Source organism: Mesoplasma florum L1, from assembly GCF_000008305.1.
In the GTDB taxonomy this organism is placed as follows: domain Bacteria; phylum Bacillota_I; class Bacilli_A; order Mycoplasmatales; family Mycoplasmataceae; genus Mesoplasma; species Mesoplasma florum.
In genome coordinates, this window is the sequence record NC_006055.1 from 576,712 (window position 1) to 692,054 (window position 115,343).

The following is a 115,343-nucleotide window of genomic DNA, read 5'->3' on the forward strand; positions in this document are numbered from 1 at the left end:
TATTGTATTATTTTTACAATATTAAGTCAATAGAAAAACATTAAATTTATATTTTTATTAAATTTATATTTCTTCTTCATATGCTGGACTATATAAAAATAATTCTTTGTTATAAGTTTTTAATACATTTTCTGTGTCCACAAAAAGAAATTTTGAATAAAAAGATTCAGTATTTCATTTCAATGGTGCAGTAACAAATGCAGCAACATATTTTGCATTTCTAATTTTTTTAAAAAAATCTTCTTTGCTTATATTTTCCGGTATCCTATTTTTTTCAAAAAGCTTATCATAATAGTCATAAATAACATTTTGCGCACTATGAATTAAATTAGCTGATGTTTCTATTTGATTAAATAAGTCTCTAGACCCAATTCCAGTAGGACTTGCTTTATTACAAATCAGATAAGTTTGATCATTATCTGCAAAAACTATTAAATCACATATTTCAACATTTTTAATAGTTATTCTATCAGCCAATATAATATCCTTGTTATCTTTTTTTGATAAAAAAGAATCATTATATTTTTTTTCATTAATTCTATGACTTTTGTTTTTAAACAATTTTTTTGCTTTATAAACATCTTCTAATTCTTTTTTGCTTTTTTCATTCAATTTTTTAAAAGATAATTTTATATGTTCATCATAGGTTTGATCTAAAATATATCACTTTCCACCGTTTAAATATATTTCTCCTTCTTGGGTAATATAAATGTAATCAATAATATTTTTCAATTTCTGTTTTTTAATTTCCTTATTTTCCTCATCGAATATTGTTATTTCTCAATTCATAAAAAAATTTCTAATTTTATTTTTTGAAAATGAAACATCCCTATTAGGTGCTTTTTCAAAATTAAATTTAACAAAATCACTGTAAATATTTTCAAATGTTGGAATTACATCATATTCCTTTCTAAATTTACCATCTCTAGATTCAATAATCCATTTAGCAGCATTAAAATAGTCAGCATAATCAGACCATGTTATAGTTATTTCTTTTTTATCAATTGTTTCAAAAATTTCATAAAATTCATCAAAGTATTTTTCATTTAAGCCATTTTCTGCAAATTCACTTACAGGTTTCCAATATGATAATCAAAGTTTAGGTTCTTTTTTAGAAATACTAGAAATACTAGAAATATATTTTTTAAATTCTTGCGGCGAAACTGATTTTTTTATTTCAAAAAAATCAGCTGCATTTATTTTGTTTTTAGAAAATTCATCTTCGCTTGTTCCCTCATCAATAATTCCTAACTCTTTTGATACATTGAAAGTTGTTTCCAAATCTAAATTTTTGATGTTATTTGAAAATTGAATTTCACTTGTTATTGTTGAATTACTTCTATTATAGTTTGTAGATTGTATTCTTTTTCCTCTTATCGGTTTTTCAACAAATTTTTGTAAAACAGGTTCAGTTCCATCATATAGTCTTGTTATAATTTCTTTTCCAAAATCTTTAACAATGAACTCACTTATATAGTTACTTGCATGACCACCTGTTGATGCATAAAGCTCATTTTCATATGCAATTAAGAAAATAAATGATACAGATGTGTTAACTAAATTATCAAAATGTTGATCTTTAAAAAAATTAGATAAACCACTCATCCATGATATTTCCGCATCTTTTATGTAGACAAGAGCAGCAATATTTTCATCATCAGATTCTTCATTATATATTCAAAAATTATTTTCAACCAAACTATTTTTATCAATTATATATTGAAAAATTAAGTCTTTAATGATTGATAGATTCATTTCTTCATTATGTCTTTGTAATTCATTTTCTCATATTTTTTTTGTATCTAATTTGTATATTCTAAAACTTTGATTCATTTGTCTCCTTTAAAATCTCTATATAATTTTAATATATTCATAATAAAAAAAGACAGCATTTGCCATCTTTTAAATATATATTGCTGAAAATATATGATTAACGTTTTGAGTATTGAGGTGCTCTACGTGCTCCACGAAGACCGTATTTTTTACGTTCTTTAATACGTGCATCACGTGTTAGTAACCCAACAGCTCTTAACCCTTTACGGTAATCTTCACTAGCTACTAATAATGCTCTAGCAATCCCTAAACGAGTTGCTCCAGCTTGACCAGTAAACCCTCCGCCTTTAACTGTAACAGTGATATCAAAATCTTTTTCTGTTCCAGTTGCTACAAGTGGTTGTTCTAAGTCTTGAACTAATGTTGGATATGGGAAGAATTCTAATGCAGGAACACCATTAACAATGATGTTTCCTTTTCCAGGAGTTAAGATAACTTGAGCTACAGAAGTTTTTCTTCTTCCAGTTCCTCTATAAATAACTTTTTCTGCCATTATTTGTTATCTCCTTTTTTTACAAATGTTAAAACTTCTGGTTTTTGAGCTGCGTAAGGGTGGTTTTCACCAACAAATACGTGTAATGCTCTAAATTGATTTCTTCCTTGTACATTTTTTGGTAACATCAAACGAATTGAACGTTCTAAAATTTTAGTTGCGTCTAATTCTCTTTGAACTGCTACAGTTCTTCTTCTTAGTCCACCTGGGTGCATTGAGTGGTGGTAGTATGTTTTATCTGATTCTTTTTTACCAGTAAATAATACTTTCTCAGCGTTAATGATGATAACGTGATCACCATTGTTCATGTGAGGTGTGAAGTCAACTTTATGTTTACCTCTTAAGATTCTAGCTACTTCTGTAGATAATCTCCCCACATTTTGTCCTGCTGCATCAACGATATATCAATTTTTTTTGATGTCTTTTGCAGCAATTAATGTTGTTTGTTTCATGTGCTTTTTCTCCTCTTATTTGACTTGTCCGGGGTCTTATAAATGTAGTAAGCAAAAATATTATAATACATTTGTTTTAAAATTTAAATTCCTAAATGAAATTTTTTATATATAAAGGTAAAATTTCTTCAATTTCATCAACCAATCTAAAGTTTTTTTCTAATAAGTTAAATGTTTGAATATAATCTAAAGACTTATTATCTTCTTTAATTAAAAAGTTAGAATAAGTTTTTTTAATATCATCTAATTCAGATAAGTTAACAACTGTTTCTTCTATTAAAGGTTTTTGGTTTTCATATACTCCAATATAGTATTTACTTCCTCTAGCATCTAATATTGAAATAGCTTGATCATTTGCTGCTTGAAATGCTAATGAATTTAATAAATAGACTTTAATTCTATTGTTTAAAGTTTTTAAAGTTTTAACAATTGTTAGCCCAACTCTAACACCAGTATAACTACCAGGACCATTAGTTAAATAAAATTCTTGAATATCATTAATTTTTAAATTATTTTTACTTAATAACTTAGTGATAGTAGATAATGCTATATCACTAACCTTTTTAGTGTCAGACAATATTAGACTATCGATTATCTGATCATCTTTTTTTAGTATTAAAACTAATTTTCAATTACATGTATCTATAAATAATTTCATCCTAATAATTTCTTTCTATTTTAATTTCTCTAGTAGTTTCATCAATTGCTAATATTTCAATTTTTATATTTTTAAATTCATTAAAGTCATAATTTAAATTTGTTCATCATTCAATGATATTAATATTGTTATCAAATTCTTCTAAGAACATTTCAATATTTGATTGTTCATCTAGTCTATATGCATCCATATGATTTATGACTAGGTTATTTGTAGTTTCATATTGATTCAAAATATTAAAAGTTGGGGATGTTACATTTTCTTCAACTCCCAATGATTTAATTAATTGCTTTGTTAAAGTTGTTTTACCTGCACCAAGATCACCTGTTAATAATAAATAAACTTCACCCTTAACGCTTTTTAGTTCATCAGCGATTTTAATGGCTAATTCTCTAGTTTCATTAATGCTTTTGATAATCATTAAAATCACCTCTTTCATTATTAGATTATATAAAAAAATACCTATTAAAGGTATTTATAATCATTCTTTAAATTTTTTGATGTATAGTTTTTTAACTAATTGTGCTAGAACTATATAAGTTCCAACAAATCCCAATGCTACAAATATAAATGATCAGTGTGGTGTTGACATTTGAACCAATTGATTAATTGGTGTAAATGGAATCAATATAGCAGCTAAACAAATCACAATAGTTGCTATTAACATTGACATTGAACATTTAGATTGTATAAATGGTGTTTTTTCAGTTCTATACACTTGCATTACAGCTGTTTGAGTCATTAATCCAACAACAAATCAAGAAGCGTGGAATTGCATTGCATTAGTGCTTCCTTCAGGCACACTTCCTTGGAATGGCACTAATTTGTATCCGAATATTAAAACTAAGAATGTTGAAATATCAAATATAGAACTTATAGGTCCATTTATAACTGCAAACCATATTATATTTTTGGTTGTAAATGGTCTAGGTTTTTGTAAAAACTCTTCATCTACATTATCAAAAACTAAAGCAAACATTACAAAGTCATATAATAAGTTTTGTAATAATAGATGTAATGCTAACATTGGCTCTTCTTTTGTTAAGAACAATGCAACAATAACAGATATAACGTTACCAAAGTTTGATGCAACTGTTACTTTAATGTATTTAAGCATATTAGCCAAACTCTTACGTCCTTCAATAACAGCATTTTCAATAGCCATTAATGATTCACTTGTTAAGATCATATCAGCTGCATCTTGAGCAATATTTGATGCTTCACTAAATGAAATAGCTACATCAGATTCTCTAAGAACTGGAGCATCATTAATTCCATCTCCCATGAAACCAACTACATGCCCTTGCGCTTGTAATGCTGCAATAATTGTTGATTTATGAATTGGTGATAATTTTACGAATACATTAGCTTCAACAACAGCTTTGTGTAATTGTCTATCATCCATAGCTTCAATTTCTGCACCAGAAAATAGTTTAGTAATTTCAAAATCAACATTTTTACAGATTGCTCTTGTAATAATTTCATTATCACCAGTAAGAACTTTTGTTGATATTCCTTTTGATGCTAAATTTTTAATTAATTTTTTTGAAGTTTTTTTAGGTTTATCAAAGAAAGTACCAAATCCATAAAAAATTAGTTCTTCTTCAACGTCTTCATCTTGTAAAACATTATGAGCTATACCAATTACTCGGTAACCATCAATGTTTAATTCATGAGTTTTTTTCAAAATCATTTTCTTTAGCTTAGCGTCTAATTTTTCTATTTTTCCATTAATAGAAATTCTATTACATACTTTTAAAACTTCTTCTACTGCACCTTTTGTAAAAATTTCTTTATCTTTTTTACTAGTTAAAATTACAGATAAGATTTTTCTTTCAAAGTCAAAAGGTATTTCTCATTCTTTTGTATAATCATCTACATCAGGTTTTTTAATTTTTGATGACAAAACAGCACTATCAATAGGATTTTGGAATCCTGATTGGAAATAACTATTTAGATATAAAACATTTTCTAAGAATTCTGATTTTTCACCATTAACTCCAGTTACTTTATCTAAACTAATTTCACCACTTGTAATAGTTCCTGTTTTATCTGTACATAAAATATCAATAGCACCTATGTTTTGTACTGAATTTAAATTTTTAACAATCATTTCACCATTTTTTTCAATTTGTTTGTAACCTCTTGTTAAGTTTGAAGTTACAATAATTGGTAACATTTCTGGTGTTATACCTACAGCAATAGCTATAGTAAACATTGCGCCCTTAACTCAATCTCCTTGTTGTAAACCTGAGATTAATAAAACAACAGGAATTACAGCAATCATAAATGCAATTAGGTATAATGTAATTCTTTTAATTCCTTTTTCAAATGAAGAACTTTTTCTTTTTTCTTTAACTTTGTTATCAATTAATGAGAAATAAGTTTTTTGCCCTGTAGCAACTACAATTGCTAATCCACTACCTGACATAACTTCTGTTCCCATATAACCAATGTTTTCATAACTTAAATGAGATTCGAATTCTTTATCATGTGAATCTTTTTTTTGTACTGGGAAACTTTCACCAGTTAAAGATGATTGGTTAACATATAAATTATTTGATCAAATAATTCTAACATCAGCTGGAATAATATCTCCATTCACTAAATAGATAACATCTCCTGGAACTAACTCATCATTTTCAATAACTTCAGCTTCTTTAATCATTCTAATTGAATTAGCGTTATCTACTGATTTATAGTTGTATGAAATATTTCTTATGACTTTTGATGTTTTTTTATTCTCAGTTATCATTCTTTTAATAACTAAATGAGATCTGATTTCTTGAATGAATGCCATTGTTCCACTAGCTAATATCATAATTAGCACAATAACAGCAGCCACTAGTGAAAATGTATTTGGATCACTAACATACTCATAAAAGTTAAATGCATCGATCGCCATTAAAATAATATTAAATGGTGAAAAAAATGATTTAACAAATACAAGAAAAACATTAAATCTTGCTGGTTTTAATTCTTTACCACCAAATTTTTCTCTATTTACTTCAACTTGTTCATCGTTTAAACCAAAACTATTTACTTCAAATTGTTTTAGTAATTTATTATTATCAGAGTCTACATAATTGATTAATTCAATTTTTGTATTATTGTTTAATTTCTTTAGTTTTTTCATAAATTATCCTTTTCTATGAATGCCTAAATACTAAAATTTTAACGATTAAAAAATAGTGATTTAAAAGCACTCTCAATAAAATTTAATCCTTTAAATAAACCCTGGGATGGAATACTCATAAAATCACCTCTTTCATTTCTTATAGATTATAGCATAAAAAGTAAAATCCATAAAATATGAATTTATTATAGACATCAAAAAAAACATCAAGCCTTAGTTTTAGTTTGATGTTTCTTCTTATTATTTAATATTTTCTACAGCTCAGTAATAAGCTCCTCAAATTCCTGCGTCATTACCAAGTTTAGCTATTTCTATAACCATATCTTCATAAAATGATTTTAAAGTATATTTTTTTAAATTTTCGAAAATTATTTCAGATATTCTTTCGCCTAAATTTGAAGGGCCACCTCCAATTATTACTTTATCAACGTCTAAAACAGTTTGTAAATATCCAATAGCTTTAGATAAAGGCATTAAGCACTCTTTGAAAATGTTTATAATAACAGGATCTTCGTTATTAAACAATTCAACAATATCAATAATTTTTATTGTCTTAAATTCTTTTCCAAATTTTGATTCAATGTAATTCTTGTTATCAGTTTTATTAAGTTCACGCTCTATACCTGTAGCACTACTTTTTGCTTCTAAACAACCATAAACACCACATGAGCAAAGTAATTCTTCATCAGCGAAACAACCACCATGGCCACCTTCACTTGCGTATCCTTTTTTAGTTCCTTCTCAAATTTGTTTATTTAAAATTAAACCATGACCAACTCCAGTTCCTAAAGTGAACAGCATCATAGATTCTGGTATACCATCTTGACCTTTTTTTCATTCACCATAAGTTGCAGCATTGGCATCATTTAAAATAAATATTTTTTCAAAATTGAATATTCTTCTTGCTTCTTTTAAAAGAGGATAATTTCATCAATTTAAATTACCTGCAAAAACAATAATTTCAGTTTTTTTATCGTATGCGCCAGGCACAGAAAAAGATATTGCTTCAATATTTTCTCATTTATAGCCATTTTCTTTAAAATAAATATCTATCATTTTCTTTAAATTTTCAATTATTTCAAATTTTGGTGTTTCAACAAAAAACTTACTTTTTATTTCGAAGTTTTCAATAAGTGCGCATTTAGCTGAATTTCCACCTAAATCAATATTTAGTATCATTTTATTTCTCCTAATTTTATAATATGTGTCTTGTACTTAAATAAATTTTTCTATATGTGTAAATTCCATACAGGAAAGCAAAAATATTTAGTGTTAATAGCTCAAATATTATTAAAATAAACATTGTTTTCATTGATTTTTCATTTAAATAACTTCCATATATATCAATCTTATATATAGCTTGTCAGCAGTACAATGCACTTACTATAGTTTGGATAAAAACTATACAAGGTAATATTCATCAAAAAGGAAACTGTTTTACAACCCCAATATAAATACAACTAATTATAAAAAGTAAAGTTGAAACAATGAAAACTGCAATACTTGAATTAAGCGAAAATCTTGCCTTTTCACGATCATTATATCTCATTGTTTTTATTTCCTTTCGATTGCTATTACTTGATAAGGTTTTAAAGAATCAAAACTAAAATCTTCATAATTATTTAAAATTATTTTTCAATTATTGCTATCTAGTTTTAATTTTATCAATTTATTTTCAGTTGTTCAGTTTGTTAATATAATTATTTCTTTATCTTTTAATTTTCTACAATATGCATAATCCTGATTTTCAAAAAAGCTAATTGTTCCATCATTAAATACTTCTTCATTTAATCTTAAATTAATTACTTTTTTGTAAAAATTTAAAACAGATTTATCATCATTTAATTGGTTTTTAACATTGATTGTTTTGTAATTTTTATTAACAAATAAATCTATATTTTCTTTTTCTGAAAATCCAGCATTGAATTCATCATTTCATTGCATCACACTTCTTGCATTGTCTCTTGATTTAATTCTTAAAATATCAAGTACTTCTTCTTCTGATTTTATTTTTAATAAATCATTAGCATTTCCAATTGATTCAACATCTTTAAATTCATTAAGGTTATTAAAAGTTAAATTTGTCATACCAATTTCTTCGCCTTGATAAATGAATGGAACTCCACGCATTAATGAAGTAAATGCAAAAATAGAAGTTGCACTTTCATATCAATATTTATCTACATTTCCAAATCTTGAAACAGCTCTTGGTTGATCATGATTATTCATAAATAAAGCTAAAGTAGAATTTTCTAATTGATAATATTCTTGTCATTCTTTTTGTAATTTTCAAAACAAGTTTAAATCAGGTTTAACATTTGTTCATTTGTCATTATTTTCATAATCAACTTTTAGATGTAAGAATGTAAAAACTGAATCAAGCTCTTTATTTTCTACCTTAGCATATTTAGCTGATTTTTCTTTAGTTGTTGATGAAACTTCACCAACTGTAAATATTTCATTATCAGTTCCAAAAACTTCATTATGCATCAAGTTAAAATACTCTTCAACTTTTACTCCATCTGTATAGAATCTTCGCCCATCCCCAATTTCATCATTTTCAAATAATGTGGGTTTGCTATAAAGATTACAAACATCAAGTCTGAAACCACTAATACCTTTATCTTTTCAAAACTTTAATATATTAATTAGTTCATTTCTAACTTCTGGATTTTCTCAATTTAAATCTGGTTGTTCTTTTGTAAATAAATGTAAATAGTATTTATTTAGATTAGGTACAAATTCTCAACTTAAACCACCCATTTTACTTTTTCAATTAGTTGGCTCTTTACCATCGACTGGATCTTTAAAAATATAATAATTCATATATTTTTCATCACCAGCTAAAGCTTTTTTAAATCATTCGTGTTGGTCAGAAGTATGATTGAAAACTATATCTAAAACAATTGTTAAATCTCTTTTCTTTGCTTCAGATATAAGAATTTCCACTTCTTCCATAGTACCAAATTCTTCATTTATTCCACAATAATCTGAAACATCATAACCACTATCTTTAAAAGGTGATTTTGTAAAGGGAGATATTCATATTCTAGTTATGCCTAAACTTTTTAAATAATCTAATTTATTTATTATACCTTTGATATTTCCTTTACCTTTTTTCTTACCATCAGAAAAAGTTAAAGGGAATATCTGATAAATTACTTCATTTCTCATTTTTTCCCTTTTTCTATTTAGTTTTATTTTAATATTATTTTAATATTATTTTAGTAATTCTGCTGCTTTTACTTCGATATTGAATTTTTCGAAATATTTAACTTTTGAGAATACCATTGTTAATCCTATTGAAACTGCTGCTGTTAATATCATTGATATCATAAATCATGTATAACCAGTTCCAATTCAAGTATTAACACCTTCAATTTTTGATTCAACTTGAACATTTAAAATTCCTAATCACGCACCATTTCCTGAGTTAGTTGCACTAACACCTGAAATAACTGCTAATTCTAATCCTAAACCTGTTGCAATTGAAGCTGCTACAAATGGATACATATGTTTTAAGTTAACACCATACATTGCTGGTTCAGTAACTCCTAGATAAGCTGAAACAACTGATGGAATACCTACATCTTTTGCTCTTGGATCTTTTTTGTTAACTAATATTCAACCAAGAACAGCACTTCCTTGAGCAATAGCTTGAGCACATGTTCCAATAAATAAGAAGTTTCCTCCATTTTGTATTGTGTCTTGTACAAACACTGCATTAAATAAGTGGTGAACTCCTGTTAATACAATTGGTGCATACGCCATACCAATTATAAATCCGAAGAAGTATTTTGCAATGTTATTTGTAAATGCTCATGAAATAGCAAAACTGATAACTGATGCAACTATAAATCCTGCAGGACCAATTACAAACATAGCTAATGTAAATGTTGGTAAAATTGTTACTAACGGAACAACAATTTGACTTACAACTGCTGGTGATGTTCTTTTAATTCATTTATTGATATAAGCACCAACAATACCAATAGCAAACGCAGGAATAACTTGCGCTGTATATTGAATTTTTCAAGGATATTTCATGAAACCTCAGTCAAAGGCTCCATCATCCATACCTGCCATAATTTGTCAGATTCATTTAAATCCACCATCTTGTGAAGCTTCACCAGAAACTTCATAAACGTTCATTAAAGGTGGAACTAATAAACATAGTCCAACAACAATTCCCATAACTTGGTCAGCTTCCATTTTTCTAAAAATACTTCAGCATAAATGAACTGGAAGTCATCAGAAACAAACTTGAGCTGGAATTCATAAGAAGTCATCAAGTCCTTGTCAGAATTGACCAGATTTAACAATTATAAAGCCATTAAAATCTGCTTCTAAAATATTTCTAAATCCTAGGATTATCCCACCTGCTACTAAAACAGGAATAATTGGAATAAATACTTCTCCTAAAAAGTTAAGTGATTTTAAGAATCACCCACCATTATTTTGGTTTGCGATGGCTTTAGCTTTTTCCTTAGAAACAGCTTCAACCCCTGAAACAGCTACAAACTCTTTAAAGTATTTTTCAACTTCTGTTCCAATGATAATTTGATATTGACCAGAAGATTTAAAAGTACCTTTAACACTTGGCATTGTTTCAACTTTTGCTTTATTAATTAGATTTTCATCTTTAATAACAAGTCTTAGTCTTGTCAAACAGTGAGTTGCTGAAATAATATTTTCAGAACCACCAAGATATTCAACAAGTTCTTTTGATCAAGCTTTTAAATCAATCTTTACTTGTGGTAATTTTTCTTTTTTACCCATAATCTTTGCCTTTCTATTGGAAACATTTCCAACACTATTATTATATATAAAAAAATAAACTATTAAATAATTTTGAAGAAATTTTCCATTTTCTTTTCTTTATTTAATAATTTATTCCCAATTTGATATCCTATTAAAAAGTAATCAATAAAGATATTTATGTCTGAATTAGTTAAATATTGACTTTTTCCCATTCTTCCAATATCAGTTGTAATAAAATTGTTTCTTATTTTATTTTCCATTAAATGACCATACACATACATTGATATAGTATGTGTTGCGCTTACTATAATTTTAGGATTATAGTCTTTTATTATTTTGTGAATAATTTCTTCAACATCTTCAAAAGAATTTTGTTTTAATAAGTAATTTTGAACTTTATTGTTTTTAATATTTTCTGTAAAAGATTCAGATCTATATTTTCCTGTTGTAATGTCTTCTTTGTTTAGACCAATAAATGCAACTTTTTCATTTTTATAGTCAGTTTCAATTTTTAAAGCTAGTTCTTTAAACATTTCTTTATCATCAATGTTAACAGATTTAACTCCTTCAATATTTCTGTTATAAACAATTAAGTTAGTTGATTTTATATCTTGAATTTGTAGTATTAAATCTTTAGAAGTATGTTTGGGTAATAATAAAACAATTCCAAACGGGTTTCTCATTGTTAAATATTTTAAATCTTTTTGATAAATTTCACTTTCAGATGATGAAAGAAAAATAAAGAAATTAATATTATCAGCTGTTAATGAACTCTTGACACCATTAACAATTTCCATATTAGCTGTCTCATCGTTATTGTAAGGCAATATTAAATAAACATCTTTACTAGGCTTTTTAATATTAGATGCTGCAAAATTAGGGACATAGTCAGTTTCGTTTAAAACTTTATTGATTTTTGATTTAGCTTCTTCAGAAATATTGTAATCATTAAAATATCTAGAAACAGTTCCTATTCCAACACCAGCTTTTTTAGCAATATCATGATAAGTCATTTTTGTTTTTTTCATATAATCCCTTTTATTTGTTTTCTATAAATTAATTATATTACTTTTAACAAACAAAAAGAGTGCTTAATGGCACTCTAAATTTTATAAATTATTTTTTGATAATCATTGAAGGTTGAGTCATTTCTTTAGGAATTTCTAATCCCATAATATCTAAAATTGTTGGTGCAACTTTAGCTATAGCTGGATCAAAATCACTTAACTCAATTGTTTTATCAGTAACAATTATTGGAACTAAACTAGTTGTGTGTTTTTTGTTAGGTCCTCCAGTTTCATCGATCATGATTTCTGCATTACCATGATCAGCTGTAATAACCATTACACCATTGTGTTTTAAAACAAATTCATCGTGAATACGTTTTAATTGTTCATCTAAAACTTTTACACCTTTAACAGTTGCATCATTATTACCTGTATGACCAACCATGTCACAGTTAGCGAAGTTTAATACGATTAAATCAAATTCATCTTTTTTAACTTCTTCTAATAATTTATCTGTAATTTCAACAGCTGACATTTCTGGTTTTAAATCATAAGTTGCAACTTTTGGTGATGAAATTAAATCAATACTTGCATGAGGTAAAGAAATTTCTTCAGGTTTTGCTAAACCATTTTTAAAGTAATCGTTTCCTCCGTCAAAGAAGAAAGTAACGTGAGCAATTTTTTCAGTTTCAGCAATTCTTAATTGTTTTAATCCTAAACTTGAAATGTATTCTCCTAAAGTATTAGTTAATGGAGTTGGTGGATATGCTATAAATTGTGAAGTTACACTATCTGCATATTTCATTGTCGAAACAAATCTAATTTTGTCTCCAATAAATTCAACATCTTTGAATGCTTCATCATTTCATGCTGGATAATTATTATTTGTCATGATTGATGCCATTTGAATAGCACGATCAGGACGGAAGTTAGTAAAGATCATAGCATCATTTGCTTTTAATTCTGAATCAACAACACTTGCATTATAAGCAGGAACAATCATTTCATCATCTAATCCATTTTCATATGCTGCTTTAACATATTCAATTGGGTCTGTAAATTTAGGTTGATCAACTTTTCTTTCAGTCATTGTTATATATGCTGCTGCACTTCTTTCAAATCTTTTATCACGATCCATTGCAAAATATCTTCCACTAATTGAAGCTATTTCACCAATGTTGTTGTTATCTTTAATAACTTGTAATAATTGATTAATATATTGTTCTGCAACTTTTGGTGCTGTATCTCTACCATCAGTAATTAAATCAAATTTAATATTTGTTAAACCAAATTTAACTGCTGCTTTATACATTGAAATCATATGATTCATATGAGAGTGAACTCCACCATCTGAGAATAATCCCATTAAGTGCAATGCACTATTGTGTTCTTTAACATATTTAAATGTATCCACTAATACTTCGTTTGTTAAAAATCCATCAACTTTAACTTCATGATTTAGTTTTGCTAAAGATTCCATGTTAATTCTTCCAGCACCTAAATGAATATGCCCTACTTCTGAGTTACCCATTTGTCCTTCTGGTAAACCTACTCATTCACCTGAAGCATGTGCTTTAACTCATGGATACATACCCATCATTTCTTTTACAAATTTTTGATCAGCATTAGCAACTGCATTACCAACACCAGCTTCTTCAATTCCTCAACCATCTAAAATGGCTAAGATAACAGGTTTTTTAACATTCATTTTTATTTCTCCTTGTTATTTATTTAAAATGTACTTGTTAACAAATTCTGCAACAGCACCTTCTGTATTTTCTTTATCTATATAGACTTGAGCAACTTCTTTAATTCTTGGTTCTGAATTTTTTAAAGCTACTCCAATTCCAGCATGTTCAATCATTGGTAAATCATTCATACCATCACCCATTGCAGCAATGTTTTCTAATGGAATATTAAAGTATTCTGACAATCAATCAATCGCAAATTTTTTATTAATTCCTGGCGCATTGATTTCAGCAATTTTTCCATCATTAGTTGCAATATTTAAATTGAACTCTTTTTCAAATTTTTCATAAAGATCATAATTACCGTTGAATCCTAAAATTTTGAAAAAGTCAAAATTAAAATTATCTTTAACATCTTCATAGATTAGATATTCTCCATCAAAAAATCTTCCTTCTCAATGACATTCTTCATTATAAACATCATTAACTTTTCTTGAAAGAATAACTGTATTTAAATCATCAACATATCCTCATAGAATTGTATCTGTATTTTTAACTTCTTCAAATAATTGTTTAGCTTGGTCAGATTTAATTGGACTACTTTTTAAAACCTTTTCAGTATTTAAATCATAAATACATCCAGAGTTACATCCAATTAAAATTGCATTCTCTTCGGCCAAATTATGAGCTTTTAAATTATTTGGTTTTGCTAAAACTGGTCTTCCAGTAACAAAAGCTACTTTAGTACCAGTTTTAATAGCATCTTGTAATGGCTTAATATTAGATTCGATAATATTTCCCATCTTGTGATAAGAAGTACCATCCATATCTAAAACTAAAAGCTTAATTTCATTCATTAATTATTTTTTGTAATTGATTAATGCAATAAAATCATCAGCTTTTAATGAAGCTCCACCAACAAGTGCTCCATCAATGTTTGGTTGTGACATTAATTCAGCAATGTTTGATGGGTTAACACTTCCACCATATTGAATAGTAATTTGTTGTGCAGTTTTTTCGTCATAAATTTTTGTTAAATTTTTACGAATAGCTTCACACACTTTTTCAGCATCTTCACTTGTTGCAGTTTTACCTGTTCCAATAGCTCAGATTGGTTCATAAGCAATAATTGTTTTTAATGCATCCTCTGCACTAATTCCTTTATATGCTTTTTTAATTTGTGCGTTTACAAATGTAACAGTTTTTTTAGCTTCTTTAGTTTCTAAAGTTTCACCACAACAAATAATTGGTGTGATTCCTGCAGCTAATAATGCAGTAGCTTTTTTGTTTACTGTTTCATCAGTTTCAGCAAACATTTCTCTTCTTTCTGAGTGACCAATAATAACGTATTGTACTCCTACTTCTTGTAACATTGAAATTGAAACTTCTCCAGTAAATGCTCCTTTTTCAGCAAAGTGAACATTTTGTGCAGCAACTTTAACATTTTTTGCTTTTTCAATTCCTTTTGATAATAATGTAAATGGTAATCCTAATCCTGCAACTACATCTGATTTTTTAGCAGCCTTGTCAACTTTTTTTAAGAAAGTAACAAGTTCAGCATTAGTTCCGTTCATTTTTCAATTTCCGAAAATTACTTTTTGTCTCATGATATTTCTCCTCTTGTTTTTTTGTACATTTTTAATTATATAACAATAAGAAAATCAATGAAATAAAAAAGATAACAACATTTAAGTTGTTATCAAAAAATATTTTTATTTTTTAACTTGAGTGGTTGTCATTAATTCGTTTTTTCCGTTAATTCAAATTGAAAATTTTTCATAAACTGGAAATCAACCAGCATTCGCTTTTTTACCTTTAACAGTTATTTGAAACTTACCTGTTTTTTCATCTAAAAGTTTTGGTGTCTCAATTTCATAAAGATTTGATGCAGGATCTTGAGTTAAATAAACATCATCAATTTTAGATTTAAAATTGTTTACTGTAAACAGAAGGTTTTTTTCTTCGTTCTCTTTTATTTCTAATCTATTGCTATTATTCAATGTTCAATTTTCTCCAATAGTTGTAACATATGGTAAAGCTCATACATTGGCTGTTATTTCAATTTTTTGATTAGGATCATCTTCTTGATATAAATTTATAAGACTTGTCACGTCATCTTTTGCAGTTGATGAAACTTTAATAGTTAAAAATTGTCTGTTGTTTTTAACATTAACTTTTCCATCAGTTTCAGCAATAACTTCTGGATTATCAGATTCTATTTTAAAAGTTTTACCTGATAAATTTTTACCATAAACTTCATATGTATTTAAAGTTGGGTTTCTCATATCAAAAGTTAAAGAATCTTTTTCTTCAAACTCAGCAGGCATATATCATGTACCATTATTTGAAAAAACTTTTTCTCCTGTGTTACCTAATTTGTAATTAATTGTTACTTTATATGATAGTTCTCCTTTGTCAATTCATTCAAAGTAAACATCAGAAATACCACTTATTGATTTTAAATCAGATTCTACTTGTTTTTGAAGATTGTTTTCTTGTCCTTGTTTTCAATTATAATTATTTTTAATATTATTCAATTCCTTGTCAATATTTTCTGAAATATCAGTTTCTTGTTTTGAAACTAATGTAAATATAGGTCCCATTTCACCATTCAATTTTAAAGCTATTTTTACTTTGCCATTTTCTGGTAAAGATTTAATAAATTTATAATACAATGTAAATTTTTGCTGATTTTCAGAATCTTGAACTAGTTTTATTTCTGCATATGTTGAAACTGGAAAAGAATTTTCAATTTCTTGAAGTTGTGAAATAAATTCGAGATTGTCTCCCTTAGCTTTATCGAAATCTTTCATCATAATATCTAAAGATGTTTCATGATTTAAATATCATCCATATTCTGGTTCTAGTTTAGAAACTATTTCAGGTTTTGCTAATATTATGGTTGTAAATTCTATTGCGTCTTCTTTTTCTTCCTCATCTCAAACTTTAATCACTGCTCGAATATTTTTATTGTCATTAGCAACTAATGTAATTTTTCCGTCAGCATAAGTTGCTTGTATTGATGAATCATCTGAACTAACAGATATTTTCTTATTAGTTAAATTTTTCCCTTTTACATCAATTAATATTTTGTTAGTTTTTCTCATATCGATTGTTTGATTTTCGATCTTATCAAAACTTGCAGATTCATATTTTAATAGTGTACCACTTATTGAAGATGGACCAAAAAAATCATTTGAATAACTTAATTTAATATTATATTTTAATGCTACTTCATCTTCTCAAGAAAACTCTGCATTTAAAATCCCTTCAATTTTTAAGTTAGATTCAACTGCATTTTTTGCTGAAACTGAACTTTTATATTCTTTTGACTCAAAAATATTCTTAGCTGTTTTAATAGCTTCAGTCAAATTGGTTTTAAGTTGTATAACTCCCTCAGCATTTTCAGGACCTTTGCTTTTTTCATCATATTTAATTGAAATAGTATAGTTATAAGGCGCTCACTGATCTCAAACTAAACTTGTTTTTTCAACACCTTCTATACTTTCAAAAGTTGATTTAATAAATTTTGCAGCAGCAATTTTCGACTCATATTTTTTATTATCCTTACTGATTGACTGGTTAGCAGCATAAATATCAGTGGTTAAATTATTTTTTAAATTTATCAAAACTTCTATTTTTTCTGGGCCTTCAACATTATTTCTATAATTTAAACTAATTTCAAATTTTAATTGACTTCTTACCGTTAATATTTTAACAACACTAACTTGATCAACACCAGTAATCGATTTAAATTTAGTTCTAATGTTTTCTTTTGCCTCATCTTCATTATTGTAAAAAGTCATACTTAACTCTTTAGCAACTTCACTTACGTTTTTTTCATTATTTATTTTAATTATTACATCAAACTCTCCTGCTGATGTTTTTGGTCATATATAACCTTTTTTTAATTTTCCTTTAATATGGATAGAAGAAACTGAATCAGTTCCATAAACACTTCCTGTTAAAGAATCTATTCCTTCAGTTTTTCAATCTGATTTTGATTGAATATCTTTTATCGCACTTTCTTTACTATCAAATGCTCCTTTTTCATTTAAATAGTTTTGAACTTCCATCTTTAATAAAACCTGACTGCTTTCCTTATCAGTGGTTTTTTGATCAGTTGTTCCGCCTTTATTTTTATCACCCTTAAAAGAACAAGACACAGCTGTTGCACTTGCTCCTCCAACGATACTAACTGCAGCTAGTAAAGTAACTGTTTTTTTCATTTCCCTAACCTCTTTTCTTTATTTAATAAATAAAAATTAGTTAGTTTAAAGGTGGCATAATCCTCATTTTTTCAGTTTTATTAATCTTAGTTTTTAAATATTTAAAAGTTAGTTCATTTTTTTTAATCGTATATGCTAAAAAATGTTTTATTAAATTAATAAAAACAATTTCATTATTTTGATCACATTCATCATTTTCATTGTTTGTTGGTTCATATTTTTGAATTCATAAAGAAAGATCAACTTCACCTTCATTTTCAATTAATCAGTTCTTTTTAAAAATATATTTTATTACAATATATAAAATAAGACTTATTATAATAATACTCATCACTAAGAAAACAATGGTAACTATTTGAATTGATAAAGGCAAAGTCTCTTTAAACCTATTAAAAAATATAAATCGCACAAGCTTGATTGCTAAAAATGGTATTATTAAACCTAAAAGTTTAAATATTGACTTTATATTTTCTTTCTTAGTTAAAACATTAATATTTTTATTCTTAATTAAATCTTCGTCATCTCTTGAAATGAATCTTATAGTTTCTGAAGTCAATAATATTATTAAAATAATTGAAAAAAGATTATTAACTCTTTCAATAGTCACGTTAGTTGCTTGATAGTTATCTGTTTTCATAATTTCAAAAGAAAACAAAAAGGCAAACAAAAAGTGTGCACAAACTATTGCATAAATTGAAAAATAAATCATTTTTTTAAATTTTGGTGCATGCATTTTGTTAACCTCCTATTTTATTTATAACTAATTTTACTCTTTTAAAAAAATAAAAAAAGCACATAAGTGCTTAAATTTTTATAGTGGTGGTTGTGGACGGAATTGAACCGCCGACACGCAGAGCTTCAATCTGCTGCTCTACCAACTGAGCTACACAACCGATGGCGACCCCAACGGGACTCGAACCCGTGATCTCCTCCGTGACAGGGAGGCGCGATAACCAACTTCGCTATGGGGCCATTAAAATGGTTGCGGGGGCAGGACTTGAACCTACGACCTTCGGGTTATGAGCCCGACGAGCTACCAACTGCTCTACCCCGCGATAAAAAAAATGGCGGAAGATGAGGGATTCGAACCCCCGCTCGGGTTTCCCCGACTCTCGGTTTTCAAGACCGATCCCTTCAGCCGGACTTGGGTAATCTTCCGTGTAATATTCAAGTTGCAACCATATTTTATTAACTATTGGTGGACCTTATTGGACTTGAACCAATGACCGTCCGGTTATGAGCCGGATGCTCTAACCAACTGAGCTAAAGGTCCTTTAATTATGGTAGCGGGGGCGAGATTTGAACTCGCGACCTTTCGGGTATGAACCGAACGCTCTAACCAACTGAGCTACCCCGCCGTAAAAAAATGGTGGACCCTATCGGGATCGAACCGACGACCCCCTGCGTGCAAGGCAGGTGCTCTCCCAGCTGAGCTAAGGGCCCACAAAAAATATAATGGTCGGGAAGACAGGATTCGAACCTGCGACCCTTCGGTCCCAAACCGAATGCTCTACCAAGCTGAGCCACTTCCCGATACGACAATGTTATTACTTTTTCAATAATAACATTAATAATTTAATTGGTGCGCCCGGAGGGACTCGAACCCCCAACCTTTTGATCCGTAGTCAAACGATCTATCCAATTGATCTACGGGCGCATTTGTTATTATTGGTACACCTTAAAATTTAAGGGACTTTTTTATTATAAATAAGTTTTACTAAAAAAACAATAGATTTTTTACAAATTTAAATTTTGTAAAAAAAACCATTCAGATCCCTGAATGGTTGGTATTTTATTGGAGGCGGCAATCGGATTCGAACCGATGATCAGGGTGTTGCAGACCCATGCCTTAGCCACTTGGCTATGCCGCCAAATTAATTACTATATAAGTATATAAAAAAAATCTTATTATGTAAATTAATAGTTGTCATTTACATAATTTTAAAAAAATCAGACTTTACTGTCTGATTAGTTTATTTATTCATTTTATCTATTCTTTTAATTATTAAATATCTATATAAAGTTGAAAAGCCTATGTAGATACCTGCAATAATAACTACGAACATAAAGAATCAAGCAACACCAGGTATACCCAATAAACCGTCTTTAGCAGGAGTTGTTATTTGTAAAAAGAAATAAGGATAAGCATACATTGATGTTGGAGCAGTTCCACCTGATTCTTTTAATAATCCTCTAAGAATTGCATATACACCATAACTTATTAAAGTGATAATACCTTGCATTCAATTTTTGTGTAAAAACTTAGTTGATATATTTTCTTTTGAATCATGGTTCATACCTAAAATAACATATAACACAAATGCAATTGGCCCAAATGTATGGAATACTTCATTTTCTATTACTGATGTTACACTTGGGAATATTGCTTGTAATAATGATTCACCATTTCCTAAGCTGGTTGCAATTACAGTAGGTCTTAAACTTAACTGATAAATTAAGAATGTTATAGTAATAAACGTAGCTGTTAATATTGCACCATTAGTACTAATTAATCCTTTTTCACCTTCACTTTTTGGTTTGATAAATGAAGTTGTCATTCAAACTAAAACTAGTATATTACTTAATAAAGTAAAGAATGAAGTTCTAAATCATATTTCTTCAAAAGGTTGATAATTTGCATGTAAAGTTTTAGCTTCACCTATTACTGTAAAGTTAATTGTTGAAATTATATTAAATACATTTTCACCATTAACTTTTGTAATAATTAATCAATCATAGTTTTTTCCTTCAGCAAATGTTATCAACTCTTCAACTGTTTTGATATTTGTTTCGGGATTATTTAAAATATCATTTATTTGTTTTACATAAATACTTGAATCAATAATAGGTTTTAAATAACTCATAAGTAATACAGCAAATAAAATAATAACAAAAGATAATTTAAATCAAAATTTTCAATCACTAACTGAATAGTTATTTGAGAATCATTTATTAACACTTTGTTTTTTTAAAGTAAAATAATTATTTTTCATTGTTTACTCCTTTTTTTGCTCCTTTGTTTGCATTTTTAATAATTATGAAATTATATAAAGAAGTAAATCCAATACAAATACTTGCTATTACTATCATAAAAATTAAAAATAAAACTATTCCTGGTAACTCAATAGCCCCCATTTTTACATTAAGTTCTGTTACTTGTAAGAATGGATAAGGGAAAGCTTGTTGGCTTGATCCTGGAGTACCACCAGCAACTTTTAATAAACCTCTAATTATTGCATATGCTCCGTATGAACAAAGCCCTAAAATACCAAAAACTCAAGTTGTGCTTAATTCTTTAAAATTAAATGCTGTTCCCTTTTCTCACTTAACACCAAAAAGTACATAACCAATAAAGAATATTGGTGCAACCGTATGGAACATTTCATTTACAAAATGACTCATGAAATTATTAGCAATCTCTGAAACTGTTATTCTTAAAATTAAGTTATAAAGTAAGAAAGTCACTGTTATATAAGCAGCAAATATAATTGAAGTTCTTTTATTTAAAATGCCTTTTTTACCTTCATTTAAAGGTTTAAATAACGCAACATACATTCAAATTAATATTAATAAATTACTTATTAATGTAAAGAATGAAGACATTTGAATAAATTGTTCAAATGGCTGATAACCTGCATGAAGTAATCCATCTGATGTTTTATAAAAAATTAATCTTTCTTGAATAGATTTAGATAAATTTAAATTATCTAAAACTTCTTTTAATTTATCACTAGCTATATCTGAGCTTAGGTTTAAATCATTTATTTGTTTAACTACAGATGACATATTAACAAATAATTGAATGTAACTGAATAGTACAATAAAAGTCATTAATACTACGAATAAAGTTTTATATCAAAATCTTCAGTCTTTCAATGTATAGTTTTTATATCAAGCTGTAAGCTTTTCTTTTTTTAAAGTAAAAAACATATTGCTTCCTTTCAAATAAAAAGTATATAACCTTTTAAAAAGATTATATACTAATTTAAATATTAATTTTTACCTGCACGTAATGTATTATATGCATCAATTAATTTTGGATCTAATTCATTATTAAAGAATGGTTGCAATCATGTGTCTTTGTAACCTGATCCTTCTTGTAAAATAATAGGTTTAAACATATCTGCATATCTGTAGTATGTTCCTTCTTCTTCACCATCTACTGGTGCTGCTGTTGCTGAAGCCAATGTTTCAACAAAACCAGTTGGTGTACCTGTTGAATCTGATATATCTTCAGCATGTGCTATAAAGAAGTTAATAAAGTCATAAGCGATATCTTTATGTGTAGAATATTTAGACATAACCATATTATCTGAATATATGTTTGTTGTTTGATGAGTTGGTGCATCTTCTTCAGTTGGTTTTTCACCATTTACTCCTTCAACTTCTGCATTAGGTCTACCATATAAGAAGTAAACTTTATTTTCATCTTCATCAGCTTTAGGCTGAACTGAATATGTATCATCATCTTCATCTGTTTCTAAAGTATCCTCACCATTATAAACAACATTAGCATATGATAAGTCTCCGTTATACATAACAGCAAAGTCAAATCTTCCTTCAGCTGCACTTTGAATTAATGAATCACCTTGTAATCCAACTTTTTTATAGCTTAATAATGTTGCTAACTCTCTTGTAGCTGCATCAATTTGACTTTGTTTAGTTAAATTACCAGTACCATACAATATTTGTCCTGCCATTGCATAAACGTTTTTAGGATCTTCATTTAAAACAACTTCTTTACCAGCCGCTGCTGCATCTCATAAAATTCTTCATGAAAGTTCAGAGTTATTCATTGCATAGTCATAATCTTTATCATAGTCTGTGTTATTACCAATTGATTCTCATTTTGCTTCTTCACCAGATTTTAATTTTCTTAATAATGTTTCTGGATGAGTTTCTAATAATCATTTTATATTAGCTGCATCTGGATTTGAACTTGTTCTGCTTGTTCCCATTGAATTTGGGTTAACAGCAATAACTAAATCTCCTCATAAATAAGGTATAGCATAATCAATAATTGACCCTGTACCTAATTGAGTTTCTTCATACTCTTCTGACTCTGAATAATTAACTTTAGATTTATACATAATATCTAAAAGCTCATCACTTATTTGTAATGTTTCAGCTTCTTCTTCTGATTGAGTTTTTGCTATAAATTCTTCTGAAGGTTTTTTATCTGGATTAATTCCTTTTTCTAAACCATCAAATCCTTCTGATCATGCATTAATTCTTGAATAATCTAATGGTTCTAACTTACCTTCTTCAGCTAATTTTTGTACCATGTAATCACTAGGTACCATTAAGTCATAGTTGAATGTGTAAAGTTTATTATAAAGTGTTTCATTTGAATCATATTCTTGATAGTTAACTTTAACATTGTATTCTTTTTCAAATTCTTTAATTAAAGATGGATCAATATATTCTCCCCAGTTACCAATAACTAAATCATAAATATTATTCATAACAAATGCCACAGTTAATCCTGTAAATGATACTAAGAATAAAAGTGACACTAAAAGTACTTTTCAACTTCTAGCAAAGAAACCTTTTGTAAAGTTTGCTTCATCAATATTTGTTGGGAAATATTTTTCTTTTTGTTTTGCTATAGCTAACTTAATATGTGTTACTTTTTCATCTTTTGCTTTTATTAAATTATTTTGTTTTGTTTCAAATTTTACAAAAGCTTCATTTTTTAAATTAATTAATTCTTTATCATTTGGATTTTTTGAAATTTTGTTATTTATTTTGCTTGTTACACTTATTTTTCTAAAAGCTTGTGTTGCAACTAAATCTAATCTACTTGCTAAATCATTAATTTTGTTTTCGTTAATTTGTTTAATGTCTTTCAATTTTTCAACAATCATTCTAAGTTTAAAGTTATTTTTTCCTTCTTCAACTTCAATTTTTCATTCTTCATAGTATTTAATTTTTTTGTTATATCAATTAATAGTACTTTTTGAAGGATCAATTTCTGCTTTAAATTCTTTTTTAAGTTGTTTAATTTTTTTGTTAATTGAAGCGGCTTTTTCTTTAGCTTCTTTTTCTTTTTCATTTAATCATGCAACTTCTTCAGAAAGGAATGTTACTTTTTCTTCTATTTTTTCTAACTGAATAGAAATCTTAGCTGCTTTCTTAATATCTGTTGTTTTAGATAATTGTTTTTCAAGTTGTTTTTGTTTTGCAATTGCTTTTTTCAATCTAGCACCATATCTTTTTTCACGGTTAATTGTATTTTGCAATTTATATCTTTTTCATTCTAATTTTGCTATTTTTTTATCATAGTTTTTTGAATTAGCAATTTTAAGTTTAAATTTCAATACGTAAAACTTAAATCATATTGATAAGTTGAAAGAAATCTTTCTTTTTGTACCAGTATTCAATGAATCTGTTAACATTTGAATTTCTTTTTCTAATTTATATATTTCTTTAGTTTTATATGTACCATTTTTAATTTGTAATTTTGTTGTTTCTTTTTTATCTTGAGCAAATAAGAAAGCGTTTCAAATAATTACACCTGCTGCAATGATTCCTACCATCATTGTTCCAAATGCAAAAATATAAGGTTTAATTCTTTTTGCTGAATAAATAAATGACGCAACGTTTGTTTGAGCTCCACCTGTAAAGTATGAAATGATGAAGTCATCAAAACTCATTGCAAATGCTATGATAGTTGCAATAATAATTGCTGGTTTTAAAATAGGTAAAATAATTTTAAATATAACAGTACTTGTTTTAGCACCTAAATCATAACTAGCTTCAACTATTGATTTATCTACTTTTCTAAGTCTTGGCATAACTGTAATTAAAACATACGGAACGTTGAATGAAACGTGGGCCATAATTAAAGTTAAAATACCAAATTTTAATCCACATATCAAAAATACTACCATTAAAGCAACAGCTGTAATAATATCAGCATTAATTAATGGAATGTTTGCAATTGACATTCATTTGCTTTGTTTTCTTTTTGTTAATCTGCTAAGTCCAATAGCAGCCATAACTCCGATTACAACACTAATCATTGTTGAAACTACAGCAACAAAAAGTGAAGTAATAATTGATTTAATAAAAGGTGAGTTTTTAAAAAACTCTTCGTATCATCTTGTACTAAAACCCATTCAGTTTGAAACTGATGAACCACTATTGAAAGAAAATAATACCATGATTCCAATAGGGACATATATTACTAAAAGGATTAAAGCAAAGTAAGTTGATCTGACGAATCTTTTCATGCTTTTGCTCCTTTCTTCTCAAATTTATTTGTAAAGAATTTAGAGACCATCATTAATAAGAATACCATTGCTGCCAATACTACACTTATCGCAGCTCCAAATCCAAAGTCACTTCCTTTAAAGAAATATGACTCAATAATTGATGTAATTAAATTGATTTTTCCATTACCCATGTATTGCACAACAATAAGTGATGTTGCAGCTTGTAATAATACTAAAGTAATAGCTGTAATAACTCCAGGCATTGATGATCTTAAAGTAACACCTCAAAATGTTTTATATTTTGAACACCCTAAGTCCATAGCTGCTTCTTCAATATCTCTTCTTCTTGAATCTAAAGAATCATAAATTGGAGTTATTGCAAAAGGAATAAACATATATGTCATCCCAATAATAATTGCTATTTGTGTTCCTAAAGCACTTGGTGCCATGATTAAAAATAAACTTCTTAACCCTAGAACTTTTAATAACATTGAAATTCACATTGGCATTGTAACTAATAATCACATATTTTTAGCCAATATTTTTGATTTCATTTCAGACATAATTAATGCAATAGGGTATCCTAAAAGAATACACATAACTGAAGCAATAAATGCATAAGCGATTGTTAATCCCATTGACATCATAATATTTCCATTTTTAAATAATCTGATAAATTTTTCTAAACTTATCTCAAACATTTTTAAGTCACCACTTGGTTGAACTATAGAATACACAACAATTGAAATGATAGGAATAATAACCAATAGAGTCATTACTATAAAAAATGGTAATAATATTGGTCAAACCTTACCTTTGGTAAAGTTAAATAATTTAGTTTTACCTAAAACTTTATTAATTTCTTTAATCTTTTGACGAACTTTTACTTTATTTTCACGAGCAATTTGATTATCAATTGCTGTGTCTAATTGTTCTTGATCAAAAGTATTTGAAATTTGTTTTTCTTTTTTACTCATTAAACTATTCTACTTCTTTTCACATTACATGAATAGCTTCATCATTTCATTTAATAGATACTTTGTCATCTACTTTAAATGCTTGAGTTGTGTGTATTTTTCAAATTCTTTTTTTAGTTGTTTCAACCAATAATTCTCAGTGCACTCCTTTAAAAGTTGTGTGCATAACTGTTCCATTAAAAAAACCTGCATTTGTTTTTTTAATTTCAATATCTTCTGGTCTAATTACTATGTCAATTGACTTTTCATTTTCACCAAAGTTAGTATCATCACAAACAAATGTTTTTCCATCTATTTGAACTTTATTATCTTCAATAAAGATTCCATCTTCAATAATGTTTGATTGTCCGATGAATTTTGCTACTCATAGATTTTCTGGTTCATTATAAATGTCTTCAGGTGTACCAATCTGTTGTATTGAACCTTCGTTCATAACAACAACACGATCACTAATGCTTAAAGCTTCTTCTTGATCATGAGATACCATTAAAAATGTAATACCTATTTCTCTTTGTAATCTTTTTAATTCTTCACGCATATGTTGTCTTAACTGAACATCAAGTGCTGCTAATGGTTCATCTAATAATAAAACTTTTGGTTTCATAACTAAAGCTCTTGCAATTGCTACACGTTGTTTTTGTCCACCAGAAAGATCATTGATATTTCTATCTTCAAAACCTTCTAATCCAACTTGTCTTATTTGTTTTAAAACTTCACGTTGTAAAATATCTTTTTTAGTTTTTTTAGTTCTCAAACCAAACGCAATGTTATCAAACACATTTAAATGTGGAAATAGTGCATAAGATTGAAAAATTGTATTAAATTGTCTTTTGTTAATTGGAATTGGCAATAAGTCTTTGCCTTCAAACATAATTTGTCCACTATTTGGTTTTTCAAAACCAGCTACGATTCTTAAAGTTGTTGTTTTACCACAACCTGAAGGTCCTAAAAGAGTAATAAATTCTCCTTCTTTGATATTTAAATCTATACCTTTTAAAACAACTTTACCATCATAGTCTTTAGTCACATTACGTAACTCTAAGATGTTATTTTCCATTTTGGTCTCCTCTTTTTTCTTCATATATGATTGTTGAGTTTAAACTCAAAAAAACATGTCATTATATGACAAAATAGAAGTCGTTATTAATAAGACTTCCTACTTAAGGGAGAGACTTTCAGTTTCTAAAATAGTTTCAAAAATTTGGGTATGGCTAAATGCAACATCTAATCATTCAAGAATTAGATATTGTTGTGAATTTGAAATTTCTCTAAATTGTAATAAATTCATAGCTTACCTCCTTTTAAAACAACTAAATAAATTTTATATTAATTATTTAAAAAATGGTAAAAATGTTTGGATTTAAAGTATTAAAAAATGAAGCTAAAAAAGCTTCATTAAAAATAATAGATTATTTAAAAATATTTTTAAATAAATAATCTCCTACTCCACCTTCTCCGGCAGTTAAATCTGTAACATCATCAGCAGCTTCCTTAACGATATCTTTTGCATTTTTCATAGCAATCCCTTTACCTGCTCATTTAATTGCTGCTATGTCATTCTCTCCGTCTCCAAAGTAAATAACATCTTTAGCATCGATGTTTAATTGCTCTGTAACATATTTTAAACCGTATGCTTTATCAACTCCAATTGGATTTAATTCGATATTAGCATGTGCGTCTGAAACATAACTAAATGCAAAAATAGAAATATTATTCTTTTCAGCTAATTCTCTGAATTTATCCATATGTTTGGCTTTCCCAAAACATATAAATTTACTTACTTTCAATTTGCTAAAATCTGTTTTTTTATTATAACTAATTAATTTTTGTCTTTTTGTTTTAAACTTCATAAAAGTTCTAAATGCACTTATTTTTTTATTGCAGTAAGCATATTTTTCATTTTCAGAATATGCAAAAATTCTAATTTTATTTTCATTAGCACAATCAAATAATTCTTTTGTTAATTTTGTGTCAAAAGATACTGTGTAATAAATTTTTAATTCGCCTTTATTTTTATGATTAAAACTGAAAGATTGACCACCGTTTTGTGAAACAAATGGGTATGAAGAATTTTCAATTTGTAATTCTTTTGCAATGTGATGTATTGTTGTTAAATTTCTACCTGTTGCTATTATTACTGGTATGTTTAGTTCTTTTGCTTTTAAGATTGCATCTTTTGTTGTTTGGTGAATTCCAGTTTTATGATCTAAGACCGTTCCATCGATATCGATTGCTATCATTTTTATCATTTAAGTTACCTCTTTGTATTTAAATAAATTATACTTTATGCAGCATTAATAAAAAAGAAAACTAAGAATAAATCTTAGTTTTTTTAATTCAAATGTTCTAGGAAACTTAATGCTCCTAAATATTGAACAGTTTGGTTGGCAAACATATTTGATTTTTTAATAATTTTAGTTATTTCTTCTGTTGAAAAATTTGCGTCAACATCGATAGAAACATATTCACTTATTAAATTTGAAATGAAAGCATCGCCAGCTCCAGTAGTATCAACTAAATGTTCAGCTAATATTGTTGGAACATAGTTTATTTGATTTTTTCATCCAAAAATAGTATCTTCACACCCACGTGTTATACAAACTAATGCATTTGGGTTTCTTTGCATTATTGTTCTAACTGCTTCTTCTTGGTTTCCAATTTCTGTTAACAATAATAATTCATCTTCTGAAAATTTTATTAAACTTGCTTTATCCATAAATTTTTGGCAATGATTTTTAAAATTTTTAATTTCTTGATCCGTAACTCAAAGTTTATCTCTAAAGTTTGGGTCAAAAGAAAATTTTATATTATTTTTAATAGCGAATTCAAATAGCTCATTGTATGATTCTTTTAAATTACCTTCTAAAAAACCTGTTGCACTTCCAAAATGTATAAAATCTATTTTTGAAAGTTTTTCATTTGATTCTTTTGAAAGACTATACTCAGCATCACTATTTCTTATGAATTGAAAAAATCTTTCTTTATTTTCATCTAGTGTAACTTTAGCAATAGTTGTTGGCTTATCACTCTCTTGAATAAAATCTTCTTTAACATTAAATTTTTTAACGAAATCTTTTATTGGTGATACAAACTCATCATTACCAAGACTACCCATAAAATAACTGTTATTTTGTTTTAAAGCACCTATTGAACAAGCAACATTAAATGATGCTCCACCAACTTCACTTTTAATTGTGTTATTTTCTGAATAAACATCCATTAACACTTCTCCAATTGAAACTATATTTTTCATATTATTGTCCTTTTATCTCATTCTTGAATATTATATTATTTCAATTATATGAATACCCTTTTAATTGATTAATTTTTACATTTTTTAAATTTGTTAGAATTTTGTTATGTTCATTTATATAGAATCTTACTGAAACAGCATGTTCACCTTCATTAATAAAGATTTCCATAACACTTCTATCTACTAAAATTCTGATACTTTGAACATTTAAATCATCTAAGTTAATTAAAGGAGGTAAATTTTCATCATCTTTGAAAGTTGTTTCAGATCTATCTATTATAAATTTATTGTTAATATTAGATATTTTTATATTTTCGTTTTTTTCATTTTTTATTAATATTTCAAATTCATTATTAATATCGGTTGCACTTATTTCAGTTAAACCATTTTCATATGCATAAACATTTTCAAAACCTTTAATTTCATTTACTCTTAGTTCATCCAATTCTTTTATTGGTAGTTGATATAATTTATTATTTTTAACAAATAAATCTCTTGGAACTGTTAGTTGATTACTTCATGTTGTAAGCTCTGGTGGGAATGGATTGGATTTTGAGTTACCTAATCATCCTAACATAATTACTCTTTCTCCAGTATTACTAAATACTTGTGGGGCATAAAAGTCAAAACCTAAATCAATTTTTAATAAACTAGTTTTATAAGTGAAATTTATATCATTATCAATTTCAACTTCTCTATATTTAACATAGTGACTTCCATCTTTTAATGGTGCATCTTGTTCTAAACATGCGAAAACATATTCTCTTCCATCCAATTTAAAATAATTAGGACATTCTAGCATGTAAGCATTTTGTTCATCAGCTTCATCAAATTTAATATCTTTGAAATTTTCTCAATTTGATCCATTAAATCTATAAACATTTAGCATTGCTTTTAAATCTTTTGTTTGAGCTCCGTTAAGCATATACAATTGATTATTTTTTTCAAAAACAATTGGATCTCTATAGTGACCTGTATATTTAGTTAAATCTGCTTCAAAAAGTAATTCTTTTGTTACTAATTTTTCTTTTAAATCTATAAATGCTTTTAATGTATATGCTGTTCTATCAACATCATTAAACTTTATATTACCTGTATAGTATATTTCAATTTCATCATTTTCATTTATTCTAGCGCTTCCTGAAAAAACTCCATTAATATCATATTTTGTTGAAGGTATTAAAGTTAAACCTTCATAGTTGTAATTAATAAAATCAGTTGTTGTATATAATGCTCATGATTTATTAAAATGTTGAATACTAAATGGGCAGCTTTGCATAAAGATATAATATTTTCCTTTATGGTATGTTAATCCATTAGGGTCATTAGTAGAACCTGAATATCCAGCTAAATGAAACTGATTATTGTATCAATCGCTTTGTTTTTTATCATGTCATTTTTGAATATCTTCAAGATCATTATTGCTTATTAAGCTATATTTTTCTTTTTGCATGTCATTACTCCGCTTTGTTTTTTCTAAATTTGATTTTGTCAAATTTTACTTTTGCTTTTAACTCATCAAATTTTAAACCTAATTTGGTTTTTTTAGCTTCTACTCCTTCTTTAAATAAGAAGAATGTTAATAAGAATGCTGAACTAAAGGCTATAATGTTAACACCTATAATTCCCAATAATTTAACTCAATCTCCTGTATAAAGTAATAATCCAGGTACTACAGTTACTCCCATTCCTGGACATGTAACATTCAATGCTCCTGCAAATAGACCACCAAAGAATGCACCAATAGATGCATATATAAATGGTTTTACTTTAGGCAAGTTTGTACCAAATATAGCAGGTTCTGTAATTCCAAAGAATGTTGAAAGTGCTGCAGAAAAACCTAATTCTTTATCTGATTTGTCTTTAGCTTTTATAGCTATCGCCATTGCAGCTCCACCCTGTGAAATAATTGATGCTGTTCATATTGCATTAAATATTGAACCCGCAGGGTCTGCCCCGTTAGCTCCTGGTAAACTTCCATCAATAACAAGTTGCATTTCAAGTCCTTGTAATACTTGGTGACAACCAGTAATAACAATACCTTGTAAAAGACCTGCAATAATAGCTGTTCCAAATCCGTATTTAATTCCTAATATTGCTTTTGTTGCAATTAATATTCCTTGTTCAACCATTAATAAAATTGGTCCAAAGAAAAATAACGCAATTAATAAAGCAAATGAAATGGTTAAGAATGGAGTAAAAATCATATTTACTGATTTAGGCATTCATGATTTAATTCATTTTTCTAAATATGCTACTACAATACCTATTATTAAAGCTGGTAAAACTGAACCTTGGTAACCTGTAATAGGTATTATTCAAAATTTTATAGCTGTTATTGGCGCACCCATTGTTGCATTAACTAAAATTTCTTTTGACTCATCATCAATTATTGGAGCAGTTCCCATTCATTTTAAACCTGCATTATTTCAATAATCATATATTTGATTTATATTTAAACCTTTACTTGATTGATCATTAAAGAAATCTAATTGTGCATTGTATGCTGCAATTGATCCTTTGTTTGGCAATAACGGACTAACTAACATTAATCCAATAATAATACCTAATACAGGATTTCCACCAAATCTTTTAACAGTTGATCAACAAACTAAAACTGCTAATGAGTCAAATGCTGTTTTAGTAATAATATCAACAATAATTCATAATAATGAATTAAGTTCAGCTCCTGATGGGTTTAAAATTCTTTTTAATAATGCAGCCACACCCATTGCTAATCCAGCCGCTACAATAGCAGGAATGATAGGAACAAATATGTCTCCTAAAACTCTCATACCTTTTTGGATTTGTCCAAAAAATCCTGATTTATTTCTTAAAGCTTCTTTATTGGCTTTAGCTTGTAATTTAAAGTCTTCTAATTTATCATTGCTCAATTTTTCATCTAGTGATAAATTACTTACTTCCATTTCTTTTTGAACTTCTTCATAAACAGCTTCAACAACACCACTACCTAAAATAATTTGTAGTTGATTTTGTGAATAGTTTATTCCTTTTGTTAATGGAGAGGCTTTTATTTCAGCTTCATTAACTTTTGTTTTATCAATAAGATTTAATCTTAATCTTGTAACACAGTGAAGGTAAGACTCAATGTTTGACTTACCTCCAACTGCTTTGATAAAACGCTTGGCTTCAAACGCATAATCTTTCTTTTTCATTTTTTCCTCTTTTATATTTTTATTTTCTTCACTCTATAAAATCTCATTTGAAAAATTTAGGCTTATACCTACTTAATCTATATTCAAGTAGTTCTCCAAAAATTCCATAAACATTCCCCTCATCAACAATAAAACCATTCAAACTATCATCATTAAAAATGCGAAGTAGTTCGTTATCTCTTGTATCTTCAAAATATATTTTTTTTGAAGAGTGACTAACTTTAGAAGGTGTTTCAGACTCAACAAATTTCATTAAACCATTTTCATTTAAATAATTTAATGTCAAATTTTTATAAATTGATTTAGGTACAAAACTCTCTTGATATAAAATAACCTCATTTGTATCTTTGTCTTTTCTTACACATTTAAAAAAGTAAACGTCAGTTCCTATATAAAAATTTGTTTTTTTTGATAGTGATTCATCTACTTTAATTTCTTTAAGTTCGTAATATTTATTTATTGAATTAGGGAATAATTCTCTAAAACTAAATAATAAGTTATTTTTTATTTTTTCTTGAACTACATATCCTTTACCATTAACTGGCTTAACAATTTGTAATTCTATTAGTTTATTGAATGCTATTCTTATTGGTTGTTCACTATACTTAAATTTTGTTTTAAGCATATTTTGACTAGGTAATATTTCACCTGGCTGAACCTTATTCTCTCTAATTAGATGCATCAAATAATCAAATACTATCTCTCATTTTTTATTCATTTATTTTTCCTCATTTAATAAAATTAATTATACTTTTTTTGAAAAAGTAAATTCTATATTTTTAATCAAATATTCAAATAGAATAAAAATTGATTTAACTTAATATTTATTTTTCTCTTTTAATGCAAAATATTGTTTTAAACATTATTTTTGCTATTTTAATTTTATTAAATTAAATATTAATGAAAATACCTATGATTATAACTTTTGATATAAAAAAAAAGAAGCTCTTAAGCTTCTTCGATTAGATCATTTGATTTTTTAGTTTCATTTTTAAAGAATATTATTTTGATTTGTGGCTGTATTGTAATGCTGTAACCAACAAGTAATAACAACATAACTCCAAACACTTTTCATGTATCAGAATCTTGATTGATAACAAAAGTAATATCAGCAGCCATCATCATCGCTGTAGCAATTGTTAATACAATTAATGTTGTAATGCTAATAATCATTGTTTGAAATGGTTTTCTAAAAAATAATTTTAGAATAGGTAATATCATTGATGCTCAAACCAAAATTATTCCAGTTAAAGCTAACGCAAAGTATTGTTTATTATTTTGTGTATATTCTGTAACACCTGATAAATTAACACCGTCTCTAAAACCAATGCTATAAAAAGCTACTAAAGCTAATATACCAAAAATCATGACATTGATACATACAGCCATATTTAAAATAAGTTTTTTAAAATTTTTCATATTATCCTCTTTCTTTATTATATTATTATACTATTTATTTATTTTAAAAATAAAAATAACGATCTTAATCTCGTTATTCTCAAATATTATTTAGTTGCTAAGAATGCATCAACTAATTCAATAACTTCAGGAGTATCATCTGAAGATAATGCTTTGTTAGCTAATTCTTCTGCTTCAGCCATAGTAATTTTACTCATTAAAGCTCTTGCTCTTAACATTGAAGTTGCACTCATTGAAAATGCATCTAATCCCATTCCTAAAAGTAATGGTAAAGCTTGAATATCTCCAGCCATTTCTCCACACATACCAACTCATTTATTATTTTTGTGTGCACCTTTAATTGTTAAATCAATTAATTTTAATATTGCTGGATTTAAAGGTTGGTAAAGATATGAAACATTTTCGCTCATACGGTCAGCAGCCATTGAATATTGAATTAAATCATTTGTTCCGATTGAGAAGAAATCAGCATATTTACTAAATTTATCTGCGTTAACAGCAGCGGCAGGAATTTCAACCATCATTCCAACTTGAACATTTTCGTCAAATGCAATATTTTCTTTTCTTAATTCTTCCTTACATTCTTCTACGATTGCTTTAGCACGCTTGAATTCATCAACAGTTGCAATCATTGGGAACATAATTCCTAATTCACCATGAGCACTAGCTCTTAATAAAGCTCTTAATTGATCTTTAAAAATATCTTTTCTGTCTAATGTAAAACGAACAGCTCTATATCCTAAGAATGGGTTCATTTCATGTGGGAATTCAAAGTATGATAATTTTTTATCTCCACCGATATCTAATGTACGGATAACAACTAATTTACCTTTCATTGCATCCATAACTTGTTTGTAAGCTATATATTGTTCTTCTTCAGTTGGGAAGTGGTCATTGTCCATGTATAAGAATTCTGAACGGAATAATCCAATTCCTTCTCCACCATGTTCAATAACAGATTCAACATCAGTTGGAGAACCAATATTTGCTTCAATTAATTTTTCTTGTCCATCAGCTGTTTTTGAAGGTAAGTCTTTAAATTTTTGTAATTCAGCTTTTAAATCAGAAAATTCTTTTGCTAATTTTTCATATTCTGATTTAATTGTATCTGTTAAATCTAATTCAACAATACCTGTTGTTCCGTTTAATGCAAAAACTTCTCCATTTTTAACATCACTTGTTATTGTTCTTAAACCTAAAACTGCAGGAATTTCTAAACTTCTTGCCATAATAGCAGCATGAGAAGTTCTTCCACCAATATTAGTTGCAAAACCTTTAACAAATTGTTTATTTAATTGAGCAGTTTGTGAAGGTGTTAAATCTTCAGCAACAATAATAACTTCTTCGCTTATTGTTGATAGGTCAACAATAGCAATTCCTAAAATGTGTTTAATAATTCTTGAAGCTACATCTTTAATGTCTGCACTTCTTTCTTTAAAATATGGATCATCCATTGAGGCAAACATTTCATAAAAGTTATTAGTTACTTGTTCTGCCGCAAACTCAGCACAAATTGATTCAGATTTAATAACATTTATAATTTCATCTTTAATAGCTGGGTCAGATGCAATTTCTTTATGTGCATCAAAAATAGCTGCTTTTTCTGGACCTAATTTTTCAAGTGTAGTAGCTTTTAAATTCTCTAAATCTTCGATTGATTTATTAACTGCATTTTCTAATTTTGAAACTTCTGCTTCAATATCAGAAACTTTTGTTTTTTTAATTTCTATATGGTCTTCTGCTAGAACTAAAGCTTTTGCTACAGCAATACCTTCACTAGCTCCAATACCTTTAAATTGTTTACTCATACTTTTTTCTCCTATGTAAGTTATTTCATAACATATATAATTATAATATTTAATTGCTATTTTTTATATTAAAAATATTAAAAAATGGAAAATATTATTATATTAAAAATAAAAAATGATGGTAAACCATCATTAAATTTCTTTGAAAACAACTGAGTCAACAGGAATATTATTGCCTACACAAAAGTCGTAAAGCATTTGATCTAAAACTTGTTGATTGTCAGATTCGGCTGTAAATAAAATTTCAGCACCTCTCATAATTACTTTTTTCATGTTAATTTCTCCTTGTATTTATTTTCTTTTAAATTCTTTTGGTGCAACAGCACCATTTCTTTTATGTTCACTAATTTTATGTAAATGATCAACTCTTGATTTTACATTTTCATCATTAATTTCACCAGCTAAATAAGCATCTATTTGATCATAAGTAATACCTAACTCACTCTCATCAGTTTGGTCTTCTCATAAACTTGCTGTTGGTGCACGATTTATAATTGAAGTTGGTACGCCTAATATTCTCGCTGCTTCTCTAACTTCTCTTTTTAATAAATGTACTAATGGAACCATATCAACTCCACCATCACCGAATTTAGTAAAGTAACCAATATGTCACTCATCAAGATTGTCAGTTCCCAGAACTAAATATGAATTTGTTTGAGCAACAGTATAAAGTGTTGTCATTCTTAAACGTGCTTTTGCATTTGCAATAGCCAATTTATGTTCAGGTGTTGTTGAATCTTTAATAGCTTTTTTAAAAGATAAAAAAGTTTCTTTTAATTCTACATCAATTGCTTTAATACCACATTGATCAATCAACTCTTGTTTACATTTGTAATCTTCATCACTTGATTCAATCGGCATTCAAACAGCAGTGTAATCGTTAGGAAAGGCCTTTTTAGCTAAACAAGCAACAACTGCAGAATCAATTCCACCACTTATTCCAATAACTACACCTTTTGCATTAGCTTTTTTAACTGTTTCTTTAATAAATTCAACTAAATAATCTAAATATTCTTTTAATTCCATAATATTACTCCTTTACAAATTAATCCATTCACTCAAGTTCATATTCAAATACTTTTACAATATCTCCAGCTCCAACTCCACGTTCTCTTAACATGTCATAAACACCAGATTTTTTAAGTTTTTCATTAAATAATAATAAGTTATCATCTGTTGTAATTGGGAACTTTTGATAAATTTTGTAAATTGTATCTCCGGCAACTTCTCATCTACCATTACCTTTATTAATTATTTGAATATCTTCTTCGTCTTCTTCTAATCTATAAACTTTGATACCTTCATAAATATCTTGTTCCATTTCTCATAGTGGAACATATTTAGCAGTTTCAAGTTCTTTTGCGATTTTTAATAATAATTCATCAACATTATCTTTTAATAATCCTGATACAAAAACAACTTTTTTATCTTTGAAATATTTTTTTATGTCTTCTTCCATCATATTTAATTGTGCTTCATCTGTATCCATTTTATTAGCAACAATTATTTCTGGTCTTTCATCCAGTTTATAATTATATTTTACTAATTCACTTCTTATTAATTCATAGTTTTTGATTACATCTTCTTGACCATAATTTCCACTCATATCTAAAACATGGCATATAACTCTACATCTTTCAATATGTTTTAAAAATTGATGACCTAATCCTTTTCCTAAACTAGCTCCTTCAATTAAACCTGGTAAATCTGCAACAACAAATGTTGAACCATCTTTAGCTCTTGAAACTCCTAATTGAGGATTTAAAGTTGTAAAAGCATAGTCAGCAACTTCAGGTTTTGAATTTGAAATTGCTCTAAGTAAAGTTGATTTACCAGCATTGGGCAATCCAACAAAACCTACATCAGCTAAAACTTTTAATTCAGCTTTAACTTCATAAAATTGTCCTATTTCACCAGCTTCAAATATGGTTGGAGCTTTATTTCTTGAGTTTGCAAATCTTGCGTTCCCTTTTCCACCTTTTCCACCTTTAGCAACTAAGACTTGTTTTTTATCTTCATCCATGTCAGCTAAAATTGTTCCAGTTTTATTTTCTATAATCAATGTACCCACGGGAACTCGAACGATAAGATCTTTACCTTGAGCACCATGCATATTTTTTATATCACCTTTAAATCCATCTTGTGCACTAAGTTGTTTTTGAAGTTTTAAATCTAAAAGAGAATGTTTTCCACCATCAGCTTCAAATATTACACTTCCACCATTTCCACCATCTCCACCGTTTGGACCACCATTAGGTACGAAAAGCGCAGTATGAAAACTAACTGCTCCATTCCCTCCATTACCGGCTTTAATAGTAAACTTAGCTGTATCAATAAATTTCATATTTTCCAGCTCCTTTCTTTCTACTTTATCAAATCATTTGATTTCAACATTCATCACATAAGAATGTTGGTTCTTGATTATCAAAATTAATATCCTCGAATTTTTGTCATTCTTGGATAGGTTTTTCAACTAATTTTTCAACTTCACTATCTGTTAGGTTTTTTCCTTGTTCTTTAATTAAACTCCCAATTGGTTTTGGATGATCTTTCAAAACAAAACTAATTTGTGGTTCATAGCAAAGAGAACATCCAATACCAAAAGCTTGTATCATTACATCATTAAAATCATTAAACTCGACATAATTATCTTTATTAAAGTTTATCTTATTGTTCATAACCTTTAATCTCCTTTAATATTTCATGAGCTTTATCTTCATCAAAATTAAATCATTGTTTAATATAAGACATTTCTTTTTTTTCTTCTAACATTTCTATAGCAATTAAAATAAATGCAGCAGCTTTTTCATTTAAGAATGAGTTATTAAATTTGTCTAAATTATTTAAATAAAAATTTATATTCAACATTTTAGCATCATGTGCTATTCCTGGGTTTTCATTTTCTATACTTTTAGAAATAACTTCATCTATTTCAGTTATAAATTTAAAATTATTTTCAAAATCTATTTCAATTGGATTTCAAGATTGTTGGACACCACTATATAAAACATCAAAACTTTTATTTATTTCTTGTTCTTTTAAAGTAAATAAGATCAAAGTTTTAATTGAGTTATCAATTTTTTCTAAAGTAAGTAATTCAGAAACGTCATTTAACTTATCTCTTAAATTAATTTTGTTTAAAAAATTAATACCAAATGCTTGTTGTTCTCTATCACTTGATTTAAGTAATTGCAAAATATATTCAGCATTTAAATTATTATTACTATTTGCTTTTTTTGAAATTTGCTCAAAAATCTGAGTTTTAAACTCCAAAAGTTGTTCTTCAATATCTGAAGGTACATATGGCATTGATAATTCTTGATTTATTTTTAATAAAGCAGTTTCAAAATCGTTTTTCAGAACAAGTTCTTTTAATTCGATAATTAGTTCATCATAAAAATTCATAAAACCTCTTTCTATTAAAAAATCATGCCTTTTATAGCATGATTGATGTTTTCGAGTGGTGCCCACGAGAAGGCTCGAACTTCCGACCTCACGCTTAGAAGGCGCGTGCTCTATCCAACTGAGCTACATGGGCAATTAATAATTACATATATAAATATATCATAAATATTAATCTAATGAAAAATAATTTCATAAATTTTTATTATTAAATAAAAAAACTACTGTAAATAAGTAGTTGTTTTATTTAAATTATTATCATTTATTTTTTGGTTTTCTTGAAGAACTATTTGAAGAAGAATTTCTTCTGTTACGTGTTCCTGATCCCTTGTTTTCTCTTGGACCTGAATGAACTCATTCTCCACGACCAGAACTTCTTCTGTTTCTTCTTTCGTCTCTTTCATTATTTGAATTAAACCCGTCTTTTTTATTAAATGAATCTGGTCTTTTTTCTTTTCCTGTAACTCTTTCTCAACGGCCTGAATCTTGTTTAGAATAATCAGTTTTAACATCTCATGAAGAATGTCTAGTACCTTCAAATTTTTTATTATCTCTTTCTTGACCATCTGTTCTTCTGTCATCACGACCACGGTTTGAGTTTCTTCTTTCATCACGACCACGGTTTGAATCTCTTCTGTCATCGCGACCACGACCTGAACTTCTTCTGTCATCACGGCCACGGTTTGAACCACTTCTGTCTCCACGACCACGACCTGAACTTCTTCTGTCTCCTCGACCTGAATCTCTTCTGTCATTTCTTTCAAAAACATTTTGATTGCTATCTTGATTTTCATTCACTGAATAATCATCAACTAAAGATAAAGCTTTTTTAGCAAATTCTTTTTCTTCTGGTGATAAAGATAGCATTCTTTCTTCTCATGATTGAGAAGTTCAAGCGCTACTTCTGCTATCTAGTCTTTCACTTGTTCTTTTTCTTTCGCCATGAGCAAAGTCTCTTCTATCATTGTGTCCAGCATTTCTTCTGTCATCACGACCACGATTTGAATCTCTTCTTTCATTGCGACCTGAATCTCTTCTATCTCCACGATTTGAATCTCTTCTATCTCCACGACCTGAATCTCTTCTATCTCCACGTGAACTTCTATTTGAGTTCCCTCTTCCTTCTTGCTTGTCTACTTCACCATATTCAGAAATTTGCATTTCATCAATAATTAAATTAAAGTTTTTTTCTATTCCTTTTATTTGTCTTAAAACATTTTGATTTTGTACAAAAGTAATTGAATCACCTTTTGTATTATTTCTTCCTGTTCTACCAATTCTATGAACAAAATGTTCGTCTTCCATTGATACATCATAGTTAATTACGTAGTCAACACCTGTAATATCAATTCCACGAGCAACAACATCAGTTGCAACTAAAACTGATATTTCATTGTTTCTAAATTTTGCAATAGCTCTTGATCTTTGTGATTGTCTTTTATCACCATTAATAACTATAGCTCTAATTCCTGCTGCTTCTAAATTATCTGCAATTTTATCTGTATGATTTTTTGTGTTTGAAAACACTATAGCTCTTTTAGGTTTGTGTTTTTTAAATACTTTAACAATTAAATCTTCTTTGCTAAAACCTTTTGTGAAAATAAAAGTATTTGTAATATTAGCATTAACTTCTATTTGATTTTCAATTTCAATAACGTCATATTCATTCATATAATCATTAGCAATTTGCATTACTTTTGGTGATGTTGTAGCTGAAAATAAACCAATTTGAACATCTGGTGAAACTCTTTCAAATAAAGCATCAATTTCGTTTTTAAATCCCATTTTTAGCATTTCATCAGCTTCATCTAAAATGATTGTTCTAACATCATCTAATTTTAAGGTTTTTCTATTTAAGTGGTCATTAACCCTTCCTGGAGTTCCCACAACTATTTGTGAGTCTTTCAGTCTTTTAATTTGATCTCGCATATCAGCTCCACCGATTAATGGTGCTATTACTAGATTTTCTATTCTTGATCCAAATATTCTAATTTGGTTAACAATTTGCATTGCTAATTCTCTTGTTGGTGCCATTATAACGGCTTGAACTCTTCTTTTGTTTGGTTCTATTTTTTCTAAGATTGGTAATACAAATGATGCTGTTTTACCTGTACCAGTGCTTGATTTACCAAAAATGTTTTTTCCTTCTAGGAAAAGTGGTATTGCTCTAGCTTGAATTTCTGTAGCTTCGTTAAAATTAGCTTTTTCCAGTGCGACTAATACTTTGTCGCTTAATTGTAATTCTTTAAATGTCATTTTCTATCCTTTTTCTATACTCAGGATCAAAAAATTAGCATTTTAAATCACAAGTCATTTATATATTATAGCACAGTTGCTTGTAATTAAAGAAATTAAAATTTTTATTATAAAAAGCAACCTAAAAGTTGCTTAATTATTTATTATTTTAATTTCATTTCTTTAATATCAGATAGTAACATTTCATGTTCTTTATTTAATTGAATTTTATTAAAGTTTTTTACAAAAAATCTTGAAGTAAAAATTGTTTCATAATTATCCGCAAATATTTCAATTGATGATGAATCAATAAATATTTCAACTTTTTGATTTTTGAATTTTCTTAATGCTTTTCTTGGTGTTTCAAAATTTCAATCAACTTTTGCAGTTTGATTTGTTCTATCTAAAATTATTTCTTTATCAGTAAATTTTATTTCTATAAATTCATTTTTTTCGTTAAGAATTTTAATGTCTAAATTATCGCTTAAATCAAACTCTAAATGTATTGCTTTATTTACACTTAATTCTTTAAATGCTTTTTTAGTTGTTTTAGTTAAAACATTTTTTTTGAATTCTGAGTAAGGTTTTTGAACTAAAATTTCTTTTGATCAGCTTAGTTCTCTTGGTATTGTTAACATTGAGTGTCATGAGTATTCATCTGTTGGATATTGAACATCAACCGCACCTAATCAACCTATCATTAAAAGTTTTTTATCAACTCAATAAGTTTGCGGTGCATAAAAATCATGTCCGAAATCCATTGTTTTTAAAATTGATTTTTCATTCAATTTATTGTTTTCAAAATCTAATTTATCTATTTGAGTATAAACAACATTTCTTGAGCTATTTAGTTCATAAGGATTTTCTTCATTAAATCACCCTTCTGATGATTGCATAAATAGCATTTTTCCTTCTAGATAATCTAAATTAGGGCATTCTCACATGTATCCATAGGTTTGGTCTAATGATGGTTTTAGTATTCTATCAAAAGTATATTTTTCCATATCATCAGTTTTGTAGAAAACTAACCCACCAAGCATATCAGCTTTACACTGAGCACCAAAAATCATATATTTGTTATTTTCATATTCAAATATTTTTGGATCTCTTACGTGAGGTGTGAAAAGATTTTTATCGTGCTCTACAACAACTCTTTTATTTACAATTTTTTCATCAATGAAGTCTGCTTTGATTTGCACTTCTTCAATCATTTCGCCATTTTCTTCAATATTACCTGTGTAGTAAATTTTTACTCCGTCTTTTTCTTTAAATGCTGATCCAGAAAATGCTCCTGTTCTTTCGAATTCTTCTGTTGGTATTACTGATACACCTAAATCATCATAATTAACAAAATCTTTAGTTTTAACTAAACGTCAATGTTTCATCCCATGATATGGTTGAAGTGGTGATCATTGATAATGAATATAATGTTCTCCATCTATATAAACTAATCCATTTGGATCATTCAATAATCCATTTGGAGGTGCTATATGATATGTTGGTCTATAATATTTATCACTTGCTACTAATTCATTTGCTTTTTTAATATCATCTTGATTATGTTCTGTTATTAAATTTAATATTGTTTCTTTATTTAATTTCATGTTAATTCACCGAAAAATCTCTTTCTAAAACTTTTGCATTCATTTCTTTGAAAACTTTAATTTTTGATAAACCAATTGTTGCAAAGAAAGTTGTTATAAATGTTGCCACAATAGCTATTGCCATTCATAAGTATGGCCCACCAGCTATTGTGTGTATGTTAAATTTATCTAATATTTCAGGTTTAGTTGTAATTGATAAAAATACTAACAATGAAGCATTACCATTTGTACAAATCACTCCAGCGAATGTTGTTATTATAATACCAACAGTTGCACCAATACTTGCTGCAATAACTGGATAAACAAATTTTAATCCTACACCAAATAATGCTGGTTCAGTCGATCCACTTACATATGCTAATGAATATGAAGGTATTGCTGTTCTTTTTAATTCTTTATTATGTCTATTTATAATTGTTACAGCTAAGATTGAAGTTGCTACTGCAATATTTAATTGTGTAAACATCGGCATCATTGTTGTTCCACCAAATGTAGTAAACTGTTGTAAGTTAATAACTACCAAAACTTGAATTAATCCGGTAATAACTAACCAAGGTAAGGCTAATCCTAAAATTGGATTAAATATATATTTAGCAACATTATCTGTAGTTGCTCAAACCACACCTTCATTCATTCCATATGTTAATAATAAGCCTAATGGACCTACCAATAAAATACCAATAAAGAATGTAGAAATTGTAATCATTGGTATTGCAACCATTTCTTTAAATACAGGTATATCAAATTTGTTTGCAAATCTTTCAATATAGACTGCAATAAAACTCATCGCAACTATAGGAAGTATTTGACCAACATATGATATTTTTCAAGGATATCCTGATTCAAGGAATGATGCATCTCCAAATCATTTAAATATGCCACCATATTCTCCACTCATAATGTCATTTGTGCTTATCAAACCATGAAAACATAATACAATACCAATTGATATACCAATTGCTTGACTACCTTTCATAAGTTTAAAAATTGATCAAGGAATCATTATTGAGAAAGCTAAGTTTAATGCTTTTTGTAAAATATCAAACATTTCCCCAACTGCTTTTGCAAATTGACCAGTTTCTGATAAAGTTCCTGATCCAAAATCTATACCATTAAATACATTTGATAATGTAGCTACTATGGCCATTGTTATCAAAAGAGGTATAAGAGGTTTTACAATAACAGAAATTCCATCAGTTACTACTTTAAAAAAGTTCCCCTCTTTATTAACTCTTACTTCAAAATCGTTAGGAATCTCTTCATATGAAATTTTTAGCGATTTTAATAAATTTAAGAAAACTTCATCAATATTCTCGTTAACAATCAATTGAACAAAGTCATCTTTTAATAATGTTTTAACAAAAATTTTAGAACCTTCAAGTTTATTCAAATTTAATTTTGTTATGTCAATAACTTTGATTCTGATTCTTGTTGAACATCTATTAATTAACTCGATGTTTTTTATTCCACCGACAGCTTCTCTTACTTTTTTACATTCGTCGTAAAAGTGGCTGTTTATTTTTGCATGTTTCATTTTTTCACCTTTCAAATAATAATAATTTCTATTTCTTTTCAACATTTTAGAAATTATTCTAAACTTATTATAAGTCTAACTTATCCTACAATAAGTTGTTAAAAGTAAAAACCTATAATTATAAGTTGGATAAAATGCAAACAAAAAAAGTGGCTAATAACCACTTAGTTTTTTATTAAATTACACATGCGTCGCATTCATAGTTTTCACTATCTTCTAATACTTCTTGTCTTACACGTACGTAGTAGATTGATGCACATTTTTTCTTAAATGCATGAATGTATGCTTTGTTTAAGTCACGAGTTGTAACTTGGTCTGTCATAAATAATGTTAATGATATAGCTTGATCAACGTGTTGTTGAGCTGCTGCAACAATATCAATAATTGGCATTGGTCCAACTTCATATGCTCCTAAAGCATAGTAAGCCATGTTATCAAAATTAATGTTGTATGCTGGAACATAAATTCTTCCTAATTTTCCTTCTTTACGTACTTCAATTGGTGCTACAACTGGTTGTAAACTTGGAGTACATGAAGATAAGTAACTAATTGATCCTGTAGGAGCAACAGCCATTAAATGTGAGTTAGCAATTCCATCTTTTTTAATTAGTTCAACTAATTCAATTCAATCTTTTTGAGTTGGAATAGTTACATTATATTGAGCAAATAATTCTCTAACTCTTTGAGTTTCAGGAGTTCATTTATCTTCTGCGCATTTAGTATATTTGTTAAATCAACTTCCATCAGCAAATTGTGATGTTTCAAATCCATCAAATGTGCCATATTGTAAAGCTAATTTGTGAGATGCTTTAAATGCGTTATATGCCATTGCATAGAAGAACATGTTTGTAAAATCAACCGCTTCAATTGAGTTATATCAAATGAAGTTTGTAGCTAAGAAACCATGTAAGTTCATAGCACCTAATCCTACAGCATGATTTTTTTTGTTTCCTTGTTGAATTGAAGGAGCACTACTTAAATCACTTGTTCTTGAAACTAGATCTAAAGCATTAATTGAGTGTTCAATAACTTCTGCAAATTCAGCTCCACTTTCCATTACTTTAGCAATGTTAAGACTTCCTAAATTACAACAGATATCGTCTCCCATGCTTTTGAAACTTAAATCATCGTTAAATGTACTTGGTGTTGAAACTTGTGCAATTTCACTACATAAGTTACTCATAACAATTCTTCCAGTTGCTGCGTGAGCATTATTGTTGTTTACTGTATCATCAAATAAGATGTATGGGTAACCACTTTCAAAGTGTAATTCAGCAACAGTTAAAAAGAATTTTCTCGCATTAATATAAGTTTTTTTAATATTAGGGTTTTTAACTAGATTTTGATACTCTTGAGTAATTGAAATATCTGACATTGCTTTTCCATATTCTCTTTCAACATCATAAGGACTAAATAAAGCCATTTCTTCATTTTTTTGAGCTAATTCAAAAGTAATATCTGGAATAACTAATCCTAGTGATAATGATTTAATACGGATTTTTTCATCAGCATTTTCTCTTTTAGTATCTAAGAATGACATAACATCTGGGTGGTGAGCATTTAAATAAACAGCTCCAGCACCTTGTCTTTGACCTAATTGATTTGCATATGAGAATGAATCTTCTAATATTTTCATAACTGGGATAACACCAGTTGCTTGGTTAGCGATTTGTTTTATTGGTGCGCCTAATTCACGTAGATTAGTTAAACATAAAGCAACTCCACCACCACGTTTTGATAATTGTAGTGATGTTGTAACAGCACGACAAATTGATTCCATGTTGTCTTCTACTCTTAATAAGTAACAAGAAACATATTCACCACGTTGTTTTTTACCTGCATTTAAGAATGTAGGTGTAGCTGGTTGAAATCTACCCAGCATTAATTGTCTTAATGTTTTTGTTGCAGATTCAAAATTACCATTTCCTAAGAATAAAGCATTCATTACTGCTCTATCCTCAAAATTTTCTAAATATTTTTGTCCATCAAAAGTTTTTAAACCATATGAATTGTAAAATTTCATAGCTCCCATAAAACTTGGGAATTCACGGTGAAATCCATAAGCAATATCAGTAATTTCTTCAATTTGTTCTATTGTATATTTATTTATAAGTTCTTCTTCGTAGTATCCATTAGAAACTAGGTATTCTATTCTTTCTTTAACTGAACCAAATTTTACTAATCTAGGTTCAACATGATGTTTTAAATAAGCTTTAGCAGCATCAACATCTAATTTGAAGTTATCTGATCCAGCAGCTAATATTTTAGCTCTGGCATTTAAAGTAACATATTCGTCACTTTCATCTGTTCCAGATAATGTATTTATTTTTTTATCTTCCATTTTTATTTCCCTCAAAATTCTTTCAATATTTCATTGATTTTTTCTACATCGTTTTGAGTTCCTAATAATTCAAATTGATACAACAATGGAACATTAAGTTTTTTTGAAAGAATTGGTCCTGCCATCGCAAAAGTATTACCAAAGTTAGTATTACCTGATGCGATTACACCTCTACAATAATTTCTATTATTTTCCTTGTTTAAAAATTTAATTACTTGTTTTGGAACTGCTCCCGAAGTAAATTCACCACCACCACTATATGTTGGTGTGATTAATACGTAATCAGAATCAACATTAATTTCTTCTTCTAATTCGTAAGGTATTCTTGAATTCTTAACACTTAGTTTTTGAATAAATCTATGTGTGTTATTTGAAATTGATGAGAAGTAAACTACATGCACTTCTCCTGTAGGCTTAACAATTTCTTCACCTGAAACTAACTTAATATCATCGTGCATATATTAAAACTCCCAATCGTCATCTTCAGTTTCTTCTGAAACTCCCATAATATATGATGAGCCATTCCCTGAAAAGAAATCATGGTTTTCATCAGCTCTAGCTGATAATTGTGTGAATATTTCTGGCTCAATTCTTGTTTCTTCTTCTGTAAACGGTGAATCATAACCTAAATTTTGTAAAAATTTACCTGCGTTGTAAACACTAAATCTAATAGCATCATCAGCTAATCCAAAATCCTCATACAATTCTTTCAAATAAGCTTTTTCTAAATCTATTAATTCATATAATAATTTAAAAACAAATTCTTTCATTTCAGCTTGTTTTTCTGGAGAAAGTTTAGCAACTTTCTTTTGATATTTATAACCACTATAGTAGTTATGTATAACTTTATCTCTTAATATTAATCTAATAATATCTGAAGTGTTTGGTAATTTACCTCTAGCTGATAGGTAAAATGGTAAATAGAAGCCTCCATATAATAAGAAGCCTGGCATTAAAGCAGCTGCAACTTTTGACTTTAAAGGGTCATCATTCACATAATAAGGAATTAATGCTTTAGCTCTTTCTTGTAATGTTTCTGTATTGATAACTCATTCATGAGCCTCTTCAATTTGTTCACTTGAACATAAAGTTGAAAAGATTGAACCATATGATCTAGCGTGAACTGCAACCATAAATGCAAAGTTTGTGTAAATTACTTGTTCATGGTCAGTTAATGAGTTAGGAACTTGAGCCACATCACCAACAGTAGCTTGAATTGTATCTAACAATGTTAATCCTGTAAAAGTTCTTGTAATTAATTCTTGTCATTCTGGTGTCAAAGTTCTTCATGAAGTTAAATCATTTGAAACTGGAATTTTTTCAGGCAATCAGAAGTTTTGTGTAATTCTATTTCATACCTCTAAATCTTTTTCATCATTTACTACGTTTCAGTTTACTGAACGCATTTTTCCTTTAAATCCTTGTTGCGCATATTCAATTGGCGAAACAGACTCGTTGTAATATTGGTTTTTTATTTTTGCCATATAATATCCTTTCTTTTTCTCTTATTATAAATTCAACTAAATAAAAAAGTTTCTTCTTGTCTTTTGGACATAAAAAGAAACTTTAATAATTAAAGAGTGGTTTTTCACTTATAGTCTCCAAATAGGTTTGAAGGCGGGGTCAGTAGCCCATTATGCTACCCTGTATAAGTTTCTTTTATATTCAGTTGTAAATTAATATTAATTTTTTATTTCTTAAAAATCTTAATATTTGCTATTGATTTTATTTTTTTTCTATTTAAAATGGTGGAGTTTGTATAAAACGCCAATTGAATCTACAACTTTATCCTTTTGTTGTAATTTTTTATATTGAGTTAATAATTTGTTTATTTTGAATTCAATCAGTTCAAGGTCTTTGTTAGTAAAAGACATCATGCTTTTTTTATAAGGTCCAAAAGCAATAACGTAATATTTAATTAGATTTTCTCATGAATAATCAAAAGCTTTTGGTGCTTTTGGATCAATTGTAATTGTTAAAGAAATAATTTTTAACATAATAGACATTTGAGAATTATAATCTGCTATTTCCTCAAATCTATCAACTTTATTAAGCATCTTAGAGAAATTTTTTGCATCTAAATTTATTGATTTAAACTTCACATTTTTATAATTAAAGTCAAATTTTTCTTCAATTTGATTGTAAAAATGCATAGTTTGTACTATTCCTACTTTTTTGAATGATATTAAACAGTCTCCAAGCACACCATTATTTCTTTTTGTCTTATTTATAATTTCCATGTAATATGTTGAATATCTAACTCTAGCTATGAAATCAAACAATTTTTCAGACCTAAATTTAATTTTTTTGAATTCTTTGAATTTCTTTGAATGTTTCAATGTTCAAATAGGGTTAAAGTCTTTTTGATTAATTGGTGATATGCTATGTACGTTTTTTAGGGGTCCTTCAAATGTTTTTATGTTGATTTTGCCTTGTTCTTTATTCGAGCTTAAAAATAGGGGTAAATAGGTATATATTGCTTCATATACATCATCACCTTCAGAAATGACAGAAATGTTTTTTAAATTGTCTCTTAAGAATATTGTTGTTATTTTAGAAAGTTCATGAATTATTTTAAATTTCTGTTTTACATCTATTTTTTCTCAATTATCCTTTTTAAAATTTAAAATAAATGCATTTAATTCATCTTCATTTTTTAAAAATTGAATAGTTGGCTCTAATCATTCTTTTTCTTCAGAAGTAAGCTCTCTTCCTTTTTTATATGCTTCAGAAATGTTTTTTCTATTAAATACTTTTTTTATTTTATCAACCATATCTGATGGTTTAAGTACGTCAATCATAAGCATTGTTACTAAAAAAGGATAAACTATAGAATAATAGTATTTGTTTTCTTTTTCATTTTTAAAGTTTATATCATATTCAAATTTACTTGTTAAAGCACATAAATTAGCAAAGTTTCAATAATAATTTTGACTGATATCATCAGAACTGTTAAAAGATGTTTTTATAATATGATTCAAAACAAATTCTTCAATAACTTGTTTAATAAAAATTTTTTGGGTTTCATCAATTTCTTTAAATTTTGATTCAATTTTTTTATCTTGAAATGTAAAAATGAATAATTCATTATAATTTGAAATGATGTAATTTGATATTTCACTAAATTTTTCAGGTTCTATATTTATTAATGATTCGTTTTTTCACAATTGAAATTGAAATAAAGAATAATAAGTAACATCATATATTTCATTTATTTTTTCTTTTAAATCATTATTAATTTTTTTAAAAATCAATGATGAGTCTTTTTTAATATATTCATCAAAATATGCTCAAAAAACAGTGTCTAAACGATTTATCATAATATTTGCTCCTTCTAAATATTTTTAATAAAATCCTTAATAGAATCAATTGCTAATTCTGAAATCTTTTCATTTTTCATTTTTTTAATTTCTTGCTTAGTTACTTTTCTATTAGGTCTTTTAAATTCTATTTCATCAACTATTCCTCAATTTGCTTTCATTGGTTGAAAGTTTGTTATAGAAGCTTTGTTTATATAGTTAAGTAAAGCACCTGAAACTGATTTAGATGATGGTACTTGCATTTCTTTTCCATTAATGAAATTAGCAATATTTATAGCTGTGATCAAACCAGAAACACAAGATTCAACATATCCTTCTACACCTGTTATTTGACCAGCAAAAAATATGTTTTCATTAGTTTTTAATTGTAAATATTTGTTAAGAACTTTAGGCGAGTTTATAAAATTATTTTTATGCATTACACCATATCTAACAAACTTAGCGTTTTCTAAACCTGGTATCATTGAAAAAATTCTTTTTTGTTCAGGTCATTTTAAGTTTGTTTGGAAACCAACAATATTATAAAGTCTATCATTTGCATCATCTTGGCGTAGTTGAACAACAGCATGATTTCTTGTTCCATCAGGTTTATTTAAACCTCTTGGTTTCATTGGACCAAACAATAAAGTATCAACACCTCTTTTGGCCATAGCTTCTACTGGCATACACCCTTCAAAGTACTTTAATTCTGCTTCACCAGGTAAATGCCCTATAGAAATTTCTGCATTAATTAGTTCTTTATAAAAATTTAAATATTCTTCTTTTGACATTGGACAATTTATATAATCGCTTGTTTCACCTTTGTCATATCTATTTTTTTGATATGCAATTTCCATATTTATAGATTCTTTTTCTATAATCGGAGCAACTGCATCATAAAAGTAAAAATCATCATTTCCTATAAGTTTTGTAATTTGCTCTTGTAGTTTATTTGTTGTTAAAGGCCCTGATGCAATAAGTGTTAATTCATTTGGGTTTATATTTTCAACTTCAAGATCTATGACTTCAATGTTTTCATTAGAACTTATTTCTTTTGTTATATATTCAGAAAATAAAACTCTATCAACGGCTAAACTTCCTCCAGCTGGAACTTGTGCATATTCAGCCGCTCTTATAATTAATGAATCTAAAAGTCTCATTTCTTCTTTTAATGTACCGACTGCATTAGTTAATTCGTTACTTCTTAGAGAATTAGAGCAAACTAATTCAGCAAACCCGTCCAAGACTTGGACGGGATTTTTAGTTATTCTTTTAACTTCGAAAAGTTTAACTTTTATATTTCTTTTAGCTAGTTGGTATGCAGCTTCTGTTCCTGCTAAACCAGCTCCAATAATATTTACTGTTTTATTTTTCATTAATTCATCAATCCTGCTTCATATAATTTTTTAAATCTTCCAGGTGTTGAAATTAATTCTTCATAACTACCTTGTTGCACAATACCTTTTCCGTTTGCACCAAGTACTATAATTTGATCAACGTTTTTAATTGTTGAAAGACGGTGAGCGATAGTAACACTTGTTCTACCTTTCATCAATTTATCTAACTCAGCTTGAATTTCTTTTTCAACAATATTATCTAATGCACTTGTTGCTTCATCTAATATTAAGAAATCCGGGTTTTTCAAGAAAACTCTAGCTATAACTAAACGTTGTTTTTGACCACCAGAAAGTAAGAAACCTCTTTGTCCCAAAATTGTATTATATCCATCTTTTAATGAAATAATAAAGTCATGTAAATTAGCTTTCTTACATGCCCTCATGATTTCTTCATCAGTAGCATCAAATTTAGCGTATCTTATATTTTCAAAGAAATCTCCAAACAAGATTTGAGGTTCTTGTTCAACATATCCTACTTTATTTAAAAATGCTGGTAAATTTATTTCGTTTAAATCATGTGATTGTTTAGAAACACTTTCATCATTTTTATATTTACCCTCAACCATTATTTTTCCTTCTGTAGGCATGTAAAATCTTAATAGTAATTTTGCTACAGTTGATTTACCACTTCCTGTTTCACCAACGAATGCATATGATTTACCTTTTTCAAAAACAATATTCATTTTAGGTAAAATTGTTTTTTCAGGTTTTTTAGGATAAGCAAATTGAACGTTTTCAAATGAAATTGAATTTATTTTTTCAATTACAGGCCCTTCTGGGTTTGGTTTAATTGTTGGAATTGGGTCTGTTAATTCTGAAATTCTTTGAGCTGCATTTTGAGCTCTTGTAGCTGATCTCAATGTTGGGATTAACATTGCAATAGCACCAATAACAAATGAAACTAAAACTTGTGCTAAAGGCATTTTTACACTTAAAAGTTCTATACCTGCAGCAAGATCACTTTCTTTTGCGAACATAATACAGAATATAATAACAAACATTGGCATCATCAATGATGCTGTTACTTGAATTCATTGTGTTAATATTGCTGATCAAGTAATTGCTGCATCTCCAGCTCTGTTATATTTTTCATTTAATTCTTCTATTCTTTCAATTTCGTATTCCTCTAATCCTGAAGATTTTATTAATGATATATTTGATATTCTATCTGTCATATCTTGATCAACATCACGTTTTTGGTCAAATGCTGTAATTAATTTTCTTCTACTTTGAATAAAAATAACAACAGCAATTGCAATTGAAAGGAACATATAAACAGCTAGTATTAAAGCTACATATCAAAGACCTGATAAAAGCATAATCACAACTGACATAGTTATACCAGTAAGGAAATAAATAATATTAGTAAAGAATTGTTGAATACCAAACGCTAAAGATTGAGTATCCCCTACAAGTCTTGTTAAAATGTTTCCTGAAACATGATCAAAGAAGAAATCAACATCTTGTTGAGCTAATCTAATTAACATTTTTTGTCTTTGATTAATTTCTACATGAAGTGAAAACTGAGCAATACTTCAGTTAACAACATACTCAGAAAGTAGTAATAAAACTAAAGCAGCTAAAGTTATATATAATCAAGCTGTTCATTCTGTTAAACCAACTTCTCATGCTAAAAAGTTTAATGTATCTGCTCCAGGTTTTGTAATGGCAGAAATCATCATTGTTGCAAACACCGGAAGGAAAGTTGCAACTATAGCATCAAACATTGTAAATAAACACATTGCTCAAAATATTAACTTGTTCTCTTTTGCTGATTCAAAAATTTGGCGCATAAATACACCCATTTTTTTTCATGAAAATTCTAAATTAACATCAAATCCATGTTTATTTAATTGTTTACCATTTTGTAAATTATTGTTGCTCATTATTTGTTACTTCCTTTCCATCTTTTTTTGAGTTTCCAGCATCATATAAATCTTTGAAATGACCTGGAATTTTTTTAAGTTCATTGAAAGTACCTCTTTGAACGATTCCTTGTTTTGGTGCAAGAACTAATATTTCGTCTACATTTTTAATTGTTGAAAGACGGTGAGCTATAGTAACACTTGTTCTACCTTTCATTAATTCATTTAATTTAGCTTGGATTTCTTTTTCTACAATATTATCTAAAGCACTTGTTGCTTCATCCAATATTAGTAGTTGTGGATCTTTTAAGAACATTCTAGCTATTACTAAACGTTGTTTTTGACCACCAGATAACATAAATCCTCTTTCACCAAGAATTGTGTCATAACCATCAGGTCAAGTCATAATTAAATCATGTAGCTCAGCTTTTTTACAAGCTGCAATAACTTGTTTATTTGTAGCTTCAAATCTACCATATCTAACATTGTCATAAACATTACCTAAGAAAATTGCTGGTTCTTGTTCAACATATCCTACTTTATCTAAATAAGATGAAAGAACTACATCTTTTAAGTCAATATCTTCGTTAATTAAAACTTGTCCAATAGTTGGATCATAAAATCTTAATAAAAGTTTTGAAATTGTTGATTTACCTGCTCCAGTTGTCCCAACAAATGCATATGATTTACCTTGTTCAAAAGTAAAGTCAAATTTAGGTAAAACTAATTCAGTAGGTTTTTCAGGATATGCAAATGCAACATCTTTAAAATAAATATTTCCCTTTATTTTTTCTACTATAACACCATTTTTATCTTCAAAATGATTATTAAATCTTGGTTCTTGTTCAAGTATTTCACCTATTCTCTTAGATGCAACATTTGATTGAGTTAATCCAACAAGAACTCTTAAGAATGACATTAATGGACCAATCATAAGTGATGATGCTGAAATCATACCTGGTAATACGGCAACTACTTGGTTTGAATCATAAATAAGTACTGTAGCTATAATCATTACAGTTTCGATGGCATTAATAATTAAGAATATCAATGATAAAACTATAGCTTGATAGTAGTTCATCAATGATGATTGTTTAAAGTAAGGTATATGTTTTTCAATAAATCTATTTTCTTCATATTCTTCTGTTCCAGAAGCTTTAATTAATTTAACGTTGTTAATTCTATCTGTAACATCTCCATTTACTTCAGTAACAATTTTTCTTGTTTTGTAAGCAATTGGTTTCATTGGTATAAATAAAATAAAGAATATTAAAAATAAAGTTAAGAATACACAAATTAAAACTATAGTTAATGAACCACTAATTGTAGACATAACTATTATTGCTGCTATTGTTGTCAATATACCATTTAAGAAAGTTATTGGAATAATCCCAGTTTGTTCTCCAATGATTTGTGTATCAGAAACAACTTTTGTTAAAATTTCCCCAATTTTTTTATCAGAGTAGTATGACATGTCCATTGAAACTAATTTTTTGTTTAAGTCATTTCTTAAATCAACTTCAATTTTTTTCCCTAACATACCAGCTGTTCATTGAGAAACAAATGTTGCAATAGCCATTGCAATAACAATACCCATTTCAATTCAAAGTAAACCTGTAAAGTTAACTCCTCATCATTTAGCTAAAGCTTGACTATATCTTTCTCATAAATCTGTTCCTTCAGCAGCGTCTTTATATCTTTCAACTACTACTGCTGTACTCATTTGTTCAATAATTTTTGGAGTCATAGCTGTAGCAACTGAAAGAATTAAAACAGAAACTAGCATTAAGAAAGTTCACATTTTGTTTTTACCCATATATCTTAAAATTAAAGCTATATAAGATTTTGATTTTTTCTTTGATTTTGTTGGTTCAAGTTCAGTGTTTAAATCTGATTTTTTTAATCATCTTGAAACTCTTACTTGAGGTGTTGAAGATTCATTGATTTTTTCATTATCAAGCATCTCTTGTTCTTCTCTGTCGATCATAAATACCCTCTTTTCTAAATAAAATTACTTTTGTATTTTAAATATTTTACCACCAAAATACAAAATAAAAAACACCAAAAGTGTTTTTAAATTTGATTTAGAATATCTGTTGCACTTTCTAATAATTTAGCGCCATTTTTTAATAAATTATTGCTAGAAGATTCAGTATCTTTTAAATTTTGTGGAATTGCGAAATAGGGTTTATTTTCATTTAGAACAGCATTAAACAAAGGCTCAATTTTTTTAAAATTTGAATGTTCTAAGAATATAATCGCTTTTGATAATCCATTTATTATTCTTATATTCATTTCTTCTTTGTTGTTATTTGACTTATACTTAAAATTATTTGATTCTTCATATTCACTTATGATTATAAAATCATAATATTCTATATTTTTATGTTTCGCTCAAGATTCACTGTTTAAAAATGATTGAAGTGGTTCTTTAGTTACAACAATTAACTTACCTTGTTTTTCAATGATAAAGTCTAATAATTTATTATCTTGAGAATTTTCACAAGATAATAGTATTGTTCTATTTTCTTTAATAAGATCTTCAACTACCTGTTTTATTACTTTAAAGTTATACTCATCAATATTATCTGAACTATTAATAAAAATTGTTTGAAAGTAATTTTGTAGTAATGAAATATTACCTAAATAATAAAGAATGAAAGGGGGCTTCATTATTTGTTTTAAGTTGTTTGGGTATAGTGGATTTATAATGGAAATAAAGTTATTTGGTATAGAATTTGGAACTTTAATTAAATCTTGTGTTTCTATTTTTTCTTTTCTATCTAACGCATCATAAATTTTTTCTCAATCCCCATGGTATTTTAAAGAAAAATATAATAGTACATTATCCATAGTATTAATTTAAATACATTATTCTATTTGCAATAATTTCGTTAAAAACATTTGAGCTTTCTTTATTAACTGATGAATGTATTCTAGCTTCAATTCCAACAACAGCTTGATCATGTAAAGCAAACTCATCATTAATAGCAGATGATCAGGCTTTTATGTTAATTAAATCATCTTCATTTTTACCTGTTTTAGATTTATATAGGTTAGGTACTCTAACTACAAACTTATATAATTTTGCATTACCATCTTTTGATGTGTAAGTAACTTGTGCATCTCCTTCAATTTGACCAATTATATTTACTAAATTCATATGAACTCCTTTTTTTATATGTGTCAGATACCTGACATAATATAATTAAGAAAAAAATAAAAAAAATAACATTAAAAGTTATTTTCTAGAATATCTTTAATTGGTTTGTAGGTTTTTCGGTGTATTGGCAAAACACCAAGCATTTTAGTTTTTTCAACATGTTCTTTTACACAATAACCTTTATGAGATTCAAAATTATATTCAGGATAAATTTTAGCATAATCCAACATTATATTGTCTCTTGTAGTTTTTGCTAAAATTGAAGCTGCTGCAATTGATTGACTTAAATCATCCCCTTTAATAAATGGGGCACATACATATTCTTGAATAATAATATTTTCTGCATCAATCAAACATAAATCAGGCTTAGGTTTTAAATTCATAATAGATTTTGTCATACCAATTCTGCTAGCTTGTTTAGGATTTAATATATCTACTTCATCTGCTTCAATTATTTCAATAGCATAGCTTATAGCTACTGACTTTATTTCTTCGCAAAGTGATTCTCTTTGCTTTTTGCTTAATTTTTTTGAATCTCTAATTAAACAATTTTTATAATCTTTTGGCAATATTACACTTGCTACAACAACAGGTCCTGCCATTGCACCTCTACCAGCTTCATCACTGCCACTAATAAAATCAGTTTTATATTTTTCTCTAATTTGACTATCAAATAATATTCTTGATTCATCTATCATAAATCTGAAATATCCTCGATTGCTTTTTCATTTTTAATTTTTGATGCTTTTTCCATTTCCTCTGGAACAACTTCTAAAATTCTTTCAAAAGAAACTTTATTAAATTCATTAGCAATAATATCTCTCATAAAAGCATCAATTACTCTATCATAGTCAAGTAAATCATCATTCATGTATCATTTTCTTACTTTTGCAATCATTTCAAAAATTATAAAAGTATCTGTTATTTGAATTGGTCTTTGTAATCTGGGAGAAATTTTATAATGATTTTCAATTAATCCTTCATAGTGATTAAATAAGTATTGCATTAATTTTCCTGCAACTCTTTCTTTAGGATATACATCTTCTTTAATAGAATTAATTGCACATATATTAGTTGCTACAGTTTCATTTTCTAACTTTGCTGGTAACACTCCGGGTGTATCTAATAAAGAAATAAATTGTGATAAGTGTATTAATTGAATACCTCTTGTTAATCCTGGTTTATTACCAGCTTTAACACTTTTGTTTTTGATCAATCTATTAATGAATGTTGACTTACCTACATTTGGGATTCCAATAACTAAAACATTAATTAATGAGTTTACCATTCCTTTTGCTTTATCTTTTTCTTGTTTTTCTTTTGTTGCTTTATTAATTAAGTCAATTAATGGTTTAACAATATTTTTTTGTTTATCGTCTAAAACCATTACAGTATTATTTTTTTTCTCATAAAACTCAACTCATTCTTTAGTTATATTTGGGTCTGCAATATCAGCTTTTGATAAAACATATAAGATTGGTTTATTCTTTAAAATTTTTGAAAAAGTTAAATTACGAGATGAATATGGTGCACGGGCATCTAAAATCTCGATTACTAAATCAACTACAGGTATTTTTTCTTCAATGTTTTTTAAAGTCTTATTCATATGACCTGGAAATCAGTTAAATTCTGCACTCATATCGTTTTCTCCTTTTAAATCTTTTTATATTATAACAAATAAAAAAACCCTCATTTATTATGAGAGTTATATTGTTTAATAATTGACAACTATTTTTTATCAGCTTTTGTTGGTAAGATTTCTTTAATTCTTGCAGCTTTACCTGATAATTTTCTGATGTAGTAAATTCTAGCTCTACGTACACGTCCACGTTTAACGATAGTAACTTTATCAATAATTGGTGAATGTAGTGGGAAAGTTCTTTCTACGAATACACCGTTTGATAATTTTCTAACAACAACAGAATAAGTAATACCTGAACCTTGAGTTTTGATTACTAATCCTTCAAATGTTTGAATACGGAATTTTTCTCCCTCTTTAATTTTAACGTCAACTTTAATAGTATCCCCTGATGTAAAATCTGGTAAGTCGTTACGTAATTGGTTGTTAATAATAGCGTATTTTGATTGTGTTGTTTTAGTTGCTTTTGATGCCATATTATTTATCTCCTTTCGATTTTCTAAGATTTTCTAATAATTGTATTTGTATTTTATTTAATTTGGACTCATCAATTAAATCTGGTCTTTTATTAAAAGTAGAAATTAATTGTTGTTCGTCTCTTCACTTTTGAATATTAGCGTGATGTCCACTTAAAAGGACTTCAGGAACTTTGTCTCCCCTATAATCATGGGGTTTTGTATACACTGGATAATCTAATAAATTATTTTCAAAACTTTCTTGCTCATGTGATTCAGTATTTATAACTCCTGGTAGAATTCTAGTAATAGAATCTAGCATTATTAATGAAGGTAACTCCCCACCAGTTAACACATAGTCACCAATAGATATTTCAACATCAATATATTTTAATATTCTTTCATCAAAACCTTCATAATGACCACATACTATAATGATGTGATTGTATTCTGTTGCAAATGATTTTGCTAAGTTTTGATTTCAAGTTTTCCCTTGTGGAGATGTTAATACAACAATTGAGTTTTCTGTTTTAACAGATTCAATTGCACTAACAACTGGATCACACATTAAAACCATTCCTCTTCCCCCTCCAAATTGATATTCATCAACTTGATTATGAGGTAGTGTTGTAAAATCTCTTATATCAATAATTTCTAATTCAATCTTTTCACGCTCTAGAGCTTTTTTAATAATTGATTCAGAAATATAAGATTTAATAATATTTGGGAATAACGTTAGAATTGAATATTTCATTATTTTAATCCTTCAATGTTTTTTAAAGTTATAATTCTAGATTCATCATCAATGTTGTTAGTGTACACATCAACCAAAGGTACTCAAAATGCTTTTTCTTCATTTTCTAATAGTACTTTGACTAAATCATGATTACCATTAAACATTGTTTCAATAACTTTACCATTTTGTTTGTTATACACAACAGAATAGTAAGTTAAATCATAGAATATTGAAAATGCATCATTGTCATTTAAATATTTAACTTTTTTGCCTTTAAAGATTTCAACCTCATTAATATGATTATGTTCTTTAAAGTAAACAACTAAATGACTTTTTTGCATACTTATTGATTCAACTTGTTTTGGAATAATTACATTGTTTGTGTTTTCAATAAATAAAAGTTTAATTCCATTTATGTCATTAACTTCAATGCTTTTTTCTAAAGCTATCTTCACAGCTCCTTTAATACCAAATGTGTTGACAATTTTTCCAATAGATAATAAATTTTTATTTTCCATTTTACTTCCTTGCTAAATTTAAAGTGGTTTTAAAACAAATTTTTAATTCTGTTCGAATTATTTTTTGTTAGCAAGTTTTGCTTCGTGTAATGCTTTCATTACACCTTGTTGTGATAATAATTCTCTAACAGTTTCAGTTGGTTGAGCACCATTTTGTAATCATTTTAAAGCTAATTCATTGTTAATTTTAACTTCTGATTTTAATGGATCAAATGTTCCAATTAACTCTATGTATTGACCATTACGGTTAACTCTTGAATCAGCAGCAACGATTCTGTAGAAAGGTGCTTGTTTTTTACCAATTCTTTTTAATCTAATTTTTACCATGTTTCCTCCTATAATTTTTAAAACCTTATTTAATTTTACTAAAAATAAAAAGGGTGTCAAGTAAAACTACTTAACTTCCCTCATTTTTTATTTATATCTGTGGTTTATTGGTCTCATTCTTCATTCAACAATGCTGAAAATTGAGAAAGCTACGCTATATCTTAAGATATTTCATGCAAATATTGAAATTCCAATAACAAAATTAATATCTGCTACATTTTCTAACTTACCATCTGAATGATCATGTCCTTCATGGAATAAACTTATTGAATGTTCATGTACATGATGACTATTAGTTGTTAAGCCGTCTAAATACATTCCTAATATAAACATACCTGTTGTAATAATTGATGCAAATATAATCATTAGTGGAATTGGTGCGAACCTTTTGAATCTAGATTTTATTTTATTTGTTTCTCTATGTATTGGTGAGTTATTAAAAAGTACATTGAACACAAGTCATACCATTCAAACAATTAACACATTTTGAGGTGCTTCAATGACAGTTGATCAAATACCATGATCTCCACCATGCATGGCAAAATGAATAAAAGGATTTAATAATCCAATAATTGATGAAAATATTGGACCCAATGTTGCTATTGATATACAAATAAATGCAATATCTAAAAATCTAAAATCAATTCATAGTTGACCTGAACCTACTGGTAACGCAATTTTTTCAAATAAAATGTCTAGAGCGCTAACTGTTGCTGTTAAAGCTAAGAACACAGAAGTAAGTACCATTTTATAAATAAGTCTTCTTCTAGACATTCTAAATTCAATAGATAGTTTAAATTCATCTTTTTCAATATGGTCATGCCCACCTTTTGAATCAAAGTGATGAATTCCATGATAGTGATCTTCTTTTCTATGTTCTTTTTTGCTTATTTCTTCTTCTTCGTTTAAACTTATATCTTTTAAATAAGTTCCATATTCTTTTTCTTTGTTTTTCATGTTTTCTCCTAATTTATAAAAATTATAAATAAGAATTATAAATATTTCAAGCAATTTTAAAAAAATAAAAATAATATAAGATAAAATAAAAAAAGAAATGAGGAAATTAATATGTCAAAAAACAATGTATTAGATATGATCGTTGAAATTCCTAAAGGTTCTTCTAATAAATATGAAGTAGATGCAAAAACTGGAAGAATTATTTTAGATAGAGTTTTATACGGTGCTAACTTTTACCCAGGAGAATACGGAATGGTTGAAAATACACTAGACTGAGATGGAGATCCATTAGATGTTATTAGTTTATGTACATACCCAACAATGCCTGGTGTTCAAGTAAGTGTTAGAATTTTAGGATCAATTAAAATGATTGATGCTGGAGAAATTGATACTAAATTATTTGGAGTTTTCAATGACGATCCAAGATTTAGTTCTTATGAAAAATTAGAAGATGTTCCTCAACACTTACGTGATGAAATTGAAAACTTCTTCTTACAATACAAAGCTTTACAAAAAAAATCAGTAAAAATTAACGGTTGAGGAACTTTAGAAGAAGCAATCGAAGAATTACATGAATGTAAAGAAAGATTTGCAGAATACAAAGACAGACTTGAAGCTGGTGAAAGAGACTTAATCTTAGCTGAGTGAAAAGAAAAAGGAATTGGGCAAGGATAATTTAAACAACTTAAAGTTGTTTTTTTATACAAAAAAAGAGGTTTTTAACCTCTATCTTACATATAAACAAATGGTCCAACTCATTTAGCGTTTTCTCAAAACTCAGAATTTTTTATTAATGGTAAATAACTTATTTTTATATTTTGAGCATAAGTTCTTGCACTAATGAAATCTTGAACATATTCTTCTAAAGTTAATTTAACCAATGAGCTGATTTCATCAGTGTAATTATATTCAATAGCTTCTTTAACTTTAAGTGAAAAGAAATAAGACATAATCATAGAAATAAATCCTATAAAAAATAATACTGAAAACATAGGGATTTTTCATATTCAAAGAATAATCTTATCTGTGTTTTCGCTTGTTCTTCCACTCATATAACCAAATAAAATACAATTTATTAATAAACAAATACACATTAGTGCTAAAGATAAAAATGGAATAGTTACTAACAATCATTTGTATCCTCTTACCAAACCATTTTTTTCATTTATTTTTGACGCTATTCACAATCTTGAAATAATATAATCAATTTCATATCCAACAGATTCAAATATTTTTTTAGATATCACAATTTGTTTTTTACTTTTATTTAGGTTTCTAAATAAACTAATATAGTTTTCTGTATCTGCATAAATGATTTCATAATCTGCTAAATGATAAATTCTTTTAAACTGTTCTATAATTCTTTCAATTTCTTTTGAGCTTATAACATCATTGTATGAATTGATTCTGGGTACTTGATAATTTATATATGACTTATTAAAATACAACACCGAAAATAGTAACGATATCATAACAATAAAGTTAACTATTAATAACATTAAATTTATAATAAATAAGTTATCCATATTATCACCTATAATGATTATAAAAAAAATAACACCTAAGTGTTATAAAAAGATTTTATTAATTAAATAGTTGCATTGTGATATACATTTTGTACATCTTCTAATTCATCAAGTTTATCCAATAAAGTTTGTAATTGTTGTTTTAATTCAGCATCTGAAACTTCAATATAGTCATCTATTGGAATTAACTTTATTTCTGACATTAAGTATTCTTCAATACCTAATTCATCAAGTGAGTGTTTAACTGCATTAAATGATTTATATGGAGCTGTAACAATGATCATGTCTTCTTCAACTTCAACATCATTTACATCAACTTCACTCATCATTAATTGTTCAAGTACTTCTTCTTCTGTTTTACCTTTAAAAGCAAACATTGAAACTTCTTCAAACATAAAAGCAACTTTTCCTTCGGGATTACCATGATTTTTATTAAATACTTCTCTAATATTGGCAGCTGCACGGTTAACATTACTTGTTAAAGCATCAACTATAATTGCTGTATTTCCTGGACCCATACCTTCATATCTATTTGATACGTAGTTTTCTGCGTCTCCTCCAGTTGCTCTTTTAATAGCTCTATCAATAACTTCTTTTGGAATTTGATTTGATTTGGCTTTATCAATTAAAGCTCTTAATGCTAAGTTTGAAGATGGATCAGATCCACCTGCTTTGGCTGCCATATAAATTTCTTTACTTGCTCTACCATTAGCTGCAGATTTTTTTGCAGCTGTTTTAGCCATTGAGGCGGCGCGGACTTCGTGTGCTCTTCCCATATTAAAACTCCTTTTTAATTTTTTCTATATTTCTTATAACTTCTTCAACTTTTTCGTTTAAGTTATCATTGTTTGCATCAATTACTAAAAATGGAAAATCATTTTTATGTTCTTGATAATATTCTTCGTATGATTCATTCAATATTTTTCAATAGTTTTTGTCAATGCTTAATTCAGCAGCTCTTCCTCTTTCATTGATTCTTCTAATTGAAGTTTCATCTGAAACCTTTAAGTAAACAACTAAATCAAACTTTAATCTATCATTAGGATATCTTAAGTTTTCTGATACAACATATTGGAAAAAATCACAATATGTTTTGTAGTCTGTGTCATTAACATTTCCCATTTTATGACCAACATTCATGAAAATCGGATCTTCAATAATTGTTCTGTCAAAAATTTTATTTTTTAAATCTTTTGCTGCAAATAATTGTTTTGATCTAGCTGTTAACATAAATATTTGCATTCTAAAAGCATAAGCCTTAATATCTTTGTAATAATCTTCAAAGTAGGGGTTTTCATCTATTGGCTCAGGAAAAATTTCATAATTTAATCTTTCTGATAATTCTTGTGATATTGATGATTTACCTGCTCCTACTGTTCCAAAAATTGCTATTTTCATAATATATACCTCTTTATTTAATTTTTAAGTCTTCTTTTCTTTTTGTTGATTGATAAATTCCATAGAATTTTTTAACCTCATGAGGTTTTAATTCTCTATATCTTCCAACTTCTAAATCATCAACTTCCAAAAATTCAATTTTAGTTCTTTTTAATTTCATTAAGTTAGCTTCAATAGCTGAAAACATTTGTTTAACGTGGTGTTTTTTACCTTCTGCAATTGTCATTTCAATAATTGATTGATCTTTTTCTTGATCATAATTTAATAATTCTGCCTGAATTGCTTTTGTAAAGTAATCATCTTCAATTTTTACACCTTTAAGTAATTGGTTAACTTGTTGTTTTGAAACTTTACCTTTACATAAACCTTGATAAGTTTTAAAGAATTCATATCTTGGGTGCATAACAAAATTTGCAAATTCACCATCATTAGTCATTATAATTAAGCCACTAACATCATAATCAAGTCTTCCAACAGGATAAACTCTAGTTGGTACGTCTTTAAAATAATCTGCAACTGTTTTACGTTGTTTAGGATCATACATTGTTGTTAAAACAAGTCTTGGTTTATTAAATAAATAATAAAACTTTTCATTGTTCTTAGTTGTTTGTTTACCGTTAACTTCAATATCAGCATCAGTACTTGTTTTAAAACCAAGTTCAGTGATAACTACACCATTTACTTTAACTTTTCCCTCAACTATTAATTTTTCAGCGTTTCTTCTTGAAGTAACACCCCTAGCTGAAATTATTTTCTGTAATCTTTCCATTAAAACATTCCTTCTGAGTCATCTTCCTCAAAAACATCTTCTTCTGAGATCATTTCTTCAGTAACTTTAATTTCTTCTTCAAAATTGTTTTCTTCATCTTGATTTTTATATGAAGCAAAATCTATTTGAGGTAAAGCTTCAAATCCACCTGTTATATTAAATAATTTAAAAAAGTTATCTGTTATTGTATAAAGATTTGCACCTGTTGAAGTTTTACCAACTGCTTTAATTAATTTTTTTTGTCTTAATCTATAAATTTGGTATGAACATTCTGCTTGTCTTATCAACTCAATATCATGTTTTGAAATAGGACCTTTATAAACAATGATTGATAAAACTTCGATACTTGAATTTGATAATCTTGAATTATTTACTTCTAATTCTAATTTAGCAAAGTATTCGTGCAATTCTGGTTTAGTTTGTAATCTATATTTATTTTTTCCAAATTTTTGAATTGAAAAAGCACAATCAGGATCTGAAGAATATTTTTTTTCTAATTCTAATATAGCTTCTTGGATTGTAACTGGTCTAACATCTTCAAGTACATTTTGTAAGTCTAGTAAACTAATACCATCATCACCATATACGAATAATAAACCCTCAACTATTGCTTTAATATTGCTATTCATATTCTTCTACCTCTTCTATTCTTCTTAATACAGATTCATCAGCTAAAGCTTCAGATGTGAATCTAAATTCTAATGTATCATTCTTTTGATTAATAACAGCAACTTGATGTCTTACCATATCTAGTACAGCTAAAAAAGTTGAAATTAAATTAATTAAGTTTAATTCATATCCAGTGATAACTTCTTCAAGTCTTCACTCTTTATGTTTGTTTGTTTTCATAACATCAACAATTGATCTTGCAATTACTTGTGGAGAAATAATTTCATTTTGGATAGGTGCATAAGCATCTTCTAACAACATATTTTCATCATACTCAAAATCTTCATCAAAGTTTTGAGCTCTTTGTAAAATTGATTGGAATATTTCAGCGAATTCGTCAATACCAATATCAAGTGGGTTTACCATTAGTTCATCATTTCTATCTGCAATAGATTGAATAAATGATTTTTTTGTTTTTGGTTTTGAAAAAGTCTTTAAATATTCTTCTTGTTTATTATAGAAATATTCACTAACTTCTTTAATTTGTCCATATTGATTAATTTGCTCCAATAAATCCTCAAACATCAATTCTTCTTCAGAATCATCATCGTCATTTGGAAGCAATATTCTTGATTTCATTTCAATCATTTGAGCTGCTAAAACTAAATATTCACTAGCTAATTCAATATCTAATTTTTGTTGTCCCTCAATATATTTTAAATATTGATCAATTATTTCACTTAAATTAATTTCAAAGATATCAATCTTTTTATCTTTAACCATGTTTCACAATAGGTCTAAAGGACCTGAGAAATTGGAAATATTTAATTCGTCTCAATGTTGCATGTTATTTCTCCTTGTTTATTTACTATTTTATAATAAATAAAATTCTTTTCCTATTTATTAACTTGATTTAATTTTATTAATTTTAGTAATTCGTCATCGTTTTTTAAATCTCTATGCATTTGAATTAATGTTCGAGCAACTAAAACGAATAATAGTTCTGTTTCTAATGCTATGTTATATTTTGATTTTGGATCTGTAAAAGAATGTTCTAGATTGTTTCTTAATTTTCTTATGTAATGAAATGAAACTGATTTATTTAATATTTTTAAATAATCTGCAAAAGCTAATTTTCTAACTGTTGTTTTGAATAGTGGCATTGATACTGAATCAAAATCTTTTGTAAAAATAAAATTACTTTTAACATCAATGCTCTTTAAATTGTATTTATCCACAAAAAATACATTAATAAACATTAACTTATCAAAAATTGAATATAAATATTTATACATAACCAATTGATCATGAAATTCTAGTTCATTAATTGCAAATCTCTCATTGACACTATCATATGATTTGCTTTTAGAAGATTTATTAATGTAATAGTTAACAATCATTTTTATTTCAGAATAAATATAAAAGTCAAAAAAGTAATTTTTAATTGTCATTAAAGAAAGTAGAGTTTTTAAAAGATATAAAAATTCATGTGTATCTTTTGTTGAAACAACTTTTTTACTTGGTTTAATATCAATATCTAAAATTCTATTATTTTTGATCAAATTAATATTAAGTCTGTGAGAAATTGTTGAATCTTTTAAAATTACTTCATCAATCATATTTGCGATAAAAAATAAAATATCGTCAGCTTCAGACTGCTTAATTCTTTTATTCTTAACTATTTTAATTAATTGTTTTATTTTTTCTGAATAATCAATTAATTTTAATTCATTCATAAATTTCTCCTTTCTTTTAATTACTAATTATTTCAAATGCATTTGCATGTCATTTATAAATTCTAATGAATATTTCATTTTGTTCTTTAAAAAATGATTTAATCATTTCACCAGTTATTTTATTGTCTAACTGTTCATTATGTTCTATTAATTTTTTATCTGAAAAAATAATAACTTGTTTTTTTATTCATTCAGCTAATTTAGCCGCATGTTGCTTTTCTTCTAAAGTTAAAGTTTTGTTATTATATTTAACTTCAAAATCATCTTTAATATCAGAATTTAAATTTTTATAAGTTATAACTTCTTTAAACATTGTTTGTTTAATTGACTCATGAAATTTATTTTCAAAATCATCTATTTCTTCTTGTTCAATAAACAACATACCAAATAAATCAGAAGGCTTAACAAATTTATGATTATTATATGAAGCTATTTTACTAACTACTTCTTCAAACTTTTCGTAAAGTGATTTGCTTATTGTAATTTTATTTTCATTTTCAAAATATTTTATAAAATCACGAAATACTTTATTATTTAAATTTTCATCTATTTTAATATCATTAATTTTTTCAAAATTATTTTTCATATATTCCTCTTATTCTGTAACTATTCTTGAATTAATTTTTCTTTCAACTGATTGTTTTTCATACTCAGAAAAAATATGTTTAATATTTGCGTAATCAACAAATTCTGCAATAACTTGATCAATTCAAATAACTGTTAAAAATAAATAAATACTATTTATAAAGAATAAAGCTGCTGCAGTTATTCTAATAACAATTTTTAAATTATTCTCAAAAGCAATAATATTATCTATATTTGTTTCTGCAATTATTGCTTCAATTGATTGGTAAGTAAATAAACCAGATTTAGTATAAATAATTGAATTAAAAACAAAAATAACTAAGAATTGACCTACAAGTAATGCTGAGGCGATAAAACCAGTTACTGGAACACCTTTTGTTGCTCTATAGTTTCACATAATTGCGAATCCAAATCACATGTAAAATAATATAAAATATGACGCACCAAATATTAAATTAGAAATAACCATTCAAGTAGGATTAATAATAAATGTACTAATTAATAGTGCTATTCCTGAGATTACAATTAGACCATAAATTAGATTTTTAACTCCAATCTTTGGTAATAAAATTTTATACAATGTATAACCTATTGCAAATTGTCCAAATATAAATAATGCTTGGTATTTTCTATCTAAAGTTGATAATCATTCAACGTCATTATTACTTATTTTTGAATTTGTTACAAAATACATTCTAAATATTGGTGACTGAACAAAACCATAAATAACACCCAGTAATAAAGTTAAAATAATTAATTTTACCAAAGTTGATTTAGAGTATTTTATTAATTCCTCTTTTAAAACTAATCTAAATTCACCAATTTTATTTTTATTTTCTGTTCCAATTTTAAAACTTATTAATAAAGAAATTAACAGACAGATAATTACAAAAATATTTAGAATTATAAGTTTATCAGTTAGGAAGTTATTTAAACTTATTATTCAATTACCAATAAATGTTGCAAATGTTATAACAAACCCAACTGAGAAAGAAACTTTTAATGCAAATAGTCTATTGTATTTTTGCTCATTTAAATATAAAAAGTATAAACTCTGTGAAGAAATGCTTATGGCCAATATAATCGCTTGCAAAATAATAATAAATTTAAATCAAGCACTGTCATTTAATGGAATCAATAAAAGCATTGAAGCAGCAATTGACGCAATAATTGAAGATCTTATTCATATATTTCTGCTTCTAATTTTTCCTGTTATTCAAGTTGCTAGTGGTTTCATTAAAATAGCAAATAAAATTGAACTACCAAATAATAGCAATACAACAATTATGGCTGGTGGTGTGTTATGAAAAGTATCAGTTAAAATGTTTGAATTTTCTTGTATCAAAATAGCATTCATAACTCATACGATTAAAGTCTGCATATAAAATCAAAATAATTTTTTTTCAAAATTAAGTTTTTTGTAAATGAAGTATAAGAATAAAAAACCTAAAACAATTACAAAAGGAACAACAATAATTAAATCTCAATTATTCATGTTACATTGTTTCTAAAGCACTGACACCAATGATGTTAAATGCATTAGTCAATACTTGTAAAACAGACAATACCAATCCCAATCTTGCTTCACTTGTTGGCACATCATTTTCATCAAGAATTTTTGTATCAGCATAGTATGAGTGGAATTGTTTACATACAGTTTGAATGTATTCACATATTAATTGAGGCGCTCTATTTTTTGCAGACATTTGGATAACTTGATTGAAGTTGTCTAATGTTAACAATAACTCAACTTCTTTTTTGTTTGATAATAAGTTAGATACGTTTAAATTTGCTTTTATATTTTTTTGATCAGCTTGATTTAAAATTGAATGACATCTTGCTGTTGCATATTGAGCATAGTAAACAGGGTTTGTTGCATTTTTTTGTTGAACTAAATCTAAATCTAAATCCATGTGTGAACTACTTGATTTAGAAGCTAACATATATCTTAAAGCATCTTTTCCAACCATTTCCATAATGTCAACTAATCAAACAGCAGTACCTTTTCTTTTACTCATTTTGTATTCTTTACCATCTTTAATAAGCCTTACCATTTGGACCATTTCAATTTCTAAAATGTCAGGATTATGGCCTAAAAGTTGTAGTCCTGCTCTCATTCTAGGAATATATCCGTGGTGATCTCCACCTCAGATGTTAATTAAAACATCTGCATGAGTTCTTTGAATTCTAATGTTGTGAGTAGCTAGATCAGGAACAATGTAAGTTAGTGATCCGTCTTTTTTAACAAGAACACGATCTTTGTCATCCCCAAATTCAGTTGTTTTCAATCATAAAGCTCCATCTGCTTCATAAGTAGCATTTTTTTCTTTATATTCTTTTAAAAGTTTTTCAATCTGATTTGTATCATACATTTCTTGTTCACTTGAATAATGATCAATAACTACACCAAAATCTTTTAATTGTTGTTTGATTTCAGTTAAGAAATGTTGAACTGCTTCTTTTCTAAAAATTTGGTGAGTTTCTTCATCTGAAATAGCTGTTTCAGTAAAAGTTAAATTTTTAAATTTATCACCATATTTTTGAATCATTATATTTGCTAAATCATCATAAAATGTTCCACCATAAGTATTAGCAGGTTTTTCTGTTTCAATACCTAAAGCTCAAAGATAATGAACAAAAACAGTAACTGCTAAAATATTTATTTGATTACCAGCATCGTTTGTGTAGAATTCAGTCTGAACTTCATAACCATCAAATTTCAAAACCTCTTCTAATACTGATCCTGTTACCGCATTTCTTGCATGACCTACGTGTAAAAATCCAGTTGGGTTAGCTGATACGTATTCAATATTAATAATTTTATTCTTAATTTTATTTTTACCGTACGCTTCTTTTAAAGTTGTAATATTTTTAATTGTTGTTGAAAGCAATTCTGTTTTTAATTTAATGTTAATAAAACCTGGTCCAGCAATTTCTATTTGGTCATAGTAATCTTTTTGTAATAATTCATTTTTAATATTTTCTGCTAATTGAATAGGATTTTGTTTCAACTCTTTTGCACTCATTAAAGCAAGAGTTGTAGAAAAATGACTATCAATATTATTTTTGTTAATTTCAACAATTGGGTCTTTTGATATATTAAATTTTTGCGCAATTTCTTTTAAGTCTTTTTTGACTATGCTAATTATGTTTTCCATTTTTATTCCCACCTTCTAAGGAAAAAACATTTGTATAACAAATGTTTTAATCTATATTGCCATTAATTCTTTTTCTTTAACTTTTGATATTTCGTCTAATTGCTTAATACTTGAGTCTGTTAATTTTTGAATATCTGTTTCAATACCTTTAACAACATCTTCACTTATTGATTTATCTTTTTTAGCTGTATCGATTGAATCTCTACGAATATTTCTAATACGTACTTTAAAGTTTTCTAATTCTTTATTCATTTTTTTAACTAAATCTTTTCTGATTTCTTCTGTTAAAGCTGGTATGTTTATTCTTACAACCTCAGCATCAGAAACTGGATTTAAATTTAAATCTGATTTATTAATTGCTGCAACCACTTCTTGAATTAAAGTTTTGTCTCAAGGTTTGATTACTAACAATTGTGGTTCAGGTGTTGATATTTGAGCAGTTTGATTAACGGGAGTTGGAGTTCCATAGTAATTAACCATAACTTTGTCTAGCATTGTAGCACTTGCTCTACCTGTTCTAATTGTTTTTATATGTTCTTGTCAAGCAACAACAGTATCTTCCATTTGTTGTTCTGCTATTAATAAAATTTCATCCATATTTTTTTCCTCTATTCTTCTATTATTGTTGATTCTAATGAACCTTCCATAACCTTAATTATGTTGTTTTGTCCTTGCATGTCAAATACTTCAATTGGAAGTTTTGCATCCTTAGCCAATGTTGCAGCTGTTAAATCCATTACGCGTAATTGATTTTCAGCTATTTCACGATGAGTTAATTTTTTATAAAATTTTGCATTCGGATTTAAATTTGGATCTGAGTCATAAACTCCTTTTACTCCATTTTTTGCCATCAATACTGCATCAGCACCAATTTCGATTGCACGGATTACTGAATTAGTATCTGTTGTAAAGTAAGAGAACCCTGTACCACCAACAAAAATTGAAATGTAGCCTTCATTCATTTTTAAACGAGCTCTTTTAAAGTTGTAATCATCTGTAACTGTTTCAATTGGTAAAGAAGAATAAACATTAACTTTGTCATATCCTAATCGTTTGATAGTTGATTCAAGTGCTAAACCATTCATAACAGTTGCTAACATTCCCATGTAGTCAGCATTAATTTGTGGCATATCAATATCAGTTCCAAGTTTACCTCTTCAGATATTTCCTCCACCAATAACGATTCCTAATTTTAATCCATTTTTTGCTAACTCAACAATTTGTTTAGCAATGTCTTCTAATTTTTCTTTGTTGTAAATTTCATTTTCGCTTTTTAAAGCTTCACCGCTCAGTTTTAATAAAACTGTACTATATTTATATTTCATATTAAATACCTCATTCATCTTATTTATTATACCCAAAATAGACAATAAAAAAAGTATTCATAATAGAATACTTGCTATTTATTTTAGGTTATTTTTTAATAAATTTTTATCTTTTATGAAAAATAAATAAACTGTTAATATAACTGAAATAAATTCGAGTAATATAGTTATTAAATTCAGAATTCCTCAAGAATTATATAATGTGTTCATTGTAATCAAAGTATATGTGAATAGACTTATAGATATTATTAGTAAAAATAAAATATAAAAAATTTTATAAGAAATTTGCTTCTTTTTTATCATTAGAAATAAAAAATAAATAGATACAATAAATGAAACAAAAGATATTAAAATTGCTGAAGTTATTTGTAGTATTTCTATAGTTGAATATCTCATTTTAAAATCCTAACTTTCCATAGTTTGATCAATATGATTCAGAATTTTTTGTAAAGTTTGAAAATTTATATCCTTTTTCTTGAAGTGTTTCAATAAATTCAGGTAACCACTCTTTTGCATAATCTCTAGTATGGGCAACAAAAATTTGACCTTTTTTTAAATTATCCATATATTGTTTAATAATTTCATTTTTACCGGTTTTTTCTTCTAAAAAATCTGTTCCTAAATATCCTCTAACTCAAAATGGATTTTTAACTTTACTTTGCACATATCCTAATCCTCTATAATATTGAAGATAAGGCATCCTAATTGGTATATCTTTTGATTCAACAATTTTGCCATTTTCGGCATAGGCTTTAATTATCATGTCATTTACATTGTTTAATTCTTTAACTAATTGCTTTTGATCATTTATATATTCATTATGATAATAAGAATGATTACCAAGCGTGTGCCCTTCATTTACCATTCTATCTACAACTCTTTTTACTCCTGGTTCTGTTTCATATTTTTCTAAATTAATACCGGTCATAAAAAAAGTAGCCTTTATATTATATTGTTTTAAAATATCTAAAATTTGTTCATCAGCAGACGCTGATGGACCATCATCAAAAGTTAACATAACAACTTTTTCCTTTGTTTTTATTTTATTTACTTCTTTATTATGACTCATTGAAATAAAACTAAAAATAAAGCATATTAACATTAAAAAAAATATTATAAGTTTATAAATTTGTTTTTTCATTTTGTTCCTTCTTGTAGAATAAAAGCACTCCTAAGAATGCTTTAAACTATTTATTTCTAATTGTTTTATTATGATATGCTAATGCATCTTCAGTATCAATTTTGATACCTGTCATTTTTTCATCAAAGAATGAAGCATCAACCATTTTTCTACTAAATTTAACTTTTTTTGTAACTCTTTTACCTTGTTTGTAAAAAACATAAATATTTTCAGTTCTAGTATCTTTTATAATTTTAACAATATTTTTATTGTCAATTTTTTCTCCAATTAAATTAACTGAATCTTTTGTTAACGCAACACCAAAGTGTGGTATGAAAAAGAATAAAGCAATTACTGAAGCAGCAATGAAAACCATTCCTATAACTGTTGTTACTATAGCACCTGTATTTGCATTTGAATTATCAGGTTTGTAAATTATAGCTGTTATAATTCCCATAATTTCACTTATTGAAATTAATGATACAGTTACAATAGGTAAAACTAAACCATATTTTTTTGACTTAGTATCAAGTTTTATAAATTGGTAGTAATAAAATGCTAGTGTTAATAATAAAAGTAATGAAACTCCAATTAACACGATACTCATAATTAAAAATTTTGAACTCATAACTAGTTACCTAATTGAGCAGCTACTTCACTTGCAAAGTCAGTAACTACTTTTTCAATTCCTTCTCCAACTTCATATCTAACCATGTCAATTAAAGTTACTTTTTTAGATTCTAAGAATTGACCTACTTTAAAACTTTCATCAACAACATATTGTTGGTCTACTAAACTAATTTCTGATAAACGTTTTGATAATTTTCCTTTTAAAATGTTTTCTAAAACATTTTCTGGTTTACCTTGTAATTTTGGATCTTCTTTAGCTTCAGCTTTAATGATGCTAAATTCTGATTCTTTAAACTCAGCAGGGATTTCATCAATGCTTTTGTATTGTGGACTCATTGCGGCAACGTGCATAGCTAAGTTGTATGCATCTGTTGAATCAAGTGTTCCTTTAAAGTTCAATGCAACTGAAACTCTTTTGTTTGCATGATTGTATAAAGTAGTTGTATTTCCAGCTTCTTTTTCAATTAAAGTAAATCTTCTTAATTGAATTTTTTCTCCAATTGTTGCTGTAGCACTAACTAAAACTTGTTCAATTGTTTCTCCAGAGTTTGTTTTTAATGCTAAACCTTCTTCTAAAGTTTTAGCATTTGAAGCTAATAATACATTAGCAATTTCATCGATTAAATTTATAAATTTTTCGTTTTGTGCAACGAAATCAGTTTCTGAGTTAACTTCAAGAATAACAACTTTTTTGTCGTCTTCTTTAGCTAATGCTACACCCTCAGCAGCTACACGGTCTGATTTTTTAGCAGCTTTAGCTAATCCGTTTTCTCTTAATCAAACGATTGCATCTTCGATGTTTCCATCAGTTGCTTCTAAAGCTTTTTTACAGTCCATCATACCAGCTTGTGTAATTTCTCTTAATTCTTTAATTAATTGTGCGTTTACAGCCATATGTGTTTTCTCCTTTTGATTTTATTAGTTATTTGTTCTTTCAGGTTTATTTCAGCTTCTGTTGTTTGAGTAGTTGTTTTCGCCTTCTGTTCTTTCACGTTTAACAACAACTGTTTTTAAAACTGAAGGTGCTAATTTTAAATTAGCTCCATCAGCGAATGCATCAACTAAAGCATTGATCATAATGTTTACTGATTCTTGTAAATCATCGTTTGCAGGAATTGGTAAAGTTACGATATCTGGATCAACGTTAGTATCACATAATCCGATAACTGGAATGTTTAATTTAATTGCTTCTTTAACAGCAATTTCATCTGATTTAGGATCTACAACAATTAATGCAGCAGGTAATTTACGCATTTGTTTGATTCCACCTAATGATTTTTCTAAGTTAGCTTTTTCTTTTAAAATTAAGATTTGTTCTTTTTTAGTTCTTAAAGCTAATTGTCCATTTTTTTCTGATTCTTCAATTTCTCATAAAGCTTTAATTCTTTTTACGATTGTTTTGAAGTTAGTTAAAGTTCCACCTAATCATCTTTGGTTAACATAATAGTTTCCTGATCTTAATGCAGCTTCTTTAACAGCTAATTTAGCTGAACGTCTTGTTCCTACGAATAAAACTTTTTCACCTTTAGCTCCGATTGATTGAACTAATTTTTCAGCTTGTCTTAATTGAATTAAAGTTTTTTCTAAATCAATTACGTGGTTTTTTGATTTTGACCCATAAATAAATGGTGCCATTTTTGGATTTCATCTTTTTGTTTGGTGACCGTATTGAACACCAGCAGCAGATAACTCATCTCTTGTTACTTCTTTGTATGCCATTTTTGTACTCCTTCTTTTTGTATTTGTTAGGCTTCCAAGCGATTCGAACACTAACCACCCTTTTACTAATTCGGGCACTGGGTTAATGAATTCTCGCTTGTGATTGAATATCTATATTTTTTGTTAAATAATCAACTTTTAAAATTATAGCAAAAAAAGCCCAATTTTTAAAGGGCTTAGTTTTAAGAATTAATGTTATTTTTTAGTTTTCACTTTTGCAACTGTTGTTTCAGTAGGTTTTAGTGTATAAACTTTTGGTGTATTTTTATATTTATATCTTTTTTCAAAATAATTTTCATCATTAATTATTTCATTATTTTCTTCAATTTGATCGTATAAAGATTTCATTATTTGATCATTTTGATTTGATTCTTCTTCAGCATTAATACCTGCATCAATGAACCTAGCAATTTTTAATTTACTACTATTTTTTTGAATAATTTGTTTAACAATCGGTAAGTTAACAATAATATTTAAACCAATTTTTGGTCTGAATATTAAAGGCAATATAATACAAATTGGTAAACTTGTAATCCCTGTAATGGCGAGTACACTAACAATTGTTGGAATAGAAATTGAATCCACAATAACACTTATTGTACCAGCTTCAGTAGTTGCAATATTTATTTTTATTAAAGCAAATTGACTTAATCCATATTTTATAAATAAAGATGTTGAAATAACTGGAACTAATAAGAATATAAAGTTTGGTATTACATTTTTTAATGAAGAATTATAAGTTATATGCGTTCAAGTAAATGACCACAAGAAGAAGTAAGCAATCATCATAAATATTAATTTGATTATGTAAAAGTATCTAATAATATTAGGTATTCAATTAGGTTTATCTCCTGAGTTAAAAGCAAAAAAGTAAATTAATACTAAAGTTATAGCTTCTGTTACTACATATCAAGTTGCAATCAAGTTCAATCATTTAGTTGTTCTTTTCTCAATACCTTTAGCTTGAACTAAAACATACTGACCTTGTACTATAATAATGGCACTTGTAGATAAACCAAATAATATTGAAAATTCTTGTCCAGAAAATATATATTTTAATGCTTCTGCTTGATATATAGCGCTAGCTTCTGTTCCATCAAAATCTTTTGCAATAACGTTTCCAAATAATCCGGTTGCAACAAAAGGTGTAAGGATCGAAATCATAACAAAACTAAATGCAGCAACAATATATGTATAAAGTTCATAGTTTGTATATGTTTTTCATTCTATTCTTCCTTCTCTTAAAATTTGAGATATAAAGAACTCTCTAAAAGAAACAATAAAATTTAACATAATAATTCTTATATTAATACCTACTATCATATAAATAGATAACATAGATGTTGTTTTAAGACCAGAAGCTCCTAAAACAATAAGAAGAATAATAATGTCAGCATTCATCAAAGTATTTATTCCTAATGAAGAAAAGAAAAGTTTTGATGATTTTCTCACTAAATTATGATCGTTAAAATCTGAGTAAAATTTAATTCATGGGTATTTTCTTTTAACATATACCATAATCATAAATCCACGAATAAAAGGATAAATAACAATGGGTAAGAAAACTAAAACAGGACTAATATGTATTCCTTTAAAATTTATATAACTTAGTAAGGAAATAATTAACATATATACAATTACATCAGTAAACAAAATAATTGCTCTTCTTAAATAGTTTTGTTTGTCAGCTTCAAGGACATTTTCATAAATACCAAAAATAGAAGAACTAACAACTTGCTTGAACCCAAAAAAGAAACAAACAAATCCTAATTCTCATAAATGTATTGTAATTGGATCCATTCCATCTTTAATAATTGGTCCTGTAATACTTGTTGTAATTGGATCTCCTTGTAAAAAATGTGGAGCTAAAGCAATTTCAAGAGGATATAAAATTGAAATTAAAGTTACAAAAATTAATCCTCTTCATAATTTATTACGATATTTTCTTTTTGCTGTTGAAAAAGATTCATTTGCTGTAATTCAATCTTTTTCCATGATTGGTTTTGCCATTAAAATAACTGTAGTTATTCCTAAAGCACCTTCACATGTACCACCAATAATAGCGATTGACATTGATATTCTTACGAACCCATTAAATTCAGTACCATAAGCACTCAAAATTCAATAAATCATAAGAATTTGAATAATGGTATTTGTTAAAGAAATAGCAACTCCAACTAGCGCACTTCAAACACTAGTTCTAGCTGATGTCTTTATAACTATGTTTTCTGTTGCATTTGTAGCTTCAGGTTGCATTTCTCCACCTCCTTTTTATCAGGTTGGTTCTATTTCTATAATTTTACCATTTAGATTTTCCAAATTTCCTTCAAAACCATTGAACACTAATTTATTAGCAAATAAAAAAATCATTTTTTCATTGTTTATTATTGTTCCAGAATATCTAGAATCATTGATAATTGAAGCGCCATAATATTCAAGAGTAGCTCTAATTTGGTGCTTTCTTCCTGTTAATATTTGAACTTCAAGTTCAGTTTGTTCATTAGTTACATCTAAACTAACAACATTAAATATTGTTGTAGCTTCTTTGTAATCACTTCTAAATTCTTCGCTAAATACTGATTTTTGAATTATTGGATCATATTTAATTCATCCCTTAGCAATTAAACTTTCTGTTACTGGAACATCAATTCTACAACGGTAGTATTTTTCAATTTTTTCTTTATCTTGAATTGCTTCCACCATAATGTCATGTGTTTGTTTATTTTTTGCATACATAATTAGTCCAGATGTTAATTTATCCAATCTATGAATATGACTTATAACATATGAATTCTCTTCACTAGGATTATATTGATTTGTGTCAAATAAATAATTCTTAACAATATCATCCATACTTGTTTTAACTGGAGAATGGACTTCAACGTTATAAGGTTTTTTAACAATTAAAAGATTTGAATCTTCATATATAACGTCAATATCATAATTTGTTATTTTTTTGAAATCATCCCTTAAAACTGGTTTGTTATTGTCATAAACAATAATTTCATCATTAGCTTTAATTAAATAATCTTTATCCTTAATTCTTTTTCCATTAATTTTAATGTCACCTTTTCTTAGTCATTTGTAAATAACTGATAGAGGTGTTGTTTTATAATTCTTTTTTAAAAATTTAAATAATGACTGATTATCATCATTTTGATTTGCTTTAAATGTATTCATTAGTTTCTCCCTGCGATCATTCAAATAAATGTTATAAGGTTTGATCCTAAATGAACTAATCATGAATAGGTTACATTACCTTCTGTGTAAATAAAAGTTGCTGATAATATAATTGATGGAATTAAATATATGTAAATGTTTTGAACATCTCCCATACCTACATGTACCATAGCAAAAGCTAATGATGAAATGATCATTGCAAATCACTTATTACCAACTCCTGTAAAAATTGAATCTCTAAATGCTAGTTCTTCAACTAATGGTGCAACAACAACACTAAAAATAAATAATAAAATTGAATAAAATATTTTAACTGTAATTGAAGAGTTTTTATAAATTTCACTAAGTGCATTTTGATTTGCTGTTTCTTTTTCAATAAAACTTAATCCAAATGATACAGCGAATAAAACGATTGTCATTATTAAAACTACTACTATTACTTTTTTTCATTCTTTTTTCAAAGTCAAAAAAATTCTATCTTTCAAAAATGGCACTTTAATAAATAATATTATTCCTACAACAACTTCTGCAATGATTTGTAGTGTCATTGATACAAATTGAGTTGCTACCGGATTATTTTTGCTGTTTCAACCAGATAAAGCTAAAAATAACGAACCTAAAATTATTACAAATAAGAAAGGTAATACTATAAAAGCATAAATACCAAAAGCATTGGTTCTTGTGAAAAGTTCATTGTCTCTTTTATATAAAACAAAACAACCTATTGCAGAGCAAAATATTTGAACTGAAACAAACACAAGATTTATAATACTTTGTGTGTCTTCTTCTGTATTTGCGTTTATTGTGAATTTTAATATTATAAGAACTATTAATGGCACAAATAGAACTGAAGTTGCGAATATGATTCCATCAATCAAAGGATTAAAAACATTAAATTTGAATTTAACTTCTTCTGGTAATTGATCTTGAAATCTCATTTTGTTTAATGATGATTTCATAAAATTTTTGAGTTTATTAATTATTAATTTCATGTTTCTCCTTTTTTCATGTCTAATTAATTAAAACATATAAAAAAATTGCTATAAGCAATTTTCATTAATTTTGTTTTAACCTTCAATTAATGCTGCAGCGATCATTGCTTCTTTAATACCAGCAACTGCTTCTTCAGCATCACTACCATCAGCAATAATAGTAATTTCATCACCATTTTTAATTTGCATTGATAAGATGTTCATTATTGATCTTAAGTTTCCTGATTTACTTCCTGAAACGATTTGAATGTCTGAACCATATTTTGAAGCTGCTGAAATAATTGCAGTAGCTGGTCTTGCATGTAATCCAATTTTGTCAGTTATAACTGCTGTAAATTGTGCCATTTAATTTTCCTCCTGTATTTTTTGATACTTAATTATTATATCAATAAGTTGATATCATTATCAATTCTTATTAATTAATTTTTCTTTGATATGGTTGCGTCATTAACTGAAATTGGCATAATTCCATAACTTGAACTAAAAGCAACCTTCATTGTTTGGTCGTTTATTTCAATAACAACTCCATCACCAAAAATCATGTGTTCTATAACATCATTCTTCTCATATCCTGCAGATGTTTTCACATGCTGATTTGATTTGATTGAGCTTAAGTGACTTGTATTGGCAAACGGATTTGAACTCTTTTGATATTTACCTTCAAACTGATATAAATCTTGGTCGAATTCCTTAATAAATTTTGATGGTGCTAATTCTGATTGTGAAATAAATGAAAATTCACCTTTAATATACGTTATATAAACTTTTTCTTCTGCTCTTGTTATAGCAACATATAAAGTTCTTCTTTCTTCTTCTATTTCTCTAGCTGAATTTGAAGATAATCTACCTGGAAATACATCTTGATTAAGCCCGACAACAAAAACTATTTTATTTTCTAAACCTTTTGCAGCATGTACAGTTAATAAAGTAACTTTTTGTGCTTCAATATCATCAGCATCAGAATTTAATAGTGCTTCTTCTTGTAAATAAGAAACTATTTTATCTGTTGATCCTTCGTTTAATTCTTCAGTTTGATATGATTTATCAAAATTTTCTAGTTGATCATACAATGAATCTATGTAACTTAAATCTTCTTTTTTTTCTGTATCCTTCAATTTTTGAATATATCCTGACTCAACAAGCATATATTGCAATGTCATTCTGATATTCTTGCTTTCATTATAAACATTTACAGAGTTTGAAAGAACATTTCTTATTGTTGTCAAATGTTTTGAAACTTGATTTATATGCAATTCATCTTCATTAACAATTAAGTCATAAAGCGATACATTCATGTCATTGGCTTTTTCTTTTAATTTCTTAATTGTTACATCTCCAACTTTTGGAATGCTTTTTAAAACTCTTTCAACAGCTTGTTCATCTTGTGTAGCTAAAGTTCTTAAAAAAGCATTTGCTTCTTTAATTACTTTTCTGTCTTTAAAACGAATTCCACCAATTAATTGAAAAGGAATTTTATTATTTTGAAATTCTTTTTCAAATTCTTGTGATCAAGCATTAAGCCTGTATAGTACAAAAATGTCTTTATACTCATAACCATCTTTGATTAATTCTTTAATTTTTAAAGTTACATATCTTGCTTCATCATTTCTAGATTCACATTCTTTAATTATTGGTAAATCTCCTGTTGCATTATTTGTAAAAATATCTTTAGCTTCTCTATTTTTATTATTATTAATAAAGTCATTTGCTAAGTCTAAAATTTTCTGAGTTGATCTATAATTTTGATTAAGAGTGATGCTAACACCGTTTGAAAATGATTTTGTAAAATTCAAAATAATATCAACTTTTGCCCCACGTCAAGAATATATTGTTTGATCTGGGTCTCCAACTACTGTTAAATTATTTTTATCTCTTGTTAAAAATTTTATTAAATCAAACTGTAGATCGTTGGTGTCTTGAAACTCATCAACCATAACATAATCATATCTATTTCTTCATTTTTCTAAAGCTTCAGGATGCTCATTAAAAAGTTTAAAAACAAGAACTTGTAAATCATTAAAATCAATTGAATTTATTGTTTTTAAATAATCTTCATATTTTTGATATAACGTAGCAATAGCTCTTTCAATCCCACTATAACATTCTTCTGTTGCTTCTAATGGAGATGTTAAATCATTCTTTCAATTACCAATTCTATAAATAATTTTTTTCTCTGTGTATTTTTTTAATTCAGGTAAATGACTAAAGTGTTCATTTATTAAACTTCTTAAAATTGCAATTTGATCACCTTGATCGATAATTAAAAAGTTTTTATTTAAACCTACTAATTCAAAATCTTCTCTTAAAACTCTTGAACATCAAGCATGAAATGTAGAAATATGAGGATTACTTTTTAAGTCAGGTATAATTTTTGTTACTCTATCTCTCATCTCTCTTGCTGCTTTATTGGTAAAAGTCACAGCTAATATTTTATAAGGAGCCATTTTTAGTTCTTCAATTAAATAAGCAATTTTTGTGGTAATTACTTTAGTTTTACCAGAACCAGCACCAGCAACTATTCTTAACGGTTTGTCTGTTATTGTCACCGCTGCCAATTGTTGTTCATTTAATTGTAATAATAAATTATTCATGGCTTTCTCCTTTTTCTTTTTGTTCTATTTGTTTTTGATTCTTTTTTTCAATTTTTAAATTTTCAGTTAAGCTAGGTTTATCAACTTGTATTGAATTATAAAATTCTTTTTCCTCTGAGTTACCAATTTCATTTAAAATTGCATCATCAAATTTACCTGGTGTTTCTTTTAAAACAGATTTGCCAGATTGATTTTTATAAATTTTTGTTTGCTTTTGTTTTTCTAAAACAACTATAACTTTGTTCTTCATATCTACTGATGCTTGATGATTTTTTTGTAATTTAATTGACAGTGCTATGGCAATATTTCAAATTAAAAAAATTCAATAGTTTAATTGATATATTATATAACCTGCATCTAAGTAACCACTAGATTTAGTCTTATCATATTTTGACATTAAGAAAAGAAAAAGTATGTTTCCTAAATATAATAGACACCATGGTAGTAATATAAATCATAATTCGCGTTCAAATATATCCTTGAATTTTAATTTTTCGCTTGCTTTAAATTTCACTAACTTTATTCTAAAAATAATTTTTCCTACTGTTTTACCATTAAAAAAGTATGGTAGTAAAACAAAGTAGGAAAAATTTCATATTAATGCTGCTGAAAAAATTATAAATAAGAAAATTCAATTACCTTCTTTAGCTTGATCTTTAAAGATAAATCCTAAAATTAAAAATAATAAAGAACTAATAATTAAATCTGTAAGTCTTGCAAAAAATATTTTTCATAAACTTGGTAAATAAAATTCATTTTCCTTTAATGCGTTTTCTTCTACTTTTAATAATTCATAATTTCCATCAACATTTTTATTTACTTCAAACATTATCAATTATCCTAATTTTTTTAGTCGTTCATTAATAAAGCTATTGAAATTTTCCATTCTTATTGTGAAATCTGGGTTTGCGTTTTCTAAGAAAATTGCATTTTGTGTTGTGAATTCCTTCACTTTTCTGTCAAGTTTTGTATTAACAAATAAAATTGCTTTTTTATTAATAGCTGGATTCTTGATGCTTTTTGAAAGATTCAAGAAATCATATGCCATACAGTAATTGGCTGCAAAGTTTAATTCATCTTTAAATTCTTTATATGTTCCAATTCTTCTGTAGTAGTTTAATACGTGAGGTCATTGATTAACTATATCAAAAATTGAGTATTTAGGTACAGATACTTTATGTTTAAATAAAACATCTCCTGATAAATAAAAGTTTCTTGAGTGTGCAAGTGCCATAAATAAAAATAACATATCAAATCTAACATTCTTTTTGAAAGTTATTCTAAAATCTTTTATAAATTTACTTCTAAATAATTTACCATAAATTTCTTGTGAAATATAAGCAAATACTTCTTTATTATCTTGTAAATCATACAATTTATTTGTTTCTAATAATGGTTGTGTATCACCCTCAAATAAATTTGATTGTTCATACTGAACTTCAATTAAATCTATTTTAGCTTCGTTTGATTCAACAATGTTTTGTACTGTCTGTACATAATTTTCATTAATTAAATCCCCTTCTTTTAAAAATGAAACATACTCACCGCGAGCTAACTCTATCCCATTATTTCAATTTAATGATTCTCCTTGACCTTTTGAATTAAAGATTAGCATAATTTTGTCGTTTTCAATAAACTGATCTCTAACAAAATCTATAGCTTCTTTTTCAATGTTTGGTTCGTCAACTACTATGATTAACTCATATGAATCATTAGTTTGTTTTTTTAGTGTATTAATTGTTTTAAATAATTTTTCTTCTCTAGCTTGGCTAGAAATAATAAATGAAACTAACATTCTTTTACCTCTCTTGAATATAACTATATATATTTTACACTAAAAGGTATTTTTTTGTTATTTATTCCTTTAAGTAGTTATCGATGAACCTAATTATTTTTTAAAATGATTTTAAGATATAATAATAAATAACGAGAATACAATAAGTTTTTTAACATGAAAGGATGATATTATGAGTATAAAAAATTATTTATTACAAAATGAAATACCAACTAACGAATGATTAACAAAAGATGATAACAAAGAAGTAATTAGATCTGTTTCTACAAAAGTAGCAGATGTTAATAACTTATCAAAAGATGAAGAACTAACAATGAAAAAATTAATTGATTTTGTTGTAGCTAGTCAAGACGAAGAATTTAATTATGAAGGTAAAGAAGACTATTTACGTCCCGCTGTAGGGCTTGCCGCACCTCAAATTGGTGTAAATAAAGATATGTTTTATATTAGATTTAATTTACCAAACAACCAAATAGAAGAGTATGCAATGATTAACACAGAATACCTGGCAAAATCATCAAGAATGGCAGCATTAGAAGAAGGCGAAGGATGTTTAAGTGTTGATGAAGACAAACATGGAATTGTCCCAAGATCTTGAATAATTTCTGTTAAGGGGTTTGACTGATTAAAAAAAGAATGAGTCGAATTAAAACTTAAAGACTATCGCTCTATTGTTTTTCAACATGAAATGGACCACAATATTGGTAACTTATACTATGACCATATTAATGTTAATGAACCTGAATTTATTGGCGAAGATTGAGTTGTTCTTTAATTTATGATATTATCAATTTAACAAAAAACAAATTACATATTAAATGTTAAGTCATTATATTTTAATTAATAATCATAAAAATGAAAATTTAATAGTTAAAACATAAGTAATATTTATGTATGTTTATTTTATATAAAATGGAGGAAAAATGGAAAAGGAAAAAATAACTTCTACTAATCAAATTATTGAAAAAGAAGATTTTGAACCTTTTGTTTTTAAACAAAAAGAAGTTCAAAGAAAATATATTAAAACTGAATCACCAACTAAAGTTTTTGCTTTAGGTGGACTTGAAGAAATTGGTAAAAATACTTACTGTATAGAACATGAAAACGAAATTATTATGATTGATGCTGGAGTTAAGTTCCCAGATGATTCTATGTTAGGTATTAATGCAGTTATCCCTGATTATTCATATTTAAAAGAAAATGAATCAAAAATAAAAGCGCTTTTCATAACTCATGGACATGAAGATCACATTGGTGGAATTCACTATTTAGTTAAACAAGTTAATATACCTGTTATTTATGCACCTGAATTAGCTGCTGCTTTAATTAGAGATAGATTGAAAGAACATAAATTAACTGACAAAACAATTGTTAAAGAATACGTTGCTGATGATATATGAGCAACTAAAAATTTACGTGTAAGTTATGCAGCTTTAAACCACTCTATTCCTGATGCTTTTGGTATTTTAGTAGAAACACCAAATGGAAATATTTTTTCAACAGGGGATTATAAATTTGACTGATCACCTTTAGGACACTTTGCTGAATTAAGTAAATTAGCCAGCATGGGTGATAAAGGAATTGAACTTTTAATGTCTGATTCAACAAATGCTGAAGTTGAAGGTTATACACCTGGTGAAAAAGGAATTATTGAAAATATCGATAAATTGTTCTTAAAAGCAAAAGGTAGAATTTTTATTACAACTTTTGCTTCTAACGTTCACCGTATTCAACAAATTGTTGAGTTAGCTAACAAATATGATAAAAAAGTTGTTATCCTTGGAAGATCAATTGAAAGAATTATTAAAATAATCCGTCAAATGGGTCACTTAAAAATTAATGATAAAATGTTTATTAAAGCAAATGACATTGATAAACATCCAGCAAATAAAATAATGATTATTTCTACAGGTAGCCAAGGTGAACCAATGGCAGCTCTTTCAAGAATTGCTACAAATAGACACCAATCTATTTCTATTATTCCTGGTGATACAGTTATTTTCTCTTCATCACCAATACCTGGAAATAGAGCTGATGTTGAAATCTTAATTAATAGACTAACTAGAATTGGTGCTAATGTTATTGAATCTTCACCAAGCAACAGAATTCATACTTCAGGTCACGCTAGTCAAGAAGAGCAAAAATTATTATTTACATTATTAAGACCAAATTACTTTATGCCAATGCATGGTGAGTTCAGAATGTTAAAAAAACATATTGAAACAGCTGAATCTGTTAACCTACAAAAAGGGCATGGATTTGTTATGGCAAATGGTGATCAATTAGAATTATTACAAGGTAATGCTCAAATTGGTAAACGTGTTGATGCTGATGCTATTTATGTAGATGGAAAAGATATGACAGCTCATGCTTCAAACATAATTAGAGAACGTGACATATTAAGTAAAGACGGTTTAATTTCAGTTGTTGTTTCAATTGATTCTCAAACTAATAAATTATTATGTGCGCCCAGAATTATTTCACGTGGAAGTTTTTATGTAAAAGATTCAGGTAATGTAATTAGTGAAGCAATTACAATTGTTACAGAAGCTATAAATGAAGTGCTAAATTCTAATAAACCTACATTTGGTGCAATAAAAAAAGCGATTAAGCAATCACTTTCTCCATATATATTTAAAACTAAACGTAGAAATCCATTAATCATTCCAGTTATATTAAACAAAAAATAAGAGTTTTTAAACTCTTATTTTTTTAATAATTAATGTTTGTGATTTTTAACTTTTTAATATTTTTTGAATATTTAATAGAATTCTTTAAGTCTTTTCGTGTTTTTAAATCTGTTGTTGTTTTTAATGATTTTCTAAATTTAATTATTTCTAATTTTGATTCTTGTCTAACTTGTACAACTCAAGCTTTTCTTTTTGAAGCAAAATCTTTTTTATTATTCTTGAATTTTAATTCTTCTAATTTGACAATATTATTGTCAGTTATTGAACTATCATATTTTTTTCTAATATCATAGAAATCTATATATGCCTTATTTCATGCATCTTTAAATGATAGCTTTTCTTCTTTTTTCATTGCTATTGCATTATTTAATATAGTTTGATTTGTGTAAGCATATAAAGACATTGATTCTTCATATGATAATTTAGAGTCTATATTTAATTGTTTTTCATTTGATTTAAAAGTTGCAAAGTATCTTTGATTTACAAAATTTATTATTGAAGAAATTCAATTTAAATTAGTTCCAAATGAAAGTTTATTTCTTATTGAAGCTGAAATAAATTCAATTAATAGTGTAAATAAAATAATACCGAATAATAACGCTCCAAATTCATTAAAATATTGATCAGAAAAATATGAATTTAATAAATATCCCATATTACCAGCTCCGACAGCACCTAACATTGCAACTTCTTTAAAGTTTATATCAAATCTATAAATAATATTTGACATCGCTGCTGTTGATGTTTGAGACATTATCCCATATCTTAATTTGGTAAATCAATTAACTCCTGTTGCTTCAAGTTGAAAAATTATTTTTTGATTTATATCATCAAATAACTCTCTATTATATTTTGTAAGCATACCTATAGTTCCCATAATAAGCGCTAATACACCTGTAAAAGGACCCATTCCAACAACAATTACAAATATTAATGCATAAATATAACTTGGGATTGCCCTCATCATTGATGTTAATGCGACAAAAATTCTTGCTACATATTTATTAACAATTTTTTCTGATGATAACATACCTAGTACATATGCAATCACTGCACCTATAAAAGTTCCTACAACTGCTATCGATAAAGTTTCATATAAAAGATACATAACACTATAGGGTGCATTACTGTTTCCACCATTTGCTTTAGAAATGAATAACGATGATCAATTTATTTTTAAAATTTCTAATAAATTTTTATTTGTTGCTTCAATTAATTCTTTTGATGAAAGTTTAAATTCTAGTAATGTTAATGTGTAAATGAAGAAACCTAAAATTATTGCATATAAAACTATTCTTTTAATATAATTTTTAGGTTCACTTCTTAAAACTTTCTCAACAGATAGATTTTCAATAAAATTTTTATGAGCATCAGCTCTTTCATTTTTTATTTCTTCTATTTTTGCATTTTTAATTTCATTAACTTTAAATTTAAATTTTACTTTATTTACTTTATCTATTCTATAACGTAAGCCAGTTTCAAAATCTTTTGCATACAAGTCAAAACTATTTGGATTTGATTTCTTTAATTTTTTATAAGCTTCGATGTCATTTTCTATTTTAGTACTTAAGTCACTTTTAAAGTTATTTATTAATTCTTTTTTTTCCTCTACCAATTTTTTGGTATTTTCTTGGCTTTTAGAATCATTTATTTTTTTATCTATATCTACACAAAGTACATTTTTAATATAAAAATTAATGTCTTTTTGAGATTTTATTTTATTTATTTTTTTATCAAATTTTCTTTGCTCTTTACCATCTATTCTAAAATCTTTATCTTCAATAATGTAATTTCTAATTAATCATATTGAAAGTTCTAAAAATAGTATAACTGCAACTAATAGAGTTAATAAGAAACCAACTCTATTTCACTCATTATAGTCAACTGCATTGTTTATCATTTGACCTATTCCCATTCTTGTTACACCCGCAATGATTGAAACGTATCTTATGTTAGTTTCAAGAGAGTAAAACATTATTGAAAGTACATGATGAGATACCTGAGGTCAAACAGCTGCTCTAAATGATACAGATTTATTAGCTCCAGTTGATTGAGAAGCAGTAAATATTTTAATATTTATTTGTTCTATTCTTTCATACAATGTTTTACCTGAAATTGAAAATGTAAACATAGTTAATGAAAGTGTTACTGTGAAAGTGGTAGCACCAAAATAATTTACAAGAACTAATGCATACACAAATGATGGTATAGTTCTGAATATTGAAAGTATAAGTCTAGCTATAAAATTTACAGATTTATTTTTTACAATATTTGAAGAAGCTAAAATAGCTACGGGAATTGCAATTACAACACCAATAACAGTTCCAGCAAATGCCATAACGATAGTGTCTCATATAGAAACAAAAGCGTTATATAAAAATGAGTGCCCTGTTCCATTTATTGTGCTAAAGTCAGTTCAATCTCATTTAAACATTTCACCTATTCTTTCAAAAAGACTAGGCATATCTCTAAAAAACTCTAATCATTTTGAATCTAATGTAAAAAATGAGAGTATTACTATAAAAAGCGTAAATAAAGTTATTGATCAAAAGAATATTTTTTTTGGGGATTTTGAATAGTTATCTTTTATCTTGAATGCTTTTTGATTCAAAATAGAATTTGATAATCTTTTAGTCATTATTTTCCGTAAATTTCTTCTAATTTGGATTCATTTAATTTTTTAGGGTCCCCATCAAATACTATTTCTCCATCTTTTAATCCTATTATTCGATCACAATATTTTAATGCTAAATCGACATGATGAATATTTATAATAACTGTTATATTTAATTCCGAGTTAATTTTCTTAAAATCTTCCATAACTCTATTTGCTAATATTGGGTCAAGTGCTGAAACAGGTTCATCTGCTATTATTATTTTAGGATTTTGATTTATTGTTCTTGCTAAAGCAACACGTTGTTGCTGACCACCAGACAAATTATCAGCCCTAATATATGAAAACTCAAGTAAATTAAGTTTTTCAAGAGCTGCAAGAGCATTTTGTTTTTCTTCTTTGGTAAAAAAACCTGCCATTGCTCTAAAAAAATTCATTTGAGCAACTCTTGAGTTTAAAACATTTTTTAAAACTGTTTGTTTTTCAATGTTGTTATACTCTTGTGACATTAACCCAATGTGTTTTCTTAAATTTCTTAAAGATTTACCTTTAGTTTTATTAATTTCATATTTTTCATTTTCATTTATATCAATAAAAATTTCTCCAGAGCTAATATTATTTATCTTATTTATGGTTTTCAACAATGTAGTTTTACCAGCTCCTGATAAACCAATAACAGCAACAAATTCACCCGCATTAATTTTTAAATTAATGTCTTTTAAAACATGTTTTCCATTTGGTCAAACTTTTTCAACTTTTTTAAATTCTATCATTATATTCACTTAGCAAGCAAAATACGCAAAATGCGTATTTTAACTATCTTTCTATTAAAATTTCTTTTACTAAAGATCTTTTATTAATGCTTCAATTTTTTCTGCTTCAACACTAGTAACAGTTATTTCTTTATCTAATGCTGTTTCTCATTCAATTGGGGCTTGTTCTCCTTCAGGGCCAATATAATCTGCATGATTGTAAACATTAAAAATTTCTTTGTTTTCTTCTTTACTAATAAGATCTTTGAATGAATCTCTTAAGTCTTTTATAACTTTATCATCATTCACTCTTTTTCTAGAATACATTATTCCGTCATTTATTATTTTGTCAGTCATTCCAATAACACTTGTATTTTTAAAAGCTTTTATTGAAGCTGCTTCATCTTTAATTTCGTATCTAATATCACTGAAACCAACAGCAACACTTTCTGAATTAGATACAACTTCTGCAGCACTTGGATAATTCTCTTGTTTTTTTGAGTTTATGTATATGTATTTAACTTGTTGATCGTTAAATTTGGCTACATTTTTAAGTCACATCAAAGGATAAATAGTACCTGCACTTGAAGTTTTACTTTTAGAAACAGCAAAATTTACAGTTCCCTTTGCTTCATCACCTTTTGCATCTGGTAAAATTAATTTTCTCAAAGTTTCTCCATATGAATCATCTTGAATTGAAGAAATATCAATTCCTTGTTTTTCCAATAATTTATTGTTAACGTATACATATGATCTATAATATGCTGATTTTTCTTTTGTATCTAAATATTTTTCTCTAATTTGTTCTTTTGTAATATTTTCTTCTTCTGAAATATCCAATAATTCATTATAATTTTTTGCATATTTTAATGAGTCACTTTGTGTTATAGGACCATCTGGCATACCAGCTTCAACACTATATGCATCTCTAGAAGATTCAAGAAGAATACCTAGTTTGTCATATGTTCCGTCTTCTTTCAGAGTACCTTTATTTTTATTGTAAGTTCCTACTGGTAAAAATGCTAAATCAGCTTTACCAGCAGCCAATGTTGATCCAGCAGCTTCATAATTTGTAGAAGTTGAAATTTTAACTTTTTTAGTAAATGTTTCGCCACGCTCTTCAGCTCTTGCTTTCATTTCTGCTTGTAGTTTTCCTTCCAATGGTTTAACTGTGTTAATAACTTCAGTTGCATTATTTGATGGAATAAAAATAATGTCAAATGTATCTGTTGTTCCACATGAGACAACTGTTGTTGCAGCTGTTCCTGTTAATCCAATTGCGCCAACTATTGCTAATAATTTTTTCATATTTCCCCCTATTTTGAAAAAACCAACTTAAAGAAAAACTTTAAAAAATAGAAAAAAGAGGTTTTTTTTTACAAAAAACCTCTACACACTTATAGTCCCGAGATTGGTCCCGGGGCGGTTCAGTAGCCCATTATGCTACCCTGTATAAGTTTTTCTTATTAAGTTGTTATTTACATTTTAAACATATTTTTAAAAACAAACAATAGTTTATGAAAAAAATATTTTTTTCTTACATTATACTTTTACAGGTAAAAATATTATAATTAATCTAACCATAAAAGGAGATTATAAAATATGGCTATAAATAGAAATTATGGGCGAAGCTATATTCCTAGAGGGTTTATAAAATTTGCTCAAATATTAGGTACAGCAGTAACAGCTCTTATTCTAATAATGACAATTTACTTTTTTTCAAGTAGTGATTTCTTGGGTTCAGGTGATCCAAACACAGTTACATTTAGTTCTTTAATAATTGGTATCGAGATTTACTTCTTGTGAAAATCAATATATTCAGCATATGTGATAATTAGTTATTTAAATTCTGCTTCAGATGAAGAAGTAATTGCTAATAGATATATACTTGCAATTTTGAGTGTTGGGGTTGGAGGATTAATTACACCTTTCATACTAACATCATTACCAAACATTGAAACTCAATCTTCAATGAATCCAAGAGCATTCTTGGCAAAACATTTAGGATTAACAATGTTAATCGGTTTTACATTATTTTTAGTATCTTTTGTTTGAATTACTTTATCATCAGGAATAACATTTAATGAACTAATTGATACAAGTACTGATTTTGGATTAATCGGATTCTTATCTTTAACTTTATCAATTGTTGGTTGATTAATAGGTGTACTTGGATTTGGATTATTTTCAAGAAGCAATTCATCTGATTTAATGAAAGAAAAGAACTTACAAGGATATATGATGCAAATAGTTGGTGTTATTTTTACAATCATTGCCACTTTAGAATTAGTATTCTTAATTATAATGGCTATCTTTAGATTAATAGGTGTTATATTCCAATCATTTAGTTATATGAACCGTTACGACGGATTCCTTAAAGTATTCGCAATATTCTTGGCATTTTCTAGAATAGGACTTGAAATTTGATATGTTACTTGAGTTGTTTCAATGTATTCAAAAATTATTTCAGGGCTTTGATCAAAAGAACAAGTTATTAAAATTAATAACTTTGAAAAAGTTGATGAAGCTAGAGTTCAGGAACAAAAAGCATAAAAAAACGGATTTAACTCCGTTTTTTTTATTATGAAATATTAATCGAATTCTAAAACAAATATGTTATTTTAATTCTTTTTTAGCTTTTTTAAGTGCTGCATCATAAATCATCTTTGCTTCTTCATCAATGTAGTCATTAGCATGTTCTCCATTTTTAACAAAAGATAATGCATACGCATAGCCACCAAACCCTGAGACAAAACATAAAACAAAAAATATACCACAAAATACAAGTTCAATAATTCCTTTAGTTTTTTTGGCTTCATCAATTATCACATGATTATTTAAATCTTCTCAATCATAGCTTTTAGAAGTAAATAAATCTATCATTCCAACAGACATCAAAATGGAAGCAATAACAACAAAAATAAGAGCTAAAATAACTCATGGTAATATTTTTTTATTAACTGTCTTATAACATCCCATATGACTTGTGTATATTCTTCCACTTGTTGACACAAAACCTAAATTTGAATTATTAGGAGTATAAATAGCACCAGCTGAACTTTGACCACTTCTGCTTAATTGGTATGGTTTTATTGGTTTTTTACAATAGTTACAATTTTTCATATTATCTCCTTTACTTATTATATTTTATAACTTTAAAAATAATATTTTTATATAATATAAATATAACATTTTCGGGGCAAGGCGAAATTCCTTACCGATGGTAATAGTCCATGAACCTTAATTGGTTGATTCAGTGAAATTCTGAAACCGACGGTATAGTCCGGATGGTAGAAAATGTCAGCTAACAATAAACAATTTTTTGTTTAATTTTTTGCTGTCCGCCTCGCTTTTTTATAAGCGTTTTTTTATACTTGAAAGGAGGATAATATGGATAAAAAATATAAGTTATGAAATTATAAATATGATTTTTCAGAAATAAACTTAAAGAATTGAAAAGAAGTATTAAAAGATACTTTTAAACTTAATACTAGAAAAATAGCTTTGCTTTCAATGTTATTTGCAATTGAAATATTGATGACTATAATTTCTAAAGTTATTATGGGTCTAGCTATTCCAATGATTGTTGGTGTTTACACAATCGAGATTTCTTTCTTTGTCATACTAATTATATATTTATGTTCTAACTACATATATGCATCTATATTGTCCATTACTGCGATTTGATTTAGATTATTATTAGGTAGTGAACCTGTAGGTTTACTTTCAATGATGATTTCAGATACAGCTTTTTTAACAATTTTTGCAGTTTTATTTTTCATCTTAAAAAAATTTATATTTTTAAAGTTTAAATTTAAAAATCAAATAAAAATTCTTATTGCTTTAATTTGTTTTGCTGGTTTAATATCTATGATTGGATCAGGTTTTATTTCAATGTTGTGTAATGATAAATTTATTTTTGAAATGTATTATTTATCTGATGATGGTAGCGGTTATTGAAAAATGCTTTTATGAGTTGGATTTGGTGTAACTTTAGCTAAATATAGTATCAATATTTTGCTCTTTGCTTCAACGTTAAAGGTTTTATTAATTTTAATTAAACAATCTAGAGTATAAGAAAAACAGACTCATGTCTGTTTTTTATATATTAATTAATTATTTGTTTTGGATTGCAGCAATTCCAGGTAATTCTTTACCTTCCATATATTCTAATGAAGCTCCACCACCTGTAGAAATTCATGAGAATTCATCTTTGAATCCTAATTTAATTGCAGCTGCAGCTGAGTCTCCTCCACCAATTAAAGTGAAACCTCCATCAGCTTTACGTTTTGCAGCAGCTTCACAAACAGCAACAGTACCAGCTTTGAAGTTTTCAAATTCACTAACTCCCATTGGTCCATTTCAAACAACAGTTTTTGCGTTTGCTAATTCTTTTTCATACATTTCAATAGTTTTTGGTCCGATATCTAATCCCATCATTCCTGCTGGAACATTTTCTCCACATAATGTTGGAGCAACATCAGCATATTCAGGAGCACATAAACTATCAACAGGTAACATTATTTTTCCATTAGCTTTTTCTAAGTATTCTTTAGCCAATTCAACTTTATCAGCTTCTAATAATGAGTTACCAATTTCTAATCCCATTGCTTTATGGAATGTATAAGTCATACCTCCACCAATTAAAATTTTGTCAACTTTAGTTAAAAGGTTATCAATAACACCAATTTTGTCAGAAACTTTTGCTCCTCCTAAAATTGCAACAAAAGGTCTTTCAGGTGCGTCTATTCCTTTACCTAACATTTCAATTTCATTTTGAACTAAGAAACCTAATGCTGATTCAGAAATGTTTGAAGCTATACCAACGTTTGAAGCATGAGCACGGTGTGCAGTACCAAATGCATCATTAATAAATACATCTCCAAGGCTTGCTCAGTATTTTCCTAATTCTGGATCATTTTTTGATTCAGCTTTAACTACTTCACCATCTTTTACATCTTCGAAACGAGTGTTTTCAAATAATAAAACTTCTTTTTCATTTAATGCATTAATTGCAGTTTCTAATTCAGTTCCTCTTGTTTGGTTAACAAAGTTTACTGATTGTGCTAAAACTTCTTCCAATCTTTTTGCTACTGGAGCTAATGATTTAGTTTTTTTGTCATCTTCACTTTTAATTCTTGATAAGTGTGAAAATAAGATAACTTTTGCGCCATTTTCAACTAAATATTTAATTGTTGGTAATGCTGCTTGAATACGATTGTCATCAGTAATAACTCCATCTTTTAATGGAACATTAAAGTCAACACGAACTAAAACTTTTTTTCCTTTTACATTAATATCTTTTAATGTTTTTTTCAAATTGTAATTCATTTTATTCTCCTCTTTTTCTTTACAATATATATTTTAACTCTTTTATATAAATTATTAAATTAATAACAAAAAAAATACCCCGAAGGGTATTTAAATTTATTAATTCTAGGAATTATAATCCCATGAAGTAAATTGTTGTTCTTACTAATTGTGAAACGTATGATGATTCATTGTCATATCATGCACAAACAGTAACTAATTGTTCACCATCAACTTCAGTAATTTTTGTTAATGTTGCATCAAAGATTGAACCGAATGATGATCCGATTGTATCTCCTGAAACGATTTGTTGTGTATTAAATTTAATTGCTTTTGATAATTCAGCATCAGCTTTAATAGCTGCTTCAACAGTTGCGTTGATTTCTTCAACAGTTGTTTTTTTGCTTAATTGTAAAGTAACGTCTGTAATTGATCCTGTAATTGTTGGAACACGTAATGCGTATCCATCTAATTTACCTTTTAAGTTTGGTAAAACTAATGAAACTGCTTTAGCTGCTCCAGTTGTTGAAGGAACGATGTTTCATGCTGCTGCACGCCCTCTTCTTAAGTCACCATGAGGTAAGTCTAATAATTTTTGGTCATTTGTTACAGCATGAACAGTAACCATTTTTCCTTTAACGATTCCAAATTTTTCATCCATGATTTTAGCAACAGGTGATAAACAGTTTGTTGTACATGAAGCTCCTGAAATAATTACGTCTTCTGCTGATAAGTTTTTGTGGTTTACACCATAAACGATTGTTTTCATTTCTCCTGTAGCAGGTGCTGAAATAATAACTTTTTTTGCTCCAGCTGTTAAGTGTGCTGATGCTTTTTCTTTATCTGTGTAGAATCCTGTTGATTCGATTACTAAATCGATTCCTAATTTACCTCAAGGTAAATCAGCTGCATTTCTTTCAGCAAAGATTTTAATTTCTTTTCCATTAACGATAATTGAGTTATCTGTGTATGAAATTTTTCCTTCTTGGAATTTTCCTTGTGCTGAGTCAAATTCTAATAAGTAAGCTAATGTTTTTGTGTCTGTTAAATCGTTAACAGCAACGATTTCAACTCCTTGGTTGAATAATTGTCTAAATGTTAAACGTCCGATTCTTCCGAATCCGTTAATTGCAACTTTTTTTGACATATATTTTATCCTCTCTTGTAATATCTATACATTAATAATTTTACACTCTTAAATAAAAAAGAACAAATTTTTCAAAAAAAATCTTTGAAAAATTATGTTCTTTTAGATTGTTTTCCCATTAGTGTTACAAATGTTGTTAAAGTTGTTATTCTTTCTTTTAGTCTAGCCACTTTCATAACTTCAATTTCTTTATTATTTTTATTTATATTATAAATTTTATCTAGTTCATAAAACGTAAAATTTGATGACATGAAAGTGAGTTTTTTTCTATTCATTCTGTAATTCAAAATTATATATCATAAATTATCTCTTGTTCAGCTTGAAACCATTTCACCAGCAAAGTCATCTATGAATAAAATGTCAGCTTTTTTCATTTGATCAATATATGGAATAGAAGAATTAGAGTTTTTACTAAACTGTTCCTTGCATTTTTCTATTATATCTGGTGCTGTGCAAAAGAATACTTTGGCATCTCTTTTTGCTGCTTCATTGGCTAATGTTTTTAACATTGTTGTTTTACCAATACCAGGATTACCATGTAAATAAACTCCCTTAATATTTGTTCGATCAATATTTTTTATGTCTTTAATATAATCAACAACTAATTTTCCCGAATTTTTTATTATCAATTCTCGCTCTTGAATTTCTTCAGCACTAAAGAAGTTTTCAGTTTTTAAATCTTCTAAATAATTCTTTACTGTCTTAGGAAATGCATCTACACTAAAGTCTTTATAAATATAATTGTTTTTAATTGTTTGATTTTTATTTTCATATAGAAAATGAGTACACGGTGAAGAACTTAAATAAAAGTTTGAATTTTTAAAAGTTAAATTCAATTGTCGTCCCCTAATTCTTTGCTTACATTCCTTTATTGGACCAGTTGAACATTCTGTATAGTCGGATACAAATTCAAATAAAATAATAAAATTTTGCTTTAAAACTTCATCTGTTATTTCATGAGATTCATTTTTGCTATTTTCAATTAAATTTGCAATAACTTTATTATCTTTAAAAATTTGAATATCCATATTCGACCTACCATTCTATATCTATATTTTGTTCCATTACGAATTCTGTTGTTTGCTGGTTAGCATATGTATAATTTTGATCTTCAGTATTTTTATCAGTTTTTTTGCTAACATTTTTTAAATATGTATAAAGTTCTTTTGTTGTAGAAATTTGTTTGTTTTTTAAAGATTCAACTATTTTTACAACATAGTTATAAATAAATTTTTTATTATTTTTCAAGTATGAATAACTAATCAAACAGTTTAATATTCCATCAGATAAGTTGTATTTTGTTTTAAGTGAACTAATGATATCAATAACATTTTGATCTGCTTCAACGTCCATACATTTATTATAGAATGTAAGTCATTCTGTAGAATTGAAACTGTTAATAATATTTATGTCATCATCTGATAAATCGTTTCCAAAAGTTTTTCTTATAAATTCTTTTGATATAGCTTTAAACTCAATATTTAAAGCTATTCAATCAATTTCTTTAATTGACTTTTTATAGTGATTTACTAATAGTTCAGCTATAAATTCTATACTAAATTCTTTTTTTAGTAGGAGAGCATCTAAATTTGATTTTACGCTTTCATTAAATTCTATTAAAACACCTTTTTTTGTCAAAATGTTATTTAATTCAAATAGGTTAAGCATTTCATCACAAATATAAACATCTTTTTTTATTGTTTCAACAGCTTGTTCAATATCAATTAAATCTAATTCGTTATCTTCATTGTTTTCAAACATATCTTCAACTTCATAATCTAGATCATCAATATTAAATTCTTTATTTTTAAATTGTAAATGTGCTAGTTCAAAGTTTTCTTCACCAACTTTTTTTAGCAGTCATCCTCTTGTGGCTTGATTCTCAAAGAATTGCTTTGGAGACAACGGTAAGTTTACTACAATTGCCATGTTTCCACTTTTTTTAGATTTAAAACATTTAATCAATTTTAGTTTTGAAAGTTTCCCTAAATTTTTCTTTAACTGTTTTTCAGGTGATGCTGTTATTAATGCTATTCTTTCTAAAGTAAAAGGTGACGAATTCAATTTTTTACTTCAGTTGCTTTCTAATATTAAAGTATTATATAGTCCAATGGCTGATGAACCTATGATGGGCTGGTATAAATTAAAAAGAACTTCATGATCAATTTTTGATAATTCTTTTGATCAGTGAATTAAATACTTACGATTCAAAATGTTCATACCATACCCCCTTGATACAAATATAAATATAAAATAAAAAAATGTGAAAAAATTAATAATTTATATAGATTTTTTAATTATTTTTTGTTGTGTTTATAAACATTAAAAAAAACCTATGTTAAACATAGATTTATTTTGTGTTTTCCACATTTCCACAAAAAGCTAGTGTTGACATTTTGCACAAAAGTATGTTCCGCGACCTGCAACTTGTTTTTTTAATATCTTTGTTCCGCAAACAAAGCATTTTTCGTCTTTTCTTAAGTGCACTTTTAATTCATGTTGGAATTGACCAGTTTCGCCATCCCCAGATTTATAACTATGAATTGAAGTCCCCTTTAAACTGATAGCTTTTTCTAATATTGCATTAGAAAACATGATAATTTTTTTAAGTTCTTCATCTGTTAATGTTTTTGTTATTCTTTCTGGATTAATACCTGCAGCAAATAAAATTTCGTTTGCATATATATTACCAATTCCACAAAGAACACTTTGATCTAATATAAAAGCCTTAATTAAGGAATTAGATTTAATTGCTTTTTCTTTTAGATATTCAAAAGAAGGTTGACTATTTAATGGCTCTGGACCTAATTTATCCATTCCACTTTTTTGTTTATAATTTTTTTTATCTCAAATTTCAATTGTTCCAAATTTTCTAGAATCATAATATTTTAAATATTCACCATTTGATAGCTCAAATTGCAATCTTAAATGGTTTGCATTATAAATATCTATTTCTTTTTTTGAAATGCTTCATTTGCCTTCCATTCTCAAATGACTAATAATAATTTGATTTGAAAGTTCAAACATTAAATATTTTCCATAATTTGAAACTTTCAATATTTTTTGATTTAAAACACTTTTATAAAAGTCTTTAACTTCATTTCTTCAAATCATTTTTTCAAAAAAACATTCTGCTTTTAAAATTGTTGTATTGACTATTCTTTTATTTAAAAAAACAGCAACCGTTCTAACCTCTGGTAGTTCTGGCATTTTTCCCACTCCTTAAATTATTTTAACTCAAACCAATTATTACCTTTTGACTTGTTAACTTCAAGTTTAACTTCTATTGGTTGTTCTTCTTTTTGAACTATTTTTGATAAATCAATAAAAGCATTTTGCATGCATTCTTCAACTATTTTGACTGCTAGTGATTCTTCGCTTTCAAAAATTTCAAAAATGATTTCATCATGAATTTGTGCAGTCATAAAACTTTTAAGATTATTTTCCCTAAATTCTTTATGTATATTATTCATTGCTACTTTTAATATATCAGCAGCAGTCCCTTGAATTGGCATATTTACAGCTATTCTATTTCCAAAGTTTTTTACCATGAAATTCGAAGACGCCAATTCATTAACAATTCTTCTTCTGTTTGCGTAAGTTTCAGCATATCCATTAACAGTTGCTTGATTTATTAAACTATTCTTATATGTCATAAGTTTTGGAAATGAAAGATAATAATCATCAATAAATCTTTTGGCTTCAGGAATTGATATTTTCAAGTCATTACTTAACCCAAAGTCACTTAGACCATATATAATTCCAAAGTTAAAGACTTTGGCTATTCTTCTTTGATCACTTGTAATTTCTTCATTTTCTTCTAATTTAAATATTTTTCTAGCTGCTTCAGCATGAACATCTCTATCATTCTTAAAAATATTTAATAAAGTATCTTCTTGTCCTAACTGGGCCAAAACTCTAAGTTCAATTTGAGAATAATCAAAACTAAAAAACTTTGTATCATTATTAGAAATAAATATTTTACGGGCTTCTCTTTGTAATTCATCCTTAACAGATATATTTTGAATATTCGGTTCAGATGAAGACAATCTTCCTGTATTAGTAAGCGTTTGATTAAATATAGTGTGAACTTTATTATCATCAAAAATAAATTTTTCAAAACCTCTAAGATATGTTGAATATAGTTTATTTAATTTTCTATGTTCTAATAATAAATTTATAACTGGGTGTAAATGTATTATTTTTTCTAAAGCTTCTTTATCTGTACTTTGTTTTTTATTTGATGGTAAACCAATTTGATCAAATAATAATTCTTTAATTTGTTTTGGCGAACCAAAGTTAAAATTTTCGCTTATTTGATCTTTTAATATAACTTTCATTTTCTCTTCTAATTCTTCAATTAAAAAAAGTGTCCTTGCTGTTTGCTTATCTAATTCAACTTTATCAATTAAAATACCTTTTTGTTCCATATTAAATAAAACTTCAACCAAAGGAAGCTCGATTTTTTCGTATAGATTAAATTGGTTATTTTCTTTCAATAAATTTATTATTGGTTTGTGTGTTGAATAAAGTAATTCTAACTTTCCAACAATAAATTTTGCTTTTGATGCAGTATCTATTTCTTTATTTTGTTTTACACCTTTACCATAGAAAAGTTCGTCTTCCTCAACAAATAATTCTGTTTCTACTATATTAGCTAAATTTTGAATTCTAGAAGTTACATTAGGATTTAAAACATAAGAAGCAATCATTGCATCATAAGTAAAACTAGAAAACGAAAATTTTATATTATTGTTTCTTAAAAGAGTTACTGTTTTCTTAATGTCATAAGTATTTTTTTTAAAATTATCATTTAAGAAAAATTGTTCAAGCTCTAAATCATTTATTATGTCATTTAAGTAAAAGAACCCTTTTTCATTACAAATAGCTAATCCTAATATTTGTCCTTTATGATAATTTTCATCTATTGATTCAATATATAAAAAGTTTGTTTCACAAGAAAATTCATTATTTCATTTTTTTAATTGATTAAACTTTATTTCTTCTTTGTTAATTTGTTCATCTTTTCCGTTAATATTGCCAACTCTAGTAGATAATCTTTTTACTAATGAATTCATTTCATATTTTTCTAAAAAATTAATAAGTCCATTTAGATTTAAATTTATTGGTTCAAAAACCAAATTTTCTATTTCTACTTCACAATTTATTGTTGCTATTTCTTTACATAAAATTGCTGAGTCTTTTCCGTTAATAAGTTTTTCTTGTAATTTACCTGATATAGAATCAATATTTTCATATATTCCTTCTATAGTTTGGAATTCTTTTAATAATTTAATTGCAGTTTTCTCACCAACACCTTCAACTCCTTTAAGATTATCTGAAGGATCACCCATAAGACCTTTTAAATCAACAACATTTTTTGGAGCTACTTCTCATTTTTCTAATAATTCTGCTTCTCCAAATAATTCTAGATTTGATGTTCCGGTTTTTGGTAATAATATTTTTGTTTTATCACTAATCAATTGAAACATATCTTTATCACTAGTTAATATTTCAACTTCAAATTCACTAAAATTATTTTCTATAATTTTTGACATGGTTCCAATTAAATCATCAGCTTCATAGTTTTCTTTTTCTCATCAAGAAATATTTGATGAATCTAAAAATTCTCTAACAATTTGAAATTGGGGAATTAAGTCTTCAGGAGTTGCTGATCTTCCTGCTTTATAATTTTCTAACTTATCATGTCTGAAAGTTTTCTTTGATTTATCAAAAGCTACTTTTACATCATAATAGTTTCTATCACTTATTAAACTAGTTAGCATATTCGCAAAAGAAAAAATTGCATTTGTTGGTATACCGGTTGTTGTTTTTAAAACTGGTCCTGCGTATGCACTTGCATAATATGCTCTAAATAATAATGAGTTTCCATCTACTAATAAAATTTTCTTCATAATTCCCTCTTTTCAATTAAACCGGTTTAACTATAGATTCAAGTATTCCTGTTATTTTGTTCTTATATTTTTGCGTTCTTATTTTTAAAACGTAATTTTTGTTAGTTACTAAATCATATTGTAAATTTTCAAAGTTTGATGAAAATACTGTTAAGTCAATTGATTCGGTGTCATCAAAAACAGTTACAAAAGCCATATTTTTTTGATTCTTATCTTTAATAACTCTAATTCCTGAAATTTGACCAATTATATTTACGTCATTCATATTTTCAACTAATTTAATAATGTCATTTGGTTTAAAAAACGCATTTTCATTTTTTAATTTTGTTAATGGGTTTGAAGATATGTAAAAACCAAAAACTTCCTTTTCATAACTTGATTCAACTTCTTCATTTAATTCTTCTTCAAATAAATTTTCTATTTTAGTTTGTTTATCTAATGATATATTTTCATTGAACGCCATCATAGCACTAAAAATAAAGTCCTTATTAGCTACCATAGTTGATTTATTATAACCAAAACAATCAAAGCTTCCTGCTTTTGCTAATAAAGTATAATTTGACTCATTTAAACCTTTATTTTTCATATAAAAGAAAAAATTATTTAAGTCATCAAATAAATTTGAGTGTTCTTCATAAACTTTATTTAGAGTTGCTATAAAATCTCTACCAATACCCTTAATTAAAGTAAGAGGCATGTAAATTCTATTTTCTGAACTTGTGTAATTTAATTTTATTGTGTCTTCAAGTTTTTTGCTTATTGCAGGCTTCACAGATGGTTTAATAACCTCTATGCCAAATTGTTTTACTTCTTTAATATATCTACTAGTTTTGCTTGGATTACCAACTACACCATTTAATAGTGCTGTATAAAATTCAGCTGGATAATGTGCTTTAAATCAAGCCAATCAATAACCAATGTAAGAATATGCTATTGCATGTGATTTGTTAAAACCATATTTTGCAAATTGTTCAATTCAGTTTCAAATCGCAACAGCTTTTTCATTTGAATAATTATTTGCCATTGCATTATTAATAAATTCATCTTTGACTTCCATCATATATTCAATTTGTTTTTTACCCATTGCTCTTCTTACAATATCAGCTTTACCTAATGAAAAATTTCCTACTAATTGTAGTATTTGCATAACTTGTTCTTGATATACAATCACACCATAGGTTGGTAATAAGATATTTGCCAGACTTTTATCAATTAAAGACACTCTTCTATTATTCTTGTTGTTTATGTAATCTGGTATCATTTCTTGCGGACCAGGTCTGTATAAAGAAGAAGCTGCGGAAATATCATTTATATTATTAACTTTCATATCAATTATTAAATTAGTCATACCTTGCGATTCTAGTTGAAATATACCTGTTGTATTTCCTTCTCTAAGAATTTTAAATGTTTTAGCGTCATTTAAATCAATTTTTGAAAGTGTAAAATCTTCATTGTGATTTTTCTTTACAAGATCTAAAATTTCTTTTAATGTAGTTAAATTTCTTAATCCCAATAAATCCATTTTGATCAAGCCTATATCTTCTAAATAATTCATATCAAATTGAGTTTGATATATTCCATTTAATCCTTGTCTGATAGGTAAAACATTTCTCAAATCAGTATCACTTATTATTATACCTGCAGCATGTGTACCTGTTTGTCTAGGGCAACCTATTAATTTTTCAACAAGTTTAAAGATATTTTTAAATTCAGCTTTTTCACTATATTCTTTTATTAATTTTTGCGTTTTAAGTATTTCATCAAAACTTAAATAATCATCTGTTAGGGATTTTGTTATAAGATTAACCAAATTCATATCAATTTGATAAATTCTACAAGCATCTCTAAAAGCTGATTTAAATGCGATTGTTTGATAAGTAACTATTGTTGCAACATTATATTTTCCGTATTTCTCAAATAAATACTCAATAACTTCATCTCTTCTATTATCTTGAAAATCTATATCAATATCTGGCATTGTAATACGCTCAGGATTTAAGAATCTTTCAAAAAGTAAATTATATTCAATTGGGTCAATCGTTGTGATTCTTAATAAAAAGGATACTAAGCTACCTGCTGCACTACCCCTACCAGGGCCAACAATTATGTCATTTCTTCTAGCAAAAGAAACATAGTCATGAACTATCAAGAAGTAATCTGCAAAACCAGTTTTTTCAATAATGCTTAATTCATGATTTAATCTTTGAATATATTCTTCTTTAATTGGTTCATGTTTAACATTTTTGAAATAATGTTGTAATCCTGCTAAACATTTTTGTTTAAGATATGAAAAACTAGGCATATTATCAGGCGCTATAAATTTTGCCATATGTTTCTCATTATCTTCAAAAATATTAAGATTAACATTATCACTAATATATTTACCTATTTCTTCAGAATTAGGAAAAATTTGAGATATTTCATCTGCATATGGATATGCTTCATTGATTTTGTATATCTTATTTGCTTCTGTACTTGTTAAATTGTTTTTTAAAGCAAAAAGACCTTTATAAAGATCTTGTTCATCATCAGAAATATATCTTATAGGGTTAAAAAATATTTTTTTATCATTTGTATTTATAATTTCTGCATTATTAAAAAATTCATTTTTATTATCAACGTTAGTTATCAAAAAAGAATTATTATCAACATATTTTTTTAAAAGATCAAAAATTTCTTCATCATTCAATTTAACATCTTCATTTAAATTCGAAGAAATAATACATGTGTATTTATAAGCTGCTTTATTTTTTGGAATTAAAGTAATTATTTTTTTATCATTTAATTCAATAGATAATCCAATAATAGGCTTAATGTTTTCTTTTAAGGCTTTTTGAAAAAATTCAGCTACCCCATACATAGTTTTATTTTCGCAATAAAATAAATGTTTAAATCCTTCATTTTTCGCAAAAGAAATATAGTCATTAATTTTTATTAATGACTCTTGAAAATTATAAACACTACGCACATTTATTAGGGGTATGAAATTTGACATTAATCCTCCTTGTTGATTTCTTCTGTGAAACTCCCATTTCAAAAAACAAATTTTTGTATTTTATTTTCCATTGTATAATCCAATAGTTCATTTCATAGAATAGCATTTTCTTGCTGTTCAGCCATTCATTTTTTAGGTTTTGTAACTGGTTGTTTTGGTACAAATAATGAACATGCATCATCAAAAGGCAAAATAGATGTCTCATAAGATTTAATAAATTTAGAAATTAATATAATTTCTTCTTTATCGTATGTTAGAACTGGTCTTAAAATAGGCAGTTCACTTGTTGAATTTATTACATCTATACTTTGAATTGTTTGAGAAGCAACTTGTCCTAAACTTTCACCTGTTATTAAGGCTTCTTGCCCATTTTGTTTGGCTAATTTGTTAGCTATACGCATAAACATTCTTCTCATAATTGTTATTTTGTAGCTTTCTTCTGGCATATGTTGTAGTTCTTGCAATAACATTGAAAAATCACAAACATAAAGATTAAATTTCTTTGAATTATATTTTGAAACAATTTTTGCAAGTTCAAATACTTTATCTAAAGCTTCTGGAGAAGTATGCGGTGGTGTCATAAAATGGATGAAATCAACATGCATACCTCTTTTCATTGTTAAGAAAGAAGCAACAGGTGAATCTATTCCACCGCTTAATAATGAAAGTCCTTTGCCACTAACACCTACAGGCAATCCTTTTAATCCTTGTATTCTTTTTGAAAAAATTTGAATACCATCTTTTTTAACAAGCACTTCAATTTTCAAATCCGGATTATGAACATCAACAATAAGATTATCCACAGCCTTAAGAACCATTGGAGCTAGTGCTAACTTTAAGTCTGCACTTGTCATTGGAAAACTTTTATCTTTTCTTGTAATTTCTAGTTTAAATCTTTTATATTCAGATTTTTTGGCTATCTCAATGATTTTTTCAGCAATTTTATCTAAATCTTTTTCACATTTTTCAATCACTGATAATGAATATATACCAAAAACTGTTTTTAATTCTTCAAGAACATCTTCTAATATTTCTTCTTCTGCATCAATAACTAATGAATTATTATCTTTAATAAATTTAATTTTTGATTGATCAAATTTTTTTAATTTATATTTTATGTTATCCAAAAGTTTGCTAATAAACATATGTTTATTATTCCCTTTTAATGTTAACTCACCATATCTTACTAATATACTTTTCATTTTTCCTAATTTCTATTTTAACTAACTGCTATATTTTGAGAATTTAATTTATTCAAAATTAAAACATTATCTTTTAAACATTCTGTATAGTTTTCTTGCTTTAACTTTTCTAATGATTTAGCAATATTTTTATCAATTGATTCTATTCCGCCGAAACGATTTAGGTATGACAAACTGACTTCTGCTAATTTAGCAAGATATATTGTTGAAGCCATATCATTTTTTAAAATTGCGAAACTAACAATTTTTCCGTCTAAGTACTCAATCATTTCATCAAATACAGGTCTTGATAAAAATGTGTCTGGATATACTCTTACGTTTTTCTCTGATTTTTCTAGTATTTTAAATCCATTGTTAATTTGTTCTTGGTATGTTTTTAAAACTGAAATGCTTGGATTTTTAGCAATCATTACTTCCATAACAACTAATACTTTTTTTAAACTTATATTTCTTGATTGTATTTCATTAATTATTTCTTCTTGTGAAGTCAATTGTGCTCTAATTAATCGTAAATTTTCAAAAGATAAAAATATTTTAGATATTATGTCCATTAAATTTGAACCCTGTTTTGCATAGTGTAACTTTTGAACAGAAGTTTCGCTTAATGCAAATTCATTTAATAAATTTATGTATCTTTCTTCCTGATCTTTGATTGTTTGTTCCACAGAAAAAATTCTTGATTTGATTGAATTTATATTATTGTTTGTACCAAACTTTTTATTTAGATTTCTAATATCCTTAAGAGCAACAACTTCATTTGAAATTGAAGAAAATGCATTTTTAATCACTTTTTGACTAGATTCTATGAATTGTTTTATTGATGTTTCATATTTCATATTTATTTCAAATAAACATATTTGAGATAAAAGTCTTCTTGAGTTTTCGTATGCTTTTTCAATATTTATAGAATAAATTTCTCTTTTAATTGTTTTAACTCAATTTGCGTAAAATCCTGAAATTGAATTAAACTGTGATTTTTTGTTATTTTTTTGTAATTCACTTCCTGCTGTACTTTCAAAAATAGAACTTCTAATTTCTTCTAATTTATTTTTTAATTGATAATCGATAAGATAAACAATTTTTTCAGTATCATCCAAAATTAATATCAACCTTGAAATTATTTCATAAGCATCTTTTAAGTTTGAAATTGCTTCGTTATATTTTGCATTTTTGATATCTAGACCAGCTGATTCTATGTAAAGATTTAAGTTATTAAAAAAGTTTGAGTTTAAACCATTTGGGCTTCATGTATCATTTGTTGAACCATTTCCTGCTTTTATTAATGATTTAATATTGTTTGTTTCTTCTATTACATTTATATATCAGTCTCTTGCAATTTTTTGCATTTCAAGAATTTGTTCTATGTTATTTATTACGTCAACTGTATCAGCATGTAGTATTTCAGCTCTATAAAAAATTTTTTTAGCTTTTAAGTAGTTTCTAATTGTTGGTTTAGGGTTATAACTATTTTCATTGAACATCTCTGCTGTTTCAGTAGCTAAAGTAACAAATCTTTCTGCAAAGATATTGTAATAATTCCTTAGCATAATATAAAACGTACTTTCTAAATTTCTGTTATCTTTATTTTTAATATATATTCTGTAAATAATTATAATTTTTTTAAGTAAAGGTGAAGAATCAACATATGTTAATTTTCTTGAACTTTCATATGTATATTCAACTGTTTTTTTATACAATACAAGGGTAATCAAGGTTGCTAATAAACCTAATATTGAAATCACAACAAACACAATACCAACTATTAATAAAGCTGTCGGTTTATTTGATAATGTTGACATTAATATCATGAAATCACCACTTTTCTACTATATATAATTATAACAAATATATTTAACACATTTGTTGTTGAAAGTAATCTACTTTATATATATAATATTAAAGTTATTGTTTATATTCTGCGGATGAATATTTACTAAAAACTGTTTACACATGCTTAAAGTAGTAACTCTTGGCAGTAAGAGCGAATCGGTAAACTGGTTAGTAAGGAATTTATCAAAGATTATTTTTAATAACGCTTATTTTAAAAAGGAGATAGCGTATGTCAAGATATACAGGATCAACATTTAAAAAAGCAAGAAGATATGGTTTCTCAATTCTTGAGAATGGTAAAGAATTTAGCAAAGGGAAAAAAAGAGTAACAACTCCAGGTCAACACGGTAAAGACAAAGCTCGTTTAAAAATGAGTGGATATGGTGCTCAATTACAAGAAAAACAAAAAGTTAAATTCATGTATGGAATGACTGAAAGACAATTCAGAAACACATTTGCTAAAGCTAAAAAAGTTCACGGTGGAATTTTAGGGACAAACTTCCTAGTATTATTAGAATCAAGATTGGACAACATCGTTTTCCGTCTTGGATTTGCAATGACTAGACAAGCTGCTCGTCAATTAGTAAACCACGGACACATTTTAGTAAATGGTAAAAAATTAGACATTCCTTCATACCAAGTAAAACCAGGTGATTCAATTGAAGTTAAAGAAGCTATGAAGAAAAATGATAAAATTGCTGAAGCATTACAAAATAATGAATCAACAGTTGAATTCGTTAAAGTTGATAAAGCTAATTTAAAAGGTCAATTTGTTAGATTACCTGAACGTCAAGAATTAAATCTAGAAATCAACGATGCTTTAATTGTTGAATGATACAACCGTTTAATTAAATAATTAATTAAACTTAAAAACGTCAGCTTTTTGCTGGCGTTTTTTTATTTTACATATTTATATAAAACTCATCCTAAGATGAGTTAATTTGTTTTGAGAGAAAAAATAAAATGTAAATTTGATAATAAAAGTATATATAAATGAAAAGATTTAAAAACTGCTTTAGCAATTTTTATGCGGGGGGATAAATTCTTATCCCCTATTTTTATTATATATATTTTTTTCCAAATGTTAAATGTTTTTTTGGAATTTTTTATTTAATTTCCAATAAATAGTATTTTTTCTTACCTTTTTTAACTATTATTTTATTATTTTTAATAGTTTTAATTTCTGATAACAACATATTTTCATCTTGGACAGCTACATCGTTAAATGAAATTGCTTTAGCATTAATGAACTCTCTAGCCTCTCTTTTTGATGATGCTGCATTTACATTAACTATTGCATCAATTGCACTAGTTGTTTTTTCTAATTGAATAGTTGGTATTGATTTAATTGCTAACTCTAAAAGATCATCATCTAGATTTAAAATATTTCCAGTAAAAAACGCATCAGTTAATTTAATAGCTTTGTTCAATTCTTTATCACCATGAACAAATTTTGTAATTTCAGAAGCAAGTGTTTTCTGCATTGTTCTTAAGTGAGGAGCTTCTTTATGTTTTGCTTCTAATTCATCAATTTCTTCTTTTGTTAAAAATGTTAAATATTTTAGCATTTTCACACAATCATTGTCGTCTTGGTTAATTCAAAATTGGTAAAAATCATAAACACTAGTTTTATTTGAATCTAATCAAACTGCTCCTGATTCTGTTTTACCAAATTTTTGACCATCTGATTTAGTTAAAAGTGGTATTGTAAATCCTGCTGCTTCAGTGTTAGCAGAACCTACTCTTGTTGAAATGTAATCTGTTCCACTTGTTATATTTCCTCATTGATCGCTTCCACCAATTTGAACTTTACAATTATGATTTATATATAGATTGTAAAAATCATAAGCTTGAAGCATTGTATAAGAAAACTCTGTCACAGATAATCCTGTGCTTATTCTAGTGGCAATTGAGTCTTTATTTAGTAAATAACTAATATTGAAATCTTTTCCAACATCTCTTAAAAAATCAATTAAAGACATATTACCTAATCAATCAACATTATTAGCAAATGTAACATCAGGAATTATTCTTAATAATTGATTTTGTATTGCTGTTGCATGAAATTTAACTTGTTCATCTGTTTGTAATTTTCTTTCATCAGCTTTAAATGATGGGTCCCCTATCATTCCAGTACCACCACCAATTAATCCAATCGCTTGAAATCCAGCTTTATCAAATCTTTTAAGTGTAACTATCATCATTAAATGACCAACATGCAATGAATCTGCAGTTGGGTCAAAACCACAATAAACAGCAGCTCCATCATTTTGTGCTTTTAATAGTCTTTCTTCATTTGTGATTTGTTTTACCAACCCACGTCATTCTAGTTCTTTAATTATATTCATAAATTCTCCTTTATTTTATTTGTGTTAGACGATCAGAAGCTATGTTTTTTCTACCAAACTTAGCCTGTTCTTTTCCGTTTATTAAAACTGCATCTCCTGTAAAATTGTTATCTATTTTTGCTAAATATCCACCAACACCATAAATATCAACAGGTGTATTATTATTTTCGAATTCTTTTATTTTTTCTTCTGTTAAACCTGATGAAACAATTATTTTTACATGTTTATTTCCTGATTCATCCAGTGCTTTTCTAACTTCTTTAATTAAATATTGATTTACTCCATATAGATTTGCATTTTCAGGATATTTATTTCTGTTTTCTTCTAAGTACTTATCAATTAAATTACCTGATGTATCAATTCTTATAGCTCAAAGTTTTTCTTTAAAATGATTTGCAACTTTTACAGAATCTCTTACACAATCATTGTTATAGTCAACAAGAGATAATAAATTACTTTCAGGAAAGTTTCTATAAAATGCTTCAGTTGCTTTCAAAATATCACCATCAAAAGCCTGAATAAGCGCATGTGGCATTGTTCCTGATGGTTTTGGCACGCTTGAATCATCAATTAGTTCAACTGATGCTTCTGTTACAAATAATTTAATTCCTCCTACTCATGAAGAATATCCATCACTAGGTAAAGTCAAATAGGAATCTGCACGATCCATCATATTTAAAACTGGTTTACCATTAGCAGCTTTAACAATTTTGCTTGAGTTTGTAGCTATACATGAATTTCTTGCTAAAATTCCGTCAATCATACCTTCTAATCAACCAAAGCTAGAATAATTACCTTCGATCTTTAAAACCGGTTCATTTGCGTTTATTATGTCTCCATCTTTTAAAGCTCAAATTTTTAAATTTTTATAATCTTTACATGCAAATTCAAGAAGTTGTATAACTTCATTTATACCTGATAATGTTATATTGTTTTTTCTTTGAAAAAATTGCATAGTAACAATAGAATTTGGAAATTCGTTATTAATAATTAAACTAGTTTTTTTAAAATAGTCAGCTATATAATATCCGTCTTTTATTTTTTTATCAAAATTTATTTTATTCATAAAATTAACCTTTAAACTCGCTACCTAAATTATTGCGATATTTTTCATCTAACTCAATTATGCCTTCAGAATTAAATTTTCCTTCTTCAATATTTAATTCTTTTGCGCTACATAACATTCCTTCTGAATCATATCCTCTTAACTTACCTTTTTGAATTTGCATTCCATTAGGCATTCAACTTCCATCTGTTGCAACAACTACAAATATACCTTCTCTAGCATTTTTTGCACCACAAACTATTTTTAAAATTTTTGTTTTAATATCAACTTCACAAGCACTCAAGTGTGTGTCAGGGATTGCATCACATTTGATAATTTTCCCAATAACAAATTGTTCTAATGGCTCAAGTTTAATAACATCCTTTAACTCAGAATTAATATAAGTTAAAATATCAGAATCATTATAAATAAAATTTTTATTAATCTCTAATTTTACTTCAAAGATATTTATCCCTACTAACTCCTCCTCATTTTTTAAAATAACTATATTCCCTTTTTTTTCTGAAGATGTAATAGGTTTGTTTTTAAAAGTTAACATTAAACAATTAAACTGTTTATTGTAAAATACTCCAAATTTTGTACTCATGTGTCTACCTCTATTTTAATAATTTTATTAATATTATATAATTAAGTTATTAAAAAAGCACAACAGGAGGTTATATTATGAAAATAGCTATTTTAACTGACTCATCATTTGATGGGAATTTGAAAAGTTTTAAAGATTTGTATCAAGTACCTTTATTAATTGTTGAAGAAGATGGTACAACACATTTTAGTGATGATAAGTTAGACGATAACTTTTTTTATGACTTATTAGAAAAGCAGGCTCTTAAAACTGCACAAACCACACCGGGTGAAATGTTAAAGGTTTGAGATAAACTTTTAACTGAATATGATCAAATAATATTCTTGCCTTTATCAAAAGGATTAAGTGGTCAATTCAATACTTACAGAATGTTAAGTGAAACTGAAGAAGAGTACAAAGGTAAAGTCTTTGTTTGTGATACTAACGGAGTAAGTATTATTAATCAAGAATTTGTTAAGAAAGTTGCCTTCTGAATTGCACAAAATAAAAGAGGTTTTGAAATAATGGAATTAGTTTCTAAAGCAAATGAGGATTTCATTGGATACATAATTCCAAAAACTTTAGATACATTGAAGCGTGGTGGAAGAATTAGCCCTGCTGCAGCTAGTTTAGCAAAAATGTTAAAAATTGTTCCCATATTAAGATATGATGGAAAAATAGATAAAGAAGCAACTGCAAGAACTTTTAAAAAAGCAGTTAATGAAGCATTGGATTTAATAAAGAAAAATGCTAAAGGTGTTAAGGTTGTTGATATATCTTATTCAAGAATGCAACCAGAAACATTAGCAGAAGTCATTCAAATAATTGAAGAAAAGGGCTTTCAAATAAATTTAAAAAGCCAAATAACTAGCGTTATTGCAGCTCATACTGGTAAAGAAACTTTAGCAATTGCTGTATGAAAGAAATAGGAGGATTTATGAAAATAGTTATTTTATTAGATAGTTCAGGAACTAATCAATCAGAAAAAATAAAAAATAAAAATATTGAGGTTTTACCTTTACACTTTACTTTCCCTAATGGAACAGATATGTTAGACACTCCAAAAGAAGTGAAAGAAAAAGGCATTATTAAATTAATTTCAGAGGGTGTTGATATCAAAACAAGTCAAGCTAGTCCAGGTGAAGTCGAAAACAAATATGACGAACTTTTAAAAACTTATGATCACATTTTTCATATCCCTATAACAGGTAATTTATCAAGTATGCTACAAACAGCAATGATGGTTTCAAGAGATGATAAATATATTGGAAAAGTTACTGTTTATGAAAATTTAAACATTGCAGCTCAAGCAATAGAACAAACGGCTCTTCATATTTCTAAATTGTTAGAAGAAGGTAAAATTAAAACACCTGAAGAAATAACACAAGCAATTAAAGAATATGAAAAAGAAATGTATATTGCAATTCTTCCTGGTGATTTAAAAAGATTAACAAATGGTGGGAGAGGTAAAAAAGCTGTCACAACTGTCTTAAATATTTTAAAAACTAAAGTATTAATTAAATGAGAAGCTGAACCTAAAAAAGAAGCTATGGGTAGAACAATCAATTCAATAATGGATAGAATTACTAAAGTATATCATGAGAGCTATTCAAAAGGTTTTGAAATGGTTTTTGTTAGAACACCTTTAACTTCTTCAAAAATATATGAAGCTGCTAGAGGAGCTTTAGTTGAAGCTAAAGTTAATTTTTCAGAAGAATTAATACCAAATATTTACACAGCACATGCAGGTGTAGACACAATAGGTTTTATTATTACAAAAAAAATATAAAAAATGAATTGGTGAAAGTTTTTAACTTCATCAATTCATTTTATTTTTTAATTGGCAGAGGTAACAAGACTCGAACTCGTGACACTCGGTTTTGGAGACCGATGTTCTACCATCTGAACTATACCTCTAAAAAAGTACTCAATAATGAGCACTTTGTTTTTTTTAAAATTGGCAGGGGCAGCAAGACTCGAACTCGCGACACTCGGTTTTGAAGACCGATGTTCTGCCAACTGAACTATGCCCCTATTAAACACTTAAATATTATAAATAAAAAAAAGGTTTTTTTCAATCCTAATATGAAAGCGTTGTTTTATTTTGAGCTACAATTTTCGCAAATCACATGTATCTCTATCTTAATATGCTCTAATTTTTGCTTTTTATCTGAAATTATATGATCAAACTTATCAA

The 115,343-nt window shown here is 27.1% G+C and carries 101 protein-coding genes, 13 tRNA genes and 2 riboswitches (1 of these 116 running past the window's edge); of the genes, 8 read left to right on the forward strand and 106 right to left on the reverse strand.

Translation table 4 applies throughout. The annotated features are described in order from the left end of the window. Positions 1-63: 63 nt before the first annotated feature. The 64 genes from MFL_RS02610 to MFL_RS02920 all read right to left on the reverse strand — a co-directional run bounded on the left by MFL_RS02610 (position 64) and on the right by MFL_RS02920 (position 61,579). Entirely contained in the window at positions 64-1,833 is a 1,770-nt protein-coding gene (locus MFL_RS02610) for a DUF6119 family protein (protein ID WP_011183389.1), read from the reverse strand. A gap of 97 nt (positions 1,834-1,930) precedes the next feature. Beyond that, positions 1,931-2,326, reverse strand: coding sequence for a 30S ribosomal protein S9 (gene rpsI, locus MFL_RS02615; protein WP_011183390.1), 396 nt, complete (start codon positions 2,324-2,326; stop codon positions 1,931-1,933). Beyond that, positions 2,326-2,778, reverse strand: a complete 453-nt coding sequence (gene rplM, locus MFL_RS02620) for a 50S ribosomal protein L13 (protein ID WP_011183391.1) — start codon at positions 2,776-2,778, stop codon at positions 2,326-2,328. The genes rpsI and rplM overlap by 1 nt, the downstream gene beginning before the upstream one ends. 91 nt (positions 2,779-2,869) lie before the next feature. Next, complete coding sequence (gene tsaB, locus MFL_RS02625) at positions 2,870-3,436, reverse strand: tRNA (adenosine(37)-N6)-threonylcarbamoyltransferase complex dimerization subunit type 1 TsaB (protein ID WP_011183392.1); 567 nt, start codon at positions 3,434-3,436, stop codon at positions 2,870-2,872. A 1-nt stretch (position 3,437) separates the two neighbouring features. Further along, positions 3,438-3,857 carry a tRNA (adenosine(37)-N6)-threonylcarbamoyltransferase complex ATPase subunit type 1 TsaE gene (tsaE, locus tag MFL_RS02630; RefSeq protein WP_011183393.1) on the reverse strand — a complete coding sequence of 140 codons (420 nt, stop codon included), beginning with the start codon at positions 3,855-3,857 and terminating at the stop codon, positions 3,438-3,440. Positions 3,858-3,911: 54 nt separating this feature from the next. Further along, complete coding sequence (gene mgtA, locus MFL_RS02635) at positions 3,912-6,572, reverse strand: magnesium-translocating P-type ATPase (RefSeq protein ID WP_011183394.1); 2,661 nt, start codon at positions 6,570-6,572, stop codon at positions 3,912-3,914. 240 nt (positions 6,573-6,812) lie between these two features. Beyond that, positions 6,813-7,751, reverse strand: coding sequence for an ROK family protein (locus tag MFL_RS02640; RefSeq protein WP_011183395.1), 939 nt, complete (start codon positions 7,749-7,751; stop codon positions 6,813-6,815). A gap of 16 nt (positions 7,752-7,767) precedes the next feature. After that, a complete protein-coding gene (locus MFL_RS02645) occupies positions 7,768-8,121 on the reverse strand; it encodes a hypothetical protein (protein ID WP_011183396.1) in 354 nt (117 codons plus the stop codon). A 5-nt stretch (positions 8,122-8,126) separates the two neighbouring features. Continuing rightward, the gene (locus MFL_RS02650; RefSeq protein ID WP_011183397.1) at positions 8,127-9,746 is read right to left on the reverse strand and encodes an alpha,alpha-phosphotrehalase; all 1,620 of its coding nucleotides are present in this window, start codon (positions 9,744-9,746) and stop codon (positions 8,127-8,129) included. Between the two features lie 45 nt (positions 9,747-9,791). Further along, positions 9,792-11,351 (reverse strand): PTS transporter subunit EIIC, encoded by a 1,560-nt coding sequence (locus MFL_RS02655; RefSeq protein WP_011183398.1) that lies wholly within the window; start codon positions 11,349-11,351, stop codon positions 9,792-9,794. A 62-nt stretch (positions 11,352-11,413) separates the two neighbouring features. Next, a complete protein-coding gene (locus MFL_RS02660; protein WP_011183399.1) occupies positions 11,414-12,361 on the reverse strand; it encodes a LacI family DNA-binding transcriptional regulator in 948 nt (315 codons plus the stop codon). A gap of 88 nt (positions 12,362-12,449) precedes the next feature. Next, the gene (gene gpmI, locus MFL_RS02665; RefSeq protein ID WP_011183400.1) at positions 12,450-14,048 is read right to left on the reverse strand and encodes a 2,3-bisphosphoglycerate-independent phosphoglycerate mutase; all 1,599 of its coding nucleotides are present in this window, start codon (positions 14,046-14,048) and stop codon (positions 12,450-12,452) included. A gap of 15 nt (positions 14,049-14,063) precedes the next feature. Further along, positions 14,064-14,885 carry a Cof-type HAD-IIB family hydrolase gene (locus MFL_RS02670; protein ID WP_011183401.1) on the reverse strand — a complete coding sequence of 274 codons (822 nt, stop codon included), beginning with the start codon at positions 14,883-14,885 and terminating at the stop codon, positions 14,064-14,066. A gap of 3 nt (positions 14,886-14,888) precedes the next feature. Continuing rightward, complete coding sequence (gene tpiA / locus MFL_RS02675) at positions 14,889-15,635, reverse strand: triose-phosphate isomerase (protein WP_164919794.1); 747 nt, start codon at positions 15,633-15,635, stop codon at positions 14,889-14,891. 105 nt (positions 15,636-15,740) lie between these two features. Then, positions 15,741-18,257, reverse strand: coding sequence for a hypothetical protein (locus MFL_RS02680; protein WP_011183403.1), 2,517 nt, complete (start codon positions 18,255-18,257; stop codon positions 15,741-15,743). Between the two features lie 40 nt (positions 18,258-18,297). Next, on the reverse strand, positions 18,298-18,990 hold the full coding sequence (locus MFL_RS02685; protein WP_011183404.1) for a hypothetical protein: 693 nt from the start codon (positions 18,988-18,990) through the stop codon (positions 18,298-18,300). 84 nt (positions 18,991-19,074) lie between these two features. Further along, a tRNA-Phe gene (locus MFL_RS02690) sits at positions 19,075-19,150 on the reverse strand. A gap of 2 nt (positions 19,151-19,152) precedes the next feature. After that, a tRNA-Asp gene (locus MFL_RS02695) sits at positions 19,153-19,229 on the reverse strand. A gap of 7 nt (positions 19,230-19,236) precedes the next feature. Next, positions 19,237-19,312: transfer RNA gene (locus tag MFL_RS02700), tRNA-Met, on the reverse strand. A gap of 10 nt (positions 19,313-19,322) precedes the next feature. Beyond that, positions 19,323-19,415, reverse strand: a tRNA-Ser gene (locus tag MFL_RS02705). Positions 19,416-19,453: 38 nt separating this feature from the next. Then, positions 19,454-19,530, reverse strand: a tRNA-Ile gene (locus tag MFL_RS02710). A gap of 8 nt (positions 19,531-19,538) precedes the next feature. Next, positions 19,539-19,615, reverse strand: a tRNA-Met gene (locus MFL_RS02715). A gap of 9 nt (positions 19,616-19,624) precedes the next feature. Next, positions 19,625-19,700 (reverse strand) — tRNA-Ala (locus tag MFL_RS02720). A 13-nt stretch (positions 19,701-19,713) separates the two neighbouring features. After that, positions 19,714-19,790: transfer RNA gene (locus MFL_RS02725), tRNA-Pro, on the reverse strand. Positions 19,791-19,837: 47 nt separating this feature from the next. Continuing rightward, a tRNA-Arg gene (locus MFL_RS02730) sits at positions 19,838-19,914 on the reverse strand. Positions 19,915-20,053: 139 nt separating this feature from the next. After that, a tRNA-Cys gene (locus MFL_RS02735) sits at positions 20,054-20,128 on the reverse strand. Positions 20,129-20,230: 102 nt separating this feature from the next. Continuing rightward, positions 20,231-21,250, reverse strand: a complete 1,020-nt coding sequence (locus tag MFL_RS02740) for a hypothetical protein (protein WP_011183405.1) — start codon at positions 21,248-21,250, stop codon at positions 20,231-20,233. Further along, the gene (locus MFL_RS02745) at positions 21,240-22,187 is read right to left on the reverse strand and encodes a Pr6Pr family membrane protein (protein ID WP_011183406.1); all 948 of its coding nucleotides are present in this window, start codon (positions 22,185-22,187) and stop codon (positions 21,240-21,242) included. The genes MFL_RS02740 and MFL_RS02745 overlap by 11 nt, the downstream gene beginning before the upstream one ends. Before the next feature lie 62 nt (positions 22,188-22,249). Then, on the reverse strand, positions 22,250-25,492 hold the full coding sequence (gene potCD, locus MFL_RS02750; RefSeq protein ID WP_011183407.1) for a spermidine/putrescine ABC transporter permease/substrate-binding protein: 3,243 nt from the start codon (positions 25,490-25,492) through the stop codon (positions 22,250-22,252). Next, a complete protein-coding gene (gene potB, locus MFL_RS02755; RefSeq protein ID WP_011183408.1) occupies positions 25,456-26,451 on the reverse strand; it encodes a spermidine/putrescine ABC transporter permease in 996 nt (331 codons plus the stop codon). The genes potCD and potB overlap by 37 nt, the downstream gene beginning before the upstream one ends. 4 nt (positions 26,452-26,455) lie before the next feature. Further along, entirely contained in the window at positions 26,456-27,508 is a 1,053-nt protein-coding gene (gene potA / locus MFL_RS02760) for a spermidine/putrescine ABC transporter ATP-binding protein (protein ID WP_011183409.1), read from the reverse strand. A 99-nt stretch (positions 27,509-27,607) separates the two neighbouring features. Then, a complete protein-coding gene (locus tag MFL_RS03720; protein WP_267892863.1) occupies positions 27,608-27,739 on the reverse strand; it encodes a hypothetical protein in 132 nt (43 codons plus the stop codon). A 121-nt stretch (positions 27,740-27,860) separates the two neighbouring features. After that, positions 27,861-28,700, reverse strand: a complete 840-nt coding sequence (locus tag MFL_RS02765) for a Cof-type HAD-IIB family hydrolase (protein ID WP_011183411.1) — start codon at positions 28,698-28,700, stop codon at positions 27,861-27,863. A gap of 83 nt (positions 28,701-28,783) precedes the next feature. Beyond that, positions 28,784-29,704, reverse strand: a complete 921-nt coding sequence (locus MFL_RS02770; RefSeq protein ID WP_011183412.1) for a carbohydrate kinase family protein — start codon at positions 29,702-29,704, stop codon at positions 28,784-28,786. 1 nt (position 29,705) lies between these two features. Next, positions 29,706-31,157, reverse strand: a complete 1,452-nt coding sequence (locus MFL_RS02775) for a glycoside hydrolase family 32 protein (RefSeq protein ID WP_011183413.1) — start codon at positions 31,155-31,157, stop codon at positions 29,706-29,708. Positions 31,158-31,161: 4 nt separating this feature from the next. Next, complete coding sequence (locus MFL_RS02780; RefSeq protein WP_011183414.1) at positions 31,162-32,880, reverse strand: PTS transporter subunit EIIC; 1,719 nt, start codon at positions 32,878-32,880, stop codon at positions 31,162-31,164. Between the two features lie 19 nt (positions 32,881-32,899). After that, positions 32,900-33,598, reverse strand: a complete 699-nt coding sequence (locus MFL_RS02785; RefSeq protein ID WP_011183415.1) for a GntR family transcriptional regulator — start codon at positions 33,596-33,598, stop codon at positions 32,900-32,902. Positions 33,599-33,828: 230 nt separating this feature from the next. Then, complete coding sequence (locus tag MFL_RS02790; protein ID WP_011183416.1) at positions 33,829-34,299, reverse strand: hypothetical protein; 471 nt, start codon at positions 34,297-34,299, stop codon at positions 33,829-33,831. A gap of 86 nt (positions 34,300-34,385) precedes the next feature. Further along, positions 34,386-36,107 (reverse strand): phosphoenolpyruvate--protein phosphotransferase, encoded by a 1,722-nt coding sequence (gene ptsP / locus MFL_RS02795; RefSeq protein ID WP_011183417.1) that lies wholly within the window; start codon positions 36,105-36,107, stop codon positions 34,386-34,388. 132 nt (positions 36,108-36,239) lie between these two features. Further along, positions 36,240-36,380, reverse strand: a complete 141-nt coding sequence (locus tag MFL_RS02800) for a hypothetical protein (RefSeq protein WP_011183418.1) — start codon at positions 36,378-36,380, stop codon at positions 36,240-36,242. An 18-nt stretch (positions 36,381-36,398) separates the two neighbouring features. Continuing rightward, positions 36,399-37,133: an NAD(+) synthase gene (gene nadE / locus MFL_RS02805; protein ID WP_011183419.1), complete on the reverse strand. Its 735-nt coding sequence runs from the start codon at positions 37,131-37,133 to the stop codon at positions 36,399-36,401. Positions 37,134-37,152: 19 nt separating this feature from the next. Then, on the reverse strand, positions 37,153-38,451 hold the full coding sequence (obgE, locus tag MFL_RS02810) for a GTPase ObgE (RefSeq protein ID WP_011183420.1): 1,299 nt from the start codon (positions 38,449-38,451) through the stop codon (positions 37,153-37,155). Between the two features lie 25 nt (positions 38,452-38,476). Continuing rightward, positions 38,477-38,785 carry a hypothetical protein gene (locus tag MFL_RS02815; RefSeq protein WP_011183421.1) on the reverse strand — a complete coding sequence of 103 codons (309 nt, stop codon included), beginning with the start codon at positions 38,783-38,785 and terminating at the stop codon, positions 38,477-38,479. Then, positions 38,775-39,512, reverse strand: coding sequence for a DUF3196 family protein (locus MFL_RS02820; RefSeq protein WP_011183422.1), 738 nt, complete (start codon positions 39,510-39,512; stop codon positions 38,775-38,777). Before MFL_RS02820 ends, MFL_RS02815 begins: the two co-directional genes overlap by 11 nt. Positions 39,513-39,568: 56 nt before the next feature. Continuing rightward, positions 39,569-39,645: transfer RNA gene (locus tag MFL_RS02825), tRNA-Arg, on the reverse strand. A 119-nt stretch (positions 39,646-39,764) separates the two neighbouring features. After that, on the reverse strand, positions 39,765-41,765 hold the full coding sequence (locus tag MFL_RS02830) for a DEAD/DEAH box helicase (RefSeq protein ID WP_011183423.1): 2,001 nt from the start codon (positions 41,763-41,765) through the stop codon (positions 39,765-39,767). Positions 41,766-41,908: 143 nt separating this feature from the next. Beyond that, entirely contained in the window at positions 41,909-43,348 is a 1,440-nt protein-coding gene (locus tag MFL_RS02835; protein WP_011183424.1) for a glycoside hydrolase family 32 protein, read from the reverse strand. A gap of 1 nt (position 43,349) precedes the next feature. Then, entirely contained in the window at positions 43,350-44,882 is a 1,533-nt protein-coding gene (locus MFL_RS02840) for a PTS transporter subunit EIIB (protein ID WP_011183425.1), read from the reverse strand. Between the two features lie 175 nt (positions 44,883-45,057). Continuing rightward, positions 45,058-47,223 carry a class 1b ribonucleoside-diphosphate reductase subunit alpha gene (nrdE, locus tag MFL_RS02845; RefSeq protein WP_011183426.1) on the reverse strand — a complete coding sequence of 722 codons (2,166 nt, stop codon included), beginning with the start codon at positions 47,221-47,223 and terminating at the stop codon, positions 45,058-45,060. Positions 47,224-47,225: 2 nt separating this feature from the next. After that, positions 47,226-47,681: a class Ib ribonucleoside-diphosphate reductase assembly flavoprotein NrdI gene (gene nrdI, locus MFL_RS02850; protein WP_011183427.1), complete on the reverse strand. Its 456-nt coding sequence runs from the start codon at positions 47,679-47,681 to the stop codon at positions 47,226-47,228. A gap of 3 nt (positions 47,682-47,684) precedes the next feature. After that, positions 47,685-48,707 carry a class 1b ribonucleoside-diphosphate reductase subunit beta gene (nrdF, locus tag MFL_RS02855; RefSeq protein WP_011183428.1) on the reverse strand — a complete coding sequence of 341 codons (1,023 nt, stop codon included), beginning with the start codon at positions 48,705-48,707 and terminating at the stop codon, positions 47,685-47,687. Between the two features lie 252 nt (positions 48,708-48,959). Further along, positions 48,960-50,543: a hypothetical protein gene (locus tag MFL_RS02860; RefSeq protein ID WP_011183429.1), complete on the reverse strand. Its 1,584-nt coding sequence runs from the start codon at positions 50,541-50,543 to the stop codon at positions 48,960-48,962. 14 nt (positions 50,544-50,557) lie between these two features. Then, positions 50,558-51,898, reverse strand: a complete 1,341-nt coding sequence (gene trmFO / locus MFL_RS02865) for a methylenetetrahydrofolate--tRNA-(uracil(54)-C(5))-methyltransferase (FADH(2)-oxidizing) TrmFO (RefSeq protein WP_011183430.1) — start codon at positions 51,896-51,898, stop codon at positions 50,558-50,560. Continuing rightward, entirely contained in the window at positions 51,898-53,805 is a 1,908-nt protein-coding gene (locus MFL_RS02870; RefSeq protein ID WP_011183431.1) for an ABC transporter ATP-binding protein, read from the reverse strand. The genes trmFO and MFL_RS02870 overlap by 1 nt, the downstream gene beginning before the upstream one ends. Further along, positions 53,792-55,771, reverse strand: a complete 1,980-nt coding sequence (locus MFL_RS02875; protein ID WP_011183432.1) for an ABC transporter ATP-binding protein — start codon at positions 55,769-55,771, stop codon at positions 53,792-53,794. Before MFL_RS02875 ends, MFL_RS02870 begins: the two co-directional genes overlap by 14 nt. Before the next feature lie 86 nt (positions 55,772-55,857). Further along, positions 55,858-56,637 carry a DNA-processing protein DprA gene (locus tag MFL_RS02880; RefSeq protein WP_011183433.1) on the reverse strand — a complete coding sequence of 260 codons (780 nt, stop codon included), beginning with the start codon at positions 56,635-56,637 and terminating at the stop codon, positions 55,858-55,860. Positions 56,638-56,641: 4 nt separating this feature from the next. Further along, a complete protein-coding gene (locus tag MFL_RS02885) occupies positions 56,642-56,947 on the reverse strand; it encodes a single-stranded DNA-binding protein (protein ID WP_011183434.1) in 306 nt (101 codons plus the stop codon). Between the two features lie 71 nt (positions 56,948-57,018). After that, a complete protein-coding gene (locus MFL_RS02890) occupies positions 57,019-57,645 on the reverse strand; it encodes a ribonuclease HII (RefSeq protein WP_011183435.1) in 627 nt (208 codons plus the stop codon). Further along, positions 57,639-58,586 (reverse strand): ribosome biogenesis GTPase YlqF, encoded by a 948-nt coding sequence (gene ylqF / locus MFL_RS02895; RefSeq protein ID WP_011183436.1) that lies wholly within the window; start codon positions 58,584-58,586, stop codon positions 57,639-57,641. The genes MFL_RS02890 and ylqF overlap by 7 nt, the downstream gene beginning before the upstream one ends. Positions 58,587-58,675: 89 nt before the next feature. Further along, positions 58,676-59,062 (reverse strand): 50S ribosomal protein L19, encoded by a 387-nt coding sequence (gene rplS, locus MFL_RS02900; protein ID WP_011183437.1) that lies wholly within the window; start codon positions 59,060-59,062, stop codon positions 58,676-58,678. A gap of 1 nt (position 59,063) precedes the next feature. Continuing rightward, positions 59,064-59,795 (reverse strand): tRNA (guanosine(37)-N1)-methyltransferase TrmD, encoded by a 732-nt coding sequence (trmD, locus tag MFL_RS02905; protein WP_011183438.1) that lies wholly within the window; start codon positions 59,793-59,795, stop codon positions 59,064-59,066. Next, the gene (locus tag MFL_RS02910; protein WP_011183439.1) at positions 59,795-60,295 is read right to left on the reverse strand and encodes a ribosome maturation factor RimM; all 501 of its coding nucleotides are present in this window, start codon (positions 60,293-60,295) and stop codon (positions 59,795-59,797) included. The genes trmD and MFL_RS02910 overlap by 1 nt, the downstream gene beginning before the upstream one ends. Positions 60,296-60,352: 57 nt before the next feature. Further along, positions 60,353-60,622: a 30S ribosomal protein S16 gene (gene rpsP, locus MFL_RS02915; protein ID WP_011183440.1), complete on the reverse strand. Its 270-nt coding sequence runs from the start codon at positions 60,620-60,622 to the stop codon at positions 60,353-60,355. 87 nt (positions 60,623-60,709) lie between these two features. Beyond that, positions 60,710-61,579, reverse strand: a complete 870-nt coding sequence (locus tag MFL_RS02920; RefSeq protein ID WP_011183441.1) for an ECF transporter S component — start codon at positions 61,577-61,579, stop codon at positions 60,710-60,712. A gap of 111 nt (positions 61,580-61,690) precedes the next feature. On the opposite strand from MFL_RS02920, the gene MFL_RS02925 reads away from it, so the two are divergent. Then, entirely contained in the window at positions 61,691-62,254 is a 564-nt protein-coding gene (locus MFL_RS02925; RefSeq protein ID WP_011183442.1) for an inorganic diphosphatase, read from the forward strand. Between the two features lie 56 nt (positions 62,255-62,310). Here MFL_RS02925 and MFL_RS02930 read toward each other — a convergent pair whose 3' ends face one another. The 23 genes from MFL_RS02930 to MFL_RS03040 form a co-directional block, all read right to left on the reverse strand. Continuing rightward, on the reverse strand, positions 62,311-63,105 hold the full coding sequence (locus tag MFL_RS02930) for a hypothetical protein (protein ID WP_011183443.1): 795 nt from the start codon (positions 63,103-63,105) through the stop codon (positions 62,311-62,313). Positions 63,106-63,167: 62 nt separating this feature from the next. Further along, a complete protein-coding gene (locus MFL_RS02935; protein WP_011183444.1) occupies positions 63,168-63,881 on the reverse strand; it encodes a YebC/PmpR family DNA-binding transcriptional regulator in 714 nt (237 codons plus the stop codon). Between the two features lies 1 nt (position 63,882). Continuing rightward, entirely contained in the window at positions 63,883-64,503 is a 621-nt protein-coding gene (locus MFL_RS02940; protein WP_011183445.1) for a deoxynucleoside kinase, read from the reverse strand. Positions 64,504-64,516: 13 nt separating this feature from the next. Further along, positions 64,517-65,272, reverse strand: a complete 756-nt coding sequence (locus MFL_RS02945; protein ID WP_011183446.1) for a pseudouridine synthase — start codon at positions 65,270-65,272, stop codon at positions 64,517-64,519. After that, positions 65,272-65,901: an SMC-Scp complex subunit ScpB gene (gene scpB / locus MFL_RS02950; protein ID WP_011183447.1), complete on the reverse strand. Its 630-nt coding sequence runs from the start codon at positions 65,899-65,901 to the stop codon at positions 65,272-65,274. The genes MFL_RS02945 and scpB overlap by 1 nt, the downstream gene beginning before the upstream one ends. Then, a complete protein-coding gene (locus MFL_RS02955; RefSeq protein WP_011183448.1) occupies positions 65,894-66,727 on the reverse strand; it encodes a segregation and condensation protein A in 834 nt (277 codons plus the stop codon). The genes scpB and MFL_RS02955 overlap by 8 nt, the downstream gene beginning before the upstream one ends. A 50-nt stretch (positions 66,728-66,777) precedes the next feature. Next, positions 66,778-67,617: a hypothetical protein gene (locus MFL_RS02960; protein WP_011183449.1), complete on the reverse strand. Its 840-nt coding sequence runs from the start codon at positions 67,615-67,617 to the stop codon at positions 66,778-66,780. Between the two features lie 16 nt (positions 67,618-67,633). Beyond that, complete coding sequence (locus tag MFL_RS02965; RefSeq protein WP_011183450.1) at positions 67,634-68,203, reverse strand: hypothetical protein; 570 nt, start codon at positions 68,201-68,203, stop codon at positions 67,634-67,636. 9 nt (positions 68,204-68,212) lie between these two features. Beyond that, positions 68,213-69,697, reverse strand: a complete 1,485-nt coding sequence (locus MFL_RS02970; RefSeq protein WP_011183451.1) for an MFS cation transporter — start codon at positions 69,695-69,697, stop codon at positions 68,213-68,215. A gap of 1 nt (position 69,698) precedes the next feature. After that, positions 69,699-71,360, reverse strand: coding sequence for an arginine--tRNA ligase (argS, locus tag MFL_RS02975; RefSeq protein WP_011183452.1), 1,662 nt, complete (start codon positions 71,358-71,360; stop codon positions 69,699-69,701). A 51-nt stretch (positions 71,361-71,411) separates the two neighbouring features. Further along, positions 71,412-71,957 (reverse strand): ribosome recycling factor, encoded by a 546-nt coding sequence (gene frr / locus MFL_RS02980; RefSeq protein ID WP_011183453.1) that lies wholly within the window; start codon positions 71,955-71,957, stop codon positions 71,412-71,414. Between the two features lie 11 nt (positions 71,958-71,968). Next, the gene (gene pyrH, locus MFL_RS02985) at positions 71,969-72,685 is read right to left on the reverse strand and encodes a UMP kinase (protein WP_011183454.1); all 717 of its coding nucleotides are present in this window, start codon (positions 72,683-72,685) and stop codon (positions 71,969-71,971) included. A 397-nt stretch (positions 72,686-73,082) separates the two neighbouring features. After that, complete coding sequence (locus MFL_RS02990) at positions 73,083-73,826, reverse strand: polysaccharide deacetylase family protein (RefSeq protein ID WP_011183456.1); 744 nt, start codon at positions 73,824-73,826, stop codon at positions 73,083-73,085. 46 nt (positions 73,827-73,872) lie between these two features. After that, entirely contained in the window at positions 73,873-74,433 is a 561-nt protein-coding gene (locus tag MFL_RS02995; RefSeq protein ID WP_011183457.1) for a hypothetical protein, read from the reverse strand. A 2-nt stretch (positions 74,434-74,435) separates the two neighbouring features. Further along, positions 74,436-75,329, reverse strand: a complete 894-nt coding sequence (gene tsf, locus MFL_RS03000) for a translation elongation factor Ts (RefSeq protein ID WP_011183458.1) — start codon at positions 75,327-75,329, stop codon at positions 74,436-74,438. A 24-nt stretch (positions 75,330-75,353) separates the two neighbouring features. Further along, the gene (gene rpsB / locus MFL_RS03005) at positions 75,354-76,154 is read right to left on the reverse strand and encodes a 30S ribosomal protein S2 (RefSeq protein ID WP_023026095.1); all 801 of its coding nucleotides are present in this window, start codon (positions 76,152-76,154) and stop codon (positions 75,354-75,356) included. 195 nt (positions 76,155-76,349) lie between these two features. Next, positions 76,350-78,410 carry a transporter gene (locus MFL_RS03010; protein ID WP_011183460.1) on the reverse strand — a complete coding sequence of 687 codons (2,061 nt, stop codon included), beginning with the start codon at positions 78,408-78,410 and terminating at the stop codon, positions 76,350-76,352. 15 nt (positions 78,411-78,425) lie between these two features. Beyond that, positions 78,426-79,334 (reverse strand): RluA family pseudouridine synthase, encoded by a 909-nt coding sequence (locus tag MFL_RS03015; RefSeq protein ID WP_164919795.1) that lies wholly within the window; start codon positions 79,332-79,334, stop codon positions 78,426-78,428. Then, entirely contained in the window at positions 79,334-80,326 is a 993-nt protein-coding gene (locus MFL_RS03020; RefSeq protein ID WP_011183462.1) for a CPBP family intramembrane glutamic endopeptidase, read from the reverse strand. The genes MFL_RS03015 and MFL_RS03020 overlap by 1 nt, the downstream gene beginning before the upstream one ends. Before the next feature lie 75 nt (positions 80,327-80,401). After that, on the reverse strand, positions 80,402-80,671 hold the full coding sequence (locus tag MFL_RS03025) for an HPr family phosphocarrier protein (RefSeq protein WP_011183463.1): 270 nt from the start codon (positions 80,669-80,671) through the stop codon (positions 80,402-80,404). A 74-nt stretch (positions 80,672-80,745) separates the two neighbouring features. Beyond that, the gene (locus tag MFL_RS03030; RefSeq protein ID WP_011183464.1) at positions 80,746-82,917 is read right to left on the reverse strand and encodes an ATP-dependent helicase; all 2,172 of its coding nucleotides are present in this window, start codon (positions 82,915-82,917) and stop codon (positions 80,746-80,748) included. Then, positions 82,910-83,746, reverse strand: a complete 837-nt coding sequence (locus MFL_RS03035; RefSeq protein ID WP_011183465.1) for an RDD family protein — start codon at positions 83,744-83,746, stop codon at positions 82,910-82,912. Before MFL_RS03035 ends, MFL_RS03030 begins: the two co-directional genes overlap by 8 nt. Positions 83,747-83,752: 6 nt before the next feature. Continuing rightward, positions 83,753-84,712, reverse strand: a complete 960-nt coding sequence (locus MFL_RS03040) for a glycosyltransferase (protein WP_011183466.1) — start codon at positions 84,710-84,712, stop codon at positions 83,753-83,755. 172 nt (positions 84,713-84,884) lie between these two features. Between MFL_RS03040 and def the strand changes: the two genes are divergently transcribed. Further along, complete coding sequence (def, locus tag MFL_RS03045) at positions 84,885-85,487, forward strand: peptide deformylase (RefSeq protein ID WP_011183467.1); 603 nt, start codon at positions 84,885-84,887, stop codon at positions 85,485-85,487. Positions 85,488-85,635: 148 nt separating this feature from the next. Further along, a complete protein-coding gene (locus MFL_RS03050) occupies positions 85,636-87,402 on the forward strand; it encodes a ribonuclease J (protein WP_011183468.1) in 1,767 nt (588 codons plus the stop codon). A 22-nt stretch (positions 87,403-87,424) separates the two neighbouring features. Here MFL_RS03050 and MFL_RS03055 read toward each other — a convergent pair whose 3' ends face one another. From MFL_RS03055 to MFL_RS03065, 3 genes are all read right to left on the reverse strand, one after another. Beyond that, positions 87,425-90,040, reverse strand: a complete 2,616-nt coding sequence (locus MFL_RS03055; protein ID WP_011183469.1) for a PhnE/PtxC family ABC transporter permease — start codon at positions 90,038-90,040, stop codon at positions 87,425-87,427. Next, entirely contained in the window at positions 90,040-90,789 is a 750-nt protein-coding gene (gene phnC, locus MFL_RS03060) for a phosphonate ABC transporter ATP-binding protein (RefSeq protein WP_011183470.1), read from the reverse strand. Before phnC ends, MFL_RS03055 begins: the two co-directional genes overlap by 1 nt. A 69-nt stretch (positions 90,790-90,858) precedes the next feature. Then, entirely contained in the window at positions 90,859-92,076 is a 1,218-nt protein-coding gene (locus MFL_RS03065; RefSeq protein ID WP_011183471.1) for a PhnD/SsuA/transferrin family substrate-binding protein, read from the reverse strand. An 87-nt stretch (positions 92,077-92,163) separates the two neighbouring features. After that, a riboswitch (nucleoside riboswitch) is annotated at positions 92,164-92,226 on the reverse strand. A 144-nt stretch (positions 92,227-92,370) separates the two neighbouring features. Between MFL_RS03065 and MFL_RS03070 the strand changes: the two genes are divergently transcribed. Beyond that, complete coding sequence (locus MFL_RS03070) at positions 92,371-93,321, forward strand: hypothetical protein (protein WP_011183472.1); 951 nt, start codon at positions 92,371-92,373, stop codon at positions 93,319-93,321. 63 nt (positions 93,322-93,384) lie between these two features. Here the strand turns inward: MFL_RS03070 and MFL_RS03075 are convergent, their stop codons facing one another. After that, positions 93,385-93,891 carry a hypothetical protein gene (locus tag MFL_RS03075; protein WP_011183473.1) on the reverse strand — a complete coding sequence of 169 codons (507 nt, stop codon included), beginning with the start codon at positions 93,889-93,891 and terminating at the stop codon, positions 93,385-93,387. Between the two features lie 63 nt (positions 93,892-93,954). Next, a riboswitch (FMN riboswitch) is annotated at positions 93,955-94,071 on the forward strand. Positions 94,072-94,158: 87 nt separating this feature from the next. Here MFL_RS03075 and MFL_RS03080 point away from each other — a divergent pair. Continuing rightward, positions 94,159-94,845 carry an ECF transporter S component gene (locus MFL_RS03080; RefSeq protein ID WP_011183474.1) on the forward strand — a complete coding sequence of 229 codons (687 nt, stop codon included), beginning with the start codon at positions 94,159-94,161 and terminating at the stop codon, positions 94,843-94,845. A 39-nt stretch (positions 94,846-94,884) separates the two neighbouring features. On the opposite strand, the gene MFL_RS03085 is transcribed toward MFL_RS03080, so the two are convergent. From MFL_RS03085 to MFL_RS03125, 9 genes are all read right to left on the reverse strand, one after another. After that, the gene (locus MFL_RS03085; protein ID WP_011183475.1) at positions 94,885-96,099 is read right to left on the reverse strand and encodes a phosphoglycerate kinase; all 1,215 of its coding nucleotides are present in this window, start codon (positions 96,097-96,099) and stop codon (positions 94,885-94,887) included. A 112-nt stretch (positions 96,100-96,211) separates the two neighbouring features. Further along, positions 96,212-97,225: a type I glyceraldehyde-3-phosphate dehydrogenase gene (gap, locus tag MFL_RS03090; RefSeq protein ID WP_011183476.1), complete on the reverse strand. Its 1,014-nt coding sequence runs from the start codon at positions 97,223-97,225 to the stop codon at positions 96,212-96,214. A gap of 92 nt (positions 97,226-97,317) precedes the next feature. After that, positions 97,318-98,253 (reverse strand): AAA family ATPase, encoded by a 936-nt coding sequence (locus MFL_RS03095; RefSeq protein WP_011183477.1) that lies wholly within the window; start codon positions 98,251-98,253, stop codon positions 97,318-97,320. A gap of 7 nt (positions 98,254-98,260) precedes the next feature. Then, on the reverse strand, positions 98,261-99,445 hold the full coding sequence (locus tag MFL_RS03100) for a DnaD domain protein (protein ID WP_011183478.1): 1,185 nt from the start codon (positions 99,443-99,445) through the stop codon (positions 98,261-98,263). Positions 99,446-99,607: 162 nt separating this feature from the next. Next, positions 99,608-100,435, reverse strand: coding sequence for a DNA-formamidopyrimidine glycosylase (gene mutM, locus MFL_RS03105; RefSeq protein WP_011183479.1), 828 nt, complete (start codon positions 100,433-100,435; stop codon positions 99,608-99,610). A 17-nt stretch (positions 100,436-100,452) separates the two neighbouring features. Beyond that, positions 100,453-103,140 carry a DNA polymerase I gene (polA, locus tag MFL_RS03110; RefSeq protein ID WP_011183480.1) on the reverse strand — a complete coding sequence of 896 codons (2,688 nt, stop codon included), beginning with the start codon at positions 103,138-103,140 and terminating at the stop codon, positions 100,453-100,455. Between the two features lie 16 nt (positions 103,141-103,156). Beyond that, positions 103,157-106,135, reverse strand: coding sequence for a DNA polymerase III subunit alpha (dnaE, locus tag MFL_RS03115; RefSeq protein ID WP_011183481.1), 2,979 nt, complete (start codon positions 106,133-106,135; stop codon positions 103,157-103,159). Further along, positions 106,135-107,337, reverse strand: coding sequence for a tRNA uracil 4-sulfurtransferase ThiI (thiI, locus tag MFL_RS03120; RefSeq protein WP_011183482.1), 1,203 nt, complete (start codon positions 107,335-107,337; stop codon positions 106,135-106,137). Before thiI ends, dnaE begins: the two co-directional genes overlap by 1 nt. Before the next feature lie 17 nt (positions 107,338-107,354). Next, entirely contained in the window at positions 107,355-109,145 is a 1,791-nt protein-coding gene (locus tag MFL_RS03125; protein ID WP_011183483.1) for a chromosome segregation ATPase, read from the reverse strand. A 251-nt stretch (positions 109,146-109,396) separates the two neighbouring features. Between MFL_RS03125 and rpsD the strand changes: the two genes are divergently transcribed. After that, positions 109,397-110,023, forward strand: a complete 627-nt coding sequence (gene rpsD, locus MFL_RS03130) for a 30S ribosomal protein S4 (protein ID WP_011183484.1) — start codon at positions 109,397-109,399, stop codon at positions 110,021-110,023. 250 nt (positions 110,024-110,273) lie between these two features. Here rpsD and tyrS read toward each other — a convergent pair whose 3' ends face one another. The 3 genes from tyrS to ytpR are packed head-to-tail and all read right to left on the reverse strand — an operon-like array spanning position 110,274 to position 113,167. Further along, positions 110,274-111,515 (reverse strand): tyrosine--tRNA ligase, encoded by a 1,242-nt coding sequence (tyrS, locus tag MFL_RS03135; RefSeq protein ID WP_011183485.1) that lies wholly within the window; start codon positions 111,513-111,515, stop codon positions 110,274-110,276. Between the two features lie 10 nt (positions 111,516-111,525). After that, positions 111,526-112,581 (reverse strand): nicotinate phosphoribosyltransferase, encoded by a 1,056-nt coding sequence (locus tag MFL_RS03140; RefSeq protein WP_011183486.1) that lies wholly within the window; start codon positions 112,579-112,581, stop codon positions 111,526-111,528. A gap of 4 nt (positions 112,582-112,585) precedes the next feature. Continuing rightward, complete coding sequence (gene ytpR, locus MFL_RS03145) at positions 112,586-113,167, reverse strand: YtpR family tRNA-binding protein (protein ID WP_011183487.1); 582 nt, start codon at positions 113,165-113,167, stop codon at positions 112,586-112,588. 77 nt (positions 113,168-113,244) lie between these two features. Between ytpR and MFL_RS03150 the strand changes: the two genes are divergently transcribed. Together MFL_RS03150 and MFL_RS03155 are read left to right on the forward strand one after the other, a co-directional pair. Further along, entirely contained in the window at positions 113,245-114,075 is an 831-nt protein-coding gene (locus tag MFL_RS03150; protein WP_011183488.1) for a DegV family protein, read from the forward strand. An 8-nt stretch (positions 114,076-114,083) separates the two neighbouring features. Continuing rightward, complete coding sequence (locus MFL_RS03155) at positions 114,084-114,935, forward strand: DegV family protein (protein WP_011183489.1); 852 nt, start codon at positions 114,084-114,086, stop codon at positions 114,933-114,935. A 52-nt stretch (positions 114,936-114,987) separates the two neighbouring features. Here the strand turns inward: MFL_RS03155 and MFL_RS03160 are convergent. The 3 genes from MFL_RS03160 to MFL_RS03170 form a co-directional block, all read right to left on the reverse strand. Next, a tRNA-Trp gene (locus MFL_RS03160) sits at positions 114,988-115,063 on the reverse strand. Positions 115,064-115,104: 41 nt separating this feature from the next. Continuing rightward, positions 115,105-115,180, reverse strand: a tRNA-Trp gene (locus tag MFL_RS03165). Positions 115,181-115,245: 65 nt separating this feature from the next. Continuing rightward, on the reverse strand, positions 115,246-115,343 hold the 3' portion of the coding sequence (locus MFL_RS03170) for a Fur family transcriptional regulator (RefSeq protein WP_011183490.1). Its footprint extends 358 nt past the window's final position; the window shows 98 of its 456 coding nt (coding positions 359-456); the start codon falls outside the window, past its right edge — the gene reads right to left on this strand; its stop codon occupies positions 115,246-115,248.